The sequence below is a fragment of the Streptomyces sp. NPDC002181 genome (assembly GCF_042890485.1).
GTDB lineage: Bacteria > Actinomycetota > Actinomycetes > Streptomycetales > Streptomycetaceae > Streptomyces.
The window spans coordinates 422,411-515,063 of sequence record NZ_JBIASC010000005.1 but is presented as its reverse complement, the minus strand read 5'-3'; the positions used below and the strand labels follow the sequence as shown (position 1 = coordinate 515,063).

Genomic DNA, 92,653 nt, shown 5'->3' with positions numbered 1-92,653 from the left:
AGCAGCAGAGTGCCGAGCGGCAGATCTCACCACATCAGCAACTGTCCCCTTTCATCCGTACGAGGCTGGGGACGTTCACGTGTACGCCGACACGTTAGGCCGTGTGGGCGAAGCCGAACAGCAGCCGGTCGGCGGCCAGGGCCGCGTCGAGGTAGGCGTCGAGGCGGACGGCGTCGGCGGACTGGGGGAGCGGGTCCAGGCCGATGATCAGCGCGGCTCGGCCGCTGTCCTGGGCCAAGCGAGTCCACTGCGGGTGTGTGGGAAGTCGCAGGCCCCAGCGGGCACCGGGGAACTTCAGGAGAGCTCGGGGGCCGATTGTCACGAGGGTGCCTTGGATGTCCGGGACGGACTCCTGGGCGCGTGCGAGGCCGCCGAGAATCTCTGCGAGGTGCCGCATCCGGGTCTCAATCGCTCCGGGGGTGTCGTGGCTGGTCCGGCCGAGGCGGTGGGCGAGGAGTATGTGGGCGACTTGACGCCCGTCCGCGGACTTGCCCGGCCAGGTCCAGGCGCCGAGGGAGGACAGGAGCCCGGTGTCCGGGCCGGTGCGGGTCAGCATGCCTGTCCCTGCCTGGTTGGCTGGCCGGTCTTGAACCTCGTCCAGACGATCTTGCCGCTGGGCCTGCGGTCCTCGACGCCCCAGCCGTCGGCGAGTGAGGCCACGATCTCCAGGCCCCGGCCGGTGGTGTCGTTCCCGTCCGTGTGCGCGATCTCCGGTTCCAGGCGGTGACGGGGGCGGCTGTCGTGCACTTCCACTCGTACGTAGTCCTCGTTGGCGTCGAGTCTCACCAGGAAGCCGTGCTCGGTATCGGTTCCGTGGATCAGGGCGTTCGAGGCCAGCTCGGAGACACAGAGCCGGATGTCCTCGGCAGGGCTGTGCAGGCCCCAGGAGGTCAGGGTCGTGACGGCGAAGGCTCGGGCGAGGCTGACCGACTCGGGCCGCGGGTCGAAGAACCTCTTCGCATCAGGCATCGGGTCCTCACCTCTCGGTGTCTAGGGCTGGGGTGGGAGCAGGGCCGAAGCGGCGGTGGACCGGCGCCGGGCCCGGTCCGGTGGCTCCGTGGCCTGCCGGGCGGCGCCTGCCGGGGCCCCGGACCAGCAGCAGCCGGGCTCCGGACGCGGTGATCTGGGCCTGCCTCGTGGCGGCTATGTCCTTGGGGCCCAGGTGGGAGGGGGCGGGCAGGACGACGCCGTAGGTGTCGGGCAGTTCCAGGACGTCGATCAGGCCGGTGAATGCCGCTGACGGCCCGCTGCCGGTGTCCCGTTCGGTGAACACCCCCGAGAGCGTCAGCTCGTGCTGGCAGCAGTATTCGGCCAGAGCCTCGTTCAGGGCCATCTGGCGGGCCGGGGAGACCCGGACCAGCCGCAGGTAGCCGTAGACGACCGGACCGCTGACGCCGCGATGCTCGGTGAGGGGTTCCATGCTGATGTCCGTCCAAAGGTCCGTCGGCTGGTGTCAGCACTCAGCCTGAACCTGCTCCAACGCTGCTGAAATGACCGCCTGTTGTACTTCCGTTGCACTTGTGTCTCCCCGATCGTGCGGGCCGTGCTTCGATGACGGCAGGAAGGGAGCGACGTGTGGCGACCGTGCACCACTGGACCGGCCTGGAGGCCAAGGCCCTGCGTCTCGCGCTGCGGCTGAGCGTCCGAGCATTCGCCGGCCAGCTCGGCCTCGGCATCAGGACGATCTCCAAGTGGGAGAAGCTCCTTGCCGCGACCGAGCCCCGCCAGGACACCCAGGCGATCTTGGATACCGCCCTGGCCCGCGCTGACGCCGCCACCCACCTCCGCTTCGAGACGTTCCTGTCCGAAGCAGGTCGGACCTCACCTGCCGCCAGTGCTCGCAGGGTGACGGCGAGCGGGCCGCTGGCCTGGGAGTACGAGTCGTGGACCGACGATCTCGACCGGGCCGTGGTCGCTCTCTCCCGGCAGGACTTCACCTTCGCCGACAGCCTGATCCGCCGCTGGCTCGGACGGTTCAAGCCGACCGCCCTCGATGACAAGGGCCTGTATCTCTTTGCCCGCTCAACCGCTCTGCTGGGCGATCTCCAGCGTGACCGGGGGATGGTGATCGGTCCACTGTCGGCCCAGCATTCCTATGCCTCGGCGAAGTCCCTGTTCGGGCAGCTGGACATCCCCCGCCGGGTCGCCCAGCTCGACCTGTCCCTCGCAGTCGTCGCAGAGATGTCGGGGAAGTTGGAGATTGCCGCCCACCAGTACGAAGCCCTGGCCGTCGATGACCGGCTCTCCCGCCGGGACCGGGCCAGGGCCCGGCTGTGGGTGGGGACGGCCTTAAGCAAGGACGGGAACCACGGCTATGCCTCCCGCGTCATGCTCGCCGCGACCCGGGAGTTCGAGGACCTCGCCGAGCCCGAGGACTGGTCGGTTGCCCACCAGAAGCTCGCCCTCGCCCACCGCGGGGCCGGCGACCTGACCAACGCCCTGCACTTCATCTCCATCGCCCGCAGCACGGCCGCGACAGACGCACCGATGCAGCGGGTCCGCCTGGAAACCGCCCACGGCCACATCCTGCTGTCCGATCCCGCCACCCGCGATGATGGCCTTCACGTCCTCGACAAAGCAGCAAAGCTGGCCGGGCAGTTCGGCCTCAGCCACCAGCTGACCAGCATCGAGGGCATCAGGGCCATGAGCGAGGGGGCCTCCAGCCCCCGACGACGGTGACCAGGGAGAAGATCGCGTGACGGACATCCAGCAGACGATCACCGAGGGCCAGTGGCACAAGGCCAAGCTGATCTGGGACTACCACCAGATGGGCCACGACCTGGCCCCGGTGGACGTCGCGATCGGACTGGGCAGCCACGACCTCGGAGTCGCCGCGGCCACCGCTGACCTCTATCGCGCCGGCCTGTTCCCAGTCCTCGTGTTCACCGGCGGCAACAGCCCCACCACCGCCAAGGTCTTCCCTCGCGGCGAGGCCGTCCACTTCCGCGAGCATGCCCTCGAACTCGGCGTCCCCGACGAAGCGATCCTTGTCGAGCCGAACGCCGCCAACACCGGCCAGAACATCATCCTCAGCCGAGAACTCCTGGCCTCGAACGGCATCACCCCGAAGACCGTCCTGTTGGTCTCCAAGCCGTATATGGAGCGACGGTCCTTCGCCACCGCCCGCAAGCTGTGGCCCGAGGTCGAGATCATCTGTGCCTCGGAGCCGCTCGAGCTGGACGACTACCTCAAGAGCATCGGCGACGAGAAGCTCGTCCTCGACATGCTCGTCGGTGATCTCCAGCGGGTGATCGAATATCCAAGGAACGGGTTCGCCATCCCCCAGGATGTCCCGGAGGACGTGCATGACGCGTACGAATCCCTCATCCGCGACGGCTTCACCAGCCGCCTCATCTCCTGACGTCCCAGTTCCGGGGAGGCTGTGTGCCATCCACCAGCCCAATCTGCTCCCTCGGCTGACGACACTGGCCAAACTGTTCGCGGCGGATACTTGGATCATCCTCGACGACGTCCAGCTCACCCGCCGCGACTACCAGCACCGCGCCCGCCTCGCGGCCCTCGGAGACCCACAGGCATCACGGTGGATGTCGATACCGACTCATCTGCCCCAGGGCCGACAGACACTCATCCGTGATGCCCTGATGGTTGACCCCGACCTTGCCCTGCGCCGAACCACGGCCATGCTTCAGCAGTACTACGGCGCCAGCCCGCACTGGCCCACCCTCGCCCAGGCGCTGCTGCCGATGGCGGCCGCCTTCGGCAGCAGCCGGACCGCGGCCGTCGCCGAGACGTCCACCCGAATCTTGCTGGACCTCCTCGGCTGGAAGGGCCAGATCCTTCGCAGCAGCGACCTTCGCTCCAGGCGGGGCCGGTCCCAGCGGCTCGCCGACCTCACCACCGCCGTCGGCGCACGCAGATATCTGTGCGGAACCGGCGGCATGAAGTATCTGGACGTGGCCCCTTTCATGACTCAGGGGATCGCCGTCACCCCGTTCCTGACTCCACCTGCCGGGATTTGGGCTTCCGGACACCGGATCACTGTCATGTGGGCCCTGGCAACGCTCGGCCCCACCGCCGTGGCGGGGCGACTACAAGCCGTCGCCGCAGCACAAACCGCGCTGGCAACGACCGGCTGAGCATTCCTCTCTGCAGCTCCCCCCACCCTCGAGGGGAGAGGAATGTACTCAGCCGCGTACGGCTTCATCGGACCCTGGCAAGATCTTCTTGAAGCGAGGATGCGCCATCGTGCGCCGGTGACGCACCACACGGGTAACGGGACCCTCGGCGGGTGTTGATGACGTCGTACGGGTGATGTCTCCGCACCGGCAGGCAGTACGGGTGGAACGAGTGTGGGTGGCAGCGTGTTCGACGAGGTGAAAGTCTCAATTGTCCAACGTCCCGCTGCTGAACCGTCCATCCTGGACAGATGACCTCCACCGATCCCGCCAGAGCAAACGAGCCGCCGGCAATCACGGCGGTAACGCGACGCGACATCTTCGAGTACCTGCGCGGGATATCACGCCCCTGGTGGGGCGAATTGGATGAGGTCACGTTCCTGGAGACTCTCTACGACCTGGACCGACCTCCGGTCGGCGACAGCCAGCTTCGGACCGTCCGTGCCGATATCCAGCAGCACCGGTTGAACAACGACGACCTGCCCGACGACTGGATCTTTGAGGACCCCCGGTTGGGGCTCTCCCACGGACCGGACGAAGTGCTGCTCACCTTTCTGGCACGGATGGTCCATCCCGAAGTGGTGGCCGACGTCCAGGAAGCTATAAAGCACGTCGAGCAACTGAACATGCTTCTGGCGCCGGACGGTTGGGGTCTGCGTCCGTACGAGTTCCTCTCGGGCCGCCCCCTGTATGAGCCGGTACGGGTTCCGCCTACAGGCCCGCTGGTACCCCTGCCGCTGGAGAACGAGGACACGGGCAAGCTCGACCTTGTCCTCGGCCAGGCATTCAGTCTCCTGGACTGCGCTGGCGAGGAGACCGCACGCGACCTGGTACGTACTGCGGCCCTGACCCTCCGCCGTGATGGCGGCTTCTTCCACCCCATACCTGGTGACAGTTGGACGGAGGGAACCTGCGAGGCAGTCCTGACAGTGGAGCGCGAGCTTCTGCCCACCTGCACCCCCGAGGCGGAGGAAGTGATCTGGCGGACGTTGCAGTCCGTACTCATCCAGCTTGAGCGCATCGACGTCCAGAACCTCGTGGTCGAAGGCGACAGCCGGCCGCTGCCCAACATCCCACCGGACTGGCGCACCCAGGCCGTAGCGCCCGCTACCCCCATCGTTCGAGGCTTCCGCATCCCCTTCGCCACCACTGAGTTCGATGTCACCCGCGGGGACTTCACCGACCTAGAGATCCGCGGTTCGCAGGACAGTGGCGGGTTCCACTACCTCTATGACGCCCGTGTACGCCGGATGATCACCGACTTCGTTCTCGACGACCGGCCGCAGGTAGCGACTCTGTGCAGCGTCACCATCATCAAGAAGGGCGACACCTTCACGCCGAGGATCAAGCTCTGGAAGAAGGACAAGAAGACCGGGGAAGTCTCCGCCACGCAGACACTCCCTGAGACAGGGGCCACCAGGGCAGTCAAGGCGCTCGTCGACACCGGTGAAGTCCACGAGAATTTCTGGAAAGTCATCAACTTCCTCCAGGGCTGCACTGGAATGAGCACACCTGGCGGTTCCCTCCAAGTCGTGGCCGGCGACGAGGCCCAACTGGCACAGCTGCTGACCGGCCAGGACCGGACGACGGTTCTCGGTGCGGTCAGGACAGCCATCGGCGGCGGCCTCACAGAGGAGGACATCCGGCTGCTCAGCAACCGCAAGGAACAGCTCCAGAGGTTCGAGCGACTGCTGACCGACCCGGACTACTTCCGGCAGGAGGAGAGCCTGGCAACCACGCGCGGGGCGGAAGCGGTCTGGCAGGCCTTCTTCGAGGCTAATCAGTGGATATTCGGCTACGGCCTCAACCTCATCGCCTGCGAATCCATCAACGACGGCAAACTGGAACGCATCACCACCGGCGCCAACATCTTCGGCGGAGCCGGGAAACGCATCGACGCCATCATGCGGTCCAAGGGCCTGATCAGCAGCATGCTGTTCTGCGAGATCAAGACCCACGACACCGAACTACTCGCCAAGACCCCGTACCGCGCGGGCGTCTACCAGGCGTCCAAGGAACTCGGCGGTGGTGTGGCGCAGGTGCAAAAGACGGCCAGCAAAGCCCAACAGCTCATCTCCAGCCAGTTCCTCACCCGGATCTACGAGGAAGACGGCACTCCGACGGACATCGAACTGTCCACCACCCGCCCGCGACAGGTCGTGGTGATCGGGAGCCTGCGCGAGTTCACCCACAACGGCGCTGTGAACCCGGAGAAGATGAGCTCCTTCGAGCTGTACCGGACATCCATCCAGGACGTCGAGGTGATCACGTTCGACGAACTCTACGAACGGGCTTGCTTCATCGTCGAGGATCACTGAGCCGGACCGCTGCCACGGCGCTCGCCGACACTGCCGCAACCCGTGACGGAGTGATACCGAAGCATGGAGGGGCACCTCACACCAAGCCCGACCCCGCCGATCTGGAGCTCCGCGCTCACCTGGGAGAAGAGACCGTTCAGCGGGGCAACGACAACTGCGTCGAGTTCGACGCGGTCGGTGACCTCGTCGCCATCCGTGACTCAAAGCGGCCCAAGCAGACTCCGCTCTTTTACACCCGCAGCGAGATCGCGGCGCTCCTGGCCGGCGCGAAGGCCGGAGCCTTCGCCCACATAACCTGACGCGGCGGCCACAACCGCACACGAAGCAGGTGGATTACCCCAGCGTTAGTGGGGTCGACCGCCTGCTTCATCGTCCCAGACGAACGCTCAGTCCTGGCTGTCCACCTGCTCGAGGATGGCATCAACGAACCGGGACCGCCTTGTTCTGCGGACGCCAGGGTAGTAGGGGTCCGTGAAGTGGTCGCCCGCGATCAGGACTACCTCATCTTGGGCACGGGTGACTGCCACGTAGAAGTTGCGTCGTTGCTCACTGAGGTCTCGCCCTGAGATCGGCCGAGTGGCGAAATGGAAAGGCATAAGCCCGTCGACCAGACCGGGAAGAATTACGACGGAGAACTCTCTCCCTTTTGCGCTGTGGTACGTGGTCAGGGCAATGCGGCCTGGGGCGCGTCCACCTGCTAGCTCCGCCATGGTCAGTCCGCGCCGCACCGCCGTACGCAGGGCCTTGGGTGCATCCCGGTCTCGGAGGTCCGTGCTGAGAGCCGCGAGCTGATCAATGTCCAAGGACTGCATGAGAACTTCGAGGAACTCCGAAGCGTCGTCTTCGGTTCCTTCCCGATCCGGCGCGTCGAGAGCTGCCAGGAGCGTTCGGGCCAGAACTCGGGGGGTCTCACCCGCGACGGTGAGACCCAGGGTCTTTCGGTAGCGGTGCCAGGTTGCGGCAAGCTCCGGCAGGCTCTTGGTAGGCATCGCAGAGAGGGGCTTCCGTCTCGACGCGGCTGGCCCGGTGTCCGCGGCAGACGCTTCACTGCGGGTCTGGGGAACGGGCTCGGCTGGCCCGGGCACGGGACCGGCAAGGCGACGTGCCGCACAGGCGGAGACGAGGTCTGCGAGGCCTCCAGTGGGAATCTTGCGTGTGCGTTCCATGTCGCAAGGGATGCCGGCGCTCACGAAAGCCTTGGTCAGCTGATTGAGTAGGCTCTTGTCTCCTCGGTACAGCACGGCAATGTCTTCTGCCGGGACTCCTCCCGCGATCCGCTGACGTACGACGTCAACAGCACGCTTTGCATGCCCATCGAGATCTCCGTCGACCTCCTCGAGCGTGACGGCGCCGGGAGCCTCGTTTGCGGGATCGGCTTTGTAGCCTCGGTCCTTCCCTCCGAGGACGGCGCGACCAGCGGCCACCAGCTTGCCGCCGCTGCGGAAGTTCACCGACAGCTTCATGGCGGTGAAGTCCGCTCGCTCATTCAGCGCCGTCAGGTAGCGGGTATCGGCACCCTGGAACGCATACATGGTTTGGTCCGGGTCGCCCACCGCTGTCACCTGAACGCCGGAGTCAAGCAGTTCAGTGACCACCGCATGAAGAACCGGCCCGAGGTCCTGATACTCGTCCACCACCACGTGGGGAAAGCGCGCCGCGAGGATGGTGCGCGCTGGCTCGCTGGAGCGCAGAACCGCCAACGCGCGGTTAGGCATTGCATCGAAGTCCAAGGCGTCGTTGTCGATGAGCAACTGCTCGTACATCCGAACGGCCTGGATGTACTGGGACGGGAAGCCGTCGAGATCTTCCCCAGCGGCCAGGAGACGGCGGAGCTTGGTCAAGACGGCCTCGGGCTTGTCCTTCACAGGCAAACCATTGTTGTGGCACGCCAGCGCCCACAGATTGTTGCTCTGCTTCTCGTCGAGGAGAGTCAGGTCATCGGAGAACGGAACGTCGGTGAAGCGGGCGTACGGCCGCAGAATGTGGTGCATGCAGAAGGCATGCACTGTCCGGCTCGCGAGGCGGCGTCCCGGGTGCATTCCGAGGCCGCGCAGTCTGCTGGTCACCTCGGATGCCGCCGCGTCGGTATAGGTGATTGCCGCAACGCCTCGGTGAGAGCTGGTCAAGGCCAGGAGGTGTCCGACTCGGGCGACGAGGGTGCGCGTCTTGCCCGCTCCCGGGCCAGCAATGAGGACTAGGTTTCCCTCATGTTGCACTGCTCTGCGCTGATTGGGGTGCAGGTTCGCAATCTCGCGGGCCAGGGCTGCGGGCAGCCGCAATGCAGGCACCACCGGTTGCGATGCTCGCAGTTCCACCTGGTCCGACGTTCGACGCCCCCTGCTCGCCGGAGTAGGTTCGACGAGGCTCACTGGGTGACGTCGGGTTCGTCATGCCCAGCAGTCGCGCCGGCCTCCTTAGTGGTCGGTGCAAGGGGAAGACCCTCGTAGCGGCGCCGTAGATCGTCGAGGAGCGCAAGGACTGGTCCACAGCCGTGCATCCCAAGTAGGTCGTCGGGAGTCACCGGCAGTTCGGGCGGGTACTGGAGCAGTTCGCGGATGCGGGCTGACAGATCAATGTGCTCGACGTGCGCAGCAAGCCGCTGAGCGTAGCGCCCCTTACTGAGGGGCGCGGTTTCGATGCGGGAGATCACCGCGTCACGCTGGGCCTCTGTCGAGGGTCCGGCAGCGGTCTCGTTTAGCTTCTTGGCGAAGTTCGCGCGCCGAATGTCGCCCTCTGCAAGCTCGTTGAACGCGGCCTTCATCTCCGCTTCCAACAGTGACGCTATATCTGTCTCTAGTGTGTCGGGGCCAACGAACACACGTGATTCGGCTGCCTTGGCAACGAGGTCATGGCGGCCGTGACGGGAACCGCCGTCTACCGGTAGATCAGCCTCGCGGAGCTCTTCGAGAGTCTTCTTGAATGACTCTGCCGCTGATGGAGAGACAAGAACTCTTAGTAGTTTCCGGGCACGGTCTAGACCGGGCTCGCGGCGGTGCTTTTCCTTGTCCTCTGTATCGACAGCATCGCCGTCGGTCAGGACGCTGAAGCTGCGGCTGAGGCACTTCGGGCCCAGGAGTTTCGCATACGGCGCGAAGTCGGTGCCGTCGATGCTGGCAACGACGATCCCGTGAGCATCGAGGTCCAAGCCAGCGGAACGGGCGAGGGCTGGCAAGAGGTACGCCTCCGCGGTGCCCTCAACGAGGACTACATGCTGGGCGAACAGGATCTCAGCCCGGTTGACGTTGAGATAGCGCTCCAGGTCAGCGACTTCTCGAGAGTCGAGAAGGCCGGGCGGAATCACTCGCGCCTGGGTTCCCTCGGGCGTTTCAAACAGCAGCACCATGCTGAGCAGTGGTGTGACGGCCGCAATGTGAGGGCTGTGCGTCGTCAGCAATAGCCGGCTGGGCTGGCCCAGAAGGTGGGCGAACAGATGTCGTTGCAGCGTGGGGTGCAGGTGGGCCTCGGGCTCTTCCACAGCGAGGAGGGTGTCCTCCTCTGCCGCAGTGCGGCGCATCTGGAGGCGCTCCAGCAGCAGTGCCAGGTAGAGAACGTTGGCAGTACCTGTCGATGTGCGGTCGATCCCGCGGGTGGCGGCGGCATCGATGAACAGGCGGACACTGCGGAGGAGATCTTCGTCGCGGCCAGCGAAGGCCAGCGTCGGCTCAAGCTGGAGGCGGGGACCAGCCATCTTCGCCACACGATTACGAATCAGGGCAGTTGTCTGCTTGACGTTTGGGTCGGTTCCGAGTTCAACACGCGCCGTGCGCATTGCCTCGAGCGCCTTCTCTATGTTCGCCTGAGATGGCGGGCGCTCGCGCAGCAAGCTCGTCAACGGGCTACGGTCTGGCCGCGAGAGATCGCTCTCTGCGTCACGCAGGGCAGGAAGGACCGAGAGCGCGGCGTACCTCTTCGCCCCGAGCATGGTGTTGCCTCGATCGAAGCCGCCGTAGATGGTCCATTCATAGTCACTTGGCGTGAGCGGCTCTGCGTCGTCCTCATCAAGCAGCAGGGCGGGAGACTGCTTGGGACAGTAGAGGTACGTGAGCCGGGCTACGAGCGGTTTGACACTGATGATCGCGCCATCCAACTCGGCGCGCGCGTCCGCATCGTCATCGAAGCCATCGAGCTCGACTTCGACGCTTACCTCAACACCAGTAGCGAGGGACGGTGAGTGGTCATGTATGTCATCTGCTTGGAGATAGCGTCGCCGGTCTGCCAGGTCAGGGTCGAGCACAAGCCGCAGGGCGTGCAGCAGGTTGCTCTTACCCACACCGTTCTCACCTACGACGACCGCCGGGGTAGGGAACGGATCAATGACAAGGTCGCGGAAGTTGCGGAAGTTCTGGATACGCACGCGGCGAAGCTGCATCGTTCTCCCGGCCGGGACGTGGCACGACTCTCTCACTGCGGCGCTGAAGCCTGCCCACGCGGCTGCTCGAGACGGATGAACCATCGTAGCCATCGGGTAAAGCCGACGGCCTTCCTTCCGCCGAAGCAGGTGGCCCGGTCCTGTCTAGCCCCCGCCAACCACTGTTCCGCTGGCCACCGGGGCCGTTGCCGGCTGCTAGCCCTCGCGCCAGGGGCCAACTAGCCATGGTGGCGTGGGCGGGCTTCGGGTGATGAGCCTCGCGAACTCGTTGCACCTGGAACACTGGGGCTGCCTGGAACGGCGTGGCGCCCAGCCGGCCCGCCCACCCCTGAAGGCGCTGCTCCACAGGGCGGGCAAACGCCATGTGACCTCCGACACGTCGACGCAGTCGAAAGCGACACAGTGACCCGTCTGGATCAACGGCCCGCTACGGCGGATGCCCCGCCGTAAAGCGACACACCGACGTGGGACACGGCAAGTGCCGGGATAAACTTGGTGGACATGCCCGCGTCGTCCGCACGACCGCTCAACGCCGACCGCAGACGCGACCAGATGATCCTCATGACAACCTCCTGTTTGATGCGTGTTCTTGACGTGATCTCAGGACTGATGCGATGCGCTCTTTCCGGTACACGGCTGTGATCCGAGTTGCCGGAGTTTCCGCTGTGACTAAGTGACTTCAGGTGGAGGCGAGAAGACCGGAAGCCATTCCGATCACCACCGGGGCCACCCCGACCGCGAGAAACGCGGGGAGGAAACACAGCCCCACCGGAGCGGTGACGAGCACCGCCGCCCGCTGCGCCCGGGCACCCGCCCTCCTGGCCCGGTCCTCGCGCAGGGCCGTCGCCAGCCGGGAGACCGGCTCCGCGGCCGGCGCCCCCGTCCGGGCGGCCCGCTCCAGACATTCCGCGAGCGCCCGGGCACCCGGTATCTGCGCCAACCTCCCCCATGCGGCGCCCGGTTCGCCTCCGAGCCGCAGCTCCGCCCCGGCCAGCGCCAGCCGCTCGCCGACCGGGCCGCCCAGCGACTCGCCGACCACCTCGGCGGCCTCCACGGGCGCCGCACCCGCCGCCAGGCAGGCGGCCAACAGATCGGCCGCGAACGGCAGCTGGCGCTCCGCCTCCCGCGGATCCACCCCGGCCGGCGGCCGCGCCCGCCGCAGCCAGCGCCACACCGCGATCGCCGCCCCGCAGCCGGCCAGCATCCCCGGCCACCCGCCGACCAGCACCCAGGCCGCCAGCAGCGCCCCCGCAGGGCCGGCCCACGCCGTCGCCACCACCCGTATCCCGGACCCGAACACCGGCGCCCGACGCTCCGCTCCCACCGACAGCAGGACCGCCATCCTGCGCCGGACCGCCCGCGCCCTGACCCGGGCCGCCACCGCCGAAGCCGTGCACAGCGCCGCGACCGCGAGGCCCACCGTCATCCCCAGCCTGTGGATCACGAACTCGCCCATCACCGCTCCCCCGCCCGTACGATCCGCCCGCACCACAGCAGCCCCAGCGCCTCCAGCACCCCGCCCGCCGACAGGCACCCCCACCCGACCGGTGTGTGCAGCAGCACGCGCAGCGGATCCGCCCCGAGTCCGGTGCCGATCAGCAGGCCGACCACGGGCAGCAGGGCCAGGACCACCGTCGTCGACCTGGCTCCCGCCAGCTGGGCCCGCAGGGACTCCCGCCGGTCCCGCTCGGCCCGCAACGCCCCTTCCAGCCGGTCCAGTCCGGCGGCGAGCCCCGCACCCCCGTCCACCGAGATCGACCAGCAGGCGGCCATCCCGGCCAGCCCTTCCGCGCCGGGCTCCCGCGCCGCTTGCCGCAACGCCGCGGGGACATCACCGCCGAAGGCCGCGGCGGCCAGTACCGCCGCCTCCGCCGGGCCCGGACCGCCCGGGCCCGCCGCCGTCCGCCGTATCGCCGCCGTCAGCGCCTGCCCGGGCTGGGCCCCCGCCCGCAGCTCGCCCACCGCCGCCCCGCACAGCGCGATCACCCCGGCGGCCCGGGCGCCGCGCACACGCTCCCTCCGGCGGCCCCGCAGCCACCGCCGCACCAGCGGCACCGCCGCCGCGCCCGCCACCACCGGGATCACCGACCCGCCCAGCAGCGCGACCACGAACCCGATCCCGAGACAGGACCACTCCCGCCACCGCGCGGCCCGTACCCGCACCGCAGCCACCAGCCGATCCCGACGCAGCGGACCGCGGGGCACCACGGACCCGCCCCCGGCCAGCACCACCCGGGCCCGCCGGGACACCCGGTCTCCCCCGGCCAGCGCCCAGGCGGCCGTCCCCGCGCAGAGCACTCCGGCGAACAGCGGCACCGGCACCGCGGCCGCGCCGTTCACCGCGCACCCCGCAGCAGCGGACGCAGCCGCTCCCAGCCCCGCTCCCGGGCGAAGCCCCGGGCGGACCAGCGCAGCGCCGGCACGGTGACCACCAGCCCGGCGGAGTCGCGCTCCAGCACGTGCACCTCGGCCACCCGGCGGCGCCCGGCCCGGTCCCGGACCAGATGGACCACCAGGGTCAGCGCGGCCGCCAACTGGCTGTGCAGAGCGGCCCGGTCCAGCCCGGCGGAGGTCCCGAGGGCCTCCAGCCGGGCCGGCACGTGCGCGGCGGCGTTCGCATGGACCGTCCCGCAGCCGCCTTCGTGCCCCGTGTTCAAGGCCGCCAGGAGATCGGCCACTTCGGCGCCCCGCACTTCGCCGACGACCAGCCGGTCCGGCCTCATCCGCAGCGCCTGGCGGACCAGGTCCGCCAGGGTGACCAGGCCCGCCCCCTCCTGGTTGGCCGGCCGGGTCTCCAGCCGCACCACATGCGGATGGTCGGGGCGCAGCTCGGCCGAATCCTCGGCCAGTACGATCCGCTCGCCGGGACCGACCAGCCCCAACAGGGCGCTGAGCAGGGTGGTCTTGCCGGTGCCGGTCCCGCCGGAGACGAGGAACGACAGCCGGGCCTCGACCATGTCCCCGAGGAGGCGCTGACCGCCGGGCGGCAGCGTGCCCGCCTCGACCAGCTCGTCGAGCGTGAACGCCCTCGGCCGCACCACCCGCAGCGACAGGCAGGCCGATCCGACCGCCACCGGCGGCAGCACGGCGTGCAGGCGGGTGCCGTCGGGCATCCGGGCGTCCACCCAGGGCCTGGCGTCGTCCAGGCGCCGGCCCGCGACGGCGGCCAGTCGCTGGGCGAGCCTGCGCACGGCATCCGCGTCGGCGAAGGTCACCCCCGTCAGCTCCAGCCCGCCGCCGCGGTCCACCCACACCCGGTCCGGAGCGGCCACCAGGACATCCGTGACCTCCGGGTCGGCGAGCAGCGCCTCCAAGGGCCCGGCGCCGACCAGTTCGGACCGCAACTCGGCGGCCACCCCCAGCACCTGCGCATCGCCCAGCAGCCGGCCCTGTTCCCGCAGGGCGGCCGCCACCCGGGCCGGGGTCGGCTCCGCCCCGCTCTCGGCGAGCCGCCGGCGCACCGCGTCCAGGAGCACGGCGCTCATGCCGCCACCCCCTGGGCGGGGCCGAGCGCCCGCCGCCAGAAGCCGTCGCAGAACCGGGCCAGCGCTCCCCGCCCCCCGCCCGGCGGTTCCCCCTCGGCGACCCGCCCCGGGAGCCCCACCTCGACCGGCACCTCCCCGGCCAGCGGCACCCCCAGCAGCCCGGCCACCGCTTCGGCGTCGAGCCCGCCCGGACAGCGCCCCCGTACGACCACGCGGACGTCCCGGGCGGCCATCCGCACCCCGGCCGCGACCCGCCCCGCGGCGGCCACCGCCCGCAACTCGCCCGGCACCACCATCAGCACCAGGTCGAGCTGGGCCAGCGCCTCGGCCACGGCTTCGTCCACCCGCCGGGGCAGGTCGACCACCACCACCCCGCCCCTGCGGCGCGCGGCGGCCAGCACCGAGCGCATCGCGGCGGGCGGCACCGCCACCCGGTCCCCGCGGTCCCAGCTGAGCACCCGCAGCGCGTGCAGCTCGGGCAGGGACTCCTCCAGCGCACCGGCGCCCACCCGGCCCCGCGAGCCCGCGAAGTCCGGCCAGCGCAACCCCTCGGCGCTCTCGCCGCCGAGCAATACGTCCATTCCGCCGCCGAGCGGGTCACCGTCGATGAGGATGGTCCGCTCCCCGGCGCGGGCGGCCCGCAGGGCGAGGGCGCACGCGAGGGTGGAGGCTCCGGCCCCGCCGCTGCCGCCGATCACCCCGACGGCGAGGGCGGGTTTTCCGGCGCCCTCCACCACATCGGCGATGCGGTCGACGAGCCGGTTTTCGGCGTCGGGGAGCCGGAGCACCTCCTCGGCACCGATCTCCACCGCCCGCTGCCACACGAGGGGGTCGTCAAGATCCCGGCCGACGAGCAGCACGCCGGCCCGGCGCGGGGCTCCTCGGACCCGGCGGGCGGCATCATCGCCGACGAGCACGAGCGGCGCGGACTCCCATCCGATCCCCCCGCCCGTCTCCGGGGCAGCTCCGGAGACGCTTTCGCCCCTCCCGGCGCCACCGCCACCACCGCCTCCGCTTTGCTCGGGCACCGCATGGTGCACATGCGGTTCGGCGCCGGCCGCCGCGCACAGCCGCAGCAGATCGTCGAGCAGCAGCGGATCCTCGGTGATGATCAGCGGCCGCCCGCCACCAGGGGCGGCCCCGCCCGGAGCGCCCAATGGCCTGATTCCGCCTGCTTGCGGACGCTCATGCACTTCACACGACTTCGATCCAGCCACGATCTCCGCCCCCTTCTCACCGCAAATCCCAGCACCGCGGACTTCGCGGCCGGAATCACCGTGGGGCCATCCGGAAAAAGACGTGGATCTTGCTCAAAAACTGTGGACAACTCACGCCCTGTGAATAACTCCATCACCCCAACAGGTGAGTTCACAGCGCGCCGGAACCACTACACAGCGTCACGAGTTGGAGGGGGTGAGGGCCTTCGCCACGCAGGGCCCGCCGAGGAAGGGGGGCTGCGGGAATGGTCACTTGGGGCCGAAGGCAGGGACGCAAACCGCGTCCGGACATGCGACGACCCCCGCCGGGGGGGAGAGCGGGGGTCGTCCCCACGGTCCGACTCGGGGGGGGAGGAGCCAGACCGGGTTAGCACGGTCGCGAACGATCCGTGACTTCCATGGTGTACCCGAGAGCCTTCTTAGGCAAACCCACGCGCCACACCTTACGCCGAATGGTGGGCGCATATGCTCGGGGCGTGGAAATCCAGCCCTTGCCGCACTCGTCGCCCCGGACCGCAGCCTTCTTCGACCTGGACAAGACGGTCATTGCGAAGTCAAGCACTCTGACGTTCAGCAAGTCCTTCTACCAGGGCGGCCTCATCAACCGCCGAGCCGTGTTGCGCACCGCCTACACCCAGTTCATCTACCTGGTCGGCGGAGCCGACCACGATCAGATGGAGCGGATGCGTGAGTACCTGTCCTCCCTCTGCAAGGGGTGGAACGTCCAACAGGTGCGGGAGATCGTCGCGGAGACCCTGCACGACCTGATCGACCCGCTGATCTACGACGAGGCCGCGTCCCTGATCGAGGCCCACCACACGGCCGGCCGCGACGTGGTGATCGTTTCGACCTCCGGCGCGGAAGTCGTCGAGCCGATCGGCGAGATGCTCGGCGCGGACCGGGTCGTCGCGACGCGCATGGTCATCGGCGAGGACGGCTGCTTCACGGGCGAGATCGGGTACTACGCGTACGGGCCGACCAAGGCCGAGGCCGTACGGGAGCTCGCGGAGTCCGAGGGGTACGACCTCGCGCGGTGCTACGCGTACAGCGACTCGGTGACGGACATTCCGATGCTGGAGGCGGTCGGGCACCCGCATGCCGTCAACCCCGACCGGGCGCTGCGGCGCGAGGCGGTGGCGCGGGAGTGGCCGGTGCTGGTGTTCAACCGGCCGGTGCGCCTGAAGCAGCGGCTGCCGGGGCTGTCGATGCCGGCACGGCCGGCGTTGGTGGCCGCGGCGGCGGTGGGCGCTGCGGCCGCGACCGCCGGGCTGGTCTGGTACGCCAGCCGGCGGCGGGCGAGCGCGTTGGCCGCCGCGGCTTCCGCCTGACCCGTCACGGGACTCCACCCCGGGCCCAGCACCTCGGACACCGGCGGGCCGAGCCTCGGCGACACCCCCCGACCTGCGAAAACGGGGGCTGTCCGGTTCGCCCCGCCGTGTCCTGGAAAGTAAAAAAAGTAGGCAGGGGTTCCGCTTGTCAGCGAAGCGGAGTACAAAGGAGTCAACGGCCCGCGAGACCAAAGAACATCCGAGAGGATCATCTTTAATACGCAGTAAGGCCCACGGACCGAAGCATGAACGCCGAGCACCCACGCGACGTCGACCCGTCGATTACGGGCCAGCCGCACCAGGTGACGGGCAAAGTTCCCGACCTGATGGGCAACCATCGAGGACGCTTGGTAACTGGGCGTGAATGCCAGCGGCGACACCAAAGCAAGACGGTGTCGCCGCAACCCTGTGCCGGGGCGCTGCGCCGCGGCCGAACCCTTAAGCCGCGCCGCGCTGCAGGGCCTCGCAGACCGCCGTCGACTCGCGGACACCCAGCTCGATCGCGCGGCCGCAGTGCGCGATCCACGCCGCCATCCCCTCCGCGGTCCCCGAGAGGTAACCCTCGAACGCCGCCAGGTACGCGTCCCGGCCCTGCTCCGCGTGTCCGACCTCCGCCGGGCAGATCGCCTTCGGGTCCAGACCGCTGTTGATCAGCACGATCCGCTCCGCCGCCCGCGCGACCAGCCCGTTGTACGAGCCGAACGGACGCAGCGCCAGCAGCTCGCCGTGCACCACCGCCGAGGTGATCAGCGCCGGGGCCGAACCGCCCGCGACGATCAGCCGGGACAGTCCGTCCAGCCGGCCCGCCACCTCCTGCGCACTCGGCAGCGGCGCGGTGACGAAGGGCTCGTCGACCGGCTCGCCCGCCAGCCGCGGGCGGCCCACCACATCACCCTCGGCCGTCGACCCCGAGGCCACGAGGTGCAGGCGCGCCAGCACCCGCAGCGGCGACTGCCGCCAGATGCTCAGCAGCTGCCCGGCCTCCGCCGTCAGGCGCAGCGCAGCGCCGACCGTGCGCGCCTCGGCCTCCGCCCCGAAGTCGGTGCGGCGGCGCACCTCCTCCAGCGCCCAGTCCGCCCCGGACAGCGCCGCGCTCCCGCGCGCCGCGCGCAGCGCGGCCTCCGAGGTGATCTCCCCGCTGCGCCGGCGCATGACCCGGTGCCCGTAGACCCGGTCCACGGCCTTGCGTACGGAATCCACGGATTCGGCGACGCCCGGGAGGGAGCCCAGGTCGGCCAGCGGGTCAGAAGCGCTACTCATAAGTAAGGAGCCTACGCACTGCGGGTGCGTAGCACCGACCCCTCCTTGGAGTGGTCTTCTTCACTTACAAGCACCACGGAAAGCGACAAGCCCACTACTCTTGGTGAACATGAAGATCGCTTTCGTGGGAAAGGGCGGCAGCGGCAAGACGACCCTGTCCTCCCTCTTCATCCGCCACCTCGCAGCCAATGAAGCCCCTGTCGTCGCGGTGGACGCCGACATCAACCAGCACCTCGGCGCCGCGCTCGGACTCGCCGAGGAAGAAGCCGCCGCGCTGCCCGCGCTCGGCGCGCACCTGCCCCTGATCAAGGAGTACCTGCGGGGCTCCAACCCGCGCATCGCCTCCGCCGACACGATGATCAAGACCACCCCGCCCGGCGCCGGATCGCGCCTGCTGCGGGTCTCCGAGGACAACCCGGTGTACGAGGCCTGCGCGCGGACGCTGCTGCTCGACGGGGAGCCCGTACGGCTGATGGCCACCGGCCCGTTCACCGAGTCGGACCTGGGGGTCGCCTGCTACCACTCCAAGGTCGGCGCGGTGGAGCTCTGCCTCAACCACCTGGTCGACGGCCCGGACGAGTACGTCGTCGTCGACATGACCGCCGGCTCCGACTCCTTCGCCTCGGGCATGTTCACCCGCTTCGACATGACCTTCCTGGTCGCCGAGCCGACCCGCAAGGGCATCTCCGTCTACCGCCAGTACAAGGAGTACGCGCGGGACTTCGGGATCGCGCTCAAGGTCATCGGCAACAAGGTGCAGGGCACGGACGACATCGAGTTCCTCCAGGACGAGGTGGGCGAGGACCTGCTCGTCACCGTCGGGCACTCCGACTGGGTGCGGGCGATGGAGAAGGGCCGCCCGGCGGCGTTCGAGCTGCTGGAGGCGACCAACCGGCTCGCCCTCCAGGCCCTCCAGGACGCGGCCGACGACTCGTACGCCGACCGCGACTGGGAGCGGTACACCGCGCAGATGGTCCACTTCCACCTGCGGAACGCGGAGAGCTGGGGCAACGCCAAGACCGGGGCCGACCTGGCTGCCCAGGTCGACCCCGATTTCGTCCTGCGGGAGAGCCCGGAGCGCCTTACTCCTCTCCCGGCTCCTCTTCGGCCGACTCCGCAGCCGGCTTGACCGCGGGGGCGGCCGGCTTGGCCGGCGGCCCCGCCGTCAGGAACTTCGTCCAGCCCTCCTTGGGCGCCTCGCCGACGTCGAGGCCGCGCATCCACTCCAGGGCCTTCGGGTCCTGGGCGTCCAGCCAGTCGACCAGCTCACGGAACGGCACGCAGCGGACCTCCTTCTGCGTGCACATCGACTCGATGGAGTCCTCGACGGCCTTCATGTAGGTGCCGCCGTTCCAGGACTCGAAGTGGTTGCCGATGATCAGCGGCGCGCGGTTGCCCGCGTAGACCCGGTCGAAGGCCTGCTGGAGGCCCTCGCGCATCTGCTCGCCCCAGTACGCGTGCTGCGAGGGGTCGCCCTGGGTGGTCGTACCGGACTGGTTGACCAGGTAGTTGTAGTCCATGCTCAGCGTGTCGAAGGCACGCCCCGGCATGGGCACGAGCTGGAGCGGGACGTCCCACAGCCCGTCCGTCTTCTTCGGCCAGATCTGCTTGCTGATCCCGCTGGAGTCGTAGCGGAAGCCCATGTCCTTGGCGGCCAGCATGAAGTTCTTCTGGCCTTCGAGGCACGGGGTGCGCGCGCCGATGAGCTCCTTGTCGTAGTCGAACGGGAGCGGGGCCATGCTCTTGAGGTCCGGCGTGTTGGTCTTCCAGCTCTTGACGAACGATTTGGCCTGGTTGATCTCGCTCTTCCACTCCGGCACGGACCAGGTGCCGACGCCGCCGTCGGGGCCGCAGAAGTGGCCGTTGAAGTGGGTGCCGATCTCGTTGCCTTCGAGCCAGGCCCCGCGGACCTGCTCGGCCGTGTCCTTGATGCCCTGGACATCGCCGAAGCCGATGTCCGAGCGGCCGGACTCGTGCTGCGGGGCCGTGTAGAGGGAACGTTTCTCCTCCGGGAGCATGTACACGCCGCTCAGGAAGTACGTCATCCGGGCGTTGTACTTCTTGCCGACCTCGCGGAAGTGCGAGAAGAGCTTCTGGCTGTCCTCGCCGGCCCCGTCCCACGAGAACACCACGAACTGCGGCGGCTTCTCGCCCGGCTTCAGCTTCTCCGGCTTCCGTACGTTCGGCTGCGCACCCGTGTACGCGGTCGAGCCGTCGCCGATGGGCCGGTTCACGCTGCCGGGGGCGGCCTCCGGGGCCGGGCCCTTCTTGGCGTTCGGCCCGCCGGCGGGTTTGGCGGGTCCCGAGGTGCTGCACCCGGCGACGCCCAGCACCAGCGCCGTGGCGACCAGGCCGCCGGCGATCCTCTTCGTGGCGGCGATCATCCGTCCACCTCTCCTCGCAGTTCCATCGCGGGTCTTCCGTGCCGCAACGTCCCATGCGGTTCACCGTGAGGATGATGTGACAAGCCGGACAAAATGCTTAATCACCCCTGAGCGCTAATTCCTAGTCCATTTGCCCCCATTCCCTATCGCGATCCTTTACTCTCCATTACCTTTCATTTACTGAGTGTTGAGACTCCCGCCGCTTCATCCCTCCGCAGAGGAGACGGGACCCATGGCAGCCACCTCCCCCAAGGCCGACCACGCGCCGCGCAAGGGCCACCGAGCCGATCTCCATGCCGACCTGTCCGCATCCCTGACCGTGTTCCTGATCGCCCTGCCGCTCTCCCTCGGCATCGCGCTCGCCACCGGTGCCCCGCTCCAGGCGGGCCTGGTGGCCGCGGCCGTCGGCGGGATGGTGGCCGGGCGCCTGGGCGGCACCCCCCTGCTGGTGAGCGGACCCGCGACCGGACTGACCGTGGTCACCGCCGAGTTGATCCAGCACTACGGATGGCGCACCACCTGCGCCATCACCGTGCTCGCCGGCTGCTGCCAGCTCGGACTCGCCGCGCTGCGCACCGCCCGCTCGGCGCTCATGGTCAGCCCGGCCATCGTCCACGGCATGCTCGCGGGCGTCGGCGTCACGATCGCCCTGGCCCAGCTGCACATCGTCCTCGGCGGCACCCCGCAGAGCTCCGCCGTCGCCAACGTCCTCGGCCTGCCGGGCCAGCTGGCGAACCTGCACCCGGCGGCGCTCGGCGTCAGCGCCCTGACCCTGGTCGTCCTGCTCGGCTGGCCGCGGCTGCCCGGGCGGGTCGGGCTCGCGCTGCGCAAGGTGCCGGCCGCGCTGGCCGCCGTCGCCACGGCCACGGCGTTCGCCGCGCTGACCGGGCTCACCCTGCCCCGGGTGGACCTGCCGTCCTGGCGCAGCCACGCCCTGCCCGAGCTGCCCGAAGGCCCCGTCCTCGGCATCATGGCGGCGGTCCTGACCGTGACCCTGGTCGGCAGTGTGGAATCCCTCCTGTCCGCGGTCGCCACGGACAAGCTGATCGCCTCGCAGCGGCGTACGGGCAGCCGCCCGCCGCGCGCCGACCTCGACCGCGAACTGCGCGGCCAGGGCGCGGCGAACGTGCTCTCCGGCCTGCTGGGCGGGCTGCCGATCGCGGGCGGGGCCGTCCGCAGCGTGGCCAACGTCAAGTCCGGGGCCGTCAGCCGCCGGTCGGTCATGCTGCACGGGCTGTGGATCCTGCTCGCCGCCGCCCTTCTCGTCCCGGTCCTCGACCTGATCCCGCTCGCCGCGCTGGCCGCCCTGGTGATGGCGCTGGGCGTGCAGATGGTGAACGCGACGCATCTGCGCACGGTCACCCGGCACCGCGAGATCGCGGTGTACGTGACGACGATCGCGGCCGTGGTGCTCGGCGGGGTCCTGGAGGGGGTCGCCATCGGCATCGCGGTGGCCGTCGCGATCGCGCTGCACCGGCTGGCCCGGACCCGGATCACCCTGGAGGTGCGGGACGGGGTCCACCGGGTGTGGGCGCGCGGGCAGTTGACCTTCCTGGCGGTGCCGCGGCTGAGCCGGGTGCTGAACCAGATCCCGCCCGGCGGGCGCGTGGTGGTGGAGCTGGACGGCTCGTTCATGGACCACGCGGCGTACGAGACGCTCCAGGACTGGCAGCACGCCCATCTGGTGCACGGGGGCTCCCTGGAGGTCACCGGCCGCTCCGCCGCCCGGATGGCCGGGGCGAGCCACACCGCCGATCGGACCCACGCGGCGCACCAGTCCCACCAAGCCCACCCCACCCACCTCACGCACCCGGCCCACCCGGCCCACCGCGCCGATCAGCGGTCCCACCGCGGGACCCATCGCGGCGGGCACCAGTGCTGCCGCCCCTGGACCCCGTGGATGAACCACTGCGACCACCGCCCGGCGGCAGAGCCCACGATCCCCGGCGCGGCCGCGGCTCCCGACGCGATGGAGGACCTGGGGGCGGCGGCCCCGCCCCCGGCCCCGCGCCGCCGCGGCGCCGGCCAACTGGCCAGCGGGATCAGCGCCTTCCAGCGGGACACCGCGCCGCACGTCCGCGAGGAGCTGGCCCGGCTGGCCCGGGAGGGTCAGCGGCCCTCGCAGCTCTTCCTGACCTGCGCCGACTCCCGCCTGGTGACCAGCATGATCACGGCCAGCGGCCCCGGCGACCTGTTCACGGTCCGCAACGTCGGCAATCTGGTCCCGCTGCCGGGCGCCGAGTCCACGGACGACTCGGTCGCGGCGGCCATCGAGTACGCGGTGGACGTGCTCAAGGTGGACAGCATCACCGTGTGCGGGCACTCGGGCTGCGGGGCCATGCAGGCGCTGCTGAACTCCACGCCCGGGGCCCCGATGACCCCGCTGCGCCGGTGGCTGCGGCACGGGCTGCCCAGCCTGGAGCGGATGGCCAGCCGCCACCACGCCTGGGCCCGGATCGCGGGCCGGCTCCCGGCCGACGCGGTGGAGCAGCTGTGCCTGACCAACGTGGTGCAGCAGCTGGAGCACCTGCGGGCGCACGAATCGGTGGCCCGCAGGCTCGCGGAGGGCACGCTGGAACTGCACGGGATGTACTTCCACGTGGGCGAGGCCCAGGCGTACCTGCTGTCGGAGGGCGAGGACTTCTTCGACTGCCGGGTCTTCGACAGCGTGGGACACCAGGCCCAGGAGCACGTCGGGCAGCACGCCTGAAAGATGACCGGATGACCGGATGATGACCGAATCGCCGTCGTCGACAGATCCGGATCATGGACGCGGACGAACCGGTAACCTCCGGTATCCGTGTCACACAGTGGCCCCTTCCCGCACCCTGCAGCGGGAGGGGGCCACTCTGCACGTCCGCCCGGCCGTGATATAGGTCTAAACCAATTTTCGGCTACCCCTTGTCACCAGGGCCGCTGACTGATGAGCTATGCCCGGGGACACAACGGACACCCTGGGAAAGGGAGATGTCGTGAGCAACGAAAGCCTGGCCAACCTGTTGAAGGAGGAGCGCCGATTCGCTCCTCCCGCCGACCTGGCCGCCGCCGCCAACGTGACGGGGGCTGCGTACGCACAGGCCGACGCGGACCGGCTGGGCTTCTGGGCCGAGCAGGCCCGCCGCCTGACCTGGGACACCGAGCCGACCGAGACGCTCGACTGGACCAACCCGCCCTTCGCCAAGTGGTTCGCGGACGGCAAGCTGAACGTGGCGTACAACTGCGTGGACCGGCACGTCGAGGCCGGCAACGGCGACCGCGTCGCCATCCACTTCGAGGGTGAGCCCGGCGACAGCCGCGCGATCACCTACGCCGAGCTCAAGGACGAGGTCTCCCAGGCCGCCAACGCCCTGACCGAGCTGGGCGTCCAGGCCGGCGACCGGGTCGCGGTCTACCTGCCGATGATCCCCGAGGCCGTCGTCGCGATGCTCGCGTGCGCCCGCGTCGGCGCCGCCCACTCGGTGGTCTTCGGCGGCTTCTCCGCCGACGCCGTGGCCTCCCGCATCCAGGACGCCGACGCCAAGCTGGTCATCACCGCCGACGGCGGCTACCGCCGCGGCAAGCCCAGCGCCCTCAAGCCCGCCATCGACGAGGCCGTCGCCAAGTGCCCGCAGGTCGAGCACGTGCTCGTCGTACGGCGCACCGGCCAGGACACCGCGTTCACCGAGGGCCGCGACGTCTGGTGGGACGAGATCGTCGGCCGCCAGTCCGCCGAGCACACCCCGCAGGCCTTCGACGCCGAGCACCCGCTGTTCATCCTGTACACCTCGGGGACCACGGGCAAGCCCAAGGGAATCCTGCACACCTCCGGCGGCTACCTCACGCAGGCCGCCTACACCCACCACGCCGTCTTCGACCTCAAGCCGGAGACCGACGTCTACTGGTGCACCGCCGACATCGGCTGGGTGACCGGGCACTCGTACATCGTCTACGGTCCCCTCGCCAACGGCGCCACCCAGGTCATGTACGAGGGCACGCCGGACACCCCGCACCAGGGCCGCTTCTGGGAGGTCGTGCAGAAGTACGGCGTCACCATCCTGTACACCGCGCCCACGGCGATCCGCACGTTCATGAAGTGGGGCGACGACATCCCCGCGAAGTTCGACCTGTCGAGCCTGCGCGTGCTGGGCTCGGTCGGCGAGCCGATCAACCCCGAGGCCTGGATCTGGTACCGCAAGCACATCGGCGGCGACCGCTGCCCGATCGTGGACACGTGGTGGCAGACCGAGACCGGCGCGATGATGATCTCCCCGCTGCCGGGCGTCACCGAGACCAAGCCGGGCTCGGCCCAGCGCGCCCTGCCGGGCATCGGAGCCACCGTCGTCGACGACGAGGGCCACGAGGTCCCGAACGGCGGGGGCGGCTACCTGGTCCTCACCGAGCCGTGGCCGTCGATGCTGCGCACCATCTGGGGCGACGACCAGCGGTTCGTCGACACCTACTGGTCCCGCTTCGAGGGCAAGTACTTCGCGGGCGACGGCGCCAAGAAGGACGACGACGGCGACATCTGGCTGCTGGGCCGCGTCGACGACGTGATGCTGGTCTCCGGCCACAACATCTCGACCACCGAGGTGGAATCGGCGCTCGTCTCGCACCCCTCCGTCGCCGAGGCGGCCGTGGTGGGCGCCAAGGACGAGACCACCGGTCAGGCCATCGTGGCCTTCGTGATCCTGCGCGGCAGCGCCTCCGAGACCGACACCCTGGTCGGCGAGCTGCGCAACCACGTGGGCGCCACGCTGGGCCCGATCGCCAAGCCGAAGCGGATCGTTCCCGTCCAGGAGCTGCCGAAGACCCGCTCGGGCAAGATCATGCGGCGTCTGCTGCGCGATGTCGCCGAGGACCGCGCGGTCGGTGACGTCACGACGCTGGCCGACTCCTCGGTCATGGACCTCATCCAGACCAAGCTGCCGTCCGCCTCCAGCGAGGACTGAGCACGGGCCGCACCGGCTCACGGACCGAGTGAGAGGGGCATCCGGCGCGCCGCGCCGGATGCCCTTTTCACGCATAAAGTGAAGATCGCCGGATACGTCCTCGCGCGACCCTGTAAAATTCGAGAAGCGTAAAGAACGCACGTCACAGGGTGCGCCGGGAAGTCTGGTCGGCAACGAGTTCCGCCATGCCGTCCAACCCACCCGGAGGTGCCCCCCGTGGCCGCGCCCAGCCCCACCGACCGCCACAGCCGCAAGTTCCTCGGCAGGCTCTCCCTGCCGGAGCGGCGCTTCGTGGCCGACGCCCTGCGCGCCGAAACCGTCGGCGGCGTGCTCCTGCTCGTGGCCACCATCGCCGCCCTGCTGTGGGCGAACATCCCCGCCCTCTCCGCCAGCTACGCGGACGTGAGCGACTTCCACATCGGCCCCGCCTCCCTCGGCCTGGACCTCTCGCTCCAGCACTGGGCGGCCGACGGACTGCTGGCGATCTTCTTCTTCGTCGCCGGCATCGAGCTCAAGCGCGAGCTGGTCGCCGGCGATCTGCGCGACCCGAAGGCGGCCGCCCTCCCGGTGATCGCCGCCGTCTGCGGCATGGCCGTGCCCGCGCTGGTCTACGTACTGGTCAACACGGCCGGCGGCGGCTCGATGGACGGCTGGGCGGTCCCGACCGCCACCGACATCGCCTTCGCCCTCGCCGTCCTGGCCGTCATCGGCACCTCGCTGCCGTCCGCCCTGCGCGCCTTCCTGCTGACCCTCGCCGTCGTCGACGACCTCTTCGCCATCATGATCATCGCGGTGTTCTTCACCAGCGAGATCGACTTCCTGGCCCTCGGCGGCGCGGTCCTCGGCCTGGTCGTCTTCTGGTTCCTGCTCCGCAAGGGCGTCCGCGGCTGGTACGTGTACGTCCCGCTCGCCCTGGTCATCTGGGGCCTGATGTACAACAGCGGGGTCCACGCCACCATCGCCGGCGTGGCCATGGGTCTGATGCTCCGCTGCTCCCGCGAGGAGGGCGAGACCACCTCCCCCGGCGAGCACATCGAGCACCTCGTACGGCCCATCTCGGCGGGCCTCGCCGTCCCGCTCTTCGCGCTCTTCTCGGCCGGGGTCTCGCTCTCCGACGAAGCCGTCGCCCAGGTCTTCACCCGGCCCGAGACCCTCGGTGTCGTGCTCGGCCTGGTCGTCGGCAAGGCCGTCGGCATCTTCGGCGGCACCTGGCTGGCCGCCCGCTTCACTCGCGCTTCGCTCAACGAGGACTTGGCCTGGCCCGACGTACTCGCGGTGGCCTCCCTCGCCGGGATCGGCTTCACCGTCTCGCTCCTCATCGGCGAACTCGCCTTCGCCGACGACCCGACGCTCACCGGCGAGGTCAAGGCCGCCGTCCTGTTCGGCTCCCTCATCGCCGCCGTCCTCGCGAGCGTCCTGCTCAAGCTGCGCAACCGCAAGTACCAGGCCCTCACCGAGGACGAGGAGCGCGACGAGGACCTCGACGGCATCCCGGACGTCTACGAGCAGGACAAGCCGGAGTACCACCTGCGGATGGCGAAGATCTACGAGGCGAAGGCCGCGGAGCACCGCCGCAGGGCCGAGGCGGCCACGGCCGCCGCGCTCGAAGCGGCCACCGGGTCCAGCGCCGAGCGCGGCCGTCCGGCATGATCTGAACTGACGCCGCGACGGGCGCGGTGACGGGCGCAGGACAGGCGCCGCCGCGCAGGGCGTCGACCGCAGACGACGGCAGATGACAGAGGGAGAGAGCGATGAGCGCAGTGGACCAAGGGGCGCAAGGAGCCGAGCGCACACTCGGCCAGCTGGTCGCCTCGGCCACCGCCGAGATGTCCGCCCTGGTGCACGACGAGATCGCCCTCGCCAAGGCGGAGATCCGCCAGGACGTCAGGCGCGTGGGCATCGGCGGCACCGCCATCGGGATCGCAGGGGTGTTCGCCCTGTTCTCGCTGCCCGTGCTGAGCTTCGCCGCGGCGTACGGGATCCACAACCTCGGGCTCGGGCTCGCCTGGTCGTTCCTCATCGTCGGCGTGGCGTTCCTGGTGCTCGCGGGCCTGCTGGCGCTGATCGCCGTATCGAAGTTCAAGAAGGTCAAGCCCCCGGAGAAGACCATCGCGTCGGTCAAGCAGACCGCGGCGGTCGTCAGCACCGTCAAGCCGCATCCGCGGTCGGTGAGTGACCAGGCCGTGGGTGTGGCACGCTCGTCCTCATGACAGCGCCCTCACCGGACTTCAGCACTCCGCCCACCGCCGCGACGGCGGTCAGGATCGACGTGCCCGGCGGGCGAGCGGTGACCCACCGGGACGTCGCGGCCAACGGGGCGCGGTTCCACGTCGCCGAGATGGGCGACGGGCCGCTGGTGCTGCTGCTGCACGGCTTCCCGCAGTTCTGGTGGACGTGGCGGCACCAGCTGACCGCGCTCGCCGACGCCGGGTACCGGGCGGTCGCGATGGACCTGCGCGGGGTGGGCGGCAGCGACCGCACCCCGCGCGGCTACGACCCCGCGAACCTGGCGCTCGACATCACCGGGGTCGTACGGTCCCTCGGCGAGCCCGACGCCGCCCTCGTGGGGCACGACCTGGGCGGCTACCTCGCCTGGACCGCGGCCGTGATGCGGCCCAAGCTGGTGCGCCGGCTCGTGGTCTCCTCCATGCCGCACCCGCGGCGCTGGCGCTCGGCGATGCTCTCCGACTTCGGCCAGACCCGGGCGAGTTCACACATCTGGGGCTTCCAGCGGCCGTTCGTCCCGGAGCGGCAGCTCGTGGCCGACGACGGGGCGCTCGTGGCCGAGCTGATCCGGGACTGGTCCGGTCCGCTGCCGCCCGCGCAGGAGGACCTCGACGTGTACCGGCGGGCGATGTGCATCCCGTCCACCGCGCACTGCTCGATCGAGCCGTACCGCTGGATGATGCGGTCGATGGCCCGGCCGGACGGGCTCCAGTTCAACCGCCGGATGAAGCGGCCGGTCCGCGTGCCGACGCTGCACCTGCACGGCTCGCTCGACCCGGTGATGCGGACCCGCAGCGCGGCCGGCTCCGGGGAGTACGTCGAAGCCCCGTACCGGTGGCGGCTGTTCGACGGGCTCGGGCACTTCCCCCACGAGGAGGACCCGGCGGCCTTCTCGACCGAGCTGGTGAACTGGCTGAAGGACCCCGAGCCGGACCGCTGATCCGACGGGATCTCAGCTGAACAGCCGTCAGTACGACTGTCCTACGAACATTCAATTGCCCGGCGCATAGGCCAATTGGCCGCTCCGGACGGGGTTACCGACCTTGGGGCCCGGGCACAGCTCGTTGTATGGGCTGGACGCACGACTACGGTGACACCGCACGCGAACGCCGCCCGGCAGCGACGCCGGGCACCTACGGGAGGACGGGCCGGGACGGCCACGACCCCCGCCTCGGGATTCCGCGCATCCTGCGCCGCCGGGCCCGCTGGGTCTCGGCGCGCCTGCGGCATCCACGGACGTAGCCGCGGCCGCGCCCCGTTCCGTACGGATCAGAGGGCGCAGCCCTGGCTGTCGACCCGCCGGTCGGAGGTCTTCCCGATCCGGATGTCATCGCGGACCTCGTCCGCCGTCAGCGCGTACCCGGTGTTCGGGTCGTCGAGCGACTTCGCGAAGACGACCCCGTACACCTTGCCGTCGGGCGTCAGCAGCGGCCCGCCGGAGTTGCCCTGGCGGACGGTCGCGTAGAGCGAGTAGACGTCGCGGCGGACGGTGCCGCGGTGGTAGATGTCCGGGCCGTTGGCGTTGATCCGTCCGCGCACGCGCGCGGCGCGGACGTCGTACGCGCCGTTCTCCGGGAATCCGGCGACGATCGCGTCGCTGCCGCTCACCGCGTCCTTGTCGGTGAACTCCAGCGCGGGCGCCTTCAGCTTGGGCACGTCCAGGACGGCGATGTCGCGCTCCCAGTCGTAGAGCACGACCTTGCCGTCGTAGAGCTTGCCCTCGCCGCCGATCTGCACGGTCGGCTCGCCGACCCCGCCGACGACATGCGCGTTGGTCATCACCTTGCCGGGCGCGAAGACGAAACCGGTGCCCTCCAGGACCTTGCTGCAGCTCGGCGCGGTACCGACGACCTTCACGATCGAGCGCTTGGCCGCCTCGGCGACGGGGCTGCGGGCCAGCGCCGGGTCGGGCGCCTTCACCTCGGTGATCGGCTCGTTCGAGAACGGGCTGAAGACCTGCGGGAAGCCGCTGCGCGCGAGCGTGGAGCTGAAGTCCGAGAACCAGGTGTTGGCCTGCGCGGGCAGCACGCGCGAGACGCCCAGCAGCACCTTGGAGTTGCGGACTTCCTTGCCCAGGGTGGGAAGTGAGGTCCCGGCGAGGGCCGAGCCGATCAGCCACGCCACGAGCAGCATCGCGACGACGTTGACCAGGGCGCCGCCGGTCGCGTCGAGCGCGCGCGCCGGCGACCACGTGATGTGGCGGCGCAGGCGGTTGCCCAGATGGGTGGTGAAGGCCTGCCCGATCGAGGCGCAGACGATGATCACGACCACGGCGATGACCACGACCGTGGTCGAGACCTGGGTGCCGTTGTCGGTCACCCGGTCCCATATCAGCGGGAGCAGGGACACGGCGATGAGACCACCGCCGAGGAAGCCGATCACCGACAGGATGCCGACGACGAACCCCTGGCGGTAGCCGACGATCGCGAACCACACGGCGGCGACCAGCAACAGGATGTCCAGCACGTTCACGAGGGTCACCGTCTCATGCGCGCCAGTCGAGCGGGACCTGCCTCGATCGGTCCCAGGGGCGCTCCCATCCCGCGAAATGCAGGATCCGGTCGATCACTCCGGCGGTAAAACCCCAGACCAGAGCCGATTCGACGGTGAAAGCAGGGCCCAGGTGGCCCTTCGGGTGGACCGCCATGACCCGGTGATCGGGATCCGTGAGATCGGCCACGGGAACCGTGAAGACGCGGGCGGTCTCGGCCGGGTCCACGGCGCCGACGGGGCTGGGATCGCGCCACCAGCCGAGGACGGGGGTGACGACGAACTCGCTGACCGGGATGTACAGGCGCGGCAGGACGCCGAAGAGCTGGACGCCCGCGGGGTCGAGCCCGGTCTCCTCCTCCGCCTCGCGCAGGGCGGCGCGCAGCGGGCCGGTGGTGTGCGGATCGCCGTCCTCCGGGTCGAGGGCGCCGCCGGGGAAGGAGGGCTGGCCCGCGTGCGAACGCAGGGTCCCGGCGCGCTCCATGAGCAGCAGCTCGGGGCCGCGGGGGCCCTCGCCGAAGAGCACCAGCACGGCGGACTGGCGGCCGCGGCCGTCCTCGGGCGGCAGGAACCGGCTGAGCTGGGTGGGCCGGACCGTCCGCACGGCCTCGACGACGGGATCGAGCCACCGGGGCAGGCCCTGGCTGCTCACGCGCAGAGCACCCGGGTCCTCGTACGGAGCCTGCGGCTCGCCCTGCTGCGGCGGCGCGGCCGCCTGGGCCACACCGCTCTCGTCCCGCGCTCCGCGCGTCATAGGCACCCCTGCTCCCTGCCGTCGCCGACACCGTCGCCGTCCCGATACGGGGACAACGCAGCCCCGGGCCGTATTCGTTCCGCCGCGGGCCGCCCTGTGGCGGCGACCCGCGGCCGTGCTGCGTGCTCTGTGCTGCGTGCTCTGTTCTGCGTGCTCTGCTGTGCTGCGTGCTCTGCGCCCGGCCGCCGCGTGCGCCGCGGCCGGCGCACTCAGGCGTCGGCCGGGGCCGCCCGCGTGGCTCCCAGCGGCGGGGCCGGGAGGCCCGGGTAGTCCGGCGGCGGGCTCAGCCGCTGCCCGGGCTGACCGCCCTTCTCGTACTTGAGCAGCTTCTTCGCCTTCTCCGGGTCGGTCTCGCCCTCCCCGTACGCCGGGCACAGCGGAGCGATCGGGCAGGCGCCGCAGGCGGGCTTGCGGGAGTGGCAGATCCGGCGGCCGTGGAAGACGACGCGGTGCGAGAGCATCGTCCACTCGCTCTTCGGGAAGATCGCGCAGATCTCCGCCTCGACCTTCTCCGGGTCCTCCTGCTCGGTCCACTTCCAGCGGCGCACCAGCCGGCCGAAGTGGGTGTCCACGGTGATCCCCGGGACCCCGAACGCATTGCCGAGGACCACGTTGGCCGTCTTGCGGCCGACCCCGGGCAGCTTCACCAGGTCCTCGATCCGGCCCGGCACGTTCCCCCCGAAGTCGTCCCGCAGGGCCTGCGAGAGGCCGAGGAGGGAGCGCGCCTTCGCCCGGAAGAACCCGGTCGGCCGGATGATCTCCTCCAGCTCCTCGGGCACGGCCGCGGCCATGTCCTCGGGCGTCGGGTAGGCGGCGAACAGGGCCGGGGTCGTCTGGTTCACGCGCAGATCGGTGGTCTGTGCGGAGAGGACCGTGGCGACCAGCAGCTCGAAGGGGTTCCGGAAGTCGAGCTCGGGGTGGGCGTAGGGATAGATCTCGGCCAGCTCGCGGTTGATGCGGCGGGCCCGGCGCACCATCGCCAGATGCGATTCCGGTTTCTTGGCCGAACCTTTGCCCTGCGGGCTCGGCAGGGCCCTCCGGGGCTTTCCTGGTGCCTTCTCGGGGGCTTGTTCGCCCACAGCTGAATTGGGACCGCCCGTCACTCCTGCGGACCCCTTGGCCTGTGCTCTCACCGGCTTGTTGGACACCCGGCCAGCCTAAGGCCGGGCGCTGACACCCGCCTGGACCTCAGGTAACACCACTCTGATTGGTCTCTCACCGCACAGCACAGGCGTACGTCCGGCATCCTTGGTAGTGATTGATCGCACTGTTTGAGCCGTCCGGCAAAATGGAGGGCCAGGCCCCCCTGAGCCGGTCGACATAGGAGAGACACTCGTGGACGACGTTCTGCGGCGCGCCCCGCTCTTCGCGGCGCTCGATGATGAGCAGGCCGCGGAGCTCCGCGCCTCCATGGGCGAGGTGACCCTCGCACGCGGTGACGCCCTGTTCCACGAGGGCGACCCCGGCGACCGGCTGTATGTCGTGACCGAGGGCAAGGTGAAGCTGCACCGCACCTCCCCCGACGGTCGCGAGAACATGCTGGCCGTCCTCGGCCCCGGCGAGCTGATCGGCGAGCTGTCGCTCTTCGACCCCGGCCCGCGTACCGCCACCGCCACCGCCCTGACCGAGGTCAAGCTGCTCGGCCTCGGCCACGGCGACCTGCAGCCGTGGCTCAACGCGCGGCCCGAGGTCGCGACCGCGCTGCTGCGCGCGGTGGCCCGGCGCCTGCGCAAGACCAACGACCAGATGTCCGACCTGGTCTTCTCCGACGTGCCGGGCCGCGTGGCCCGCGCCCTCCTGGACCTCTCGCGCCGCTTCGGCGTGCAGTCCGAGGAAGGCATCCACGTCGTGCACGACCTCACGCAGGAAGAGCTGGCCCAGCTGGTCGGCGCCTCCCGCGAGACGGTCAACAAGGCCCTCGCGGACTTCGCGGGCCGCGGCTGGCTCCGCCTGGAGGCCCGCGCCGTGATCCTGCTGGACGTGGAGCGGCTGGCGAAGCGGTCGCGCTGACCGCGCATCGGATGTGCGTGAAGGGGTCCTGCCCGATCGGGCGGGGCCCCTTCGGCGTCTGCGGCGCCGGCTCCCGGCGCCCGCTTCCCCCGGCGCCCGGCTCCCGTTTCCGGTGCCCGGCTCCCGGTGCGGCGCTCAGACGTCCGTCAGGGCCTCGACCGCCTGCTTCGCCTCCAGCAGGTCGGCCCCCGTGACGCGCCGGTAGAGCCGGATGGCCTCGATCGTGCGGCCGTCGCGCACGAGCGCCCGTACCTCGTCCAGCCCGGCCGGCTCCGGCTCCTCGATGCCGAAGTGGTCCAGGACCAGGCCGAGGCGCCGCTCCAGCCGCTCCGAGCGCCGCTCCAGGGCCTTCATGCGCAGGGTCACCGTCGAGGTGATCCACGCGGCCGTGGAGATCAGCGCGAGCAGCAGGAACAGTGTGGTCATTCGGGGCCCCCCGGGATCAGTCCGTGATCTTGAAGGTACTCCAGCTGCGCCCGCACGGACCATTCCGCGGCCGGCCACAGCGAGCGGTCCACGTCCGCGTAGACGTGGGCGACGACCGCCTCCGGGGTCGTGTACCCGTCCTCCACGGCGGTCTCCACCTGGGCGAGCCGGTGCGCCCGGTGGGCCAGGTAGAACTCCACCGCGCCCTGGGCGTCGTCCAGGACCGGCCCGTGGCCCGGGAGCACCGTGTGCACGCCGTCGTCGACCGTGAGCGAGCGCAGCCGGCGCAGCGAGTCCAGGTAGTCGCCGAGGCGGCCGTCGGGGTGGGCCACGACGGTGGTGCCGCGGCCGAGGATCGTGTCCCCGGTCAGGACGGCGCGGTCGGCGGGCAGGTGGAAGCAGAGCGAGTCGGCGGTGTGGCCCGGGGTCGGGACCACCCGCAGCTCCAGGCCGCCGGTGCGGATCACGTCCCCGGCGCCGAGCCCCTCGTCACCGAGGCGCAGGGCGGGGTCCAGGGCGCGGACCTTGGTACGGGTGAGCTCGGCGAACCGGCCCGCGCCCTCGGCGTGGTCGGGGTGGCCGTGGGTGAGGAGGGTCAGCGCGATCCGCTTGCCGGCCCGCTCGGCGGTCTCGACGACCGCGCGCAGGTGCGCCTCGTCCAGCGGGCCGGGATCGATGACGACGGCTTCGGCGGAGCCGGGCTCCGAGACGAGCCAGGTGTTCGTGCCGTCCAGGGTCATCGCGGAGGCGTTGGGGGCCAGGATGTTGACCGCGCGGGCGGTGGCGGGCCCTGAGGTAACGATTCCTCGGGGCTGTCCGGGCAGGGCGCTCGCACTGGTCACGGGGTGCCTCCGGGGCGGACGTGCTTGGTGAACTCGTCGTGGCCGGGCCAGCTGAGCACCAGCTCGCCGTTCTCCAGCGTGGCCTGCGCCAGTACGGGTGTCAGGTCCTGGGCGGCCGCCGCGGCGAGGGCGCCCGCCGCGCTCCCGTACGGCTCCAGCGAGCGCAGCGTGGAGATCGTGGGCGGCATCATCAGCAGCTCGCCCTTGTCGTAGCCGGCGGCGGCGTCCGCGGGGCGGATCCAGATGGTCCGGTCGGCCTCGGTGGAGGCGTTGCGGGTGCGCTGGCCCTCCGGGAGGGCGGCGACGAAGAACCAGGTGTCGTACCGGCGGGGCTCGAACTCCGGGGTGATCCAGCGGGCCCAGGCGCCGAGCAGATCGGAGCGCAGCAGCAGGCCGCGGCGGTCGAGGAACTCGGCGAAGGAGAGATCGCGGGCCACGAGGGCCGCCCGGTCGGCCTCCCAGTCGTCGCCGGTGGTGTCGCCGACGACGGTGTCGGGGGACTCCCCGGCGAGCAGGACCCCGGCCTCCTCGAAGGTCTCGCGCACGGCGCCGCAGACGATCGCCTGGGCGGTGCGGGGATCGGTGGCGAGGCGGGCGGCCCACGCGTCCCGGCCCGGACCGGCCCAGCCGACGAGGTGGTCCTCGTCGCGGGGGTCGACCCCGCCGCCGGGGTAGGCGTACGCACCGCCCGCGAAGGCCATGGAGGCCTTGCGGCGCAGCATGTGCACGGCGGGTCCGGCGGGGGTGTCGCGGAGCAGCATGACGGTGGCGGCCCGGCGGGGTTCCACCGGGACGAGGGAACCGTCCATGAGCGCGCGGATCCGGTCGGGCCACTCCGGCGGGTACCACTGGCCTCCGGCGGGAGGCTGCTGCTGACCGTGCTGACCATTCGGCATGTCGGGATGCTACGGGTATCCGGCCCGATGTTCGAGGGCCCACCGGGGTGGGCCGGGTCCACCGGGCGCAACCCGCGGGGCCGACGCGAACGGCCCCGGCGGGCCGCCGGACGAGTCCGGCGCAGCGGCGCGAAGCCGCGGGGCCCGCCAGGGCCGATGCGTGCGGGTGGGGCGCGTCAGGAAGACGAAACCTCGACCTGGAGCTCGACCTCGACCGGGGCGTCCAGCGGGAGGACCGCCACGCCGACCGCGCTGCGGGCGTGGACGCCCTTGTCTCCGAGCACCTTGCCCAGCAGCTCGCTCGCGCCGTTCAGCACGCCCGGCTGGCCCGTGAAGTCAGGGGCCGAGGCCACGAAGCCGACGACCTTCACGACGCGCTCGATCCTGTCGAGGTCGCCGATCACGGACTTGACCGCCGCCAGGGCGTTCAGCGCGCAGACCGCGGCCAGCTTCTTGGCCTCCTCCGCGGAGACCTCCGCCCCGACCTTGCCGGTCGTCGGCAGGCTGCCGCCGACCATCGGGAGCTGCCCCGCGGTGAACACGTACGCGCCCGACCGCACGGCCGGCTGATAGGCCGCCAGCGGCGGGACGACGTCCGGCAGGGTCAGGCCGAGCTCGGCCAGCTTCGCCTCGACAGCGCCGCTCATGCCTTCTCCCGCTTGAGGTAGGCCACGAGCTGCTCGGGGTTGTTGGGGCCGGGCACGACCTGGACGAGCTCCCAGCCGTCCTCGCCCCAGGTGTCCAGGATCTGCTTGGTGGCGTGGACCAGCAGCGGGACCGTCGCGTATTCGAACTTCTTGGTCATGGGGGCGAGCGTAACGCCTGGGAGCCCGGGGCTCCGCGCGGCCGGGGCTTGGGGGAGGCTCATGCGCGGCCCGATGGGCGAGTGGTTAGGCTCAGAGGCTGTGAGCAGGCTCCAGGTGGTCAGCGGCAAGGGCGGAACCGGCAAGACCACGGTCGCCGCGGCACTCGCGCTCGCCCTCGCGCGCGAGGGCAGACGGACGCTGCTGGTCGAGGTCGAGGGCAGGCAGGGGATCGCGCAGCTCTTCGGTGCGGAGGCGCTCCCGTACGAGGAGCGCAAGATCGCCGTCGCCTCGGGCGGCGGGGAGGTCTTCGCGCTGGCCATCGACGCCGAGCGGGCGCTCCTGGACTACCTCCAGATGTTCTACAAGCTGGGCTCCGCCGGCCGCGCCCTGAAGAAGCTCGGCGCCATCGACTTCGCGACGACCATCGCGCCGGGGCTGCGGGACGTGCTGCTGACCGGCAAGGCGTGCGAGGCGGTCCGGCGCAAGGACAAGGCAGGGCGCTACGTCTACGACCACGTGATCATGGACGCTCCGCCGACCGGGCGGATCACCCGCTTCCTGAACGTCAACGACGAGGTGGCGGGGCTGGCCCGGTTCGGGCCGATCCACAACCAGGCCCAGGCCGTCATGAAGGTGCTCAAGTCCCCGGAGACGGCCGTCCACCTGGTCACGCTGCTGGAGGAGATGCCCGTCCAGGAGACCGCCGACGGGATCGCCGAGCTGAAGGAGGCCGGACTTCCCGTGGGGCGGGTCGTCGTCAACATGGTGCGGCCGCACCATCTGGACGAGGACGCCCTGCGCGCCGCCGGCGGCGAACGCCGGGCCGACGTGGCCAAGGCCCTGTCCCGGGCGGGCCTGGGCGGAGCGCGCCGCGGCGGACTCGCCGAGCGGCTGGTGGACCCGCTGCTCGCGCAGGCCGCGGAGCACGCGAGCCGGGTGGAGCTGGAGCGCGCGCAGCGCACCGTACTGGCGCAGCTGGACATGGCGACGTACGAACTCCCCCTGCTCGGCGCGGGAATGGATCTGGCCGGGCTCTACGAGCTGGCCTCGGAACTGCGGAAGCAGGCGGGCGAGGAATGACCGAGGTCACGACGGGCACGAAGACCGGCCCCCGCATGGACGCCGCCCCGCGACTGCCCGTGGACCGGCTGCTGGACGATCCCGGAACGCGGATCATCGTCTGCTGCGGCGCGGGCGGGGTCGGCAAGACCACGACCGCCGCGGCCCTGGGCGTACGGGCGGCGGAGCGGGGGCGGAAGGTGGTCGTGCTGACCATCGACCCGGCGCGGCGGCTCGCCCAGTCGATGGGGATCGACTCGCTGGACAACACCCCGCGGCGGGTGAAGGGGGTCGACGGGGTCGACGGCGGCGAACTGCACGCCATGATGCTGGACATGAAGCGGACCTTCGACGAGATCGTCGAGGGGCACGCGGACGCCGAGCGGGCCGAGGCCATCCTCGCCAACCCCTTCTACCAGTCGCTGTCGGCCGGCTTCGCCGGCACGCAGGAGTACATGGCGATGGAGAAGCTGGGCCAGCTGCGGGCCCGCGACGACTGGGACCTGATCGTCGTGGACACCCCGCCGAGCCGGTCCGCGCTGGACTTCCTCGACGCGCCGAAGCGGCTGGGGTCCTTCCTGGACGGGAAGTTCATCCGGGTGCTGATGGCTCCGGCGAAGGTGGGCGGCCGGGCGGGGATGAAGTTCCTCAACGTCGGCATGTCGCTGATGACCGGCACGCTGAGCAAGCTGATGGGCGCCTCGCTGCTGAAGGACGTACAGACGTTCGTGGCGGCGATGGACACGATGTTCGGGGGCTTCCGCACGCGGGCGGACGCGACCTTCCGGCTGCTCCAGGCTCCGGGTACGGCCTTCCTGGTGGTCGCGGCGCCCGAGCCGGACGCGCTGCGGGAGGCGGCGTACTTCGTGGAGCGGCTGGCCGCGGAGAACATGCCGCTGGCCGGGCTCGTACTGAACCGCGTGCACGGCAGCGGGGCCGACCAGCTGTCCGCGGAGCGGGCGTTGGCCGCCGCAGAGAATCTTGAAGAAGGCGGCATTGTCGATCAGGAGCCCGGGAATGCTGGACTTCGTGACTCGGCAGCGGAGGCCGACGCGGCGGACGCCGGGGCCCGGGACGGCGGCGCGGCCGCCGACGCGCATGCGGACGCTGACGCCGGCGCAGACGCGGATGCGGGCGCAGACGCGGATGCCGACCCTGATGCCGACGTGGACGAGATCACCGCTGGACTGCTGCGTCTGCACGCCGAGCGGATGCAGGTGATCGCGCGTGAGCAGCGCACACGCGATCGTTTCACCTCACTGCACCCCGAGGTGGCGGTGGCCGAGGTGGCCGCCCTGCCCGGCGATGTGCACGACCTCGCCGGGCTACGGGCCATCGGAGAGCGACTCGCGGCCGGGGTGCCGGCCGGAGCGTAGGCATTCGTACGGTGGCGGCCTACCCGGCTGCCGCGTACGTCTCGTACGGGACGTCGAGATCCGCGATGTCCGCGTCGACATCCACGGTGAGGATGCCGGTACTGCGCTCGTACTCCGTGCGGGCGGTTTCGAGCAGCCGTCGCCACGAGGTGACGGTGGGACGCCGGCGCAACAGTGCGCGACGCTCCCGCTCGGTCATTCCGCCCCATACTCCGAACTCGACACGATTGTCGAGCGCGTCGGCCAGGCACTCGGTCCGCACCGGACATCCGGTGCACACCGCCTTGGCCCTGTTCTGTGCCGCTCCTTGAACGAACAGTTCATCCGGATCGGTAGTGCGGCAGGCTGCCTGCGCACTCCAGTCGGTAACCCAGCCCATCCCGGCGCCGTCCTCTCCCGAATCGAGGCTCCCCCACGGCGGTAGCGGCATATTCACCGCTGCCAGTTGAGGACGTTACGGAAGGTGGGCACGGCGCAACACCCCCGACGGGCCCAATCTTGAATGGTCCGAACGGACTATGGGTAAGCGGCAGATCACCCGACGGAGTGATCCGGCGACATGCCCGACCATTCCGGCAATTCGGGTGGAATCGGCGGACCACGGACGAGCGACCGTCAGGGTGACGGGCGAGATTCGGACATCAGTCCACCCCATTCGGGAAGGGTGAAAATCAGGCCGAGGGGTTGATGTCGCACCGCACTGCTGTGACAGTTGAGGACAGCTTAGGCCAAGGCATTCGCGCGTGTCCGGCGAATGAGAACGTAGGCTGCCCTCTATGGGAAAGAAGCGCTCGGGCGCCGGGCTCACGGGGCCGCAGCAGGCCGCCAAGTTCCTCGGGGTGTCCGTTCTCTCCGGAGTTGTGCTGGCCGGCATCGCGATCCCGGGCGCAGGCGCCCTGGGGCTCGCCGCCAAGGGAACGGTCGAGGGATTCGACGAGATCCCGGCCAATCTCAAGACACCGCCGCTGAGTCAGCGCACGACGATTCTGGACGCCGAGGGTGGCCTGATCGCCACGGTCTATTCACGGGACCGGCAGGTGGTGCCGCTGACGGCCATCTCCCCGTACATGCAGAAGGCGATCGTCGCGATCGAGGACTCGCGTTTCTACGAGCACGGCGCGATCGACGCGAAGGGCATCCTGCGCGCGGTGAACCGCAACGCGCAGGAGGGCGGGGCCGCGCAGGGCGCCTCGACGCTCACGCAGCAGTACGTGAAGAACGTGTTCGTCGAAGAGGCCGGCGATGACGAGACCAAGGTGCGCGAGGCCCAGGAAAAGAGCCTGGGGCGCAAGGTCCGCGAGCTGAAGTTCGCGATCCAGGTCGAGGAAGAGCTCGGGAAGAAGAAGATCCTCGAGAACTATCTCAACATCACGTACTTCGGCCAGCAGGCATACGGAATCGAATCCGCCGCCCAGCGCTACTTCAGCAAGCCGGCCAAGGACCTGACCCTGGACGAGTCGGCGCTGCTGGCGGGCGTCGTGCAGTCGCCGAGCCGGTTCGACCCGGTGAACGACGCGCAGGAGGCGATGAAGCGCCGCAACGTCGTCCTCCAGCGGATGGCCGACATGAAGGACATCTCGCAGGCCGAGGCGGACGAGGCGAAGAAGAAGCCGGTGACGCTGAAGGTGACGCGGCCGAAGAACGGCTGCATCACCGCGGTCAAGGGCGCGGGCTTCTTCTGCGACTACGTGCGCAACACGTTCCTGACCGACCCGGTGTTCGGCAAGACCCGCGAGGAGCGGGCCAAGCTCTGGAACCAGGGCGGCCTGACCGTGCGGACGACGCTCGACCCGCAGTCGCAGGAGTCCGTCAACGAGTCGATCAAGGACCACGTCAACCAGGACGACAAGGTCGCCACGGCCGTCACCCTGGTGCAGCCGGGCACGGGCCGGGTGCTCGGAATGGGCCAGTCCAAGCCGTACGGCTTCGGGAAGAACGAGACGCAGATCAACTTCTCGGTCGACAAGCGGATGGGCGGCTCGAACTTCGGCTTCCCGACCGGTTCGACCTTCAAGCCGTTCGTCGCGGCCGCCGCCCTGGAGAAGGGCGTTCCCGCGGGCAAGACGTACGCCTCCCCGCACGACATGGAGTACCCGAGCCCGGTGCAGACCTGTGGCGACAAGCCCTGGGTCAACACCTCGCACGACCGGGTGGAGAACGAGTCGGAGTCCGAGCGCGGCCCGTACGGCATGCAGGAGGCGATGGCCAAGTCGGTCAACACCTACTTCGTGGAGATGATCTCCGAGAACGGGCTCTGCCCCGTGACCGAGATGACCACGAAGCTCGGCGTGATCCCGGCCGACGGGACGAAGCTTCCGGAGGTCCCGGCGATCGCGCTCGGCACCGAGGGCATGTCCCCGCTGACCATGGCGAACGCGTACGCGACCTTCGCCAACCGCGGCGTGTACTGCACCCCCGTCGCCCTGGAGTCCATCACGGACGCGCACGGCAAGGCGCTGGCCGTGCCGAAGTCCCAGTGCGACCGCGTGATGAGCGAGAGGACCGCCGACACCGTCAACACGCTGCTGCTCGGCGTGATCGACTCCGGTACGGGTACGGCCGCGGGCCTGACCGACCGGCAGAACGCGGGCAAGACCGGCACCACCGACAGCCGCTACAACGCCTGGTTCGTCGGGTACACGCCGAACATGGCGGGTGCGACCTGGGTCGGCTCGGGCGGCGCCAAGCAGGTGTCGATGGAGAACATCACCATCGGCGGCCAGTACTACGACAAGGTCTACGGCGGCGGGCTGCCCGGCCCGATCTGGAAGCAGGCGGTCTCGGGGGCGCTGGACGGCCGGGAGGCGCCGAGCTTCGTGACGGTCGGCCTCGGACCGGAGACCGGAACGCCGACCGGCGGCGGCCGGCCCACCAACCCGACGCCGAACAAGCCGGGGAAGCCCGGCAAGCCGGGCGGTGACAACAAGCCCGGAGGCCGCCCCGGCGGCCAGACGGCGGGGGCCACGGGCGGCGGCGGTCAGACGGGCGGCGGCGCGGCCGGCGCCACGGGCGGCGCGACGGGCGGCACCACCCCGACCGACCCGTTCCCGGGCGGCATCATCGGCGGCCTGGAGGACTAGGGCGGCAACGTGACGAGAGGGGGGCCCGGCCGCGCGTCGCGCGGCCGGGCCCCCCTCTCGTGATCCTCTTGTTCGCTCTTACGCGAGGTGCTTCTTGACGGCGGCGGCGACGCGGCCGCCCTCCGCCAGACCGGCCACCTTCGGGTTCACGATCTTCATGACGGCGCCCATGGCCCGCGGCCCCTCGGCACCCGCGGCCTTGGCCTCCTCGACGGCCTGCGACACGATCGCGCCGAGCTCCTCGTCGCTGAGCTGCTTGGGCAGGTAGGTGTCGAGGAACTCGCCCTCCGCCGTCTCGCGCGCGGACTGCTCGGGACGACCGCCCTGCGCGAAGGCCTCCGCGGCCTCGCGGCGCTTCTTCGCCTCCTTGGCGATCACCTTGAGGACCTCGTCGTCGGAGAGCACGCGCGCCTCCTTGCCCGCGACCTCCTCCTTGGTGATGGCGGCGAGGGTCAGGCGCAGCGTGGACGAGTGCAGCTCGTCGCGCGCCCTGATGGCGGTGGTGAGGTCTTCCTGGAGCTTGGCCTTGAGCGTGGTCATGACCTGAGTCTGCCAGGTGTACGGGCGGTGGCGCCCGCAGGTTTTCCGCGTCTGCGACGATGGGGCCATGCGTGCGCGTTACGGAGTACCCCTGAAGGTCACGGCGTCGATCGCGGCGGCGGGGGCCGCCGGTGTGGCCTATGCCGCCGGTTTCGAGGCGCGGTCGTTCCGGCTGCGCCGGATCACCGTGCCGGTGCTCCCGGCGGGGATGCGCCCGCTGCGCGTGCTCCAGGTGTCCGACATCCACATGGTCGGCGGGCAGCACAAGAAGCGCGCCTGGCTCCAGTCGCTGGCCGGCCTGCGGCCGGACTTCGTGGTGAACACGGGCGACAACCTCTCCGACACGGAGGGCGTGCCCGAGGTACTGGACGCCCTGGGCCCCCTGATGTCCTTCCCCGGGGTGTACGTCTTCGGGTCGAACGACTACTACGGGCCGCGGCTGCGCAACCCCGGGCGCTACCTGATCGAGAAGGTCCAGGGGCGGCACGGGCTGAACGGCAACAAGCCGGTCGTCGGCGCCGTGCACAACCCGTGGGAGGAGATGCGGGACGCCTTCGACGCGGCGGGCTGGGTCAACCTCACCAACACGCGCGGCCGCCTGAAACTGCCCGGCCTGGAGCTGGCCTTCACCGGGCTCGACGACCCGCACATCAAGCGGGACCGGTACGAGCGGGTCGCGGGCGGACCGGAGACGGACGCCGACTTCTCGATGGCGGTCGTGCACGCCCCGTACCTGCGGGTCCTGGAGTCCTTCACGGCCGACCGGTACCCGCTGATCCTGGCGGGGCACACGCACGGCGGGCAGCTGTGCATCCCCTTCTACGGGGCGCTCGTCACCAACTGCGACCTGGACACGAAGCGGGTGAAGGGGCTCTCCACGCACGAGGCGGACGGGCACCGCGCGTACCTGCACGTCTCGGCGGGCTGCGGCACGAACCGCTACACCCCGGTCCGCTTCGCCTGCCCCCCGGAAGCCACCCTGCTGACGCTGACCCCGAAGGCGTAGGCCCCCCGGCGGCCCCCTCGCGAAAACCGGATTTCGTCTCCGGCCGAGGGTCCGCTAAAGTAATCGATGTCGCCAGGACAGCAGCAGCTGCCAAGGCGGCGATCGGGGTGTAGCGCAGCTTGGCAGCGCGCTTCGTTCGGGACGAAGAGGTCGTGGGTTCAAATCCCGCCACCCCGACTTCGTAAGACCAGGTCAGGGGCCTGATCCGCATCGCGGATCAGGCCCCTGTTTGGCGTCTACGGCACGGCTGCCGACCACTTCCGCGGTCTGCCGCAACGAACTGACCCGGGGAGTGACCCGCACGTAGGCTCGTGGCGGGCGACGTGCGTGCGCCTGGCTGACGCATCGGGGCAGGGGGACAGCGTGGATCATCTCTTCACCGTCGACGGGGGCTCGGCCACGCCTGTTTCACCGACCACGCTGGCAGCAGAAAGCCTCCTCGAACGGCAGCACCTCCAGGAGTGGGTGATCGCGCACCCTCAGGTCCTCGGCGAATCGGTGCTCGTGATCACCTCCGAGTTCGATCGGTGGGCCGACACGGACGGGGTGCCGGCGCGCGACCGCTTGGACGTCCTGGGCCTGGATGCCACCGGGCGCCTCGTGGTGGTCGAGCTGAAGCGGGGCAGCGCCGACCGCGACGTCCACCTCCAGGCGATCACCTACGCCGCCCTGGTGTCCCGGTTCGACCTCGACACACTGGCCCAGGCACACCGCGAGTTCCGGAAGGGTCGGGGCGAGAACCTCGATCTCGACACGTGCCGCCAGCGCCTCCTCGATCACGTGGACGGGGACTGGAGCCCTGAACTGCTCCAGCGTCCCAGGCAGGTGATCATCGCTGCCGACTTCCCCAAGCAAGTCACCCACACCGTGGTGTGGCTGTCGGAGATGAACCTCGACATCGACCTCGTTCAGGTGGGCCTGTGGAAGGTGAAGGACCAGCTCGTCGCCAGCTTCACCAAGGTGTATCCCACCCCGGAGGTGGAGGAGTTCACTCTTGCTCCGGCCAGGATCGAGGCCAAGGCCGCGGCCAAGAAGTTGGAGGAACGTTCGCGGGCCCAGAACGCCGTGCACGTCATCGTCGGCGCCGGACTGCTCCCGGATGGGGCCCTGCTCCGGCTGACGCCCAGGCACGGAGTGACCGAAGGCATCCGCGAGGACATCCTGGCCTGGGTCGGTGAGGACAGCAGCCGAGCAAGTGTCACGTGGAGCAACAACACCGCCAAGCCACTGACGTGGAAGAACGACGGTAAGCCGTACACCCCGACCGGGCTGGCCAACCACATCTTCACCAGCGTGACCGGCCGCAAGGCAGACGGCATACAGGGCACCACCTGGTGGGACGTCGAGACCGCCCACGTCCCGGACACCGTCGACCCCGACGAGTGGGGAGCCCTGGGCGGCACCAGCCTCGCCGGCCTGGCCAAGCAGCTCAGCGGCACCGGGAAGGACTGGACGAGCCTGCACGCACTGCTGGCGGCCGTCCCTGCGGGCCGGTGGACGACGTACGGGGACGTGGCTGCCGTGATCGGCAGCCACGCCGTCCCGGTCGGCACGCATCTGGCCACCTGCGGCCAGTGCCCCAACGCCTGGCGGGTCCTGAACAAGGCGGGCCGCGTCAGCCCCGGCTTCCGCTGGACCGACCCCACCCGCACGGACTCCCCCGCCGACGCCCTGGCGACCGAGGGCATCCGCTTCGATGCCGGGGCGGCGGATCCGACCGCGCGCCTGTCTGCGGACACCTTGAAGACCCTCGCCTGAACCCGCGACACGGGGTCCCGTCCTGAGTCCCGGTGCCCGGCAGCCACGCCTGTTTCCTCCTCACTCGGGTCCCCATGGATCCTCCGAAAACCATCCCGGCGCGTGACCGCCCGTCGCCTCGCGCGGTGGTGGGATCGCGGAAGGCCGAGTGGGGAGTACGTGCTCCTCACCGGGATCCGCATCCCGTGCCATGACGACGGCGGCTTTTGCCGAGATGTCGCGCAGGAGCGCGTCCCTCAGGTCGTGCAGGGTCGCGATCTTGGAGACCAGCTGCCTGGCGACGGCGTGCAGCGGGTCGGCCAAGGCGTGGAAGCGGGCGCGGGTGGAGGAGTCGGGCCACGTGACGCTCAGGCGGGAGAAGGCGCGTGCGGAGATCTCCCGGGCATTGCGGCCCTGAGCCGCCTGCGTGATGTCGTTGCTCCGCCGTCTCAGCTCGTGGAGCAGCCACCAGCCGTCGATGTCGTCCACCGGCCGAACCGCCAGTACACATCTGGTGGGTGTCGCCGGATGCTGTGTCACGGCGATGTGCGCTCCGTCGGGGCGGGTGCTCAACATGAAGGTGCCCGCCGGCCAGACTTCCGTGGCGTCGGGCGGCCTGCTCAGGCGGAACCGCTCCACGTGAGGCACCATGAGGCCGAAAAGATCGGTCGGGGTGACCGCGTCGACGCCGAGGCCGTTCGCGTCGGAGGCGAGTGCACGCGCGGAACCCGTACCCGTCTTCGCCTTGGCTACTTCGCGGAGCGGCCGTGTATCCCACGCCGCAGTGGACGACCAGTCCTCGTGGATCGCGTCAGCCAGTTCCACCGCATCGCGTGCGGCCTCCCCGTGAAGGAGGATCAACTCCTCCAGGATGCCGAAAGCCCGGTGGTACGTGGCGACCACGTCCGGCGGAGGGAGTGGGAACTCCATGCGGCGGAGGGTGTCCAGACTCACGGTGGGCTCGACGTGTGCCGTCACGTCCTCGTCGATCCGGGCCTTCGCGGTGGACGTCTGCAGCCAGATGCGAAGCCATCTCGCGACGTGGGGGACCGCGCGGATGATGCCGATCGACCTGGTCGCAGTCCATCCCGCGTGCTCGGCGGTGACGATCGCGGTCTCGCCCGTCCGCCTCACGAGTACGACGGCCAGGTCGCCCTCCTTGAGGGTCGCCCGGCTGAGAGGACCGCCCCCAGGGGTGCGCCCGCCGATTCGAGGCGACCGAATCCTCCCGTCTCTGACATGCGTCGAGCTCACGATGCCCGCCTGCTCGGGCGCATCGTCGTCGAGGATGCCGGACGTGGTGTAAATGTCCTTCGGGTGGAAATCACCAATGGCGGTTACGTGCCAGGCACGGGTGCTGATGCGGTCGCGGTGGGCGGCCGAAGTCATCAGATCTCCTCCAATACGTCCAGCAAACGCGACTCCAGTTCGTGCCCACGACCGAGCTTCTCCACCAGCTCGCGCTTCAACCGGTCGATCCGGTTCAGCGTGTCGCGTTCGAGGCCGGGGGACTCCGCGGCATACGAAGTGGGCATGAGCTCGTACCGGCGCTCGGCGATCTCCTTGATCGAGCAGCTGCGAGACCAGCCGGGCTCGTCGAGGTAGGGCATGGCAGCGTTCTTGTCCGCCACGGCACCGCGCCAAGCCGCCAGGGTGTCCAGGATCCGCTCCGTGTGTACGTCGCCCAGCCGCCGCGCACTCGACTTCGGAACGCGCTCGAAGGCCCTCCGCGCATTGATGAACAGCACCTGTCCACGGCGGTCGACGGTGCTCCAACCGGGTTGCGCCTGCTTGTACTTGTTCAGCACCCACAGGCAGGCGGTGGCATCGGTATGGCCGAACACGCGGGGCGGCAGGGCGATCATGCACTCGACGAGGTCGGCTTGCAGCAGCCGTTCGCGCAGCCTTCGCGTTGCGGGCTGAGAGGTCTTGGCCACGCTGTCTGCCATCAGGAAGGCCGCGCGGCCCGCCGGAGCCAGAGCGTGCGCAACGTGCAGGATCCAGGCGACGTTGCCGGATCCCTTGGGCGGAGGTTCCTCCGGCCATCGGGGATCGGAGGGCACGGATCGACCGTGGCGGCTGCCCGCGCCCACGCGGTCCTCCAGCGCCCAGTCGTGTTGGTTGAAGGGAAGGTTGGCCAGGATGATGTCGTACGGATCGGGCTCCGGCTCCCCGAGGCTGTCTCCGGGCGGGAGGATGTGCGCCTTGATGCCCCGCACGGCCAGGTTCATGCGCGCGACCTGTGAGGTGGCGGAGTGCTGCTCCCGCCCTCTCAAGGTCATGGCCGGGGTCAGCCCGACGCGTTCACGGACGTAACCGTGACTCTCGACCAGCAGCCCGCCGGAACCGCAGACGGGGTCCAGCACGCTGTGCCCGTCCTGCGGGGCGGCGGCGCCCACCATGAGACGGGCCATGTCGGTCGGGGTGAAGTAGTGACTTCCGCGGGCCTGCTCCGCCGAGAGGTCGCCGAGGCACAGGTCGAGCAGCGCTCCAACCTGCTGGACGGAGCTGATCGCCAGGATGAGATCACGGAGCGGGCCGTCGGCGCCGGGAGGCGGAGGGGGCATCGAGTCCCTCGTACCCGCGTCATCGAGACCGATGCCGGGCCCTGCGAGCCAATGCGCCAGGCACCGGCTCACGGCAGCCCCGATCCGCGGGCTGCGCTCAGCAGCCTTGGCCTGCAGCCACGACCACGTGGGAACGCCCGACTTCGGGGCGGCGTGGGCGGCCCGGCTCAGGTAGAGCAGCCCGAGGACGAGTCGGGCCGAGTCATGGGCGTTCATCGAGCGGGAGAGGCGTTCCCGGTAGTGGCGCACCTCTGCGAAAAGCTCAAGCGCGGCGGAGTCCTCAGCGGCCGCACCCCCACGGGGGGATCCGATGACACTCACGAGCCCACCACGCCCAGGCAGAGCATGACCCCGAGAACGAGCGTCAGGGCGCCGGCGAAGGTCGCCGCTCCGGTCTTGAGCGCAGTCGTGAGCCTTCCGCCCTCAAGTACAGCCACGAGACTGCCCGCGACAGCGACCACCAGCGCCGCGAGGACCCCGATGATCACGTACATCGACCTCTGCTGCATGTGCTTCCTTCCCTACGTCTGGGGGATCTCAAAGAACGCGAGCGAGCTGCACGATCCCCGGTGTCAGGTAGGACGGTAGAAGACGCAGGGCACACGGCGCCGGGTGCACGGAGTTTGGGGTTTCCTTAGGCGCGCGCCCGGACATGACGGCCCGTTGGAGAGTGCACCCTCTTTGGGATCTGTGATGGCGGCCCTCCCGTGCTCCGTGATCGAGACTCCGAGTCCGCCCTCGGAAGGAGCGGGCGAAAGCCGGCTCCCCTCGCCCAGCCCTCCGGCCCGGGCAGCGGATCTCCTCGGCGGAGAAGACGGAGACGACGGGCTCGCGCGTCCCGCCGCCGACCAGGGGGAGGCCGGGCCCGGGTCGGAATGCCGGGGCGCCACTGGGGGGCCACCACGGGGAAACCGGGCGTGGGGATGCTGTTCGGCAGTAGGTGACCGCTGACGCCGAGCGGAGGTGAATCAGATGAAGGTTTACGTCAAGCCGGAGGCCAAGAAGGTCGACCAGGGCACCATCGTCGCCGCTGTCCGCTAGTAGCGGCTTCCATGCCACGCCTCCCCTCCGGGGGGCGTGGCATGTCCGCTCCCGTCACCAGCCACAGGGGAATCGGAAGTCTTATGTGCGGAATTGCAGGATTCGCCCACACGGACGGAAGCGCCCTCGCGGGTTCCGCCGACGCGATTCTCCGGGACATGGCGCATGCGCTGCGGCCGCGCGGGCCGGATGACATGCAGTTCCACCACACCGGGCCCGCGTGCATGTCGTTCACGCGGCTCGCGCTGATCGACCCCGAGGGCGGGCGGCAGCCGTTCATCAGCGAGGACGGGAACGTCATCCTCGCGGCGAACGGGGAGATCTACAACTACCGCGAGTTGAAGAAGGGGTTCGAGGGGCGGGTCCGGTTCCGGAGCGAGTCCGATTGCGAGGTCCTCCTGCACCTGTACCTCGAAAAGGGGCTCGGGTTCCTCGACGACGTGCGGGGGATGTTCGGGATCGCCGTCATCGATCTGCGCGAGCAGCGGCTGCTGCTCGCACGCGACCGGCTCGGCATCAAGCCCCTGTTCATCCACCGCAACCGCGACACCGTGCTCTTCGGCTCCGAGGTCAAGGCGCTCTTCGCACACCCCGACTGTCCCCGCGAGCTCGACTGGGCGCGGGCGCTCGCCGACCAGGGGCTCAGTTCCGCCCCCGTCATGAGCCACGACGAGGCCACGAGCTGGTTCTCCGGCATCGAACAGGTGCCCGTCGGGGGCATCGTCGACATCGGTCTGCGGGGTGGGGACACCCGCGTGCACCGGTACTGGGAGCTGCCCGCGCCCGCCGAGGCGGGCGGGCTGCCCGAGAGCTTCTTCGTGCGGAGCATGGGCGATCTGCTCGCCTCCTCCGTACGGGAGTGCCTGATCGCCGACGCCGAGATCGGGGTCTTCCTCAGCGGGGGCCTGGACTCCGCCGCCATCACCTCCCTCGCCGCGCACACCGGACTGCACACCTTCTCCGCGCTGACCGGCGCCACCGTCGTCAACAAGGACGCGCAGTACGCCCGCGAGACCGCCGACCTGCTGGGCCTGCCCCACCACCAGGTCGCCTTCGGGGCCGAGCGCATCCCCTCCCCCGACGAGTGGCGGCGCCTGCTCTGGCTGATGGAGACGCCGCTGTGCGGCCCCGAGCAGTTCTACAAGAGCGAGATGTACCGCTTCGCCCGCGCCGAGCGGCCCGAGCTGAAGGCGATCCTGCTCGGCTCCGGCGCCGACGAGTTCAGCGGCGGCTACAGCGTCGCCCTCTCGGGCGGCGGCGACTGGGAGGACTTCGAGGGCAACCTGCGGACGATGGCCCGCCGCAAGGCGCTCGGCTCGCAGTCCGCGCTCTCCGCCTGGTGGGAGGGCACCGACCTGCCGCTGCTCAGCGACGACGCCGTCGACGCGTACGCGCCCGGCGCCGTGGACGATCCGTACGGCTCCTACCTGGCCTGGAAGTTCCGGGACATGCAGCAGTACAACTTCTGGGTCGAGGACCGCACCGCCTCCGGCAACGGCGTCGAGGCGCGCGTCCCCTTCCTCGACCACCGCATCATCGAACTGCTCGCGACCGTCCCGCGCGCCTACCGCAAGCGGCTGTTCTGGGACAAGCGGGTGATCCGCGAGGCCGTACGGGACATCCTGCCCGCCGAGGTGATCAGCCGGCCCAAGCTGGCCTTCTACGAGGGCGAGGGCGTGCGCCACACGCACCGCACCTTCACCCGCATGCTCGCGCAGAACGGCGACGAGCTCGTCGAGCAGGCGCTCTCCTCCCCGCGCGCCGCCCAGTACCTCGACGGCGCGAACATCCACCGCGCCCTGCGCCGGCTGGAGCGGGACCAGTCGTCCGGGCACGTCGAACTGCTCCTGCGCGTGGTCAACCTGGGCATCCTCGACCTGATGGCCGTGGACGTCCCGGGCAGCCGCGCCCCGAACGGGCCCGCCCCGTACGCACTGCGCGTCACGGACTTCGAGGGCCCCGAGGTCCGGGAGCTGTTCCCGCGGCAACGGATCGAGGAGGCCTCGGTGTTCCGCCTCGCCGAGGGCGTCCTCGTGCTCGACGACGTACCCGGTGCGAACACCTCGTACGTCGTGGTCGACGGCGGCATCCGCTTCGTCATCGACCACCTCACCCACGCGGACTGGCTGCGGCTGCTGCGCGGGTTCGACGGGCGCCGGCCGCTGTCGGAGGCGCTCGCCGCCGCCGGCTGCGCACTCGACGCGATGCGGCCCCTGCTGGACGGATCGCTCGAAGCCGGCCTGCTGGAGCCCGTCGACTCCCCCTGAAAAGCGATCACGAGCGAGGTCATCCGATGACAGCCCATCTCTACTGGGACGAGGTCTGGCGCACCGACAGCGGGCGCACAGGCGACTGGTCGCGGCCGCACCCGTGGGTCGTGGACGAGGCCGCGCGGCTGCGCGGGCTCGGCGCGCAGGACGTACTGGACCTCGGCTGCGGCGTGGGCCGGCACGCCCTCTGGTTCGCGGAGGCCGGGTTCACCGCTTCCGGCACCGACGCCAGCGAGGCGGCGGTGCGCGCGGTCGGCGAGGAGGGTGACAGGCGCGGGTTGCGGGTCGCCCTCGACATCGGGGACTTCGCCGAACTCCCCCACGCGGACGACAGCTTCGACTACGTCCTCGCCTTCAACGTGGTCTACCACAACGACGAGGCCGGCCTCGGCCGGGTGATCGACGAGGTCCAGCGCGTCCTGCGCCCGGGCGGCATCTACCAGTCCACGATGCTCTCCAAGCGCAACCACGAGTACGGGCGCGGCACCGAGGTCAGCCCCAACACCTTCCGCCAGCCCGGGGCCGCCGACGACAAGGTGCACCCGCACCTGTACGTGGACGCCGCCGACCTGCTGCGCCTGCACCCCGGGTTCCGCCTGCTCAGCGCCACCGACGCCGAGCACGCCCGACCCGGCTCCTTCCACTGGCACTGCGTGTTCGAGTCGGCGGGGAAGGACGTGGACGACACCCACCACGGCCGTTTCGCGCAGAGGGCCGGGGAATAGTGGGGAAGGCGACGCGACTGCGCGAGTTGCTGGAACGCAGGGAACTGGCCCGGATCGTCGGCTCCCGGGACGCGCTGACGGCCCTGCTCGTCGAGGAGGCCGGCTTCGACGGCCTGTGGGCTTCGAGCTTCGAGATCTCCGCCTCCCGGGCCCTGCCCGACCTGGGCCTGCTGACCATGTCCGAGCTGCTCGAAGCCTGCTCGCACGTCAACCAGGCGACGGGGCTGCCGCTGCTGGCGGACTGCGACACCGGCTTCGGCGGCAACATCAACGTCGTCCGCACGGTGCGCCAGTTCGAGGCCGCCGACATCGGCGGGATCTGCCTGGAGGACAAGGTGTTCCCCAAGCGGAACAGCTTCCTCGGCGGCGGGCAGAACCTGGAGGACGCGGGCGAGTTCGCGGGCCGCATCCAGGCCGCCGTACGGGCCCGCACCACCGCCGACTTCACCGTCATCGCCCGCGTCGAGGCGCTCATCGCCGGGGCCGGGCTCGCCGAGGCGCTGCGCCGCGCGCACCTGTACGCGGACGCCGGCGCCGACGCCGTGCTCATCCACTCCAAGAAGTCCACGCCGATCGAGATCCTGGAGTTCCTCCAGGCCTGGCGGGCCCGCAGGCCCGTGGTCGTCGTACCGACCACCTATCCGCACTGGGACCTCGCCGAGGCCGAGGCGGCCGGGGTCTCGATGGTGATCTACGCGAACCACGCGCTGCGCGCCTCCGTCTCCGCCATGCGCGACGTCCTCGGCGAGATCCGGCTCCGGGGCGGGACCGGCGGGGTCGAGGACACCATCGCCCCGATGAAGGAGCTGTTCGGCCTCACGCAGGTGAACCGGTGGGAGGAGTGGAGCGCATGATCGGTGCCGAGTTCTTCTGCGCGGAGCTGGACCGCCGCGGGTACGGGTTCTTCAGCGGGGTGCCGTGCTCCTTCCTCAAGGGCCCGTTCGCGCTGCTGGAGCAGCGGGAGAGCTACGTGCCGGCGCCCAACGAGGGCATCGCGCTGTCCATGGCGGCCGGCGCCGAGCTGGCCGGGACCAGGGCCGCGGTCCTCGCGCAGAACTCCGGGCTCGGCAACCTCCTCGACCCGCTGACCTCGCTGACCATGGCGTACGAGATCCCGCTGCTGCTCTTCGTCAGCCTGCGCGGCTGGCCGGACGCCGAGGACGACGAACCGCACCACGCGGCGATGGGCGCGGGGACCATCGGCGTACTGGAGGCCCTCGGGGTCGCCCACGGCATCCTCGAACCCGCCGGGGAGAGCCTGGGCGGGCTCCTCGACCGGGCGGAGCGGGCCCGGCGCGAGCGGCGTTCCTTCGTGGTGCTCGTACCGGCGGACACCGTCGGCGCCCTTCCGGTGCCCGCGGCGCCCCAGGACGCGGGGATGGACCGCCGCGCCGCGGTGTCCCTCATCGCCGGGCACCTGGGCGACGCGCTGGTCTACAGCACCACCGGCATGATCAGCCGGGAGCTCTTCGGGATCGTCGACGACCGGCGCAACTTCTACATGCAGGGCTCCATGGGGCACGCCGTCGGGCTGGGCCTCGGCACCGCGATCAACCGTCCCGGCCGGGAGGTCGTGGTCATCGACGGCGACGGCGCGGCGGTCATGCACCTCGGCGGGCTCGCCCTCGTCGGCGAGCGGCGGCCGCCGAACCTGACGCACTTCGTGCTGGACAACGGCGCGTACGACTCCACCGGCGGCCAGCGCACCCGCGCCACGGCCATGCGCTGGGACGAGCTGGCGCTCGCGGCCGGATACCGCACGGGCAGGGTCTGCCGTACGGCCGAGGAGGTCACCGCCCATCTGGGGGAGATCAAGGGGCGGCCCGGACCGCATCTCGTGGCGCTGCACATCGGCAGGGGTGGGCCCACGCCCCCGCGGGTAACTTCGGCGCACACCAACGCCGAGGTCAGGGCCCGTTTCCAGGCCGCGGCGACCGAAGCCCGGAAGGAAGACCCGTCGTGACGACCACCGTCATCGCCCATGTCAGCGATCTGCATCTGGACCTCTCGGAACGCGCCACGCAGCGCGCGCTGACCGTCATGAACCACCTGCGGGACATGCCCGGCCCCATCGACGCCGTCCTGGTCTCCGGTGACATCGCCGACCACGCGACGGCGGACGAGTACGCGCAGGCCCGCAAGCTGTTCGACCTGCCGTACCCGGTGCTGGTGCTGCCCGGCAACCACGACCGGCGGGGCCCGTTCCGTACGGGCCTGCTCGACGCGCCGCCGGAGGACGAGGAGCTGAACCGGGTCGTCCGCGTGCCGGGAGCCGTCTTCCTGCTGTGCGATTCGACGGTCCCGGGCAGCGACGAGGGCCTGCTCAGCGACCTCACCCTGCGGTGGCTGGACCGGACGCTGACCGCCGAGGGCGGGGAGCTGCCCGTCTTCGTCTGCTTCCACCACCCGCCGGTCGACCTGCACACCCCGTACGTGGACCGGGTCCGGCAGTTCGGCGAGGAGCGTCTCGCCGCGGTGCTGGAGGGGCACCCGCAGGTCGTCGCGCTGCTGTGCGGTCACGCGCACGTCGCCGCGGCCACGACGTTCGCGGGGCGGCCGCTGCTCGTGGCGCCCGGGGTGGCCTCGACGGTGCCGCTGCCCTTCGAGGGCCGGCCCGCCGTGGACTACGAGCTCGCCCCGGCGCTGGCCTTCCACGTACTGGACGAACGGCGGCGGCTGGTCACGCACTACCGGGCGCTGGGGCCGGCGCATCCCGGCAGCTGAGACCACCCGCGAGCCACCGATTGCCACGAGAGGTGCTGGGAGAAGGCCATGAGAAGAGTCCTGATCGCCAACCGCGGTGCGATCGCGGCCCGGGCCGTCGACACCTTCCGCACGCTGGGATGGTCGCCGATCGCCGTCGTCGCCTCGTCGGACCCGCAGCGCCTCCACGCGCTCGCCGCGGACGGCGTCGAGTACCTCGAAGGCACCGGGCTGGCGCAGACGTACGACCACGCGGGCCGGATCGTCGAGGCCGCGCTGCGCTGTGGCGCCGACGCCGTCTACCCGGGCTACGGGGCACTGGCGGAGGATCCGGAGCTGCCCGAGCGGCTGGCCGAGGCGGGGATCGCCTTCATCGGGCCGACGGCGCGGGTGCTCGCGGCGGCCCGGGACAAGGAGCACGCGGTCGCCACCGCCGCCGGGCTGGGCCTGCCCGTGCTGCCGCACGCGACCGGGCACGAGGGGGTGGCCGGGCTGATCGCGGACATCGGACTGCCGGTCATCCTCAAGCCGGTGACGGGGTGCGGGGGGCTGGGCGTGCGCATCGTGCGGACGGACGCCGAGGCGGAGCGGGCGCTCGCGCTCATCGCGGACGGCGGGGGCGGTGGCGACGGCGGTGGCGGTGGCGGGAGCGGCGGTCGCCGCGCGGGCGACGGCTGGTACGCCGAGCGGTACGTGGAGCGGGGCGCCGTGGTCGGGGTCACCGTGGCCGTCGACGACGCCGGGACCGTCCACCCGCTCGGCGAGCGGGAGAGCCTGCTGGTCGACGGCAGCATGAAGCTGCTGGAGGCCTCGCCCGTGCAGGGCGTGGCCCCCGAGCGGGTGGAGCGGATGCGGGCGGACACGGCCCGGCTCGTCACCGGCATGGGGTTACGGGGCGTGGCGACGGTCGAGTTCATCGCCGGCGCCCGGAGCCACTACTTCCTGGAGGTCAACGGGCGGCTGCCGCTGGCCTACCGGATGTGCGAGGCGCAGACCGGCCTGGACGTGGTGGCCCTCCAGACGGAGCTGGCGCGGGGCGCCCTGCCCGCCCCCGGCGGCATCCGCGTCGACCGGGACGCGCACTGCCTGGAGGCCCGCCTGTTCATCGGGCCGGCGGCGGACGGGGCGCCCGGCCGGATCAGCGCCCTGGAGCTGGCGCCCGAGCCGGGGGTGACGTACAACTGCGCGCTGGACGGGCGCAGTCCGGTCGTCCTCGACAACATCGTCACCCAGGTCCTGGCCGTCGGCGAGAGCCGCGGCGCGGCGGCCGGGGCGGTGCTGCGGGCCGTCGAGGGCAGCGGGATATCGGGGGTCGCGCACTGCGCGGAAGAGATAGCCGAGTGGCTGCGGGGTTCGGGGCTGGTCCCCGAACCGCTCGGCAGCCGGGCCTTGGGGGTCTGATCCGAGATGAACAGCAACGATCCGTTCTCCGCAGTCCGCCACCCCGTGGACCGCGCGCTCGCGACGGCCGTCGCCCGGGGCGGGAAGGAGGACGTGCGCGGCGACCGGTACCGGGAGTTCGGGGAGAGCCTCGGGGAGTACCTGCGGCGCCACCTCGACGCCCGGCCCGGCTACTTCGTGCTGAGCGGGCTGGACCACCTCGACGAGGAGCAGGCCCGCCGGTTCACCCTCGCGGTCTCCCGGCTGACCGGGGACCTGCTGCCGCAGGACGGGGCGGGGGCCCTGCTGCGGGACGTACGGGACCGGGGGGTGCGGCTCGGCGAGGGGGCGACCGGCCGCTACTCCGACAGCCGGCAGGGGGGCAGCCTGCACACGGACGCGGCGCACCGGCCGGGGCGGATTCCGGACATTTTCACGCTGTTCTGCGTACGGCAGGCGGCCAGCGGCGGGGCGCTCGTGACCGTGCACGTCAGCGATCTGCTGGAGATCCTCCGGGGCCACCCCGATCAGCTCGCGGCGCTGCGGCTGCCGGTCCACTTCGACACCCGGGACGACACGCCGGGGGTCCCGCTCACGACCGAGCGGCCGGTACTGGAGTCCGGAGGCGGCCGGGAGCGGATGTACTACCTGCGGGACTACATCGAGATCGGTCACCGCCACCCGCACGTACCGCCGTTGACGCCCGAGCAGGTCAAGGCACTGGACCTGCTGGACTCGCTGCTGGAGCGGCGCGATCTGCAGACGCACGGGCGGCTGGCACCGGGCGAGATGATCTTCATCGACAACCGGTCGATCGTGCACGGCCGGACGGCCTTCGACGAGGGCGGGCCGACGGGCGGCGGACCGGTGGACGGCGGACCGGTGGACGGCGGGCCGACGGGCGGCCGGCCGGGGGACCGCGGGCGGCTGATGCTCCGCACGTGGATCGGGCTCCCGGCGCACCGCACGGCCGGGGCCGTCCGGTGACGCGGGTCGTCACCGAGCTCGAACGGCTCGGCCTCGCCGAGTTCCTGGCCGACTTCCCCGGGGACTCGGTGGACCGCCGCCAGTGGGCCGCCGGGGTCCGCGGCCTCGACGCGGAACTGCGCTCCCTCGCCGGATTCCTGCTGCTCGGCGAGCCCGCGGCGGCCGACCGGCTGCCGCCCGCCCTCGCCGGGGCGCTGCCGGCCCTGGTCAAGAGCGGGGTCGCGCACCAGCGCGGTGCCGAGGTCCGGCTGGTCGACGTCAGCCTGTTCCGCTCCGGCGGGGTGTGGCTGTTCGCGGAGCCGCCGAGCCCGTTCCCCGTACGCCACTACTTCGGCCGGGATTCCATCGCGCTGGCCCGGCGCACCGGGTTCCGTACGGGGGCGCGCGTCCTCGACCTGTGCTCCGGGCCGGGGTTCCAGGGGCTGGTCGCCGCCCACCGCGGTGCCCGGGCCACGCTGGTGGAGCTGCTGCCGGAGACCGCCGAAGTGGCCCGGCTCAACGCGGAGATCAACGGGGTGGCCGACCGGATCGAGGTCCTCGTCGGCGACCTGTACGCACCGCTGCCGGCCGGGGCGGCACCGTACGACCACGTCATCGCGAACATCCCCTTCCTGCCGACCCTCGCCGCCCCGGGCCGGGAGGCCGCCCACGAGGGCGGCGAGGACGGGTTCGGCGTGGGCCGCCGGGTGCTCGCAGGACTCCCCCGGCACCTGGCCGCCGACGGCACGGCCCATCTGACCGCGCTCCTCCTCCAGGCGGGCGAGCGGCTCGTCACGGACGGCGAACTGCGCTCCTGGGCCGCGGCGAACGGCTGCGGGCTGACGGTCACGCTGACCGAGCGGATGGCGGTGGACGCCGACTCCGACCTCGTCCAGACGACCGTGTCGGACCATCTGGAGACCGACCCGCAGGCCGACCCCGAGGAGCTCACCGCCGCCGCCGTCGCCCTGTACGAGAGCCGGGGCGCGACGGCCGCCCGACTGGCCTACCTGCGGATCGACGCCGGGATGGCCGACTTTCGTGTCCTCGACCGCACGGGCGGGTGAAGGTGGCTACCGTGACCGGCGCACTCGATCGCGATCGGGAAGGACGCACAGCGTGACGACGACAGGGACGGACGGCGCGGCCGACGGCGCGACCCACGGCGAGACCGACAGCGCGACCGACGGCGCGACCGACGGCGCGACCCACGGCGAGACCGACAGCGCGACCGACGGCGCGACCCACGGTGAGACCGGCCGCGCAGGCGGCTCGCAGGGCCCCGAGCTCGTCGAGATCACCTCGATACGGGACGCGGAAGCCGACCGGTGGAACGCCCTCGCGGGGGACGCCGCCCTCTATTCGACCCACCGCTGGCTGCTCTACGGCGAGGAACTGGCCGACGCCGCCTCCCGCCACCTGGTCGCCGCCTCCGGCGGCTCGTACATCGCCGGGCTGCCCACCCACCGCTTCACGGGCAAGGTCCCGCACTTCTACGATCCCGCCGTCCTGTTCCCCGGCGCCGCCGAGCCGGCCACGCCCGAGCGCCCGCTGCTCCTCGGCGGGACCCGCCTCGGCTACACCAGCGAGGTGATCGTCGCCCCGGGCACCGCCGGGCCGACGGCCGCGGCGGCGGTACGGACCGTGCTCGACCGGTTCCGCGCGCTGGGCGCCGAGGACGGCGGCCTCGCGGCCCTGCTCTACCTCACCGACGAGTCGGTGGAGCGGCTGCTGCCGCACCTGGGCCCCGGCGACCAGGTGGTGCTGATGGACGCGACGGCCGTCCTGCCCGTGGACCCCGACGGCCTGGAGGGCTACCGCAGGCGGTTCACCTCGCACCAGTTCACCTCCATCCGCCGGGAGATGCGCCGCTACACCGACGCCGGCTGCCGCACCGAGGTCAAGCGCCTCTCCGAGTGCCACCACCTGCTCGGCCCGCTCTCCGCGCAGGTGCTCGTCCGGTACGGGCACCCGGTGACCGACGAGAGCGAGTCGGAGCGCTTCGCCCAGCAGGCCGCGCTGTTCGACGACAACTGCCGGATCCTGGGCGCCTACCAGGGCGAGCGGATGGTGGGCTTCACCCAGTACTTCTTCTGGGGGAACACCATGTACGCCCGCTCGCACGGGCTGGACGACTCCATCGCCCGCGAGGCCAAGCTCTACTTCAACCTCACCTACTACGAGGCCGTGAAGTACGGCGCGGCCCACGGCTACGAGTCCGTGGACCTGAGCTGCGACGCCTTCCAGGCCAAGGTGTCCCGGGCCGCCCGGCTCCAACCCCTGTGGGGCGTCGTGCTCGACGCCCCGTGGACCGGGCCGGTGCTGGAGCGCGTACGCGCCGAGGAGAAGGCCCGGCGCGAGGAGTACGCCTCCCACGACCCGGGGATCGAGTCGCGGGTCGCACGGCTGGTGGACGCGCGCGGCCGGTAGGTCCCTCCACGAGGAGGGCACGCCCCGCCCCGAAGACGGCCCAGGCCGGCCGCGACGCTCACCCGGCCGGTCTGGGCTCCCGCTCCCCCTCCTCCGCCCGCTCGCGCCGGCCCCGCCCGCGCTCGGCGATCGCCGCCACCGGCGGCACCGCCGCCCCGGCCGCGACCATGAGGGTGACGAGCACGGCCCACCCCACCGGGCCGGCGCCCAGGCACAGCGCGTTCAGCACGGTCGGCGCCACGGCGCCCCCGATCCCGACCCCGACCGAGAACACGCCCTGGTACTCGCCCTGAGCGTGCTCCGGGGCCAGCCCGAACGACAGCGCGTACTCCCCCGCCGTGAACAGCATCTCCCCGAGGGTCAGCGCCGCCGTGCCGATCAGGATCAGCCCCATCGCCCCGTACATCGGGACGTGCGCGGCGGCGAAGACCAGCACCATCGCCACCGCGATGACGGGCCCGCTGCGCCGCATCGCCAGCGCCCCGTCGCGCGGGGTCTCCACCCCCTTGGCGACCCTGGTCTGGAGCAGCACCACCAGCGCGCAGCTCAGGGCGAAGACCAGCGAGACCGTCCAGCGCGGAGCCTTCGTGTACTCGGCGATCCACACCGGCATCAGCACCGTCATGAAGACGTCGAACATGACGAGGGTCCCGGCGAGCACGCTGACCGCGAGGAACGGGCGGTCGGCGAGCGCGTAGTGCCGGCCGCTCCCCGGCTCCTTGGGGATCGGCGGCAGGTGCGGCAGCCGCGCCACCAGCACCGCGGCGACGAGGTACGAGAGGACGTCGGCGCAGATCGCGATCACGTACGCGGTCCGGGTGTCGGCTTGCAGCGCCAGCCCGCCGAGCAGCGAGCCGGAGACCATGGCGAGGTTCTGGAGGGAGTAGATCCTCGCCCGGTACGCGACCCGGTCCTCGCCGCCCACGTACGCGATCAGCGCCCCGCTGATCGCGGGGAAGGCACCGCGCCCCAGGGCGATCAGGGTGATCACCACGAGGAACCCGGCCATGCCCTCCACCAGCAGCAGCGCGCCCGCGGCGGCGGCCTGGGCGACGAGCCCCGCGATGCCCACCTCGCGCGGACCGAACCGGTCGGCGAGCCGGCCCACCAGCGGCCCGGCGACCAGGCCCGCGAGCCCGGCCGCCGTCAGCCCCATGACCACGTTGCCCGTGGACAGGCCCACGGACCGGACGAAGAACAGGACTTGGAGAGGGGCCCAGCTGCCCGCCCCGAGGTAGCGGACGAACAGTGCGGCCGCCAGGCCGCGTCTCAGGCTCCGTCCGTCGCCCGGCATCAGTGGCCCGCCGGGGCGTCGGCGGCGGCGCCGGCGGGGCGGGCACCGGCCTCGGACGGACGGGGGTTGACCACGACGCCCAGCTTCGGCGCGAGCAGTTTGCGCAGCTGCTGCGCCGCCGCCTCGGCGGTGTTCGCCCGTACGACGTCCCAGCCGCGCCGGTCCGCCCAGCCGAGCATCACGTCACGGGTGGCCGCCTGGTGGGCCAGGAAGCTCTCGGGCCGGCACTCGGGGTCGCGGCCGCATTCGTACGGGGTGATGTCGCCCTTCTTGCGGCGCAGCGCCTCCTCGGGGGTGACGTCGAAGAAGACGACGGTGTCCACGGGGGCCATGGCGTGCACGATCGCGTCCACGAGCTCCTCGGGGCAGCCCGCCAGCAGTTCGGTGGCCGCGTGCTTGACCCAGTACCCGTCGAGGACGACGAGGTCCGCCTCGGCGGCGCGGGCGCGCTCCGCCGCCAGGGTGTTGAGCCAGCCGAGGAAGAGCATCCGGGCCGGGTTGGGCATCTCGGCGATGCAGACCCGCAGTTCGTCGAGGGTGGTACCGCGCAGGAACCGGGCCTGCGGGACCTCGGCCTCCGCGAACACCTGCCACTTGCCGACGACGCGGAACGACAGGCCCTGGCTCTCGGCCCAGCTCTGCAGCCGCTTGACCTGCGTGCTCTTGCCCGCGCCATCGGGTCCGTCCATCGCAACGATCACTGTTGAAATCCCTTCGGAAGATCCGCCACGGGCCGTCGCCGTACGGAAGTCATGCGGTGGTGGGGGTACCGGCGCGGTGGTACGCGAGAGCCCGCTCGATCAGCGCTTCCGCGTCCGCCTTGCCGAGTACGGGGGCCGGTGCGGCGGCCGGCCGCGCAGTGGGTCAGCGTGAGGACCGGCGGGGGCACCTGGAGGGCGGCGGAGCGGATCGTCGCGGCGAGCTCGGTGCGGGCCGGGGTCTGCACATCGGTGGCGAACTTACCGAGCGCCGCCGCGGCATGCCCGAGGACGGCGCCCGTGTCGCCGATCGGCGTGCGCAGGGTGTGCCGTGGCAGCACGGGCTCCACGAGCCCCGTCTCGGCGGCGGTACCGGCCCGCACCGGTGAGAGGAGACCGGTGCCGGGGGTCGCGCCGGGGGTCTTGCCGGGGGTCGTGCCGGGGCGGTCCATCAGGTGGCGCTCCTCGTCAGCGTGTCGTGGCGGCGGCCGGCCCCGCGGGCGAGGCCGAGCACGGCGCGGGCCATCGCGTCGGAGTCGCCGAGGATCACCGAGTCGACGCCCGGCCGGATCCCGGCGGCCGTCACCCAGTGCACGCCCTCGGTCGGCACGCCGTACGCGAAGCGCCGCTCGTGCGCGGCGCCGGCGGCGTCGACGAGGTGGTACGGGCGCTCGGTGACCGCGATGCCGCCGGTCCGGTACGCGCCCCGCCCGTCGTCGATCACGTACGGGACGCACTGGCCGGTGGCGTGGAGGTACCCCAGCAACGGGTCCTCGGTGCGCGCCACATCGGGCTCGGGCAGCCGCGCCTCGATGAGCGCCCGCGCCTGCACCACGCCCCCGCCGACGCGGGGCGAGCGGGCGGTGAAGCGGCCCGCGGTCTCGTCCGCGCCGAACTCCGCCCCCGGGCCGAGGACGGTCAGCACACCGGCCTCGATCAGCGCGATCGCCTCCCGGATCCGGCGCGGCGGCGGCCCGATCGACAGGTAGGCGTTCAACGGCCCGTAGCGGGCGCTCAGTTCGTCGCGGTAGTCCGCGCCGGATATCCCGCCGTGGTCGACCAGCAGCCGCACTTCGTTGCGCAGGTCGCGCAGTACGTCGAGGGCCGCCTTGTACGGACCGTCTACGTTCCCCGCCTCCGCCTCGGCGACATCCCGTCGCAGGTGCTCCAGCAGCCGGCCGTTGAACGCGGCGCGGTCGGCGAAGACGGCCTCCCCGCAGGGCCGGGCCACGCGCTCCCAGTCCCAGCGCCGCCCGGTCGGCACGCCCAGCGCGTCGAGCAGCCGGTCCCGGTCGTACGGGGTCCAGGGCCCGGCCGCGCTCCGTTCGAGCAGCCGCGTCGCGGCCCCGGTGCGGCCGTCGGCCCGCAGCAGGGCCGCGTAGTAGACGGTCTCGACCTCCTGGGAGACCAGCGGCCAGATGTCGCGCCGGAAGCGGGGCCGCCGCGGGCCCCGGCGGAGCCGGGCCACCGTCGCCGGGGTGAGGACGAGGGGGAGGTGGCGGCCGTGCGCGCCCTTCTGGTTCTCCCCCCGGGCCTGGTGGGGCACGCCCCGGCGGGATCCGGCGTACAGCACGGGCTCGCGCCCGCAGCGGTGGTAGACCAGCCCGGCGTCCTTGGCCTCGTACGCCCCGCCGCGGCCCTCGGTCAGCAGGGCCATGTGGTCGAAGAAGTTGAGTCCGAGGCCGCGCAGCAGGACCGGCTCCCCGGGGGCGATCCCGTCGAGCCTGGCGTCCGCCGGGTTCCCCGGGGGCAGGTAGTGGAGCCCGCGGCGGGCCGCGAACCGCGCGAGGGCGGCCTCGGCGGGGGTCGGGGAGACCGGCAGGTGCCCCTGGGCCAGGACCACCGCGTCGAGCCCGGACAGCACCGTGCCGTCGTCCAGGGTCACCCGGTCGCGGCCCGCCGCGGTGGTGTCCGCGTCGAGCCGGACGGCCCGCGCGGGGTGCGTACGGATGTCCGCCGCGCTCCGCCGGACCACCGTGCGCAGCACCCACTCCAGGTAGCGCCCGTACAGGGCCCGGGTCGGATAGCCGTCGGGGCCCGGCACTTCCTCCCCGGCCGGGGAGGCCCCGCCGTGCAGGTCGGGGTCGGCGGCCCAGGCGGCCAGGTCGGGGCCGGGCCGCACCGGGCCGTCCATCGTGACGCTGCCGTCGGTGAACAGGGTCACCTGGGAGGCGACCGTGTTCATGAGCAGGTGTCGCGACTGGTCGGAGCGCCACACCCGGCCACTGCCCGGGCGCGGGTCGACGAGGTGGACCCGCAGCCGCACCCCGGCCGGCAGCAGCTCGTCCGCGTTGGCCGCGAGCCGCTCCAGGACGGACAGCCCCCGCGGGCCCGACCCGATGATGCAGACCGTCAACCAGCCCTTTTCGCAGGGGCGTTCGTCAGTACGCGGCGAAGTACTCACGGTGCTCCCATGCGGTGATCTCGCCGGGGCCGGCGGGCCCCGCGACGGCCAGCCACTCCCCGAACCGGGCCACCTCGCTGCGCTTGAGCTGCGCCAGGCAGTCCTGGAGCGGCTTGCCCAGCAGCTCCCGGGCGAAGGCGCTGCCCTCCATCGCCGTCACCGCCTCCGCCAGGTCGCGCGGCAGCGCCGCCGCCGTGGGGGCGTGCGGGTCCTCGGCGAGCGCGCCCGGCCGCAGCCCGCGCTCGATGCCGTCCAGCCCGGCGGCGAGCTGCGCGGCGAGGTAGAGGTACGGGTTGGCGCAGGGCTCGCCGATCCGGTTCTCCACGTGCGTGGACTCCTCGCCGGGGCCGCCGAGGACGCGGACCAGGGCTCCCCGGTTCTCGGCGCTCCACACGATCCGGTCCGGGGAGAGCGAGAACCGCTCGTCGAGCCGCCGGTAGCCGTTGACGGTCGGGATGCAGAACAGGGCGGTGTCGGCGGCGTGTTCGAGCAGCCCGGCGACGTAGCCGAGACCCTCCTCCGACAGCGGGGCGGCCCCCTCCCGGGGCATGAAGAGGTTGCGGTCGGCGGCCGTGTCGAACAGCGACTGGTGCAGGTGCCAGCCGCTGGGGTCGAAGCGCTCCAGCCGGGGCAGCGCCATGAAGGAGGCGTGGTGGCCGAGGCGGGCGCAGATCTGCTTGGCGACCGTACGGAAGAGCAGCATGGCGTCGGCGGCGTCCGCGCCGTTCATCGGGCTGAAGGTGAACTCCAGCTGGCCCGGGCCCGATTCGTGCTCCACGGTGCGCAGCGGCAGGCCGAGCTCGCGCAGGGCGCGCGCGAGCGGGGTGACGAGGTGCATCAGGCCGTCGGTGAGGGTGTCGAGGTTGAACTGGTAGCCCCCGTTGACCGGTTCCACGGCGGGCGGCTCGCCCTGGACGCCGAACCCGCCGACCGTCGCGGCCGCCCTCGCGGCGGCCCCCGGGCCGCGCTCCGCGCCGGTCAGCCGGGTCACGTACCACTCCACCTCCAGGCCGACCACGTACTTCAGGCCGCGCCCGGCGGCGCGGGCGCACTGGCGGCGCAGCACGGCCCGGCTGGAGAGCGGGTGGGCGGTGCCGTCGCGCAGGTACTCGTCGGCGATGACCCAGCCGGTGGCCGCCTCGGTGTACGGCAGCACCTTGAAGGTGAGCGGATCGGGGACGATGAGGAAGTCTCCGGCGCCGGTCAGTTCGGGAACGCCGATGCCGCCGCCGGGCGCGAAGAAGTCCACGCCCACCGCGTGTCCGGTGTCGAAGACGAAGGGGCCCGGGCTCATGTCGATGCCGTTGCGCAGCGCGGTGCGGAAGGCCTCGGCCGTCAGGGTCTTGGAGCGCATCAGTCCGTGCGGATCGCCGAAGCCGACCCGTACGAACTCCAGGCCCGCCAGGGTCTCCTCCAGGGCCTCGGCGGCGGCCCGCTGCTCCGCGCTCCACAGGCCGTGTCGCCCGACGAAGCCCACGCTGCCGGTGGCGAAGCGGGCGTAGCGGCGCTCGTCGGCTTCGCGGGCGGTGATGGCCTCGGTCATGTCGATTCCCTTTCCGGTTCCGGTTGCGGTTGCGGCCGCGGTGATCTGGCGGAGAGCGCCGCGTAGTGGTGGTGCCAGGGGCGGGCCTGCTCCAGCTGGTAGGCGGCGGCCAGGACCCGCAGGTCCTCGCGCAGCCCGCCGACCAGTTGCAGGCCCACGGGCAGTCCCTCGGGCGAGAGCCCCGCCGGGACGGACACCGCGGGCTGGCCGGTCAGGTTGAAGGTGTAGGCCTCGGGTGCCCAGGCCAGCCAGGACAGCGCGCCCTTGCGGACCGGCTGGGGCGGCTCGTGGAGACCGGCGGCGAACGGGGCGATGGCCACGGTCGGCATGGCCAGCAGGTCGTACCGCCGCATCAGTGCGTGGCTGCGGACCCGCAGCTCCGCGCGCGCCTCGTACGCCCGGGCCAGGGCGGCGGCGCCGAGCGTGCGCCCGTACCGGATGACGCGGAGCCGGCCCGGGTCGAGGCGGTCCGCGACCTCGTCGAGGTCCCGGGGGTGCGCGGCCGCCTCCCAGCCGGCCAGGATCGTCTCCAGGGCCGGGTACGGGTCCTCGAACGGCGGCGGGATCTCCTCGACCTCGTGCCCCCGGGCCGCCAGCGCCTCCACCGCCCGCCGGGCGAGGGCCGCGATGCCGGGCCGGGGAGCGGGAGCGCCGAGCGAGGGGATCCAGCCGATGCGCAGGCGGGGCAGGAGCGCGGCCGCCCGCGCCGGATCGCCGAACGGCTCGCCGGGTTCCCCGTAGGACAGCGGGTCGTCCGGGTGCGGGCCGGCCATGACCCGGGTGAGCAGGGCCGCGTCGGCGACGGTCCGGGTCAGCGGCCCCAGATGGGAGAGCTCCTCCGGGCTCCGGGGCACGTACGGGATCCGGCCCAGCGAGGGTTTGAACCCGACGACCCCGCAGAAGGAGGCGGGGATCCGGATCGACCCGGCGCCGTCCGTACCGGTGGCGCCGACCCCGATGCCCACGGCCACCGAGGCGGCCGCGCCGGCGCTGGAGCCTCCGGGGCTGCGGGCGGGGTCCCACGGATTGCGGGTCGGCCCCTGGAGCCGGTTCACCCCGGCGGCGCTCCAGCCGCCCTCGGAGGTGTTGGTCTTGCCGATGACGATGGCTCCGGCGGCCCGCAGCCGGGCCACGGCCGGGGCGTCCCGGCCGGGTACGGCGTCGGCGTGCAGCAGGGAGCCGCGCGTGGTGCGGATGCCCTCCGTCGGGGTCAGGTCCTTCACGGAGACGGGCATGCCGAGCAGCGGCCGGTCCCGCCAGACGGCGCTCCCGTACCGGTGGAGCAGCCGGTCCGCGGCTTCGGCCTCGGCGGTGGCGCGCTCGCGGGCGAGCGTGACGAAGGCGCCGATCCGCGGCTCCCACCGGTCGAGCAGGCGGAAGGTGGCGGCCAGGTGCTCCGAGGGCAGCAGGCTGCCGTCCCCGTAGGCGGCGCGCAGCGCGCGGATGTCGGCGTACGGCGGTCCGGGCGGGTCAGGAGCCATGGAAGTCCCGGTACCAGCCGTTGTCGAAATCACGGACCTCCAGGCCCCGGTCGGCGGCCGCCTGGTGCAGCAGTGCCTGGATCCGCCCGGCCGCCATGGCCGCCCGCAGGTCGGCCCGCTCGAACTCGGCGCCCGAGGTGCGCAGCAGCCGCAGGTCGTAGAGGCCGGGCCGGTACGCGCCCTCCAGCTCGATGCCGAGCGGGATGCGCAGGGCGTGCCGGACTCCGAAGGCGACGTGCCCGGTGTGGTGCTGGTCGGACCAGTTGGTGATGTCGGCGGTCATCGGCGCGAAGAACCAGTCGTCGCGGCCCGGGGACTGCCCGGTCCAGGACATGCTGTGCGGCAGGTAGTGCCAGGTGTTGTAGCGCATCCGCGCGCTGTACGCGGACAGGGTCCGGGCGAGGGCGGCCCGGTCCTCGGCGAACTTCCGCACGAACGCGGCGCCGGGCGCGACGCAGCAGTAGAAATCGCGGGTGGCCAGGGCGATCCGGTCCTCGGCCGGGTGGCCGCTGTGCAGGACGGCCACGCTCTTGGGGCCCCGGCCCATCACGACGTCGCAGCCCAGCGCTCCGGCCAGGGTCTCGAAGAACCGGTGCAGGAACCCCTCGTACGCGCTGGTGAACCCCGCGGGCGGGGCCGACCGTACGACGCGCTCCACGACCTCCTCGGCGTACGCCCGGACCGCCGCGGGCCCCGCCGCCACGGGGAAGGGCCGGCCCGCGGCGCCGGAGAGCAGTCCCGCCACGGGCGCCGGGAGTTCGTCCCAGCCGAGCGGCTCGGCCATGATCCGCTCGCGTTTGTGCAGGGAGGCGCCGTTGATCTCGCGGTAGAACACGGCGCCGCCGCGTAACCGCTCCGACCGCGCGGCGGCGCAGGCGGCGGCCAGGGCGTCGAGGGCGGCGCCCGTCGGCAGGCCGGCGAGGTCCGGGACCGGGGCCCCGTACGTCTCGATGCGTTCCCTCAGGAAGCCCGCGAGCAGGTCCGGGGTGAGCTGTACCCCGTTGAACTCCTCGGCGCGGACCGGGGACCCCGAGCCGATGAGCGCGTTCAGGCAGACCACGAAGGTGGCGTCCTCGGGGTCCCAGCGCGCGGCCGGCGCCTCCCGGAGCGCGGTCAGTACGGAGGCCTCGGCCCCGGCGGCCAGCGAACGGCCGGGCAGATTGCTGAACTTGCCGAGGTTGCTGTAGAAGCGGTCGCCGACGTACAGCAGGACGGGCGCCATGTGGAGCAGGGCGTGGCCGACGGCGTCGATGCGCCGGCGGACGGAGTCGGCGTCCTGCTGCGCGAGCCAGCGGTGGACCTCCTCGAACTGGATCCGCTGCACGTCCTGGGCCAGCGCCCACAGCCGGCCGAGGGATTCCGGCCGGTTCTGCCACTTGAGGGTGCCGAGCGGCTCGGCCTCCTCGGGGCCGGCGGGCCGGGTGCCGGCCGGGACGACGCGCAGCCGCCCCGTCCCGGTCAGCACCAGCAGGTCCCCGGCGCCGTCTTCGGGTGCGGTCCCGGGGCCGCCGGTCGGGGCGAAGCCCGCGACCTGGGACTCGGCGATCTCCGTGTACACGCGTTCGCCGAGCCCCATGGCGGCCCGGCCGATCCTTTCGGGGACCATCCCGTCGAGGGTGGCCGCTATCCGTATCGCGTCGGCGGCCAGGCCGCAGGCGCGGGCCCGTTCGGCGGCCGCTTTGACCTGGGCATCGAATCCGGGCGTCTTCAGCTGCATGGTCGTCACCTACGGAAGGTCATTCGACGGCGGTTCGGGATCGGGGCGGGCCGTCCGGCGGGCCGGCCCGTCCCGCGGGACCCGGGCTCAGCCGAGCGCATCGAGGGTCCATGCGGACTCGTGGCGGCTGAACCCCAGGTGCGGGTAGTAGGTGACGGCGGCCGGGGCCGAGAGCAGCACGAGCTTGGCCTGCGGCGCGGCCTCCCGGGTGGCCCGGATCAGGTCCCGGCCCACGCCGCGCCGCTGGTACTCGGCGTCCACGGCGATGTCGCTCAGGTACGTGACGTACGAGCCGTCGGTGATCGAGCGCGCGATGCCGATGAGCCGCCCGTCGAGGCGGGCCGTGATCACGAGATTGGCTCCGGCCAGCATCCGCGTGAACCGCTCGACGTCCTCGACGGGGCGTCGCTCGCCGAGGGTGGACGCGCGGTACAGGGCGGTGACTTCGGCGACGTCGAGGCTGGCACCGACGACGGGCTCACATTTCCACATGCTGCTGCAGCTCCTTGCTCAGTTCGTCCAGTCGGGATGCGAGGTGGTCGCGGTTTCCGAGGAAGCGCCGCGGGTCCATGGGTGTGGCGGTGACGTCCACGCCGCGGGATCCGAGTCCCTCGGCCAGGCTCGTGCCGCGCTCCCAGGCCTCGGTGGCGGCCGCCTGGACCAGCCGGTAGGCCTCCTCGCGGTCCCGGCCCCCGTCGACGAGGTCCAGGAACACCTCGGAGCTGTAGACCAGGCCGCGGGTGGCGTCGATGTTGCGGGCCATGCGCTCGGGGAACACCCGCAGCCCGCGCAGGAGTCCGGCGGCCGATACGAGCTGGTAGTGGGCCACGGTCAGGCTGTCGGGCAGGATGACCCGCTCCACGGAGGAGTGCGCGAGGTCCCGCTCGTGCCACAGCGCGACGTTCTCGTATGCCGCACCGGCGTTGGAGCGCAGGATCCGGGCGAGCCCGCACAGCCGCTCGCTGGTCGTCGGGTTCCGCTTGTGCGGCATCGCGCTCGACCCCTGGTAGGCGCTGGTGCGCGGCTCGTCGACCTCCCCGACCTCGGTGCGCTGGAGCATCCGCATCTCCAGGGCGAACTGCTCGACGACGGCCCCCGTCACGGCGAGCGCCGAGAGCAGTTCGGCGTGCCGGTCGCGCGCCACGACCTGGGTGGGCATCGGCTCGACGCCGAGCCCGAGCTGCCCGCAGACCCACTCCTCCACGTACGGGGAGATGTGCGCGTACGTGCCCACCGGCCCGGAGACCGTCCCGACGGCCACGGCGGCGCGGGCGGCGGTCAGCCGGGCGAGGCAGCGGTGGAGGGCGAAGGCGTGCACGGCGAGCTTCTGGCCGAAGGTGGTGGGCTCGGCGTGGATGCCGTGGGTACGGGCGATGCACACCATGTCCCAGTGCTCCAGGGCGCGTTCCACGAGCAGTCCGGCGAACGTACGCGCGGCGTTCAGCACGTGGTCGCACGAGCGCGCCAGGATGTGTCCGAGGGCGGTGTCGACCAGGTCGTAGCTCGTCATCCCGTGGTGCACCCACCGTGCGGAGGCGACGGGCATCGTCTCCGTGTAGGCCGCGAGGAACGCGAGGATCTCGTGGTCGCGGGTGCGCTCCAGCTCGCGGACCCGGGCGACGGAGGGGACGGGGGCGCGGCGGATGTCCTCCAGACTGCCGCGGTCCACGACGCCCAGTTCGGCCTGGGCCGTCGTCGCCAGTACCTCGACGCGTGTCCAGGTGGCGTACTTGTGCTCCTCGGTCCAGAGCTCGGCCAGCTCCGGAGTGGAATAGCGTTCGATCAAGGTGGGCTCTCCTCGGATCTCCCCGCCGGACGGCGGCGCGGGGACGTGGGGGGGTGAGGCGGGAGGGGCTCAGGCGGTGAAGCCGAGCCCCGGTGGCAGCGGGCCCGCCGCCGCGGCGACGGCCTGGGCGCGGGCGGCGCAGCCACCAGAGCCCGGCGAGGGAGTGGCCCGCAGCGGGACCAGCGCTCCGGCCGGTCTCGCGTACCAGGCGGCCAGCGCGTTCTGCACCGCGCCGTGCCGGCTCTGCATCGAGTCGACGTCGAACGTGCGCTCCCGCGCGTACAGCCGGACCAGCGGGTGGTACGAGAAGCGCACCCCGCTGCCCTTGACGAAGTCGGCTTCCAGCAGGTGCTGCGCGGTCAGCCGCTCCAGGGTCTCCTCCGTACGGTCCTCCGGCAGCCCCAGCGCGGCCGCGGCCACGCGTACGGAGAACGAGGCCATCTCCAGCAGGCTCAGCAGCCGGAAGGCCCTGCGCTCCGGGGCGTCCAGCGCCGCGTAGCCGACCGCGAGGCTGTCGCGGACGCCGAGGTCGCCGACCGCCAGTTCGTCGAGCCGCCTGCGCTCGGGCTCCAGCCGCCGGGCGAGCGTCTCCAGCCGCCAGTGCGGGCGCTCCAGAAGCCGCGCCCCGACGATCCGGATGGCCAGGGGCAGCCGGCCGCAGTGGCGCACCAGGTCCCGCGCGGCCGCCTCCTCGGCCGCCACCCGCTCGCGGCCGATGATCCGGGCCAGGATCTCGCGGGACTCCTCCGCGCTCAGCAGCCCCAGACGCACGTGCCGGGTGCCGCCCAGGGTGGACAGCATCTCCAGGCTGCTCACCACGGCCGCGCAGGTCGGCGAAGCCGGCAGCAGCGGCCGTACCTGCGCCTCGTCGCGCGCCCCGTCCAGCACGATCAGCACGCGCCGGTGGGAGAGCAGCCCCCGGTACAGGGCCACCCGTTCGCCCGGCTCGGCGGGTACGGCGCCGGGGGCGACGCCGAGCGCGCGGAGCAGCTCGCCGAGCACGTCGACCGGTTCGCGGAAGGCGTCGCCGCGCTGGAGCTCGACGTACAGCTGGCCGTCGGGGAACGCGGCGCTGACCGCGTGGGCGACGCGCACGGCCATGGTGGTCTTGCCGACCCCGGCGGCCCCGTAGAGGTTGAGGGTCTGCGCGGCGGTGCGCTCGGCGCCCTCCCGGGAGACCTCGCGCAGGCGCCGGATCAGGTCCGCCTCGATGCCGGGCCGGGCGAACTCGGCCAGGCGCGGCGGGAGGGTGTACGGGCATCCCCGGCGCGCGGGCGCATCCGCGCCGCCCGGGCGCGCGGGCGGTTCGGCGGGGCCGGGCCGGCGGGCGGCCGCGCGGGGCCCGGTCTGTGCCGGGTCCGCCGAGGACCGGGCGGGCCCGGCCAGTATCCGCCGGTGGGCGGCGCGCAGTTCCTCGCCGGGCTCCACGCCGAGCTCGTCGGCCAGCAGCCGCCGCGCCTCCTGGTACGCGGCGAGGGCCTCGCCCTGGCGGCCCGCCCGGTACAGGGCGCTCATGAGACGGCTCCACGCGCTTTCCCTGAACGGGTGTTCCGATACGAGGGCCCTGAGCCGGGGCAGGACGTCGGCATGACGCCCGACTGCCATTTCGGCGTCGGCCCAGCTTTCCGTGGCATTCAGCCAGCGTTCGAGCAGGGCCGCTCCGTCGCCCTGTTGGAGGTATTCCGAGGGGATGCCGGCGAGCGGGGTGCCGTGGGTCTGCTCCATGGCCGACCGGAACAGCCGGGCGCGCTCGGCGGGTTCGGTGGTGAGTTCCGCCTTCTGCAGGTAGGTATTGAAGCGGTCGAGGTCGAGCCGCTCGGTGCCGATTGCGATCGCGTAGCCGGAGGCGCGGCTGACGACCGCGTCGGCGCCGAGCAGTTTGCGCAGGCGGGCGATGTAGCCCTGGAGGGTCTTGCGGGCGGTCAGCGGGGGTTCGCCTCCCCACAGCTGCTGGATGAGCTCCTCCGCGGTGAGCGTGCGGGGGGCGTGCAGCAGCAGGGCCGCCAGAACGACGCGGTGCTTGGCCCGCGGAATTTCCAATAATTCTCCGTTCCGCCGTACGGTCAGCGGACCGAATACATCGAACTGGAGATCGTCCAGCATGTGATGGCCCCCGTAATGTCTCGCCCACGGGTAAATACGCGGGGGCGGTGGCCCCCGAAGGAATTCAGCCCCGAGAATCACCCTGGGCGATGTTCACCACATCGTGCTGCGCGAGTTCCGTGAAGAGCTCCACGATGTCCTGCACCACGGATTCCTGATCGATGTCGTATTCCTGGGCGATCAGCGCGGCGATGTCGGTGACGGTGCGTTTCCCGTCGATCTGCCGCCAGATGTGGGCGGCCGACCCGGTCAGCTCGAAGAAGTGCTCGTACCCGCCGACCACCGTCGTGCCGCGATGGTTGCGGATCTTCACGTTGAGCGGGAGCGAGGCCACCGAACCGGGGCCCACTCGCGGTTCCGTCTCGTCGAGCGGCATCAGACCGACACCTCCATGGAGATCCGCTGGCAGACGGCGATGGTCTCCTCGACCCATTTCCGCGGGTGGTCCGGGTCGAAGGAGCGCATCGTCTCGATGGCCCAGTACGCCTCGAAGGACAGCAGGCCGGGGTCGAGGATCTCCATCCGCCGGGCCCGCCACTTCGGCCACAGGCTGCCGAACTGGCCCAGGCTGGCCTGGAGCGCGTCGACCGAGTGGTTGAAGGCGTTCCTCGTCGCGAGGACGGCGCTGTGCAGATCGCCCCGGGCGATCTGGCCGGCCGCGTCCTCGGTGTAGCTGTCGGCCTGCTTGAGCGAGTTCACGATCAGCACCGAGCGGTGGGCCGAGGCGGCGAGCCGCTCGCGGGTGGCCGCCAGCCAGGCGCCGTCGTCGGCGGCCGCGGCGTACGGCAGTCGCTCCAGCATGGCGATCTCGTGGTAGCTCAGGGTGCGCCAGGTGCCCTGACCGTCGGCGAACTGCTCCCCGGAGACCTTCGAGAGGACCTGCTCGATCTGGGAAGCGGTCCAGTACTCGACGTCCCAGCGGCGGCCGTCGACGAACGTCCCCTCGTACTGGAGCGTGTTGGGTTCGAGCGCGACGTGGTTGGTCTCGTCGATCGTGCTGGTCCAGACGTCCCGGGTGACCACGTGCACGTCCAGGTCGCTGGTGGGGTTGCCCCAGCCTCTGATCAGGGAACCGCTCGCGAACACCGTCTCGTACGCGTCCGGGAGCAGATTGCGGCTCTTGAGCTCGGCGACAACCCCGGAGGTGTCATACGTCATGAGGCACGGCCCTTCCCCGTCTCGGCCCGCCGCGACCGAGATCATCGGATGACGGCGCGCTCTGGTTCTCCTTGGATCGCCGCCACGGCGTCGGAACGGGCGGCACGCCCCGGAAAGGTGATCTCCGACCCCGGGGCCAATTCCGGCTCAGCCGAAGAATCGACTGGCCACACAGAAGTCCTGGACTTCGGCACGCACCAGCATATTGACAACCCTTCAGTTGAGTCCAGAACAATCTGGTGGCGCGAATTGGACTTTACATTGGGGGGATTACTGTCCGTGTACGGCTCATCGGGGAACGTGTACAGCCCAGTTGAGCCGCCGAAATCCTCCTCGCGCGGAGGAGCCGGCCGCGCCCGCGCGACGGCGGTCCCCCGCCCCGGGGCGCCCGGGGGGCGCGCCCGACGCGGGGGAAAACCATGGATTCTCGCCATACGCGACCGGGGAACAGGCGTGTCGCGGCGAAGAAATATTTGCCTTCCCGGGGTCGCGGCTGCAATCCCGGCGATCGCGAGGCCGAGGTGGGGCCGGTTCTTCACCGGCGCAAGGGCGCGAACCGGCGTGTCACGCTTACGTGTTGCTTATGAACCGGTCCTTACGCACCCGCCCCGGACCCGGCGTCCGGCGAGGCGAGTTCGGCGCGGACCAGTGCGAGGAACTCGGCCGAGGGCCGGACCTCCACCCCGCGCTCCCGCGCGAGCGCCCGGAGGCGGTCGAGGACCGCGCCGACCGTGGGGAGGGAGCCGGGCGGGCGCAGCAGCCACAGGCGGCCCGGCGGCCGCTGCGGGATCCCGAGGCCCGTCAGGACCTCCTCGGCCTCCCGGTCGAGGCCCTGCAGATCGGGGCCGGCGAGCGGGGCGGCCTCCACGCCGGTGATGTGCCCGCGCCCGTCCAGCCGGGTCTCCACCGCCCAGTGGGTGGACCGGTCGGGGATCCAGGTCCGGTCCGCGGGGGGCCACACGTACGGGAGGAACGCCCACAGCGTTTCCCCGGGCGCGGGCTCCCAGCCGAGCACCTCCAGCTCCCGGACCTCGGGCAGCCGGTCCGGCTCCTGCTCGCTGCGGCCGCTGCGGCGCCGCGCGAGCGGGTGCGGAGTTCCGTCCTCGTCCCAGGAGTCCCACGAGTCCCTCGCCATGCGCGCAGGCTACCGCCGCGGGGGGCGCCGTCCTACGACCGGCGGAAGTCCACCACCGCGGGCGGTTCCCCCGGCCAGTTCAGCCGCGTCGGCGCGGGCGGCGTCTCGGCGAGTACGGTCCCCTGCGCGACCACGTACCGCGGCCGGACCTGGCGGCGTACCGCCTCCGCCGGGGTCTCGGCCGGCAGCAGCACGAAGGAGGCGGGGGCGCCCTGCGCGATCCCGTACTCCGCGTCCGTCAGGCCCAGCACCCGCGCCGCGCGCTCCGTCACCATCTCGAACGCCACCGGGATCTCGTCCGCCCCCGTGAGCTGGGCGGCGTACAGCCCGACGAGGGCGGTCTGGAGGGGGTTCGCGGTGCCGAGCGCGTTCCACGGGTCCATCACGTCGTCGTGGCCGAAGGCCACGTTGACCCCCGCCGACAGCATCTCCTTGACCTGGGTGAGCCCGCGCCGCTTCGGGTAGCCGTCGAAGCGGCCCTGGAGATTGAGGTTCGCGAAGGGGTTGGAGACCAGGTTGATCCCGGAACGGGAGAGCAGCCGCTGGAGTTTGAAGCTGTACGCGCCGCCGTAGGAACCCATGGCAGTCGTGTGCGAGGCCGTCGCCCGCTCCCGCAGCCCCGTGCGCAGCGCGAGCGCGGCCAGCACCTCCACGAAGCGGGACTGCTCGTCGTCGATCTCGTCGCAGTGGGCGTCCACGCGCAGCCCGTGCTCCTCGGCCACCGCGAAGGCGATGCCCAGCGACGCCACCCCGTCCTCACGGGTGTCCTCGAAGTGCGGGATCGCCCCCACGACGTCGGCGCCGCGCGCGACCGCCTCGCGCAGCAGCACCTCGCCGCCGGGGAAGGAGACGATGCCCTCCTGCGGGAAGGCGACGATCTGCAGGGTCATGAACTCCCGGACCCGGTCACGGACCTCCAGCAGCGCGTCCAGCGCGGTGAGGCCGGGGTCGGTGACGTCGCAGTGCGTGCGCACGTGCAGCACGCCCTGGGCGGCCTGCCAGCGCAGCACCTCCGTGGCCCGCGCGACGACGTCCTCACGGGTCAGGGTCCGCTTGCGCTCGCTCCAGCAGGCGATGCCCTCCCACAGCGTCCCGGAGGCGTTCGGCCGCGGCTCCCCCGCGGTCAGGGCCGTGTCCAGGTGGATGTGCGGCTCGACGAAGGGGGCGGTGAGCAGCCCGCCGTGCGCCTCGATCAGCACACCGGTGGCCGGGGGCTCCTTCTGGTCGTCGTACGGGACCACCCGCGCGATCCGCCCGTCCTCGGCGACCTCCACGTCGGACAGTCCTTCGGTGTGGAGCAGCCGGGCACCCCGGACGATCATCCGCATACGGCCACCCTACGACCGCGGCCCGCGGTTTCCGGGGAAACCGCGGGCCACGACGTCCTGCCGTCCTGCTGTCCTGCCGTCCCGCACCGCGTGCCGGACTCAGCCGCGCTTGGCCTGGGCCTTCTGCTGCATGCCCCGCGTCTTCGCGGAGACGGACTGCACGTCTCTGACCGCGGCCTTCGCACGCGCCTCGGCCGCCGTGTTCTTCGCCCGCTCCCGCTCGCGCTCCGCGGCCTGTGACGTGCCGGCACGAGCCTTCTTGGCCATGATCGCTCCTCCTCGGGACACATCGGGACGCACCGGAGGGCCTACGCCCTCCACTGTCCCTCCGTTCGCGGGAGGCGGCATCCGGAGCGAGGGTCAGCCGCGCCCGCCCTTGCGGCGCTGCTGCTCGCGCATCCGGTCTTCCTTCATGGCCATCGTCTGCGCCTCGCGCACGTCCTCGACCAGCATCGCCGGCTTGTTCGGCATCCCGGAGTCGGACGACCGACGGTCCTCGTGAGTCTGTTCCTTGCGCTGCTTCGCCATGATCACTCCTCACTGGAACTGGAAAACGGCTGGGTGGGACCCCGCCCACGCTGCCCCCTCCCGCCCGCCACGACCATTCGACAGCGCCAATCGGGTTACATGGGAGGTATGACTGACAACACGGCCGTGCCCGATTGGGAGAAGCGCTTCCGCGCGCCGCGCGTCGGGCTGCCCGACTGGGCCGAGGACGCTCCGGACCGATCGCTCTTCGTCTCCAACGCCACCGGGACGTACGAGCTCTACGCCTGGGACCGGGCCACCGACAGCCGGCGGCAGGCCACCGACCGGCCCAACGGGACCACCGACGGGACCCTCTCCCCCGACGGGGAGTGGATCTGGTGGTTCTCCGACACCGACGGCGACGAGTTCGGCACCTGGGTGCGCCAGCCCTTCGCGGGCGGCCCCGACGAGCCGGCCACCCCCGGGCTGGAGCCCTCGTACCCCGCCGGGCTCGCCATCGGGCGGGACGGGACCTCCGTCATCGGCCGGTCCACCGACGAGGAGGGGACCACCATCCACGTGGTGCGCCCGGACGGCACGGAGCCCGCGGTGATCTACCGGCACCGGGAGTCGGCCGGCGTCGGCGACCTCTCCCGCGACGGGACCCTGATCGCGATCGAGCACACCGAGCACGGCGACGCCATGCACTCGGCGCTGCGCGTGGTCACCCTCGACGGGACCACCGTCGCCGAGCTCGACGACTCCCGGGAGGGGACGGTGGAGCTCGGCCTGGAGGTGCTCGGCTTCGCGCCGGTCGCCGGGGACACCCGGCTGCTCGTCGGCCACCAGCGGCGCGGCCGCTGGGAACCGATGGTCTGGGACGTGGCCACCGGGTCCGAGCAGGACCTGGCGATCGAGCTGCCGGGCGACGTCAGCGCCGAGTGGTACCCGGACGGCTCCGCGCTGCTGATCGCGCACGGCTTCGAGGCGCGCAGCGAACTGTGGCGCTACGACCTGGCCGCGCGCGAGCTCGTCAAGGTCGACACCCCGCCCGGCACCGTCTCCGGCGCGAGCGCCCGGCCCGACGGCACGGTGGAGTACCTGTGGTCCTCGGCGGCCGAGCCCTCGGCCGTACGGTCCACCGCCGGCGGGATCGTCCTGGACCCTCCCGGCTTCCGGGCGCCCGGCTCGGTACCGGTGGAGGACGTGTGGGTGGAGGGCCCCGGCGGGCGCGTCCACGCGCTGGCGCAGCGGCCCGTGGGCCACGGCGACGGCCCCTTCCCGACGGTCTTCGAGGTGCACGGCGGGCCGACCTGGCACGACAGCGACGCCTTCGCGGCGACCCCGGCGGCCTGGCTGGACCACGGTTTCGCGGTGGTCCGGGTCAACTACCGCGGCTCGACCGGCTACGGCCGCGAGTGGACCGACGCGCTCAAGCACCGCGTCGGCCTGATCGAGCTGGAGGACATCGCGGCCGTCCGGGAGTGGGCGGTGGGCTCCGGCCTCGCCGACCCGGCGCGCCTGGTGCTCTCCGGCGGTTCCTGGGGCGGCTACCTGGCCCTGCTGGGCCTCGGCACGCAGCCCGAGGCCTGGGCCGTGGGCCTGGCCGCCGTCCCCGTCGCCGACTACGTGACGGCGTACCACGACGAGATGGAGGCGCTGAAGTCCCTGGACCGCACCCTCTTCGGCGGTACGCCGGAGGAGGTCCCGGACCGCTTCGAGGCCTCCTCGCCGCTCACGTACGTGGACGCGGTCAAGGCCCCCGTCCACATCGCGGCGGGCGTCAACGACCCGCGCTGCCCGATCCGCCAGATCGAGAACTACGTGGAGCGGCTGGCGGCGCGCGGGGCGGTGCACGAGGTGTACCGCTACGACGCCGGGCACGGCTCGCTCGTCGTGGAGGAACGGATCAAGCAGGTCCGGATGGAGCTGGAGTTCGTGCGCGAGCACCTCCCGCGGTAAGGCCCGGTGCGGCCTCGGCGGCGGCCCCGGCCCCGGTGATCCGGTACACCCCCCGTACGGTGGTGGGGTGCACCGGTTTCTCCTGACCCCGCGCTGGTGGGGGATCAACGTCTTCGTCGCGCTCGCCGTCCCCGTCTGCCTGTTCATGGGGACCTGGCAGCTCGGCCGGTTCGAGGACCGTGTCGACAGCCACAAGGAGGCGGGCGCGGGAGGACCTGCGGCCGGGGCCGCCGCGCCGCTGGAGTCACTGCTCCCGGTGGACAAGAAGACCTCCGGACGCCTCGCCTCCGCCTCCGGCGAGTACGCCGAGCAGCTGCTCGTCCCCGAGCGGCGGCTCGACGGCAGGAGCGGGTTCTACGTCCTGACCCTGCTGCGGACCGACTCCGGCAAGGCCGTCCCGGTGGTCCGGGGCTGGCTGCCGGGCACCGCGGACGCCTCGAAGGCCCCGGCGGCGCCGACCGGGCGGGTCGAGGTGACCGGCGCGCTCCAGGCCTCCGAGAGCTCCACCAGCAAGGGCGTGTACGCCGAGGGCGGGCTGCCGGCCGGGCAGCTCGGGGTGATCGGGGCGGCCTCGCTGGTCAACCTCGTGCCCTACGGGCTCTACGACGCCTGGCTGACGGTGCAGACCCCGGCGGACGGCCTGACCCCGGTGCCCGCGCAGGCGCCGGTCAACACCGGGCTGGACCTGAAGGCCTTCCAGAACCTCGGCTACACCGGCGAGTGGTTCGTCTTCGCCGCGTTCGTGCTGTTCATGTGGTTCCGGCTCTACCGCCGCGAGGTGGAGACCCTGCGCGATGCCGAGGCGGGGCTGGTGCCGCAGGCCGCCGCGGCCACGACACCCGCCGCCGGGGCGGTCGCCGCCCCGGCCGCCGCTAAGGCTTCGGCGCGTCCAGCGGAATGACGCCGGTCCGGTAGACCGTCCCCCCGCAGGCGGCGGGGATCGTCGTCTGCGTGGTGGGCGCACCCGGCAGCGTCGTGTGCGGCGTGTGCGTCACCTCCACCCCGGTCGGCTCCGGAGCCTTGCCCGCGGTGTCCGGATCCGAACGCGTGACCCGGGCCGCCGAGCCCTGCCCGCCGTCCGGGGCGTCCGCCGGGGGCTTGGACACCGGATCGGGCGTGGCAGCCGGGCAGGACTGCGCCGAGGGAACCCAGGCGAAGCGGACCTCGTACGCCGTGTTCGGCTGGAGCACCAGCAGCGGCGTCTCCGCCGAGGGGTCGGGCAGCCCGGCCGCCGGATCCCCCGCCGTGTGGCCGACCACGGTGACCCCCGAGGACTGGCCGGGCGCCGACACGGAGGCCGCCGTCACGGTGTCCGGGCCGATGACCGTGCAGCCGCGCACCGAGACGTTGGTGACCTTGAAACTGCCGTACACCTTGCCGTCGGCCTCCGGGGACTTGGCGCTGCCCTGCACCCCGAGCTGCTCCGCGCTGCATCCGGGCACGCCGGGCGCCGCCGCCACGGGGGGCTGCGGGCCGGTCCCGGCCGAGGCCCCCGCGGTCGCGCCCGCGGTGTCCGGGCCGGCCGTGCCGCCGCCGGTCGGGGCGCCGCCGTCCTGCGCGTCCGGCCGCGCGCCGGTGCCGGCCGTCTCCGCGCCCGCGCCGGCGGCCTTGCCGGGCCGGGGGTCGCCCTCGCCGTCCTGGTGCGGATCGGAGGTGCCGCCGCCGGCCCCGGTCCCGGGCCGCTCGCCGTGCCCGGCCATCGCCGAGCGGTCGGCGCCGCCGCCCTCGCCGCCGGTGATGTGCAGGTGCAGGGCCGCCGGGATGGCCGTACCGGCCAGCAGCGCGGCCACCGCCGCCCCGACGAGGGCCTGGCGCTTGCGGGTCCTGCGTACGGGGACGGCGTACCGCAGCCGCTCCAGCGCGCCCTCGGAGGGCTCCAGGCCTTCGACGGCTCCGCGCAGCAGGCTCCGCAGCGCCTGTTCCTCGCCCCCGCCGCCCGGCGGGGTGTGGTCGTCCATCATGACTGCGCAGCCTCCATCGCCACCCGCAGCGCGGCAATGCCCCGCGATCCGTACGCCTTGACCGAGCCGAGCGAGACGCCGAGCGTCTCGGCGACCTGGGCCTCCGTCATGTCCGCGAAGTACCTCAGCACCAGCACCTCGCGCTGACGCCGCTGGAGTCCGCGCATCGCCTTGATGAGATCGTCCCGTTCCAGCTGGTCGTACGCGCCCTCCTCGGCGCTGGCCATGTCCGGCATCGGCTTCGAGAGCAGCTTGAGGCCGAGGATGCGGCGGCGCAGCGCGGAGCGCGAGAGGTTGACGACGGTCTGGCGCAGATACGCCAGTGTCTTGTCCCGATCGCGAACCCGGTTGCGGGCCGAGTGGACCCGGATGAACGCCTCCTGGACGACGTCCTCGCAGGAGGCGGTGTCGTCGAGGAGCAGGGCGGCCAGGCCGAGCAGGGAGCGGTAGTGGGCCTGGTAGGTCTCGGTGAGGTGGTCGACCGTGGTGCCCGCGACGACGGCCGGCTCGGCGGACGTCTCCTCCCCGGTCCCCGCGGCCTCCGCGCTATCGCGGGGCGCGGGCACGCGGCCGGCCAGGGTCGGTACGGCGGAGGGCACGGCGATCGGCGCCGCGGCCGGCGGAACGGGAAGGATCACGGTGAGCCCGCCGGGCACGGGCGTGCGGGAAGGCCGGCGCGGCGCACCGAGTGCGCTGCGCGCCGGTACGACGGCGAAGTCGAGAAGTGCCTCTGCCACGCCAGTTGGACACGCGTCCCCCCACCAGGGTTGTACGCGTGAGGCCGCCTCACCAGCAAAATCCCCATAGCCCTCATGCGCACCCGCTCTTCCTGATTGCCCCGCCCGTCCAGGCGGCAGTCAGGCCATCACCTTGATCAAGGGATCAGCACTGATCCTACAAAGTGAATTACGCGAATTCACCAGCGATCAGTTCCGCGATCCGAGTGGCGTTCAGGGCGGCCCCGTTGCGGAGATTGTCCGCGCACACGAAGAACTCCAGGGAGTGCGGATCGTCGAGCGAGCCCCGCAGCCGCCCCACCCAGGCCGGATCCGTCCCCGCGGCGTCCACCGGAGTCGGGAACTCCCCGGCGGCCGGGTCGTCCACCACGACCACGCCGGGCGCGGCCTCCAGGACCTCCCGGGCGTGCGAGGCGTCCGCCTCGGCCTCGAACCGCGCCCGTACGCTCAGCGAGTGCCCGGTCAGCACCGGCACCTGTACGCAGGTCACCGCCACCGGGAGCGCGTCCAGGTGGAGGACCCGGCGTACTTGCGCCCGTACGGCCAGCTCGTGCGAGGACCAGCCGCCCTCGCACAGCTCACCGGACCACGGCACGACGTTCAGCGCGAGCGGGGCGGCGAAGGGACCGGCGTCCTCGCCGACGGCCCGGCGCACGTCCCCGGTCTGCTCGCCCAGCGAGGTCCCGGCCACCAGCGACAGCTGGCGCCGCAGCGCATCGGAGCCGGCCCGCCCGGCCGCGCTGGCGGCCTGGTACGAGGACACGGTCAGGTCGGCCAGCGCGTACTCGGCGTGCAGCGCGCCCAGGGCCGCGATCATCGCGGCGGTGACGCAGTCCGGGCCCGCGACGATGCCGCGCGGGCGCTCCCGTACGGCCTGGGCGTTGACCTCGGGCACCACCATCGGCACCTCGGGATCCTCCCGGAAGGCCGCGGACTGGTCGACGGCGACGGCCCCGCGCATGACGACGGCCGGGGCCCACCTGGCCGAGACCTCGGGCGGGGTCAGGAACAGCACCACGTCGCCCCGCCCGATGCCCTCGAAGGCGTCCTCGGTGAGGGCGAGCACCTCGCACTCCCGCCCGCGCACGGTCAGTACGCGGCCGGCCGAGCGCCCGGAGGCGATCAGGCGTATGTCACCCCAGACGTCCGCCCGCTGGGAGAGGATCTGGAGTACGACGGAGCCGACCGCTCCGGTCGCCCCGACCACGGCGAGCGCCGGAGCCGGGGCCGACCGGGTCCCGGTCATCGTCCGGTGCCTCCGTAGACGACGGCCTCGTCGCTGTCGGAGTCGAGGCCGAAGGCCGTGTGCACGGCGCGGACGGCCTCGTTGACGTCGTCCTGGCGGGTCACGACCGAGATGCGGATCTCGGAGGTCGAGATCAGCTCGATGTTCACGCCCGCGTCGGACAGCGCCTGGAAGAAGGAGGCGGTGACGCCCGGGTTCGTCTTCATGCCCGCGCCGACCAGGGAGATCTTGCCGATCTGGTCGTCGTAGCGCAGGGAGTCGAAGCCGATGGCGCCCTTGGCCTTCTCCAGCGCGTCGATGGCCTTGTGGCCCTCGGTCTTGGGGAGGGTGAAGGAGATGTCCGTCAGGCCCGTGGACGCGGCGGACACGTTCTGCACGATCATGTCGATGTTGATCTCGGCGTCCGCGATGGCGCGGAAGATCGCCGCCGCCTCGCCCGGCTTGTCCGGAACGCCGACGACCGTGATCTTGGCTTCGGAGACGTCGTGAGCGACTCCGGAGATGATGGCGTGCTCCACCTGCGCGTCCCCTTGCGGATTCTCGTTGCTGACCCAGGTGCCCGGCAGTCCGGAGAAGGACGAGCGGACGTGGATCGGGATGTTGTAGCGGCGCGCGTACTCGACGCAGCGGTGCAGCAGCACCTTGGAACCGGAGGCCGCGAGCTCCAGCATGTCCTCGGAGGAGATCCAGTCGATCTTCCGGGCCTTCTTCACGACGCGGGGGTCCGCGGTGAAGACGCCGTCGACATCGGTGTAGATCTCGCAGACCTCGGCGTCCAGCGCCGCGGCGAGCGCGACGGCGGTGGTGTCGGAGCCGCCGCGGCCGAGGGTGGTGATGTCCTTGGAGTCCGCCGACACGCCCTGGAAACCGGCGACGATGGCGATGTTGCCCTCGTCCAGCGCGGTGCGGATGCGGCCCGGCGTGACATCGATGATGCGCGCTTTGTTGTGGACCGAGTCGGTGATGACGCCTGCCTGGCTGCCGGTGAACGACTGGGCCTCGTGGCCCAGGTTTTTGATCGCCATGGCCAGCAGGGCCATGGAGATCCGCTCTCCGGCGGTCAGCAGCATGTCGAATTCGCGCCCGGCAGGCATCGGTGACACCTGCTCGGCGAGATCGATCAGCTCGTCCGTCGTGTCGCCCATCGCGGAAACCACGACGACCACCTGGTGGCCGTTCTTCTTGGCGTCCACGATCCGCTTGGCGACGCGCTTGATGCCCTCGGCATCGGCTACGGAGGAGCCTCCGTACTTCTGCACGACAAGGCCCACGTGCGCTCCTCGCTCAGTCCGTCTCATTGCTGGTGCAGTGTAACGAGCGGCCGCGATCCGACCGCTTCGTACCACATCATGAGACGATCAGACCAGGAACCGGGTTCCCTACTTCCCCGGCAGACCCAGCCGGGCACCGATTTCCTCGGCCATCACCCGTCCGGCCTGCTCGGCGAGGTCGTCCTCGGCGAGGTCCTCGTCGGTGTCCAGACCGTCCAGGGCCTCCAGCGGCTGGTCCAGCCGCACGTGGGCGATCAGCGACTGCAGGGCGCGCAGCGTCGCCGAGGCCGTCGGCCCCCAGTTGGTGAAGTACGAGAACTGCCACCACCACAGCGCCTCGGTGGTCCGGCCCGCCTGGTGGTGGATGAGGCCGTGCCGCAGGTCCGCCACCACGTCGGCGAGGTCGTCCGAGATCCGGTGCGCGACGGGAGCCTTGCGCGGCTCGTACGGGTCGAAGACCTCGGAGTAGACGTCGACCGGCTCCAGCATGAGGGCGAAACGCTCGCGCAGGTCGTCCACGTCGGGCTCCGGGCCGAGGTCGGGCTCGTAGCGCTCGTCGGGCAGGACGTCCTGGTACGCGCCCAGCCGGCCGCCCGCCAGCAGCAGCTGGGACACCTCCAGGAGGAGGAAGGGCACCGCGCTGTCCGGGTCCTCGCCCTTGGCCACCTCGGTGACCGCGACGATGAAGGATTCGATCTGGTCCGCGATCGAGGCCGCGAAATCGTCCGGATCCACTCCCAGGGCGTGCAGCATTGCGTCAGACATCGAGAAGTCGCCTTCCTTCAAAGGCCCGCCCCAGCGTGACCTCGTCCGCGTACTCCAGATCTCCCCCGACGGGGAGCCCGCTGGCCAGGCGGGTGACCTTCAGGCCCATGGGCTTGATCATGCGGGCGAGGTAGGTGGCGGTCGCCTCGCCCTCCAGGTTCGGGTCGGTGGCGAGGATCAGCTCGGTCACCTCTCCGTCCGCGAGCCGCGCCAGCAGCTCGCGGATGCGCAGGTCGTCCGGGCCGACGCCCTCGATCGGACTGATCGCACCGCCGAGGACGTGGTACCGGCCCCGGAACTCGCGGGTCCGCTCGATCGCGACCACGTCCTTCGGCTCCTCCACCACGCAGATGACCGTGGTGTCGCGGCGCGGGTCGCGGCAGATGTTGCACCGCTCCTCCTGCGCCACGTTCCCGCACACCGCGCAGAACCGGACCTTGTCCTTGACCTCCAGCAGCGCGTGCGCGAGGCGGCGGACGTCGGTGGGCTCGGCCTGCAGGATGTGGAAGGCGATCCGCTGCGCGCTCTTGGGCCCGACGCCGGGCAGCCTGCCCAGTTCGTCGATCAGGTCCTGGACCACGCCTTCGTACACGGACTGCCTTCTTTCGTTCTGCGGTGGGGGTGTGGGGTCGGGTCGGGTCGGGTCGGGTCGTGCGGGTCGGGGTCGGGTTCGGGTGCCGGACCGCGGGCTAGAACGGCAGGCCGGGGATGCCGCTGCCGCCGCCCAGGCCCTGGGCCAGCGGGCCGAGCTTCTCCTGCTGGAGCGCCTGGGCGTTCTCGTTGGCCGCCTGGACCGCCGCGACGATCAGGTCGGCGAGGGTTTCGGTGTCCGCCGGGTCCACGGCCTTCGGGTCGATCACCAGCGCGCGCAGTTCACCGGAGCCGGTGACGGTCGCCTTCACCAGGCCGCCGCCGGCCTGGCCCTCGACCTCGGCCTGCGCGAGCGCCTCCTGGGCCGCGGCGAGGTCCTGCTGCATCTTCTGGGCCTGCTGGAGCAGCTGCTGCATGTTGGGCTGGCCACCACCGGGAATCACAGGTCACTCACTCCGTCGCGTCGGTCCAAGACTGGGCAGCTTGGTCAATCCGAGCCTACGTGCTCCCCGCGCGGCGCGCCCTACGCCGTGAGGACCAACTCTTTCGAGTGAGAGACGGGGCGTGCGCGTACCTGATGGAGACCTCCTTGCGGGCGGAAAACCGGGGATTCGCCGCCCATGGGCCGCCATTCGAAGGTAGGAAGAGCATGCGCATCATTGCGCACACGCGCACCACCACACGTCAGCGCAGGCAGAGGGAGTGCCGGGTGAGCCAGCCGGAGATGCAGCCCGAGGGGCCACCCCGGGATCCCCGGGAACCCCGGGACTCCCGGGAGGAGGGCAGCGGACCGATGGCGGCGGGCGATCTGACCGGCGGGCCGTTCCCTCTCGGGGACTGGGGCGAGCCGGCCGAGCGGCTGGACGAGCTCTACCGGCGGGTCGAGGCCGATGCGCTGCGCACCGCGGAGTGGTACCTGTCCGACCGGGCGTGGAAGCGCCGGGGCGCGCGGGTGCTGCGGGTCGGAGCCGCCGCGGGGGCGGTGGCCGGGGCCGCGATGCCGCTGCTGGAGCTGACGGGGTCCGCGCCGGGGGTGGCCTCGTACGGCTACCTTTCGCTGCTCCTGGCCGCGGCCTGCCTGGCCTGCGACCGGTTCTTCGGCCTGACCTCGGGCTGGATGCGGGACGTGGCCACGGCGCAGGCGGTACAGCGCCGCCTGCAGACGCTGCAGTTCGACTGGGCCTCGGAGAACGTGCGGGAGGTGCTGGGGCCCACGGAGGGCACGGCGAGCGAGGCCGCCGAGCGGTGCCTGACCGTGCTCCGCCGCTTCTCGGAGGACGTGACGGAGCTGGTGCGCTCGGAGACCGCGGAGTGGATGGTGGAGTTCTCCTCGGGGCCGGCGCCGCTGGTGATGCAGTCGCTCGGCGCCCCGTCCTCGCGGGCGGAGGCGGGCCTCCCGCCGACCCGCTTCCCCCTCCCCCCGGGCACCCGCCCCAACATGCCGCGCCAGCGCCCGCCGGAGCAGCCCCGCTGAAAGCGGCCCCGCCGGTGTGTGAGGGGGTCGGGGGACGAGCCCCCGACCCGACGGCGGTCAGCTGAAGATGATCATCGAGCCTTGGCCGAGGCTCCGCGTCGCGGCGGCGTGCAGGCCCAGCCACACGTGCCGCTCCCGCGCGAAGGGGCTCTCGTCGTACGGAATCGGCCCCGCGGGCTCCTCCAGGGACGTGGGCCGGCCCGGCGCGGCCGGAGCCCCCGGCGGGTTCCCCGGGTCTATCCCGATCGCCGGCGCCACCACCATCAGCTCGCGCAGCAGGCCCTGCGCCGAGCCCAGCGGCCCGCCTCCGGCCAGCAGCTCCTCGTTGGCCAGCGGAGCCGCGAAGTCCACCGGCACGTACGCCCCGGCATGGTCGTAGTGCCACACCAGGTGCGACTGCTGCGCCGTCGGCTCGAACATCTCCAGAAGCTGCTCGTAGTCCCCGCCCAGCTCGTCCACCGGCGTCACCGGCAGTCCGCAGATCTGCAGCAGGTAGGCCCGCCGCAGGAAGTGCAGGGCGTCGTAGTCGAAGCCGGCGACGGGGGCCACGTCCCCGCTCAGGCCCGGCATGTACGCGAACACGGGCACCGACGGCAGGCCCGCCTCGCCCAGCGCCTTGTCGTACGAGGCGATCTCTTCCGCGAACGGGTTGTCGGGGCTGTGGCACAGCACGTCGACAAGGGGGACCAGCCACAGGTCACAGGCCACGCGGGCTCCGATCAGTCGGTGTCGCCGATCCCGCCAGCGTAGTGTGCCGAACACCCTCCGCGAAGGGCTGCGCAGAACCTGGGGCGGAACTCGCGCCGGAGCCGCCCGCTACACCCGGTCCGGACCCACCCTCCAGACCCAGACGTCCTCGACCTTCTGCGGCTGCCGCCCCAGCAGCTCGCTGATCATGTCGCGCAGCTCGACCCCGCGGTCCTGGAAGGGCAGCACGACGGCGCCCGCCTTCCAGAACTCCAGGTCCCGGCGGGCCTGGTCCCGCCACTGCGGGGTGATCTCCGGCGGCTGCTGCCCGTACCGGACGTCCCGCAGGAGGTTCGACAGGTGGCGCGGGGTGGCCCCGTAGATGCCGATCCGGTCGGGCCCCCACGGCCCGTTGAAGTAGCCGCCGGCCAGCCGGAAGCCGAAGTCCGCCTCGACCTGCCAGTGCAGCGCGTCCGCCTGGCCGGGGTCCGGCAGCGGTACGGGCACGAGTGCTTCGCCGTCCTTGACGTAGCCCTTCCAGGCCCCCGAGGTGATGAACGCCGGCACCGGCGCCCGCTCCCGTACGGCCAGCGGCAGCGGCAGCACCGGGATCAGCGCCGCCGCCACCGCGAGGAGGCCGAGCGTGCGCAGCTCGCGGGTGCGCACCGTCACGATCCGGTCCAGCGCGAGCGCGAGCAGCACGCCCAGGACGGGGGCGCACACCATCGCCACGCGCCCCTCGATCACCGACTCGAACAGCGGCAGCTTCACCATCAGCCGCCAGGGCCCCGGCAGCACGACGTCGGTGCGCGGGACCGGCACCCAGGGTCCGAGGGACAGTGCCAGCGCCACGAAACCGGTGATCGCGAGCGCGCGGACCGGCTTGCTGCGCCACATCCACACGCAGACGGCCACGCCGAGCGCGAGCAGCGGCCAGCCGTAGAAGGCGTTCTGCTCGGTGGTGTTCAGCGAGAGCCGTCCGGCCGTCTCGGCGTCGCCGAAGAGCGAGCGGGCCGCGTACTCGACCAGGGCGCGCGGGCTGTTGCCGGCGTTGTCCCCGTGCAGGACCGAGTGGTAGCTCTGCGGGCCGAAGAACTGCCAGTACAGCGGGTAGATCAGCAGCGGTACGCAGACGCCCGCGGCGATGACCAGGCCGAGGCCCAGCGGCCGTGCGGCCGCGAGCGCGCGCCGCCGGTCGACCAGCAGGTAGGCGAGGGAGAAGACCAGCATGCCGAGCGCGGCGATGAGCAGCGGCTCCTCGCCGAGGAAGATCTGGTACGTGGCGAACAGGCCGAGCAGGACCCCGTCGCGGACCACGTTCCGGCCCTCGCACAGGCGCAGGGCCCGGTCGATGATCAGCGGGAGCATGAAGAGGACGACGAAGTTCGGGTGGCCGTTGGCGTGCGAGACCATCGGCGGCGCGAACGCGGCGAGCGCCCCGCCCGCGGCGGCGGCCCAGCGGCTCCGCACGAGGCGGCGGCGGATCAGCCAGTACCAGGTCCAGGCGCTGGCGGCCATGCCGAGCGTCAGGACGAGCGCGAAGGTGACCGTCTCGCCGAACAGGAGCGTGACCGGGATCAGCGGGACGGTCAGGCCGAGCATCGTGGCGTTGGCCATCAGGTTCACGCCGTCGGGCATGCCCTGGGCCGTGGTGAAGAGCGGATTGCGCAGGTGGGTGATGTTGTCGGTGGCGACGCCGACGAACCACTCCCACTGGTTCTGGTCCTGGAGCGCGTCCGCGAGGTAGCGGCCGTCGAGGTCCGCCCACAGGCCGTGGAAGACGTACGCGGACAGGACGAGGAAGACGGCGGCGACGGCGAGGCCGCCGGCGTTCAGGCGGAAGAGCTCGGTGAGCGCGCGGCGCCGGTCGCCGGGGACCGCGGCCGCGGACGGGCGGGGGCGGGCGGCCGGCTGCGGGGTGCGGCTCACCGGGACCTCGGCCGCGTACCAGCCCTGGCGGCGCATCCAGCGCAGCACCTCGGCGTCGATGGCCGGTCCGTCGAGGACGGAGGCGCCGAAGGCGGCCCGTGCCCGGTCGCCGTCGAAGAGGGCGAAGCCGCAGGTGTCGGCGCGCAAACCCGGCATCCCGGGGATGCCCAGGGCGCGGACCAGGCGGTTTCCCGTCCGGCCGAGGGCGGCGGTCGCACTCTCGCTTTCGTTCCCGTTCCCGTTCCCGTTCCCGTTCTGCGGATCCTCCTGGCCCAGGGCCCGCTCCAGGTGGTCCAGCTCAGCCGGCGGTGTCCTGAGCCCGGCGTCGGCGAGCAGTACCCGCTGCCCGGCGCAGGCGAGTACTCCGGCGCGCAGCGCGGCGCCCCTGCCGCGGTGGTGCTCGGAGCGGATCAGGCGGATCCGGGGTTCGTCGGCGGCCGCGGCCTCGACGAGGGCGGCGGTGCCGTCGGTGGAGGCGTCGTCGGCGACGACGAGCTCCCAGTCGCCGGGGCCGGTGCCGAGGCGGGCGTCGAGATGGGCGCGGAAGGCGTCGAGCGTCGCGCCGATCCGGTGCGCGTCTTCGTGCGCGGGGATGACGACGGAGAGCCCGACGGCGCCGAGCCAGTCGGGGGCGGCCACTTTGCCGGTGCCGGTGCCCGTGCAGGTGCCGGTCTCGCCGGTCGCGGTCGTGTCGGTCACGCGCCGACCGCCTTCAGGCCCGCGGCCCAGTCCAGCGCGCGCTGGTTGTACGCGCGCACCAGCGTGCGCACCTCGTCGGCGTCGGCCCGCGTCACCGCGTCCACCAGCTCGTTGTGGCCGGACCACAGCCCGGTGTGCAGATCGGGGGCCGCCTTCAGGTGCGGTACGGCGAAGACCCAGCACTGCACGCGGATGCGGTGCAGGAAATCCGAGATGTACGTGTTGCCGACCAGCCCGCTCAGCTCCCTCCAGAAGCGCAGGTCGTAGCCGATCAGCACTTCGAGGGACCCGCTGTGCGCGGCCCTGCACGCCTCCTCGGCACGACGGCGCACCGACACCAGCATTTCGCCGGAGCCGGGCGCGGTGCCGCGCTCGACGAGCCGCCGGAAGATCCCGTCCACTATGAGCGTACGGGCCTCGATCATGCCCCGGTAGTCGTCCACGGTGAAGACGCGCACGCGAAAGCCCCGGTGCTGCACCGATTCCAGCAGCCCTTGGGCCGAGAGGTCGACGAGCGCCTCGCGCACGGGGGTCGCGGAGACCTCGTACTGCTCGGCGATCTGCTTGACGGTGAACTCCGTGCCCGGTGGCAGGCGTCCCGCCAGCACCTCGTCACGCAGCGCGTCCGCGATCTGCTGGCGAAGTGTGTTGCGGGTGACAGCGCCGCTGCCTGGCATAAGGGTCCGTCTCCTCGGTAGAACTTTCGGACACCTTAGGCCAGGCAGCGAGGCCGAAACCGATCGAACGCGGGTGGTTTCCGTCTCGGACGGCCCCGGTCAGCCGGACGTGGTGTGCCGGTCCGCGACCGTCAGCGCCTCGTCCAGCAGGGCCAGACCCTCCTTGGCCTCCGCCTCGGTGATGTTGCACGGCGGGACCACGTGGGTGCGGTTCATGTTCACGAAGGGCCACAGGCCGGAGGCCTTGCAGGCCGCCGCGAACTCGGCCATGGGCGCGTTGTCGGCGCCGGCCGCGTTGTACGGGACGAGCGGCTCGCGCGTCTGCTTGTCCCGTACGAGCTCCAGCGCCCAGAAGGCGCCGAGGCCGCGGACCTCGCCGACCGACGGGTGCCGCTCGGCGATCTCGGCGAGCGCCGGGCCGATGACGTTCGCGCCGAGGTGGGCGGCGTGCTCGACGACGCCCTCCTCCTCCATGGTGTTGATCGTCGCCACTGCGGCGGCGCAGGCCAGCGGGTGGCCGGAGTACGTCAGCCCGCCCGGGTAGGGCCGGCGGGCGAAGGTCTCGGCGATGGCGGCCGAGATGGCGACGCCGCCGAGGGGCACGTACCCGCTGTTCACGCCCTTGGCGAAGGTGATCAGGTCGGGGGTGACGTCCCAGTGCTGGGCGGCGAACCACTTGCCGGTGCGGCCGAAGCCGGACATGACCTCGTCGAGGATGAAGACGATGCCGTGGCGGTCGCAGAGCTCGCGCACGCCCGCCAGGTAGCCGGCCGGCGGGGTCATGATCCCGGCGGTGCCGGGCACGCTCTCCAGGATGATCGCGGCGATGGTCGCCGGGCCCTCGAAGGCGATGGTGTCGGCGAGGTGCGCGAGGGCGCGCTCGCACTCCTCGGCCTCGGTGGCGGCGTGGAACGGCGAGCGGTAGAGGAACGGGCCCCAGAAGTGCACGACTCCGGCGGCGGCCGTGTCGGAGGGCCAGCGGCGCGGGTCGCCGGTCAGGTTGATCGCGGCGGCGGTGGCCCCGTGGTACGAGCGGTACGTGGACAGCACCTTCTGCCGGCCCGTGTGCAGACGGGCCATGCGGACGGCGTTCTCGACGGCCTCGGCGCCGCCGTTGGTGAAGAAGACCTTGTCCAGGTCGCCCGGGGTCCGCTCGGCGATGAGGCGTGCGGCCTCGGAGCGGACGTCGACGGCGAAGCCGGGCGCGAGGGTGCAGAGCCGGGCGGCCTGCTCCTGGATCGCGGCGACGACCTTGGGGTGCTGGTGGCCGATGTTGGTGTTCACCAGCTGGGAGGAGAAGTCGAGGTAGCGGTGGCCGTCGTAGTCCCAGAAGTACGAGCCCTCGGCCCCGGCGACGGCGAGCGGGTCGATCAGGGCCTGGGCGGACCAGGAGTGGAAGACGTGGGCGCGGTCGGCGGCCTTGACGGCTGCTCCGGTGGCCGCGATGTCTGCGGGGTTGCCCGTGGTGACGTGAGGGGTCATGCGGCCACGCTAAGAGTGCCCAGGTGGGAGGGGATATCGGCGGACTGTCTGCGGGTGGGGTCCGGGTCTCGGCAGTCTGTCGGCAGGTGACGCGGAACGGGACGCGGAACGGGACGCGGAACGGGGTGCCCGGCGGCTGGTGGGACGCTTATTGACAGCAAGCTGTCGAAGTGACAGTCTACTGTCATAGGGCAGGACGAACGGAAGCACGGAAGAGGCGATGACGATGACCGGCACGACCACTCCCAACACTCCCTCCGCTCCCACCGACCCGGCCGGCACCCGGCCCGTGCACCTCGCGGTGTACGACACGTACGCGGACTGGGAGACCGGCCACACCACCGCACACCTCGCCCAGCGCGGCCACCGGGTCCGCACGGTCGGCTTCGCCGCCGGAGCGCCGGTCACCACCATGGGCGGCGTACGCGTCCAGCCCGACCTCTCCCTCGCGGACCTCTCGCCCGCGGACTCCTCCCTCCTCATCCTGACCGGCGCCTCCCTGTGGGACTCCGGCGACGAGCTGGCCCCCTTCGCGGCGAAGGCACGGGAGTTCCTGGCGGCCGGCGTCCCGGTCGCGGCGATCTGCGGAGCAACCGCCGGCCTGGCCCGGGAGGGCCTGCTCGACACGTACGCCCACACCGGCGCGGCCGCCGCGTACCTGGCGCACCAGCCGGGCTACGCGGGCGCCGGGCGGTACGTCGAGGCCGACGCGGTGACGGACGGCGACCTGATCACGGCGGGACCGACGGAACCGGTCGCCTTCGCCCGGGAGGTCTTCGCCCGGCTGGGCGTCTACGAGCCGGAGGTCCTGGACGCCTGGTACCGCCTGTTCCACGACTCGGACGCGAGCGCGTACCCGGTGCTGATGGCCGCTGCGGAGCGCGGCGATGCCTGACCTCCCGTCCCCTCCCCCGTCGGCGCGGACCCGGCAGGACCTGCTGAGCCGGACCGCGCTCGGGGTGTTCGGCCTGAACGGCCGCTTCCTCGCGATCTCCGAGGAGCTGGCCGGGCCCGCCGGGCTGACCGCTGCCTGGTGGCAGGTGCTGGGCGCGGTGCTCCGGGAGCCGCTGCCGGTGGCCGGGATCGCCCGGGTCATGGGCATCACGCGGCAGAGCGTCCAGCGCGTCGCGGACCTGCTGGTGTCCAAGGGCCTCGCGGAGTACGTCCCGAACCCGGCGCACCGGCGCGCGAAGCTGCTCCGCCCGACGCAGGAGGGGCGTGCCGCCGTCGCCCGCATCGACCCGGCCCACGCCGCGTTCGCCGGCCGTCTCGCGGAGGAACTGGGCGAGGCGGCCTTCGCGG

At 71.8% G+C, this 92,653-nt stretch carries 83 protein-coding genes, 1 tRNA gene and 1 pseudogene (1 of these 85 only partly in view); 34 read left to right on the top strand and 51 right to left on the bottom strand.

The window, feature by feature from the left end:
* Window positions 1–94: 94 nt before the first annotated feature.
* Genes ACFYXV_RS17390 through ACFYXV_RS17380 form a run of 3 tightly spaced genes read right to left on the bottom strand, consistent with a single transcriptional unit; the run spans window position 95 to window position 1,420 of the window.
* Window positions 95–556, bottom strand: coding sequence for a DUF5949 family protein (locus ACFYXV_RS17390; protein ID WP_389383309.1), 462 nt, complete (start codon window positions 554–556; stop codon window positions 95–97).
* Window positions 550–969: an ATP-binding protein gene (locus ACFYXV_RS17385; protein WP_389383308.1), complete on the bottom strand. Its 420-nt coding sequence runs from the start codon at window positions 967–969 to the stop codon at window positions 550–552. The genes ACFYXV_RS17390 and ACFYXV_RS17385 overlap by 7 nt, the downstream gene beginning before the upstream one ends.
* A gap of 7 nt (window positions 970–976) precedes the next feature.
* Window positions 977–1,420 carry a hypothetical protein gene (locus tag ACFYXV_RS17380; protein ID WP_389383306.1) on the bottom strand — a complete coding sequence of 148 codons (444 nt, stop codon included), beginning with the start codon at window positions 1,418–1,420 and terminating at the stop codon, window positions 977–979.
* Between the two features lie 155 nt (window positions 1,421–1,575).
* Between ACFYXV_RS17380 and ACFYXV_RS17375 the strand changes: the two genes are divergently transcribed.
* The 5 genes from ACFYXV_RS17375 (at window position 1,576) to ACFYXV_RS17355 (ending at window position 6,753) form a co-directional block, all read left to right on the top strand.
* Window positions 1,576–2,679, top strand: coding sequence for a helix-turn-helix domain-containing protein (locus tag ACFYXV_RS17375; RefSeq protein WP_389383305.1), 1,104 nt, complete (start codon window positions 1,576–1,578; stop codon window positions 2,677–2,679).
* A 16-nt stretch (window positions 2,680–2,695) separates the two neighbouring features.
* The gene (locus ACFYXV_RS17370) at window positions 2,696–3,361 is read left to right on the top strand and encodes a YdcF family protein (protein WP_389383304.1); all 666 of its coding nucleotides are present in this window, start codon (window positions 2,696–2,698) and stop codon (window positions 3,359–3,361) included.
* Window positions 3,306–4,097, top strand: a complete 792-nt coding sequence (locus ACFYXV_RS17365) for a WbqC family protein (RefSeq protein ID WP_389383302.1) — start codon at window positions 3,306–3,308, stop codon at window positions 4,095–4,097. Before ACFYXV_RS17370 ends, ACFYXV_RS17365 begins: the two co-directional genes overlap by 56 nt.
* Window positions 4,098–4,387: 290 nt before the next feature.
* The gene (locus ACFYXV_RS17360) at window positions 4,388–6,454 is read left to right on the top strand and encodes a Shedu anti-phage system protein SduA domain-containing protein (protein WP_389383300.1); all 2,067 of its coding nucleotides are present in this window, start codon (window positions 4,388–4,390) and stop codon (window positions 6,452–6,454) included.
* Between the two features lie 50 nt (window positions 6,455–6,504).
* On the top strand, window positions 6,505–6,753 hold the full coding sequence (locus ACFYXV_RS17355; RefSeq protein WP_389383299.1) for a DUF397 domain-containing protein: 249 nt from the start codon (window positions 6,505–6,507) through the stop codon (window positions 6,751–6,753).
* An 87-nt stretch (window positions 6,754–6,840) separates the two neighbouring features.
* On the opposite strand, the gene ACFYXV_RS17350 is transcribed toward ACFYXV_RS17355, so the two are convergent.
* From ACFYXV_RS17350 to ssd, 6 genes are all read right to left on the bottom strand, one after another.
* The gene (locus ACFYXV_RS17350; protein WP_389383298.1) at window positions 6,841–8,769 is read right to left on the bottom strand and encodes an ATP-dependent helicase; all 1,929 of its coding nucleotides are present in this window, start codon (window positions 8,767–8,769) and stop codon (window positions 6,841–6,843) included.
* Between the two features lie 50 nt (window positions 8,770–8,819).
* Window positions 8,820–10,823 carry an ATP-dependent endonuclease gene (locus ACFYXV_RS17345; protein WP_389383329.1) on the bottom strand — a complete coding sequence of 668 codons (2,004 nt, stop codon included), beginning with the start codon at window positions 10,821–10,823 and terminating at the stop codon, window positions 8,820–8,822.
* Window positions 10,824–11,502: 679 nt separating this feature from the next.
* Window positions 11,503–12,279 (bottom strand): type II secretion system F family protein, encoded by a 777-nt coding sequence (locus tag ACFYXV_RS17340; protein ID WP_389383297.1) that lies wholly within the window; start codon window positions 12,277–12,279, stop codon window positions 11,503–11,505.
* On the bottom strand, window positions 12,279–13,163 hold the full coding sequence (locus tag ACFYXV_RS17335; RefSeq protein ID WP_389383296.1) for a type II secretion system F family protein: 885 nt from the start codon (window positions 13,161–13,163) through the stop codon (window positions 12,279–12,281). The genes ACFYXV_RS17340 and ACFYXV_RS17335 overlap by 1 nt, the downstream gene beginning before the upstream one ends.
* Complete coding sequence (locus ACFYXV_RS17330; RefSeq protein WP_389383295.1) at window positions 13,160–14,308, bottom strand: TadA family conjugal transfer-associated ATPase; 1,149 nt, start codon at window positions 14,306–14,308, stop codon at window positions 13,160–13,162. Before ACFYXV_RS17330 ends, ACFYXV_RS17335 begins: the two co-directional genes overlap by 4 nt.
* Window positions 14,305–15,474 carry a septum site-determining protein Ssd gene (gene ssd, locus ACFYXV_RS17325; RefSeq protein ID WP_389383328.1) on the bottom strand — a complete coding sequence of 390 codons (1,170 nt, stop codon included), beginning with the start codon at window positions 15,472–15,474 and terminating at the stop codon, window positions 14,305–14,307. The genes ACFYXV_RS17330 and ssd overlap by 4 nt, the downstream gene beginning before the upstream one ends.
* 542 nt (window positions 15,475–16,016) lie before the next feature.
* Here ssd and ACFYXV_RS17320 point away from each other — a divergent pair.
* Window positions 16,017–16,853: an HAD family phosphatase gene (locus ACFYXV_RS17320; RefSeq protein ID WP_030152694.1), complete on the top strand. Its 837-nt coding sequence runs from the start codon at window positions 16,017–16,019 to the stop codon at window positions 16,851–16,853.
* 438 nt (window positions 16,854–17,291) lie between these two features.
* Here the strand turns inward: ACFYXV_RS17320 and ACFYXV_RS17315 are convergent, their stop codons facing one another.
* A complete protein-coding gene (locus ACFYXV_RS17315; protein WP_389383294.1) occupies window positions 17,292–18,113 on the bottom strand; it encodes an oxidoreductase in 822 nt (273 codons plus the stop codon).
* Window positions 18,114–18,222: 109 nt separating this feature from the next.
* On the opposite strand from ACFYXV_RS17315, the gene ACFYXV_RS17310 reads away from it, so the two are divergent.
* The gene (locus tag ACFYXV_RS17310; RefSeq protein WP_385468531.1) at window positions 18,223–19,242 is read left to right on the top strand and encodes an ATP-binding protein; all 1,020 of its coding nucleotides are present in this window, start codon (window positions 18,223–18,225) and stop codon (window positions 19,240–19,242) included.
* Here the strand turns inward: ACFYXV_RS17310 and ACFYXV_RS17305 are convergent.
* Complete coding sequence (locus ACFYXV_RS17305; RefSeq protein ID WP_385468528.1) at window positions 19,196–20,497, bottom strand: hypothetical protein; 1,302 nt, start codon at window positions 20,495–20,497, stop codon at window positions 19,196–19,198. The genes ACFYXV_RS17310 and ACFYXV_RS17305 overlap by 47 nt on opposite strands.
* 232 nt (window positions 20,498–20,729) lie before the next feature.
* Here ACFYXV_RS17305 and ACFYXV_RS17300 point away from each other — a divergent pair, with 232 nt between their 5' ends.
* The 5 genes from ACFYXV_RS17300 (at window position 20,730) to ACFYXV_RS17280 (ending at window position 28,591) form a co-directional block, all read left to right on the top strand.
* Window positions 20,730–23,207 (top strand): SulP family inorganic anion transporter, encoded by a 2,478-nt coding sequence (locus tag ACFYXV_RS17300; protein WP_389383293.1) that lies wholly within the window; start codon window positions 20,730–20,732, stop codon window positions 23,205–23,207.
* Window positions 23,208–23,427: 220 nt separating this feature from the next.
* Window positions 23,428–25,425: an acetate--CoA ligase gene (acs, locus tag ACFYXV_RS17295; protein WP_385468522.1), complete on the top strand. Its 1,998-nt coding sequence runs from the start codon at window positions 23,428–23,430 to the stop codon at window positions 25,423–25,425.
* 216 nt (window positions 25,426–25,641) lie between these two features.
* Window positions 25,642–27,075, top strand: a complete 1,434-nt coding sequence (nhaA, locus tag ACFYXV_RS17290) for a Na+/H+ antiporter NhaA (protein ID WP_385468519.1) — start codon at window positions 25,642–25,644, stop codon at window positions 27,073–27,075.
* A 101-nt stretch (window positions 27,076–27,176) separates the two neighbouring features.
* Window positions 27,177–27,635: a phage holin family protein gene (locus ACFYXV_RS17285; protein WP_385468516.1), complete on the top strand. Its 459-nt coding sequence runs from the start codon at window positions 27,177–27,179 to the stop codon at window positions 27,633–27,635.
* Entirely contained in the window at window positions 27,632–28,591 is a 960-nt protein-coding gene (locus ACFYXV_RS17280) for an alpha/beta fold hydrolase (protein WP_385468513.1), read from the top strand. The genes ACFYXV_RS17285 and ACFYXV_RS17280 overlap by 4 nt, the downstream gene beginning before the upstream one ends.
* Window positions 28,592–28,920: 329 nt before the next feature.
* Here the strand turns inward: ACFYXV_RS17280 and ACFYXV_RS17275 are convergent, their stop codons facing one another.
* The 3 genes from ACFYXV_RS17275 to nth all read right to left on the bottom strand — a co-directional run bounded on the left by ACFYXV_RS17275 (window position 28,921) and on the right by nth (window position 31,872).
* Window positions 28,921–30,123, bottom strand: coding sequence for a MarP family serine protease (locus tag ACFYXV_RS17275; RefSeq protein ID WP_383339461.1), 1,203 nt, complete (start codon window positions 30,121–30,123; stop codon window positions 28,921–28,923).
* Window positions 30,124–30,136: 13 nt separating this feature from the next.
* Entirely contained in the window at window positions 30,137–30,895 is a 759-nt protein-coding gene (locus ACFYXV_RS17270; RefSeq protein ID WP_385468509.1) for an NUDIX hydrolase, read from the bottom strand.
* Window positions 30,896–31,104: 209 nt separating this feature from the next.
* A complete protein-coding gene (gene nth, locus ACFYXV_RS17265) occupies window positions 31,105–31,872 on the bottom strand; it encodes an endonuclease III (RefSeq protein WP_383498827.1) in 768 nt (255 codons plus the stop codon).
* A 358-nt stretch (window positions 31,873–32,230) separates the two neighbouring features.
* Here nth and ACFYXV_RS17260 point away from each other — a divergent pair, with 358 nt between their 5' ends.
* The gene (locus tag ACFYXV_RS17260) at window positions 32,231–32,905 is read left to right on the top strand and encodes a Crp/Fnr family transcriptional regulator (RefSeq protein ID WP_003981529.1); all 675 of its coding nucleotides are present in this window, start codon (window positions 32,231–32,233) and stop codon (window positions 32,903–32,905) included.
* A gap of 135 nt (window positions 32,906–33,040) precedes the next feature.
* On the opposite strand, the gene ACFYXV_RS17255 is transcribed toward ACFYXV_RS17260, so the two are convergent.
* The 5 genes from ACFYXV_RS17255 to ACFYXV_RS17235 form a co-directional block, all read right to left on the bottom strand.
* Window positions 33,041–33,331 carry a hypothetical protein gene (locus ACFYXV_RS17255; protein WP_389383291.1) on the bottom strand — a complete coding sequence of 97 codons (291 nt, stop codon included), beginning with the start codon at window positions 33,329–33,331 and terminating at the stop codon, window positions 33,041–33,043.
* Window positions 33,328–34,173 carry an MBL fold metallo-hydrolase gene (locus ACFYXV_RS17250; protein WP_383339449.1) on the bottom strand — a complete coding sequence of 282 codons (846 nt, stop codon included), beginning with the start codon at window positions 34,171–34,173 and terminating at the stop codon, window positions 33,328–33,330. The genes ACFYXV_RS17255 and ACFYXV_RS17250 overlap by 4 nt, the downstream gene beginning before the upstream one ends.
* Window positions 34,170–35,069: an NUDIX hydrolase gene (locus tag ACFYXV_RS17245; RefSeq protein WP_389383290.1), complete on the bottom strand. Its 900-nt coding sequence runs from the start codon at window positions 35,067–35,069 to the stop codon at window positions 34,170–34,172. The genes ACFYXV_RS17250 and ACFYXV_RS17245 overlap by 4 nt, the downstream gene beginning before the upstream one ends.
* Window positions 35,070–35,245: 176 nt before the next feature.
* Window positions 35,246–35,716: a RidA family protein gene (locus ACFYXV_RS17240; RefSeq protein ID WP_385468499.1), complete on the bottom strand. Its 471-nt coding sequence runs from the start codon at window positions 35,714–35,716 to the stop codon at window positions 35,246–35,248.
* A complete protein-coding gene (locus ACFYXV_RS17235; RefSeq protein WP_007264966.1) occupies window positions 35,713–35,874 on the bottom strand; it encodes a DUF4177 domain-containing protein in 162 nt (53 codons plus the stop codon). The genes ACFYXV_RS17240 and ACFYXV_RS17235 overlap by 4 nt, the downstream gene beginning before the upstream one ends.
* A gap of 100 nt (window positions 35,875–35,974) precedes the next feature.
* On the opposite strand from ACFYXV_RS17235, the gene ACFYXV_RS17230 reads away from it, so the two are divergent.
* Both ACFYXV_RS17230 and ACFYXV_RS17225 read left to right on the top strand, forming a co-directional pair.
* On the top strand, window positions 35,975–36,955 hold the full coding sequence (locus tag ACFYXV_RS17230) for an ArsA family ATPase (RefSeq protein WP_385468496.1): 981 nt from the start codon (window positions 35,975–35,977) through the stop codon (window positions 36,953–36,955).
* Window positions 36,952–38,310, top strand: a complete 1,359-nt coding sequence (locus tag ACFYXV_RS17225; RefSeq protein ID WP_389383289.1) for an ArsA family ATPase — start codon at window positions 36,952–36,954, stop codon at window positions 38,308–38,310. The genes ACFYXV_RS17230 and ACFYXV_RS17225 overlap by 4 nt, the downstream gene beginning before the upstream one ends.
* Before the next feature lie 19 nt (window positions 38,311–38,329).
* Here ACFYXV_RS17225 and ACFYXV_RS17220 read toward each other — a convergent pair whose 3' ends face one another.
* Complete coding sequence (locus tag ACFYXV_RS17220) at window positions 38,330–38,689, bottom strand: WhiB family transcriptional regulator (RefSeq protein ID WP_048477042.1); 360 nt, start codon at window positions 38,687–38,689, stop codon at window positions 38,330–38,332.
* A gap of 397 nt (window positions 38,690–39,086) precedes the next feature.
* Between ACFYXV_RS17220 and ACFYXV_RS17215 the strand changes: the two genes are divergently transcribed.
* Window positions 39,087–41,390, top strand: coding sequence for a transglycosylase domain-containing protein (locus ACFYXV_RS17215; RefSeq protein WP_389383287.1), 2,304 nt, complete (start codon window positions 39,087–39,089; stop codon window positions 41,388–41,390).
* 78 nt (window positions 41,391–41,468) lie between these two features.
* Here ACFYXV_RS17215 and ACFYXV_RS17210 read toward each other — a convergent pair whose 3' ends face one another.
* Window positions 41,469–41,930: a GatB/YqeY domain-containing protein gene (locus ACFYXV_RS17210; RefSeq protein WP_389383286.1), complete on the bottom strand. Its 462-nt coding sequence runs from the start codon at window positions 41,928–41,930 to the stop codon at window positions 41,469–41,471.
* A gap of 67 nt (window positions 41,931–41,997) precedes the next feature.
* On the opposite strand from ACFYXV_RS17210, the gene ACFYXV_RS17205 reads away from it, so the two are divergent.
* From ACFYXV_RS17205 to ACFYXV_RS17195, 3 genes are all read left to right on the top strand, one after another.
* Complete coding sequence (locus ACFYXV_RS17205; protein ID WP_385475804.1) at window positions 41,998–42,936, top strand: metallophosphoesterase; 939 nt, start codon at window positions 41,998–42,000, stop codon at window positions 42,934–42,936.
* Window positions 42,937–43,039: 103 nt separating this feature from the next.
* Window positions 43,040–43,113: transfer RNA gene (locus ACFYXV_RS17200), tRNA-Pro, on the top strand.
* A 186-nt stretch (window positions 43,114–43,299) separates the two neighbouring features.
* Window positions 43,300–44,694, top strand: coding sequence for a DNA-binding protein (locus ACFYXV_RS17195; protein ID WP_389383285.1), 1,395 nt, complete (start codon window positions 43,300–43,302; stop codon window positions 44,692–44,694).
* A gap of 60 nt (window positions 44,695–44,754) precedes the next feature.
* On the opposite strand, the gene ACFYXV_RS17190 is transcribed toward ACFYXV_RS17195, so the two are convergent.
* From ACFYXV_RS17190 to ACFYXV_RS17180, 3 genes are all read right to left on the bottom strand, one after another.
* Window positions 44,755–46,062, bottom strand: a complete 1,308-nt coding sequence (locus tag ACFYXV_RS17190; protein WP_389383284.1) for a hypothetical protein — start codon at window positions 46,060–46,062, stop codon at window positions 44,755–44,757.
* Window positions 46,062–47,456, bottom strand: coding sequence for an N-6 DNA methylase (locus ACFYXV_RS17185; RefSeq protein WP_389383282.1), 1,395 nt, complete (start codon window positions 47,454–47,456; stop codon window positions 46,062–46,064). The genes ACFYXV_RS17190 and ACFYXV_RS17185 overlap by 1 nt, the downstream gene beginning before the upstream one ends.
* Before the next feature lie 101 nt (window positions 47,457–47,557).
* Complete coding sequence (locus ACFYXV_RS17180; RefSeq protein WP_389383281.1) at window positions 47,558–47,749, bottom strand: hypothetical protein; 192 nt, start codon at window positions 47,747–47,749, stop codon at window positions 47,558–47,560.
* A 543-nt stretch (window positions 47,750–48,292) separates the two neighbouring features.
* Between ACFYXV_RS17180 and asnB the strand changes: the two genes are divergently transcribed.
* From asnB to ACFYXV_RS17130, 10 genes and pseudogenes are all read left to right on the top strand, one after another.
* On the top strand, window positions 48,293–50,548 hold the full coding sequence (gene asnB, locus ACFYXV_RS17175) for an asparagine synthase (glutamine-hydrolyzing) (RefSeq protein ID WP_389383279.1): 2,256 nt from the start codon (window positions 48,293–48,295) through the stop codon (window positions 50,546–50,548).
* A gap of 26 nt (window positions 50,549–50,574) precedes the next feature.
* On the top strand, window positions 50,575–51,276 hold the full coding sequence (locus ACFYXV_RS17170) for a class I SAM-dependent methyltransferase (protein WP_389383278.1): 702 nt from the start codon (window positions 50,575–50,577) through the stop codon (window positions 51,274–51,276).
* Window positions 51,276–52,130: an isocitrate lyase/phosphoenolpyruvate mutase family protein gene (locus ACFYXV_RS17165; RefSeq protein WP_385467753.1), complete on the top strand. Its 855-nt coding sequence runs from the start codon at window positions 51,276–51,278 to the stop codon at window positions 52,128–52,130. Before ACFYXV_RS17170 ends, ACFYXV_RS17165 begins: the two co-directional genes overlap by 1 nt.
* A complete protein-coding gene (aepY, locus tag ACFYXV_RS17160) occupies window positions 52,127–53,239 on the top strand; it encodes a phosphonopyruvate decarboxylase (RefSeq protein WP_389383277.1) in 1,113 nt (370 codons plus the stop codon). The genes ACFYXV_RS17165 and aepY overlap by 4 nt, the downstream gene beginning before the upstream one ends.
* A complete protein-coding gene (locus ACFYXV_RS17155) occupies window positions 53,236–54,000 on the top strand; it encodes a metallophosphoesterase (protein WP_385467759.1) in 765 nt (254 codons plus the stop codon). The genes aepY and ACFYXV_RS17155 overlap by 4 nt, the downstream gene beginning before the upstream one ends.
* A gap of 48 nt (window positions 54,001–54,048) precedes the next feature.
* Window positions 54,049–55,380 carry a biotin carboxylase N-terminal domain-containing protein gene (locus tag ACFYXV_RS17150; RefSeq protein WP_389383276.1) on the top strand — a complete coding sequence of 444 codons (1,332 nt, stop codon included), beginning with the start codon at window positions 54,049–54,051 and terminating at the stop codon, window positions 55,378–55,380.
* A 6-nt stretch (window positions 55,381–55,386) separates the two neighbouring features.
* The gene (locus ACFYXV_RS17145; RefSeq protein WP_389383275.1) at window positions 55,387–56,346 is read left to right on the top strand and encodes a TauD/TfdA family dioxygenase; all 960 of its coding nucleotides are present in this window, start codon (window positions 55,387–55,389) and stop codon (window positions 56,344–56,346) included.
* Window positions 56,301–57,392, top strand: a complete 1,092-nt coding sequence (locus ACFYXV_RS17140; protein WP_385467768.1) for a methyltransferase domain-containing protein — start codon at window positions 56,301–56,303, stop codon at window positions 57,390–57,392. Before ACFYXV_RS17145 ends, ACFYXV_RS17140 begins: the two co-directional genes overlap by 46 nt.
* Window positions 57,393–57,520: 128 nt before the next feature.
* Window positions 57,521–57,919 (top strand): annotated as a pseudogene (locus ACFYXV_RS17135) (hypothetical protein); the annotation flags it as partial.
* A gap of 173 nt (window positions 57,920–58,092) precedes the next feature.
* On the top strand, window positions 58,093–58,755 hold the full coding sequence (locus ACFYXV_RS17130; protein ID WP_385467934.1) for a GNAT family N-acetyltransferase: 663 nt from the start codon (window positions 58,093–58,095) through the stop codon (window positions 58,753–58,755).
* 58 nt (window positions 58,756–58,813) lie between these two features.
* On the opposite strand, the gene ACFYXV_RS17125 is transcribed toward ACFYXV_RS17130, so the two are convergent.
* From ACFYXV_RS17125 to ACFYXV_RS17050, 16 genes are all read right to left on the bottom strand, one after another.
* The gene (locus ACFYXV_RS17125; RefSeq protein WP_389383273.1) at window positions 58,814–60,049 is read right to left on the bottom strand and encodes an MFS transporter; all 1,236 of its coding nucleotides are present in this window, start codon (window positions 60,047–60,049) and stop codon (window positions 58,814–58,816) included.
* The gene (locus ACFYXV_RS17120) at window positions 60,049–60,738 is read right to left on the bottom strand and encodes a thymidylate kinase (protein WP_389383272.1); all 690 of its coding nucleotides are present in this window, start codon (window positions 60,736–60,738) and stop codon (window positions 60,049–60,051) included. Before ACFYXV_RS17120 ends, ACFYXV_RS17125 begins: the two co-directional genes overlap by 1 nt.
* An 8-nt stretch (window positions 60,739–60,746) precedes the next feature.
* Window positions 60,747–61,199: a hypothetical protein gene (locus ACFYXV_RS17115; protein ID WP_389383271.1), complete on the bottom strand. Its 453-nt coding sequence runs from the start codon at window positions 61,197–61,199 to the stop codon at window positions 60,747–60,749.
* Window positions 61,199–63,103, bottom strand: a complete 1,905-nt coding sequence (locus ACFYXV_RS17110) for an FAD/NAD(P)-binding protein (RefSeq protein ID WP_389383270.1) — start codon at window positions 63,101–63,103, stop codon at window positions 61,199–61,201. Before ACFYXV_RS17110 ends, ACFYXV_RS17115 begins: the two co-directional genes overlap by 1 nt.
* A gap of 25 nt (window positions 63,104–63,128) precedes the next feature.
* On the bottom strand, window positions 63,129–64,694 hold the full coding sequence (locus ACFYXV_RS17105; RefSeq protein WP_389383269.1) for a glutamine synthetase family protein: 1,566 nt from the start codon (window positions 64,692–64,694) through the stop codon (window positions 63,129–63,131).
* The gene (locus ACFYXV_RS17100; protein WP_389383267.1) at window positions 64,691–66,175 is read right to left on the bottom strand and encodes an amidase; all 1,485 of its coding nucleotides are present in this window, start codon (window positions 66,173–66,175) and stop codon (window positions 64,691–64,693) included. The genes ACFYXV_RS17105 and ACFYXV_RS17100 overlap by 4 nt, the downstream gene beginning before the upstream one ends.
* Complete coding sequence (locus tag ACFYXV_RS17095) at window positions 66,165–67,901, bottom strand: hypothetical protein (RefSeq protein ID WP_385467788.1); 1,737 nt, start codon at window positions 67,899–67,901, stop codon at window positions 66,165–66,167. The genes ACFYXV_RS17100 and ACFYXV_RS17095 overlap by 11 nt, the downstream gene beginning before the upstream one ends.
* 78 nt (window positions 67,902–67,979) lie before the next feature.
* Window positions 67,980–68,384, bottom strand: coding sequence for a GNAT family N-acetyltransferase (locus ACFYXV_RS17090; protein ID WP_389383266.1), 405 nt, complete (start codon window positions 68,382–68,384; stop codon window positions 67,980–67,982).
* Window positions 68,371–69,678, bottom strand: coding sequence for an adenylosuccinate lyase (purB, locus tag ACFYXV_RS17085; protein ID WP_389383265.1), 1,308 nt, complete (start codon window positions 69,676–69,678; stop codon window positions 68,371–68,373). Before purB ends, ACFYXV_RS17090 begins: the two co-directional genes overlap by 14 nt.
* 69 nt (window positions 69,679–69,747) lie before the next feature.
* Entirely contained in the window at window positions 69,748–71,781 is a 2,034-nt protein-coding gene (locus tag ACFYXV_RS17080) for a BTAD domain-containing putative transcriptional regulator (protein WP_389383263.1), read from the bottom strand.
* Between the two features lie 64 nt (window positions 71,782–71,845).
* Window positions 71,846–72,157, bottom strand: coding sequence for a PqqD family protein (locus ACFYXV_RS17075; protein ID WP_385467797.1), 312 nt, complete (start codon window positions 72,155–72,157; stop codon window positions 71,846–71,848).
* Window positions 72,157–72,939: a hypothetical protein gene (locus ACFYXV_RS17070; RefSeq protein ID WP_389383261.1), complete on the bottom strand. Its 783-nt coding sequence runs from the start codon at window positions 72,937–72,939 to the stop codon at window positions 72,157–72,159. The genes ACFYXV_RS17075 and ACFYXV_RS17070 overlap by 1 nt, the downstream gene beginning before the upstream one ends.
* 595 nt (window positions 72,940–73,534) lie before the next feature.
* Window positions 73,535–74,074, bottom strand: coding sequence for a DUF5956 family protein (locus tag ACFYXV_RS17065; protein WP_389383260.1), 540 nt, complete (start codon window positions 74,072–74,074; stop codon window positions 73,535–73,537).
* Window positions 74,075–74,106: 32 nt separating this feature from the next.
* Complete coding sequence (gene codA, locus ACFYXV_RS17060) at window positions 74,107–75,402, bottom strand: cytosine deaminase (RefSeq protein ID WP_389383258.1); 1,296 nt, start codon at window positions 75,400–75,402, stop codon at window positions 74,107–74,109.
* A gap of 99 nt (window positions 75,403–75,501) precedes the next feature.
* A complete protein-coding gene (locus ACFYXV_RS17055) occupies window positions 75,502–75,669 on the bottom strand; it encodes a hypothetical protein (RefSeq protein WP_158734350.1) in 168 nt (55 codons plus the stop codon).
* 93 nt (window positions 75,670–75,762) lie between these two features.
* Complete coding sequence (locus ACFYXV_RS17050) at window positions 75,763–75,930, bottom strand: hypothetical protein (protein ID WP_383339367.1); 168 nt, start codon at window positions 75,928–75,930, stop codon at window positions 75,763–75,765.
* 108 nt (window positions 75,931–76,038) lie between these two features.
* Between ACFYXV_RS17050 and ACFYXV_RS17045 the strand changes: the two genes are divergently transcribed.
* Together ACFYXV_RS17045 and ACFYXV_RS17040 are read left to right on the top strand one after the other, a co-directional pair.
* On the top strand, window positions 76,039–77,832 hold the full coding sequence (locus tag ACFYXV_RS17045) for a prolyl oligopeptidase family serine peptidase (RefSeq protein WP_389383256.1): 1,794 nt from the start codon (window positions 76,039–76,041) through the stop codon (window positions 77,830–77,832).
* 67 nt (window positions 77,833–77,899) lie between these two features.
* Window positions 77,900–78,733 carry an SURF1 family protein gene (locus ACFYXV_RS17040; RefSeq protein WP_385467813.1) on the top strand — a complete coding sequence of 278 codons (834 nt, stop codon included), beginning with the start codon at window positions 77,900–77,902 and terminating at the stop codon, window positions 78,731–78,733.
* Here the strand turns inward: ACFYXV_RS17040 and ACFYXV_RS17035 are convergent.
* From ACFYXV_RS17035 to ACFYXV_RS17005, 7 genes are all read right to left on the bottom strand, one after another.
* Window positions 78,705–79,793: a hypothetical protein gene (locus tag ACFYXV_RS17035; protein WP_389383254.1), complete on the bottom strand. Its 1,089-nt coding sequence runs from the start codon at window positions 79,791–79,793 to the stop codon at window positions 78,705–78,707. The two genes, ACFYXV_RS17040 and ACFYXV_RS17035, sit on opposite strands and share 29 nt — an antisense overlap.
* Window positions 79,790–80,530 carry a SigE family RNA polymerase sigma factor gene (locus tag ACFYXV_RS17030; protein WP_385467819.1) on the bottom strand — a complete coding sequence of 247 codons (741 nt, stop codon included), beginning with the start codon at window positions 80,528–80,530 and terminating at the stop codon, window positions 79,790–79,792. Before ACFYXV_RS17030 ends, ACFYXV_RS17035 begins: the two co-directional genes overlap by 4 nt.
* A 169-nt stretch (window positions 80,531–80,699) precedes the next feature.
* Entirely contained in the window at window positions 80,700–81,776 is a 1,077-nt protein-coding gene (locus ACFYXV_RS17025; RefSeq protein WP_385467822.1) for an aspartate-semialdehyde dehydrogenase, read from the bottom strand.
* Window positions 81,773–83,047: an aspartate kinase gene (locus ACFYXV_RS17020; RefSeq protein ID WP_385467825.1), complete on the bottom strand. Its 1,275-nt coding sequence runs from the start codon at window positions 83,045–83,047 to the stop codon at window positions 81,773–81,775. Before ACFYXV_RS17020 ends, ACFYXV_RS17025 begins: the two co-directional genes overlap by 4 nt.
* A 108-nt stretch (window positions 83,048–83,155) precedes the next feature.
* Window positions 83,156–83,812, bottom strand: coding sequence for a DUF5063 domain-containing protein (locus tag ACFYXV_RS17015; RefSeq protein WP_048477051.1), 657 nt, complete (start codon window positions 83,810–83,812; stop codon window positions 83,156–83,158).
* A complete protein-coding gene (recR, locus tag ACFYXV_RS17010) occupies window positions 83,805–84,404 on the bottom strand; it encodes a recombination mediator RecR (protein ID WP_030152816.1) in 600 nt (199 codons plus the stop codon). Before recR ends, ACFYXV_RS17015 begins: the two co-directional genes overlap by 8 nt.
* 97 nt (window positions 84,405–84,501) lie before the next feature.
* Entirely contained in the window at window positions 84,502–84,846 is a 345-nt protein-coding gene (locus ACFYXV_RS17005; RefSeq protein ID WP_385467830.1) for a YbaB/EbfC family nucleoid-associated protein, read from the bottom strand.
* 266 nt (window positions 84,847–85,112) lie between these two features.
* Here ACFYXV_RS17005 and ACFYXV_RS17000 point away from each other — a divergent pair, with 266 nt between their 5' ends.
* Window positions 85,113–85,877: an SLATT domain-containing protein gene (locus ACFYXV_RS17000; RefSeq protein WP_383339345.1), complete on the top strand. Its 765-nt coding sequence runs from the start codon at window positions 85,113–85,115 to the stop codon at window positions 85,875–85,877.
* A 57-nt stretch (window positions 85,878–85,934) separates the two neighbouring features.
* Here the strand turns inward: ACFYXV_RS17000 and ACFYXV_RS16995 are convergent, their stop codons facing one another.
* The 4 genes from ACFYXV_RS16995 to ACFYXV_RS16980 form a co-directional block, all read right to left on the bottom strand.
* A complete protein-coding gene (locus ACFYXV_RS16995) occupies window positions 85,935–86,585 on the bottom strand; it encodes a hypothetical protein (protein WP_383339342.1) in 651 nt (216 codons plus the stop codon).
* A gap of 108 nt (window positions 86,586–86,693) precedes the next feature.
* Window positions 86,694–89,192: a glycosyltransferase gene (locus ACFYXV_RS16990; RefSeq protein WP_389383251.1), complete on the bottom strand. Its 2,499-nt coding sequence runs from the start codon at window positions 89,190–89,192 to the stop codon at window positions 86,694–86,696.
* Window positions 89,189–89,869 (bottom strand): GntR family transcriptional regulator, encoded by a 681-nt coding sequence (locus ACFYXV_RS16985; protein WP_385467835.1) that lies wholly within the window; start codon window positions 89,867–89,869, stop codon window positions 89,189–89,191. Before ACFYXV_RS16985 ends, ACFYXV_RS16990 begins: the two co-directional genes overlap by 4 nt.
* A 99-nt stretch (window positions 89,870–89,968) precedes the next feature.
* On the bottom strand, window positions 89,969–91,351 hold the full coding sequence (locus tag ACFYXV_RS16980) for an aspartate aminotransferase family protein (RefSeq protein WP_385467838.1): 1,383 nt from the start codon (window positions 91,349–91,351) through the stop codon (window positions 89,969–89,971).
* 226 nt (window positions 91,352–91,577) lie between these two features.
* Here ACFYXV_RS16980 and ACFYXV_RS16975 point away from each other — a divergent pair, with 226 nt between their 5' ends.
* Complete coding sequence (locus ACFYXV_RS16975; protein WP_389383326.1) at window positions 91,578–92,246, top strand: DJ-1/PfpI family protein; 669 nt, start codon at window positions 91,578–91,580, stop codon at window positions 92,244–92,246.
* A protein-coding gene (locus ACFYXV_RS16970) for a MarR family winged helix-turn-helix transcriptional regulator (protein ID WP_385467844.1) crosses the window boundary here: on the top strand, window positions 92,239–92,653 show its 5' portion. 98 nt of this gene lie beyond the right edge of the window; only the first 415 of its 513 coding nucleotides appear in the window; its start codon is at window positions 92,239–92,241; the stop codon falls past the right edge of the window. The genes ACFYXV_RS16975 and ACFYXV_RS16970 overlap by 8 nt, the downstream gene beginning before the upstream one ends.

Excerpts from the sequence above, each read along its gene's own strand:
- ACFYXV_RS17390 (WP_389383309.1), bottom strand. The coding sequence starts at position 556 with ATGCTGACCCGCACCGGCCCGGACACCGGGCTCCTGTCCTCCCTCGGC.
- ACFYXV_RS17385 (WP_389383308.1), bottom strand. The coding sequence starts at position 969 with ATGCCTGATGCGAAGAGGTTCTTCGACCCGCGGCCCGAGTCGGTCAGC.
- ACFYXV_RS17380 (WP_389383306.1), bottom strand. The coding sequence starts at position 1,420 with ATGGAACCCCTCACCGAGCATCGCGGCGTCAGCGGTCCGGTCGTCTAC.
- ACFYXV_RS17365 (WP_389383302.1), top strand. The coding sequence starts at position 3,306 with ATGACGCGTACGAATCCCTCATCCGCGACGGCTTCACCAGCCGCCTCA.
- ACFYXV_RS17360 (WP_389383300.1), top strand. The coding sequence starts at position 4,388 with ATGACCTCCACCGATCCCGCCAGAGCAAACGAGCCGCCGGCAATCACG.
- ACFYXV_RS17345 (WP_389383329.1), bottom strand. The coding sequence starts at position 10,823 with ATGCAGCTTCGCCGCGTGCGTATCCAGAACTTCCGCAACTTCCGCGAC.
- ACFYXV_RS17340 (WP_389383297.1), bottom strand. The coding sequence starts at position 12,279 with ATGGGCGAGTTCGTGATCCACAGGCTGGGGATGACGGTGGGCCTCGCG.
- ACFYXV_RS17330 (WP_389383295.1), bottom strand. The coding sequence starts at position 14,308 with ATGAGCGCCGTGCTCCTGGACGCGGTGCGCCGGCGGCTCGCCGAGAGC.
- ACFYXV_RS17315 (WP_389383294.1), bottom strand. The coding sequence starts at position 18,113 with ATGAGTAGCGCTTCTGACCCGCTGGCCGACCTGGGCTCCCTCCCGGGC.
- ACFYXV_RS17310 (WP_385468531.1), top strand. The coding sequence starts at position 18,223 with ATGAAGATCGCTTTCGTGGGAAAGGGCGGCAGCGGCAAGACGACCCTG.
- ACFYXV_RS17305 (WP_385468528.1), bottom strand. The coding sequence starts at position 20,497 with ATGATCGCCGCCACGAAGAGGATCGCCGGCGGCCTGGTCGCCACGGCG.
- ACFYXV_RS17300 (WP_389383293.1), top strand. The coding sequence starts at position 20,730 with ATGGCAGCCACCTCCCCCAAGGCCGACCACGCGCCGCGCAAGGGCCAC.
- acs (WP_385468522.1), top strand. The coding sequence starts at position 23,428 with ATGCCCGGGGACACAACGGACACCCTGGGAAAGGGAGATGTCGTGAGC.
- ACFYXV_RS17285 (WP_385468516.1), top strand. The coding sequence starts at position 27,177 with ATGAGCGCAGTGGACCAAGGGGCGCAAGGAGCCGAGCGCACACTCGGC.
- ACFYXV_RS17280 (WP_385468513.1), top strand. The coding sequence starts at position 27,632 with ATGACAGCGCCCTCACCGGACTTCAGCACTCCGCCCACCGCCGCGACG.
- ACFYXV_RS17270 (WP_385468509.1), bottom strand. The coding sequence starts at position 30,895 with ATGACGCGCGGAGCGCGGGACGAGAGCGGTGTGGCCCAGGCGGCCGCG.
- nth (WP_383498827.1), bottom strand. The coding sequence starts at position 31,872 with ATGGTGCGCCGGGCCCGCCGCATCAACCGCGAGCTGGCCGAGATCTAT.
- ACFYXV_RS17255 (WP_389383291.1), bottom strand. The coding sequence starts at position 33,331 with ATGACCACACTGTTCCTGCTGCTCGCGCTGATCTCCACGGCCGCGTGG.
- ACFYXV_RS17245 (WP_389383290.1), bottom strand. The coding sequence starts at position 35,069 with ATGCCGAATGGTCAGCACGGTCAGCAGCAGCCTCCCGCCGGAGGCCAG.
- ACFYXV_RS17240 (WP_385468499.1), bottom strand. The coding sequence starts at position 35,716 with ATGAGCGGCGCTGTCGAGGCGAAGCTGGCCGAGCTCGGCCTGACCCTG.
- ACFYXV_RS17235 (WP_007264966.1), bottom strand. The coding sequence starts at position 35,874 with ATGACCAAGAAGTTCGAATACGCGACGGTCCCGCTGCTGGTCCACGCC.
- ACFYXV_RS17225 (WP_389383289.1), top strand. The coding sequence starts at position 36,952 with ATGACCGAGGTCACGACGGGCACGAAGACCGGCCCCCGCATGGACGCC.
- ACFYXV_RS17220 (WP_048477042.1), bottom strand. The coding sequence starts at position 38,689 with ATGGGCTGGGTTACCGACTGGAGTGCGCAGGCAGCCTGCCGCACTACC.
- ACFYXV_RS17215 (WP_389383287.1), top strand. The coding sequence starts at position 39,087 with ATGGGAAAGAAGCGCTCGGGCGCCGGGCTCACGGGGCCGCAGCAGGCC.
- ACFYXV_RS17210 (WP_389383286.1), bottom strand. The coding sequence starts at position 41,930 with ATGACCACGCTCAAGGCCAAGCTCCAGGAAGACCTCACCACCGCCATC.
- ACFYXV_RS17205 (WP_385475804.1), top strand. The coding sequence starts at position 41,998 with ATGCGTGCGCGTTACGGAGTACCCCTGAAGGTCACGGCGTCGATCGCG.
- ACFYXV_RS17190 (WP_389383284.1), bottom strand. The coding sequence starts at position 46,062 with ATGACTTCGGCCGCCCACCGCGACCGCATCAGCACCCGTGCCTGGCAC.
- ACFYXV_RS17185 (WP_389383282.1), bottom strand. The coding sequence starts at position 47,456 with ATGAACGCCCATGACTCGGCCCGACTCGTCCTCGGGCTGCTCTACCTG.
- ACFYXV_RS17180 (WP_389383281.1), bottom strand. The coding sequence starts at position 47,749 with ATGCAGCAGAGGTCGATGTACGTGATCATCGGGGTCCTCGCGGCGCTG.
- asnB (WP_389383279.1), top strand. The coding sequence starts at position 48,293 with ATGCCACGCCTCCCCTCCGGGGGGCGTGGCATGTCCGCTCCCGTCACC.
- ACFYXV_RS17170 (WP_389383278.1), top strand. The coding sequence starts at position 50,575 with ATGACAGCCCATCTCTACTGGGACGAGGTCTGGCGCACCGACAGCGGG.
- aepY (WP_389383277.1), top strand. The coding sequence starts at position 52,127 with ATGATCGGTGCCGAGTTCTTCTGCGCGGAGCTGGACCGCCGCGGGTAC.
- ACFYXV_RS17150 (WP_389383276.1), top strand. The coding sequence starts at position 54,049 with ATGAGAAGAGTCCTGATCGCCAACCGCGGTGCGATCGCGGCCCGGGCC.
- ACFYXV_RS17145 (WP_389383275.1), top strand. The coding sequence starts at position 55,387 with ATGAACAGCAACGATCCGTTCTCCGCAGTCCGCCACCCCGTGGACCGC.
- ACFYXV_RS17130 (WP_385467934.1), top strand. The coding sequence starts at position 58,093 with ATGGACGCGACGGCCGTCCTGCCCGTGGACCCCGACGGCCTGGAGGGC.
- ACFYXV_RS17125 (WP_389383273.1), bottom strand. The coding sequence starts at position 60,049 with ATGCCGGGCGACGGACGGAGCCTGAGACGCGGCCTGGCGGCCGCACTG.
- ACFYXV_RS17120 (WP_389383272.1), bottom strand. The coding sequence starts at position 60,738 with ATGGACGGACCCGATGGCGCGGGCAAGAGCACGCAGGTCAAGCGGCTG.
- ACFYXV_RS17115 (WP_389383271.1), bottom strand. The coding sequence starts at position 61,199 with ATGGACCGCCCCGGCACGACCCCCGGCAAGACCCCCGGCGCGACCCCC.
- ACFYXV_RS17105 (WP_389383269.1), bottom strand. The coding sequence starts at position 64,694 with ATGACCGAGGCCATCACCGCCCGCGAAGCCGACGAGCGCCGCTACGCC.
- ACFYXV_RS17100 (WP_389383267.1), bottom strand. The coding sequence starts at position 66,175 with ATGGCTCCTGACCCGCCCGGACCGCCGTACGCCGACATCCGCGCGCTG.
- ACFYXV_RS17090 (WP_389383266.1), bottom strand. The coding sequence starts at position 68,384 with ATGTGGAAATGTGAGCCCGTCGTCGGTGCCAGCCTCGACGTCGCCGAA.
- ACFYXV_RS17080 (WP_389383263.1), bottom strand. The coding sequence starts at position 71,781 with ATGCTGGACGATCTCCAGTTCGATGTATTCGGTCCGCTGACCGTACGG.
- ACFYXV_RS17075 (WP_385467797.1), bottom strand. The coding sequence starts at position 72,157 with ATGCCGCTCGACGAGACGGAACCGCGAGTGGGCCCCGGTTCGGTGGCC.
- ACFYXV_RS17070 (WP_389383261.1), bottom strand. The coding sequence starts at position 72,939 with ATGACGTATGACACCTCCGGGGTTGTCGCCGAGCTCAAGAGCCGCAAT.
- ACFYXV_RS17065 (WP_389383260.1), bottom strand. The coding sequence starts at position 74,074 with ATGGCGAGGGACTCGTGGGACTCCTGGGACGAGGACGGAACTCCGCAC.
- codA (WP_389383258.1), bottom strand. The coding sequence starts at position 75,402 with ATGCGGATGATCGTCCGGGGTGCCCGGCTGCTCCACACCGAAGGACTG.
- ACFYXV_RS17055 (WP_158734350.1), bottom strand. The coding sequence starts at position 75,669 with ATGGCCAAGAAGGCTCGTGCCGGCACGTCACAGGCCGCGGAGCGCGAG.
- ACFYXV_RS17050 (WP_383339367.1), bottom strand. The coding sequence starts at position 75,930 with ATGGCGAAGCAGCGCAAGGAACAGACTCACGAGGACCGTCGGTCGTCC.
- ACFYXV_RS17045 (WP_389383256.1), top strand. The coding sequence starts at position 76,039 with ATGACTGACAACACGGCCGTGCCCGATTGGGAGAAGCGCTTCCGCGCG.
- ACFYXV_RS17035 (WP_389383254.1), bottom strand. The coding sequence starts at position 79,793 with ATGATGGACGACCACACCCCGCCGGGCGGCGGGGGCGAGGAACAGGCG.
- ACFYXV_RS17025 (WP_385467822.1), bottom strand. The coding sequence starts at position 81,776 with ATGACCGGGACCCGGTCGGCCCCGGCTCCGGCGCTCGCCGTGGTCGGG.
- ACFYXV_RS17015 (WP_048477051.1), bottom strand. The coding sequence starts at position 83,812 with ATGTCTGACGCAATGCTGCACGCCCTGGGAGTGGATCCGGACGATTTC.
- ACFYXV_RS16985 (WP_385467835.1), bottom strand. The coding sequence starts at position 89,869 with ATGCCAGGCAGCGGCGCTGTCACCCGCAACACACTTCGCCAGCAGATC.
- ACFYXV_RS16980 (WP_385467838.1), bottom strand. The coding sequence starts at position 91,351 with ATGACCCCTCACGTCACCACGGGCAACCCCGCAGACATCGCGGCCACC.
- ACFYXV_RS16975 (WP_389383326.1), top strand. The coding sequence starts at position 91,578 with ATGACCGGCACGACCACTCCCAACACTCCCTCCGCTCCCACCGACCCG.